At 61.6% G+C, this 112,574-nt stretch carries 114 protein-coding genes and 1 tRNA gene (1 of these 115 cut by a window edge); 50 read left to right on the top strand and 65 right to left on the bottom strand.

The features are described 5' to 3' along the window. Nucleotides 1–241: 241 nt before the first annotated feature. Nucleotides 242–394 (top strand): hypothetical protein, encoded by a 153-nt coding sequence (locus ACVW17_RS27645; RefSeq protein WP_456798101.1) that lies wholly within the window; start codon nt 242–244, stop codon nt 392–394. Nucleotides 395–468: 74 nt separating this feature from the next. On the opposite strand, the gene ACVW17_RS27640 is transcribed toward ACVW17_RS27645, so the two are convergent. From ACVW17_RS27640 to pxpB, 4 genes are all read right to left on the bottom strand, one after another. Further along, on the bottom strand, nt 469–891 hold the full coding sequence (locus ACVW17_RS27640) for a hypothetical protein (RefSeq protein ID WP_456754800.1): 423 nt from the start codon (nt 889–891) through the stop codon (nt 469–471). A 149-nt stretch (nt 892–1,040) separates the two neighbouring features. After that, nucleotides 1,041–1,814, bottom strand: a complete 774-nt coding sequence (locus tag ACVW17_RS27635) for a LamB/YcsF family protein (protein WP_456754799.1) — start codon at nt 1,812–1,814, stop codon at nt 1,041–1,043. Nucleotides 1,815–1,903: 89 nt separating this feature from the next. Beyond that, nucleotides 1,904–2,938 carry a 5-oxoprolinase subunit C family protein gene (locus tag ACVW17_RS27630; protein ID WP_456754798.1) on the bottom strand — a complete coding sequence of 345 codons (1,035 nt, stop codon included), beginning with the start codon at nt 2,936–2,938 and terminating at the stop codon, nt 1,904–1,906. After that, nucleotides 2,935–3,666 (bottom strand): 5-oxoprolinase subunit PxpB, encoded by a 732-nt coding sequence (gene pxpB / locus ACVW17_RS27625; RefSeq protein WP_456754797.1) that lies wholly within the window; start codon nt 3,664–3,666, stop codon nt 2,935–2,937. The genes ACVW17_RS27630 and pxpB overlap by 4 nt, the downstream gene beginning before the upstream one ends. A 213-nt stretch (nt 3,667–3,879) precedes the next feature. On the opposite strand from pxpB, the gene ACVW17_RS27620 reads away from it, so the two are divergent. Both ACVW17_RS27620 and ACVW17_RS27615 read left to right on the top strand, forming a co-directional pair. After that, complete coding sequence (locus ACVW17_RS27620; RefSeq protein ID WP_456754796.1) at nt 3,880–4,578, top strand: ribonuclease activity regulator RraA; 699 nt, start codon at nt 3,880–3,882, stop codon at nt 4,576–4,578. A 23-nt stretch (nt 4,579–4,601) separates the two neighbouring features. After that, nucleotides 4,602–5,006 (top strand): (R)-mandelonitrile lyase, encoded by a 405-nt coding sequence (locus ACVW17_RS27615; RefSeq protein ID WP_456754795.1) that lies wholly within the window; start codon nt 4,602–4,604, stop codon nt 5,004–5,006. A 153-nt stretch (nt 5,007–5,159) separates the two neighbouring features. On the opposite strand, the gene ACVW17_RS27610 is transcribed toward ACVW17_RS27615, so the two are convergent. The 10 genes from ACVW17_RS27610 to ACVW17_RS27565 all read right to left on the bottom strand — a co-directional run bounded on the left by ACVW17_RS27610 (nt 5,160) and on the right by ACVW17_RS27565 (nt 15,128). Then, nucleotides 5,160–5,912 (bottom strand): DUF2147 domain-containing protein, encoded by a 753-nt coding sequence (locus ACVW17_RS27610; RefSeq protein WP_456754794.1) that lies wholly within the window; start codon nt 5,910–5,912, stop codon nt 5,160–5,162. Between the two features lie 179 nt (nt 5,913–6,091). Continuing rightward, a complete protein-coding gene (locus tag ACVW17_RS27605) occupies nt 6,092–6,880 on the bottom strand; it encodes a transporter substrate-binding domain-containing protein (RefSeq protein ID WP_456754793.1) in 789 nt (262 codons plus the stop codon). A gap of 28 nt (nt 6,881–6,908) precedes the next feature. Next, nucleotides 6,909–7,601: a hypothetical protein gene (locus tag ACVW17_RS27600; RefSeq protein ID WP_456754792.1), complete on the bottom strand. Its 693-nt coding sequence runs from the start codon at nt 7,599–7,601 to the stop codon at nt 6,909–6,911. A gap of 80 nt (nt 7,602–7,681) precedes the next feature. Beyond that, a complete protein-coding gene (locus tag ACVW17_RS27595) occupies nt 7,682–9,106 on the bottom strand; it encodes an amidase (RefSeq protein WP_456754791.1) in 1,425 nt (474 codons plus the stop codon). Nucleotides 9,107–9,264: 158 nt separating this feature from the next. Further along, a complete protein-coding gene (locus ACVW17_RS27590) occupies nt 9,265–10,254 on the bottom strand; it encodes a hydroxyacid dehydrogenase (RefSeq protein WP_456754790.1) in 990 nt (329 codons plus the stop codon). Nucleotides 10,255–10,283: 29 nt separating this feature from the next. Next, complete coding sequence (locus ACVW17_RS27585; protein WP_456798100.1) at nt 10,284–11,384, bottom strand: ABC transporter ATP-binding protein; 1,101 nt, start codon at nt 11,382–11,384, stop codon at nt 10,284–10,286. 4 nt (nt 11,385–11,388) lie between these two features. Beyond that, nucleotides 11,389–12,300 carry a carbohydrate ABC transporter permease gene (locus ACVW17_RS27580; RefSeq protein WP_456754788.1) on the bottom strand — a complete coding sequence of 304 codons (912 nt, stop codon included), beginning with the start codon at nt 12,298–12,300 and terminating at the stop codon, nt 11,389–11,391. Further along, complete coding sequence (locus tag ACVW17_RS27575; protein ID WP_456798099.1) at nt 12,300–13,238, bottom strand: carbohydrate ABC transporter permease; 939 nt, start codon at nt 13,236–13,238, stop codon at nt 12,300–12,302. Before ACVW17_RS27575 ends, ACVW17_RS27580 begins: the two co-directional genes overlap by 1 nt. 115 nt (nt 13,239–13,353) lie before the next feature. After that, complete coding sequence (locus tag ACVW17_RS27570; protein ID WP_456754786.1) at nt 13,354–14,694, bottom strand: ABC transporter substrate-binding protein; 1,341 nt, start codon at nt 14,692–14,694, stop codon at nt 13,354–13,356. 188 nt (nt 14,695–14,882) lie between these two features. Next, nucleotides 14,883–15,128: a hypothetical protein gene (locus ACVW17_RS27565; RefSeq protein ID WP_456754785.1), complete on the bottom strand. Its 246-nt coding sequence runs from the start codon at nt 15,126–15,128 to the stop codon at nt 14,883–14,885. 19 nt (nt 15,129–15,147) lie between these two features. Here ACVW17_RS27565 and ACVW17_RS27560 point away from each other — a divergent pair, with 19 nt between their 5' ends. Further along, nucleotides 15,148–15,906, top strand: coding sequence for a Spy/CpxP family protein refolding chaperone (locus ACVW17_RS27560; protein ID WP_456754784.1), 759 nt, complete (start codon nt 15,148–15,150; stop codon nt 15,904–15,906). Between the two features lie 351 nt (nt 15,907–16,257). On the opposite strand, the gene ACVW17_RS27555 is transcribed toward ACVW17_RS27560, so the two are convergent. From ACVW17_RS27555 to ACVW17_RS27545, 3 genes are read right to left on the bottom strand one after another with little or no spacing between them, the layout of a single operon-like run. Continuing rightward, complete coding sequence (locus ACVW17_RS27555) at nt 16,258–16,659, bottom strand: VOC family protein (RefSeq protein ID WP_456798098.1); 402 nt, start codon at nt 16,657–16,659, stop codon at nt 16,258–16,260. A gap of 24 nt (nt 16,660–16,683) precedes the next feature. Then, nucleotides 16,684–17,871, bottom strand: a complete 1,188-nt coding sequence (locus ACVW17_RS27550) for an acyl-CoA dehydrogenase family protein (protein ID WP_456798097.1) — start codon at nt 17,869–17,871, stop codon at nt 16,684–16,686. Nucleotides 17,872–17,882: 11 nt separating this feature from the next. Further along, on the bottom strand, nt 17,883–19,289 hold the full coding sequence (locus tag ACVW17_RS27545) for an MFS transporter (protein WP_456754781.1): 1,407 nt from the start codon (nt 19,287–19,289) through the stop codon (nt 17,883–17,885). Nucleotides 19,290–19,555: 266 nt separating this feature from the next. On the opposite strand from ACVW17_RS27545, the gene ACVW17_RS27540 reads away from it, so the two are divergent. Further along, on the top strand, nt 19,556–19,807 hold the full coding sequence (locus ACVW17_RS27540; RefSeq protein WP_456754780.1) for a PilZ domain-containing protein: 252 nt from the start codon (nt 19,556–19,558) through the stop codon (nt 19,805–19,807). A 147-nt stretch (nt 19,808–19,954) separates the two neighbouring features. On the opposite strand, the gene ACVW17_RS27535 is transcribed toward ACVW17_RS27540, so the two are convergent. After that, nucleotides 19,955–22,024: an ATP-dependent helicase gene (locus ACVW17_RS27535; protein WP_456798096.1), complete on the bottom strand. Its 2,070-nt coding sequence runs from the start codon at nt 22,022–22,024 to the stop codon at nt 19,955–19,957. Nucleotides 22,025–22,136: 112 nt separating this feature from the next. Between ACVW17_RS27535 and ACVW17_RS27530 the strand changes: the two genes are divergently transcribed. Beyond that, a complete protein-coding gene (locus ACVW17_RS27530) occupies nt 22,137–22,394 on the top strand; it encodes a hypothetical protein (protein ID WP_456754778.1) in 258 nt (85 codons plus the stop codon). A 162-nt stretch (nt 22,395–22,556) separates the two neighbouring features. Here ACVW17_RS27530 and ACVW17_RS27525 read toward each other — a convergent pair whose 3' ends face one another. After that, nucleotides 22,557–22,811, bottom strand: coding sequence for a hypothetical protein (locus ACVW17_RS27525; protein ID WP_456798095.1), 255 nt, complete (start codon nt 22,809–22,811; stop codon nt 22,557–22,559). Nucleotides 22,812–22,892: 81 nt separating this feature from the next. Then, complete coding sequence (locus ACVW17_RS27520) at nt 22,893–23,093, bottom strand: DUF3072 domain-containing protein (RefSeq protein WP_456754776.1); 201 nt, start codon at nt 23,091–23,093, stop codon at nt 22,893–22,895. A 61-nt stretch (nt 23,094–23,154) separates the two neighbouring features. Between ACVW17_RS27520 and ACVW17_RS27515 the strand changes: the two genes are divergently transcribed. The 7 genes from ACVW17_RS27515 to ACVW17_RS27485 all read left to right on the top strand — a co-directional run bounded on the left by ACVW17_RS27515 (nt 23,155) and on the right by ACVW17_RS27485 (nt 36,172). After that, the gene (locus ACVW17_RS27515) at nt 23,155–23,475 is read left to right on the top strand and encodes a hypothetical protein (RefSeq protein WP_456754775.1); all 321 of its coding nucleotides are present in this window, start codon (nt 23,155–23,157) and stop codon (nt 23,473–23,475) included. A gap of 126 nt (nt 23,476–23,601) precedes the next feature. Continuing rightward, entirely contained in the window at nt 23,602–23,820 is a 219-nt protein-coding gene (locus ACVW17_RS27510) for a hypothetical protein (RefSeq protein WP_456754774.1), read from the top strand. 289 nt (nt 23,821–24,109) lie between these two features. Next, nucleotides 24,110–30,400: a HAMP domain-containing protein gene (locus ACVW17_RS27505; RefSeq protein ID WP_456798094.1), complete on the top strand. Its 6,291-nt coding sequence runs from the start codon at nt 24,110–24,112 to the stop codon at nt 30,398–30,400. A 16-nt stretch (nt 30,401–30,416) separates the two neighbouring features. Beyond that, on the top strand, nt 30,417–31,910 hold the full coding sequence (locus ACVW17_RS27500; RefSeq protein ID WP_456756541.1) for a sensor histidine kinase: 1,494 nt from the start codon (nt 30,417–30,419) through the stop codon (nt 31,908–31,910). A 69-nt stretch (nt 31,911–31,979) separates the two neighbouring features. Continuing rightward, nucleotides 31,980–33,137, top strand: a complete 1,158-nt coding sequence (locus ACVW17_RS27495; protein ID WP_456754772.1) for an HlyD family secretion protein — start codon at nt 31,980–31,982, stop codon at nt 33,135–33,137. Beyond that, on the top strand, nt 33,134–34,747 hold the full coding sequence (locus ACVW17_RS27490) for a DHA2 family efflux MFS transporter permease subunit (RefSeq protein ID WP_456798093.1): 1,614 nt from the start codon (nt 33,134–33,136) through the stop codon (nt 34,745–34,747). Before ACVW17_RS27495 ends, ACVW17_RS27490 begins: the two co-directional genes overlap by 4 nt. Nucleotides 34,748–34,828: 81 nt before the next feature. After that, complete coding sequence (locus tag ACVW17_RS27485; RefSeq protein ID WP_456754770.1) at nt 34,829–36,172, top strand: PQQ-dependent sugar dehydrogenase; 1,344 nt, start codon at nt 34,829–34,831, stop codon at nt 36,170–36,172. Between the two features lie 11 nt (nt 36,173–36,183). Here ACVW17_RS27485 and ACVW17_RS27480 read toward each other — a convergent pair whose 3' ends face one another. Then, the gene (locus ACVW17_RS27480; RefSeq protein ID WP_163153833.1) at nt 36,184–36,441 is read right to left on the bottom strand and encodes a hypothetical protein; all 258 of its coding nucleotides are present in this window, start codon (nt 36,439–36,441) and stop codon (nt 36,184–36,186) included. A 199-nt stretch (nt 36,442–36,640) separates the two neighbouring features. Here ACVW17_RS27480 and ACVW17_RS27475 point away from each other — a divergent pair, with 199 nt between their 5' ends. Continuing rightward, entirely contained in the window at nt 36,641–37,459 is an 819-nt protein-coding gene (locus ACVW17_RS27475; protein ID WP_456754769.1) for an aminoglycoside phosphotransferase family protein, read from the top strand. Nucleotides 37,460–37,726: 267 nt separating this feature from the next. Here ACVW17_RS27475 and ACVW17_RS27470 read toward each other — a convergent pair whose 3' ends face one another. Then, on the bottom strand, nt 37,727–38,197 hold the full coding sequence (locus ACVW17_RS27470) for a winged helix-turn-helix transcriptional regulator (RefSeq protein ID WP_456754768.1): 471 nt from the start codon (nt 38,195–38,197) through the stop codon (nt 37,727–37,729). Between the two features lie 143 nt (nt 38,198–38,340). Here ACVW17_RS27470 and ACVW17_RS27465 point away from each other — a divergent pair, with 143 nt between their 5' ends. Next, on the top strand, nt 38,341–39,261 hold the full coding sequence (locus tag ACVW17_RS27465) for an alpha/beta fold hydrolase (RefSeq protein ID WP_456754767.1): 921 nt from the start codon (nt 38,341–38,343) through the stop codon (nt 39,259–39,261). A 167-nt stretch (nt 39,262–39,428) separates the two neighbouring features. Next, nucleotides 39,429–39,701, top strand: a complete 273-nt coding sequence (locus ACVW17_RS27460) for a hypothetical protein (RefSeq protein WP_456754766.1) — start codon at nt 39,429–39,431, stop codon at nt 39,699–39,701. A gap of 44 nt (nt 39,702–39,745) precedes the next feature. Here ACVW17_RS27460 and ACVW17_RS27455 read toward each other — a convergent pair whose 3' ends face one another. The 4 genes from ACVW17_RS27455 to ACVW17_RS27440 form a co-directional block, all read right to left on the bottom strand. Continuing rightward, a complete protein-coding gene (locus ACVW17_RS27455) occupies nt 39,746–40,843 on the bottom strand; it encodes a 2OG-Fe(II) oxygenase (protein ID WP_456754765.1) in 1,098 nt (365 codons plus the stop codon). A gap of 71 nt (nt 40,844–40,914) precedes the next feature. Then, on the bottom strand, nt 40,915–41,133 hold the full coding sequence (locus ACVW17_RS27450) for a hypothetical protein (RefSeq protein ID WP_456754764.1): 219 nt from the start codon (nt 41,131–41,133) through the stop codon (nt 40,915–40,917). Further along, entirely contained in the window at nt 41,121–41,609 is a 489-nt protein-coding gene (locus ACVW17_RS27445; RefSeq protein WP_456798092.1) for an SGNH/GDSL hydrolase family protein, read from the bottom strand. The genes ACVW17_RS27450 and ACVW17_RS27445 overlap by 13 nt, the downstream gene beginning before the upstream one ends. Before the next feature lie 521 nt (nt 41,610–42,130). Then, nucleotides 42,131–42,493 (bottom strand): winged helix-turn-helix transcriptional regulator, encoded by a 363-nt coding sequence (locus ACVW17_RS27440; protein ID WP_456756540.1) that lies wholly within the window; start codon nt 42,491–42,493, stop codon nt 42,131–42,133. A gap of 99 nt (nt 42,494–42,592) precedes the next feature. Here ACVW17_RS27440 and ACVW17_RS27435 point away from each other — a divergent pair, with 99 nt between their 5' ends. The 4 genes from ACVW17_RS27435 (at nt 42,593) to ACVW17_RS27420 (ending at nt 46,459) form a co-directional block, all read left to right on the top strand. Beyond that, on the top strand, nt 42,593–43,213 hold the full coding sequence (locus ACVW17_RS27435) for a glutathione binding-like protein (protein ID WP_456798091.1): 621 nt from the start codon (nt 42,593–42,595) through the stop codon (nt 43,211–43,213). 656 nt (nt 43,214–43,869) lie between these two features. Then, nucleotides 43,870–44,487 (top strand): hypothetical protein, encoded by a 618-nt coding sequence (locus ACVW17_RS27430; protein WP_456798090.1) that lies wholly within the window; start codon nt 43,870–43,872, stop codon nt 44,485–44,487. Between the two features lie 364 nt (nt 44,488–44,851). Further along, nucleotides 44,852–45,493: a hypothetical protein gene (locus ACVW17_RS27425; RefSeq protein ID WP_456798089.1), complete on the top strand. Its 642-nt coding sequence runs from the start codon at nt 44,852–44,854 to the stop codon at nt 45,491–45,493. Between the two features lie 546 nt (nt 45,494–46,039). Then, complete coding sequence (locus ACVW17_RS27420) at nt 46,040–46,459, top strand: hypothetical protein (protein ID WP_456798088.1); 420 nt, start codon at nt 46,040–46,042, stop codon at nt 46,457–46,459. Between the two features lie 46 nt (nt 46,460–46,505). Here the strand turns inward: ACVW17_RS27420 and ACVW17_RS27415 are convergent, their stop codons facing one another. Further along, complete coding sequence (locus ACVW17_RS27415; protein WP_456798087.1) at nt 46,506–46,808, bottom strand: hypothetical protein; 303 nt, start codon at nt 46,806–46,808, stop codon at nt 46,506–46,508. 438 nt (nt 46,809–47,246) lie between these two features. Continuing rightward, a complete protein-coding gene (locus tag ACVW17_RS27410; protein WP_456798086.1) occupies nt 47,247–47,369 on the bottom strand; it encodes a hypothetical protein in 123 nt (40 codons plus the stop codon). 397 nt (nt 47,370–47,766) lie between these two features. Between ACVW17_RS27410 and ACVW17_RS27405 the strand changes: the two genes are divergently transcribed. Next, nucleotides 47,767–48,135: a hypothetical protein gene (locus tag ACVW17_RS27405; RefSeq protein WP_456798085.1), complete on the top strand. Its 369-nt coding sequence runs from the start codon at nt 47,767–47,769 to the stop codon at nt 48,133–48,135. 249 nt (nt 48,136–48,384) lie between these two features. Here ACVW17_RS27405 and ACVW17_RS27400 read toward each other — a convergent pair whose 3' ends face one another. From ACVW17_RS27400 to ACVW17_RS27390, 3 genes are all read right to left on the bottom strand, one after another. Further along, nucleotides 48,385–49,344, bottom strand: a complete 960-nt coding sequence (locus tag ACVW17_RS27400) for an AlbA family DNA-binding domain-containing protein (RefSeq protein WP_456798084.1) — start codon at nt 49,342–49,344, stop codon at nt 48,385–48,387. Between the two features lie 9 nt (nt 49,345–49,353). Then, the gene (locus ACVW17_RS27395) at nt 49,354–50,118 is read right to left on the bottom strand and encodes an HNH endonuclease (RefSeq protein WP_456798083.1); all 765 of its coding nucleotides are present in this window, start codon (nt 50,116–50,118) and stop codon (nt 49,354–49,356) included. Between the two features lie 65 nt (nt 50,119–50,183). Next, nucleotides 50,184–50,765, bottom strand: coding sequence for a hypothetical protein (locus ACVW17_RS27390; RefSeq protein ID WP_456798082.1), 582 nt, complete (start codon nt 50,763–50,765; stop codon nt 50,184–50,186). A 41-nt stretch (nt 50,766–50,806) separates the two neighbouring features. Here ACVW17_RS27390 and ACVW17_RS27385 point away from each other — a divergent pair, with 41 nt between their 5' ends. After that, nucleotides 50,807–51,121: a hypothetical protein gene (locus ACVW17_RS27385; protein ID WP_456798081.1), complete on the top strand. Its 315-nt coding sequence runs from the start codon at nt 50,807–50,809 to the stop codon at nt 51,119–51,121. A gap of 818 nt (nt 51,122–51,939) precedes the next feature. Here the strand turns inward: ACVW17_RS27385 and ACVW17_RS27380 are convergent. From ACVW17_RS27380 to ACVW17_RS27360, 5 genes are all read right to left on the bottom strand, one after another. Further along, entirely contained in the window at nt 51,940–52,281 is a 342-nt protein-coding gene (locus ACVW17_RS27380) for a hypothetical protein (protein WP_456798080.1), read from the bottom strand. Between the two features lie 188 nt (nt 52,282–52,469). Beyond that, a complete protein-coding gene (locus tag ACVW17_RS27375; RefSeq protein ID WP_456798079.1) occupies nt 52,470–53,177 on the bottom strand; it encodes a hypothetical protein in 708 nt (235 codons plus the stop codon). 321 nt (nt 53,178–53,498) lie between these two features. After that, nucleotides 53,499–55,520, bottom strand: coding sequence for an AAA family ATPase (locus ACVW17_RS27370; protein ID WP_456798078.1), 2,022 nt, complete (start codon nt 55,518–55,520; stop codon nt 53,499–53,501). A 465-nt stretch (nt 55,521–55,985) separates the two neighbouring features. Beyond that, on the bottom strand, nt 55,986–56,624 hold the full coding sequence (locus ACVW17_RS27365; RefSeq protein WP_456798077.1) for a hypothetical protein: 639 nt from the start codon (nt 56,622–56,624) through the stop codon (nt 55,986–55,988). A gap of 1,149 nt (nt 56,625–57,773) precedes the next feature. Further along, nucleotides 57,774–58,223: a hypothetical protein gene (locus ACVW17_RS27360; RefSeq protein ID WP_456798076.1), complete on the bottom strand. Its 450-nt coding sequence runs from the start codon at nt 58,221–58,223 to the stop codon at nt 57,774–57,776. 68 nt (nt 58,224–58,291) lie between these two features. Here ACVW17_RS27360 and ACVW17_RS27355 point away from each other — a divergent pair, with 68 nt between their 5' ends. From ACVW17_RS27355 to ACVW17_RS27345, 3 genes are read left to right on the top strand one after another with little or no spacing between them, the layout of a single operon-like run. After that, on the top strand, nt 58,292–59,884 hold the full coding sequence (locus tag ACVW17_RS27355) for a recombinase family protein (RefSeq protein ID WP_456798075.1): 1,593 nt from the start codon (nt 58,292–58,294) through the stop codon (nt 59,882–59,884). After that, complete coding sequence (locus ACVW17_RS27350) at nt 59,862–60,740, top strand: ParB/RepB/Spo0J family partition protein (protein ID WP_456798074.1); 879 nt, start codon at nt 59,862–59,864, stop codon at nt 60,738–60,740. The genes ACVW17_RS27355 and ACVW17_RS27350 overlap by 23 nt, the downstream gene beginning before the upstream one ends. Nucleotides 60,741–60,743: 3 nt before the next feature. After that, entirely contained in the window at nt 60,744–61,640 is an 897-nt protein-coding gene (locus tag ACVW17_RS27345) for a plasmid partitioning protein RepB C-terminal domain-containing protein (protein ID WP_456798073.1), read from the top strand. Between the two features lie 265 nt (nt 61,641–61,905). On the opposite strand, the gene dsr1 is transcribed toward ACVW17_RS27345, so the two are convergent. Both dsr1 and ligD read right to left on the bottom strand, forming a co-directional pair. Continuing rightward, a complete protein-coding gene (dsr1, locus tag ACVW17_RS27340; protein ID WP_456798072.1) occupies nt 61,906–65,733 on the bottom strand; it encodes an anti-phage defense-associated sirtuin Dsr1 in 3,828 nt (1,275 codons plus the stop codon). Between the two features lie 354 nt (nt 65,734–66,087). After that, complete coding sequence (gene ligD, locus ACVW17_RS27335) at nt 66,088–67,011, bottom strand: non-homologous end-joining DNA ligase (RefSeq protein WP_456798071.1); 924 nt, start codon at nt 67,009–67,011, stop codon at nt 66,088–66,090. Between the two features lie 125 nt (nt 67,012–67,136). Here ligD and ACVW17_RS27330 point away from each other — a divergent pair, with 125 nt between their 5' ends. Further along, nucleotides 67,137–67,358: a DUF3606 domain-containing protein gene (locus ACVW17_RS27330; RefSeq protein WP_456798070.1), complete on the top strand. Its 222-nt coding sequence runs from the start codon at nt 67,137–67,139 to the stop codon at nt 67,356–67,358. Between the two features lie 199 nt (nt 67,359–67,557). Here ACVW17_RS27330 and ACVW17_RS27325 read toward each other — a convergent pair whose 3' ends face one another. The 5 genes from ACVW17_RS27325 to ACVW17_RS27305 form a co-directional block, all read right to left on the bottom strand. Next, entirely contained in the window at nt 67,558–67,764 is a 207-nt protein-coding gene (locus ACVW17_RS27325; RefSeq protein ID WP_456798069.1) for a hypothetical protein, read from the bottom strand. 57 nt (nt 67,765–67,821) lie between these two features. Continuing rightward, nucleotides 67,822–68,817 (bottom strand): SDH family Clp fold serine proteinase, encoded by a 996-nt coding sequence (locus ACVW17_RS27320; RefSeq protein ID WP_456798068.1) that lies wholly within the window; start codon nt 68,815–68,817, stop codon nt 67,822–67,824. Nucleotides 68,818–69,230: 413 nt separating this feature from the next. Then, nucleotides 69,231–69,893 (bottom strand): SOS response-associated peptidase, encoded by a 663-nt coding sequence (locus ACVW17_RS27315; protein WP_456798067.1) that lies wholly within the window; start codon nt 69,891–69,893, stop codon nt 69,231–69,233. Between the two features lie 376 nt (nt 69,894–70,269). Then, nucleotides 70,270–71,841, bottom strand: coding sequence for a recombinase family protein (locus ACVW17_RS27310; RefSeq protein ID WP_456798066.1), 1,572 nt, complete (start codon nt 71,839–71,841; stop codon nt 70,270–70,272). A 356-nt stretch (nt 71,842–72,197) separates the two neighbouring features. Continuing rightward, nucleotides 72,198–72,611, bottom strand: a complete 414-nt coding sequence (locus tag ACVW17_RS27305) for a hypothetical protein (RefSeq protein ID WP_456798065.1) — start codon at nt 72,609–72,611, stop codon at nt 72,198–72,200. Between the two features lie 329 nt (nt 72,612–72,940). Between ACVW17_RS27305 and ACVW17_RS27300 the strand changes: the two genes are divergently transcribed. The 5 genes from ACVW17_RS27300 to ACVW17_RS27280 all read left to right on the top strand — a co-directional run bounded on the left by ACVW17_RS27300 (nt 72,941) and on the right by ACVW17_RS27280 (nt 76,298). Then, nucleotides 72,941–73,492: a hypothetical protein gene (locus tag ACVW17_RS27300; protein WP_456798064.1), complete on the top strand. Its 552-nt coding sequence runs from the start codon at nt 72,941–72,943 to the stop codon at nt 73,490–73,492. A gap of 31 nt (nt 73,493–73,523) precedes the next feature. Beyond that, nucleotides 73,524–73,919, top strand: coding sequence for an IS66-like element accessory protein TnpA (gene tnpA, locus ACVW17_RS27295; RefSeq protein ID WP_024336872.1), 396 nt, complete (start codon nt 73,524–73,526; stop codon nt 73,917–73,919). Continuing rightward, nucleotides 73,916–74,263, top strand: a complete 348-nt coding sequence (tnpB, locus tag ACVW17_RS27290; protein WP_456798063.1) for an IS66 family insertion sequence element accessory protein TnpB — start codon at nt 73,916–73,918, stop codon at nt 74,261–74,263. Before tnpA ends, tnpB begins: the two co-directional genes overlap by 4 nt. A 70-nt stretch (nt 74,264–74,333) precedes the next feature. Then, entirely contained in the window at nt 74,334–75,980 is a 1,647-nt protein-coding gene (gene tnpC / locus ACVW17_RS27285) for an IS66 family transposase (protein ID WP_456798062.1), read from the top strand. A gap of 9 nt (nt 75,981–75,989) precedes the next feature. Then, nucleotides 75,990–76,298 (top strand): hypothetical protein, encoded by a 309-nt coding sequence (locus ACVW17_RS27280; RefSeq protein WP_456798061.1) that lies wholly within the window; start codon nt 75,990–75,992, stop codon nt 76,296–76,298. Between the two features lie 368 nt (nt 76,299–76,666). Here ACVW17_RS27280 and ACVW17_RS27275 read toward each other — a convergent pair whose 3' ends face one another. After that, the gene (locus ACVW17_RS27275; protein WP_456798060.1) at nt 76,667–77,335 is read right to left on the bottom strand and encodes a hypothetical protein; all 669 of its coding nucleotides are present in this window, start codon (nt 77,333–77,335) and stop codon (nt 76,667–76,669) included. Between the two features lie 148 nt (nt 77,336–77,483). Here ACVW17_RS27275 and ACVW17_RS27270 point away from each other — a divergent pair, with 148 nt between their 5' ends. The 3 genes from ACVW17_RS27270 to ACVW17_RS27260 are packed head-to-tail and all read left to right on the top strand — an operon-like array spanning nt 77,484 to nt 78,375. Continuing rightward, a complete protein-coding gene (locus tag ACVW17_RS27270) occupies nt 77,484–77,666 on the top strand; it encodes a hypothetical protein (RefSeq protein ID WP_456798059.1) in 183 nt (60 codons plus the stop codon). A 39-nt stretch (nt 77,667–77,705) separates the two neighbouring features. Then, complete coding sequence (locus ACVW17_RS27265) at nt 77,706–77,921, top strand: hypothetical protein (protein WP_456798058.1); 216 nt, start codon at nt 77,706–77,708, stop codon at nt 77,919–77,921. Between the two features lie 43 nt (nt 77,922–77,964). Then, nucleotides 77,965–78,375 carry a hypothetical protein gene (locus ACVW17_RS27260; RefSeq protein WP_456798057.1) on the top strand — a complete coding sequence of 137 codons (411 nt, stop codon included), beginning with the start codon at nt 77,965–77,967 and terminating at the stop codon, nt 78,373–78,375. Nucleotides 78,376–78,389: 14 nt separating this feature from the next. On the opposite strand, the gene ACVW17_RS27255 is transcribed toward ACVW17_RS27260, so the two are convergent. Beyond that, nucleotides 78,390–78,512 (bottom strand): hypothetical protein, encoded by a 123-nt coding sequence (locus ACVW17_RS27255; protein WP_456798056.1) that lies wholly within the window; start codon nt 78,510–78,512, stop codon nt 78,390–78,392. Nucleotides 78,513–78,890: 378 nt separating this feature from the next. Between ACVW17_RS27255 and ACVW17_RS27250 the strand changes: the two genes are divergently transcribed. Further along, on the top strand, nt 78,891–79,082 hold the full coding sequence (locus ACVW17_RS27250) for a hypothetical protein (protein WP_456798055.1): 192 nt from the start codon (nt 78,891–78,893) through the stop codon (nt 79,080–79,082). Nucleotides 79,083–79,095: 13 nt separating this feature from the next. Here ACVW17_RS27250 and ACVW17_RS27245 read toward each other — a convergent pair whose 3' ends face one another. Beyond that, nucleotides 79,096–79,626, bottom strand: a complete 531-nt coding sequence (locus tag ACVW17_RS27245; RefSeq protein ID WP_456798054.1) for a hypothetical protein — start codon at nt 79,624–79,626, stop codon at nt 79,096–79,098. A 41-nt stretch (nt 79,627–79,667) separates the two neighbouring features. Continuing rightward, entirely contained in the window at nt 79,668–80,324 is a 657-nt protein-coding gene (locus tag ACVW17_RS27240) for a hypothetical protein (protein WP_456798053.1), read from the bottom strand. On the opposite strand from ACVW17_RS27240, the gene ACVW17_RS27235 reads away from it, so the two are divergent. Next, nucleotides 80,323–80,508 (top strand): hypothetical protein, encoded by a 186-nt coding sequence (locus ACVW17_RS27235; RefSeq protein WP_456798052.1) that lies wholly within the window; start codon nt 80,323–80,325, stop codon nt 80,506–80,508. The genes ACVW17_RS27240 and ACVW17_RS27235 overlap by 2 nt on opposite strands. Here ACVW17_RS27235 and ACVW17_RS27230 read toward each other — a convergent pair. The 5 genes from ACVW17_RS27230 to ACVW17_RS27210 form a co-directional block, all read right to left on the bottom strand. Then, a complete protein-coding gene (locus tag ACVW17_RS27230) occupies nt 80,505–81,068 on the bottom strand; it encodes a hypothetical protein (protein WP_456798051.1) in 564 nt (187 codons plus the stop codon). The genes ACVW17_RS27235 and ACVW17_RS27230 overlap by 4 nt on opposite strands. A 625-nt stretch (nt 81,069–81,693) precedes the next feature. Beyond that, nucleotides 81,694–81,924: a hypothetical protein gene (locus ACVW17_RS27225; protein WP_456798050.1), complete on the bottom strand. Its 231-nt coding sequence runs from the start codon at nt 81,922–81,924 to the stop codon at nt 81,694–81,696. Between the two features lie 349 nt (nt 81,925–82,273). After that, nucleotides 82,274–82,384, bottom strand: coding sequence for a helix-turn-helix domain-containing protein (locus ACVW17_RS27220; protein ID WP_456798049.1), 111 nt, complete (start codon nt 82,382–82,384; stop codon nt 82,274–82,276). Nucleotides 82,385–82,759: 375 nt separating this feature from the next. Continuing rightward, on the bottom strand, nt 82,760–84,325 hold the full coding sequence (locus ACVW17_RS27215; RefSeq protein WP_456798048.1) for an AAA family ATPase: 1,566 nt from the start codon (nt 84,323–84,325) through the stop codon (nt 82,760–82,762). Between the two features lie 98 nt (nt 84,326–84,423). Further along, a complete protein-coding gene (locus tag ACVW17_RS27210; RefSeq protein WP_456798047.1) occupies nt 84,424–84,663 on the bottom strand; it encodes a helix-turn-helix domain-containing protein in 240 nt (79 codons plus the stop codon). Between the two features lie 707 nt (nt 84,664–85,370). Between ACVW17_RS27210 and ACVW17_RS27205 the strand changes: the two genes are divergently transcribed. Beyond that, the gene (locus ACVW17_RS27205) at nt 85,371–85,724 is read left to right on the top strand and encodes a hypothetical protein (RefSeq protein ID WP_456798046.1); all 354 of its coding nucleotides are present in this window, start codon (nt 85,371–85,373) and stop codon (nt 85,722–85,724) included. 85 nt (nt 85,725–85,809) lie between these two features. Here the strand turns inward: ACVW17_RS27205 and ACVW17_RS27200 are convergent, their stop codons facing one another. The 3 genes from ACVW17_RS27200 to ACVW17_RS27190 all read right to left on the bottom strand — a co-directional run bounded on the left by ACVW17_RS27200 (nt 85,810) and on the right by ACVW17_RS27190 (nt 87,879). Then, complete coding sequence (locus ACVW17_RS27200; protein ID WP_456798045.1) at nt 85,810–86,328, bottom strand: hypothetical protein; 519 nt, start codon at nt 86,326–86,328, stop codon at nt 85,810–85,812. 66 nt (nt 86,329–86,394) lie between these two features. Further along, entirely contained in the window at nt 86,395–87,627 is a 1,233-nt protein-coding gene (locus ACVW17_RS27195; protein ID WP_456798044.1) for a tyrosine-type recombinase/integrase, read from the bottom strand. A 162-nt stretch (nt 87,628–87,789) separates the two neighbouring features. Continuing rightward, nucleotides 87,790–87,879, bottom strand: a tRNA-Ser gene (locus ACVW17_RS27190). 123 nt (nt 87,880–88,002) lie between these two features. Here ACVW17_RS27190 and ACVW17_RS27185 point away from each other — a divergent pair. Further along, entirely contained in the window at nt 88,003–88,434 is a 432-nt protein-coding gene (locus ACVW17_RS27185) for an arsenate-mycothiol transferase ArsC (protein ID WP_456754761.1), read from the top strand. Here the strand turns inward: ACVW17_RS27185 and ACVW17_RS27180 are convergent. Further along, on the bottom strand, nt 88,423–88,857 hold the full coding sequence (locus ACVW17_RS27180; RefSeq protein WP_456754760.1) for an NUDIX domain-containing protein: 435 nt from the start codon (nt 88,855–88,857) through the stop codon (nt 88,423–88,425). The two genes, ACVW17_RS27185 and ACVW17_RS27180, sit on opposite strands and share 12 nt — an antisense overlap. A gap of 864 nt (nt 88,858–89,721) precedes the next feature. On the opposite strand from ACVW17_RS27180, the gene ACVW17_RS27175 reads away from it, so the two are divergent. Beyond that, entirely contained in the window at nt 89,722–90,651 is a 930-nt protein-coding gene (locus ACVW17_RS27175; protein WP_456754759.1) for a septal ring lytic transglycosylase RlpA family protein, read from the top strand. Nucleotides 90,652–90,669: 18 nt separating this feature from the next. On the opposite strand, the gene ACVW17_RS27170 is transcribed toward ACVW17_RS27175, so the two are convergent. Then, a complete protein-coding gene (locus tag ACVW17_RS27170; RefSeq protein ID WP_456754758.1) occupies nt 90,670–91,605 on the bottom strand; it encodes an alpha/beta fold hydrolase in 936 nt (311 codons plus the stop codon). Nucleotides 91,606–91,767: 162 nt separating this feature from the next. Here ACVW17_RS27170 and ACVW17_RS27165 point away from each other — a divergent pair, with 162 nt between their 5' ends. The 6 genes from ACVW17_RS27165 to ACVW17_RS27140 all read left to right on the top strand — a co-directional run bounded on the left by ACVW17_RS27165 (nt 91,768) and on the right by ACVW17_RS27140 (nt 98,421). Continuing rightward, nucleotides 91,768–93,027: a D-alanyl-D-alanine carboxypeptidase family protein gene (locus tag ACVW17_RS27165; protein WP_456754757.1), complete on the top strand. Its 1,260-nt coding sequence runs from the start codon at nt 91,768–91,770 to the stop codon at nt 93,025–93,027. A 1-nt stretch (nt 93,028) separates the two neighbouring features. Next, on the top strand, nt 93,029–93,715 hold the full coding sequence (gene tmk, locus ACVW17_RS27160; protein WP_456754756.1) for a dTMP kinase: 687 nt from the start codon (nt 93,029–93,031) through the stop codon (nt 93,713–93,715). Next, a complete protein-coding gene (locus ACVW17_RS27155; protein ID WP_456754755.1) occupies nt 93,712–94,752 on the top strand; it encodes a DNA polymerase III subunit delta' in 1,041 nt (346 codons plus the stop codon). The genes tmk and ACVW17_RS27155 overlap by 4 nt, the downstream gene beginning before the upstream one ends. Before the next feature lie 86 nt (nt 94,753–94,838). Continuing rightward, nucleotides 94,839–96,812: a methionine--tRNA ligase gene (gene metG / locus ACVW17_RS27150; RefSeq protein WP_456754754.1), complete on the top strand. Its 1,974-nt coding sequence runs from the start codon at nt 94,839–94,841 to the stop codon at nt 96,810–96,812. A gap of 14 nt (nt 96,813–96,826) precedes the next feature. Beyond that, nucleotides 96,827–97,618 carry a TatD family hydrolase gene (locus ACVW17_RS27145; RefSeq protein ID WP_456756539.1) on the top strand — a complete coding sequence of 264 codons (792 nt, stop codon included), beginning with the start codon at nt 96,827–96,829 and terminating at the stop codon, nt 97,616–97,618. After that, nucleotides 97,615–98,421 (top strand): MBL fold metallo-hydrolase, encoded by an 807-nt coding sequence (locus ACVW17_RS27140; protein ID WP_456754753.1) that lies wholly within the window; start codon nt 97,615–97,617, stop codon nt 98,419–98,421. The genes ACVW17_RS27145 and ACVW17_RS27140 overlap by 4 nt, the downstream gene beginning before the upstream one ends. 184 nt (nt 98,422–98,605) lie before the next feature. Here the strand turns inward: ACVW17_RS27140 and ACVW17_RS27135 are convergent, their stop codons facing one another. From ACVW17_RS27135 to ACVW17_RS27120, 4 genes are all read right to left on the bottom strand, one after another. Then, nucleotides 98,606–100,255 (bottom strand): acyl-CoA synthetase, encoded by a 1,650-nt coding sequence (locus ACVW17_RS27135; protein ID WP_456754752.1) that lies wholly within the window; start codon nt 100,253–100,255, stop codon nt 98,606–98,608. A gap of 24 nt (nt 100,256–100,279) precedes the next feature. Further along, complete coding sequence (locus ACVW17_RS27130) at nt 100,280–102,166, bottom strand: TRAP transporter large permease (protein WP_456754751.1); 1,887 nt, start codon at nt 102,164–102,166, stop codon at nt 100,280–100,282. 37 nt (nt 102,167–102,203) lie between these two features. Beyond that, nucleotides 102,204–103,223: a TRAP transporter substrate-binding protein gene (locus ACVW17_RS27125; protein WP_456754750.1), complete on the bottom strand. Its 1,020-nt coding sequence runs from the start codon at nt 103,221–103,223 to the stop codon at nt 102,204–102,206. 406 nt (nt 103,224–103,629) lie between these two features. Continuing rightward, entirely contained in the window at nt 103,630–104,190 is a 561-nt protein-coding gene (locus ACVW17_RS27120) for a phosphatase PAP2 family protein (RefSeq protein WP_456754749.1), read from the bottom strand. A gap of 313 nt (nt 104,191–104,503) precedes the next feature. Between ACVW17_RS27120 and ACVW17_RS27115 the strand changes: the two genes are divergently transcribed. The 4 genes from ACVW17_RS27115 to ACVW17_RS27100 all read left to right on the top strand — a co-directional run bounded on the left by ACVW17_RS27115 (nt 104,504) and on the right by ACVW17_RS27100 (nt 107,598). Next, nucleotides 104,504–105,751, top strand: a complete 1,248-nt coding sequence (locus tag ACVW17_RS27115) for a DUF763 domain-containing protein (protein WP_456798043.1) — start codon at nt 104,504–104,506, stop codon at nt 105,749–105,751. Between the two features lie 184 nt (nt 105,752–105,935). Then, nucleotides 105,936–106,565, top strand: a complete 630-nt coding sequence (gene nthA / locus ACVW17_RS27110; RefSeq protein WP_456754747.1) for a nitrile hydratase subunit alpha — start codon at nt 105,936–105,938, stop codon at nt 106,563–106,565. Beyond that, the gene (gene nthB, locus ACVW17_RS27105; protein ID WP_456754746.1) at nt 106,562–107,221 is read left to right on the top strand and encodes a nitrile hydratase subunit beta; all 660 of its coding nucleotides are present in this window, start codon (nt 106,562–106,564) and stop codon (nt 107,219–107,221) included. Before nthA ends, nthB begins: the two co-directional genes overlap by 4 nt. Continuing rightward, nucleotides 107,221–107,598, top strand: a complete 378-nt coding sequence (locus ACVW17_RS27100) for a nitrile hydratase accessory protein (protein ID WP_456754745.1) — start codon at nt 107,221–107,223, stop codon at nt 107,596–107,598. Before nthB ends, ACVW17_RS27100 begins: the two co-directional genes overlap by 1 nt. Before the next feature lie 112 nt (nt 107,599–107,710). On the opposite strand, the gene queC is transcribed toward ACVW17_RS27100, so the two are convergent. Then, nucleotides 107,711–108,430 carry a 7-cyano-7-deazaguanine synthase QueC gene (queC, locus tag ACVW17_RS27095; protein ID WP_456754744.1) on the bottom strand — a complete coding sequence of 240 codons (720 nt, stop codon included), beginning with the start codon at nt 108,428–108,430 and terminating at the stop codon, nt 107,711–107,713. 127 nt (nt 108,431–108,557) lie between these two features. On the opposite strand from queC, the gene mazG reads away from it, so the two are divergent. After that, nucleotides 108,558–109,412, top strand: coding sequence for a nucleoside triphosphate pyrophosphohydrolase (gene mazG, locus ACVW17_RS27090; protein WP_456754743.1), 855 nt, complete (start codon nt 108,558–108,560; stop codon nt 109,410–109,412). 159 nt (nt 109,413–109,571) lie between these two features. Here the strand turns inward: mazG and mgtE are convergent, their stop codons facing one another. The 3 genes from mgtE to hfq all read right to left on the bottom strand — a co-directional run. Further along, nucleotides 109,572–110,939, bottom strand: a complete 1,368-nt coding sequence (gene mgtE, locus ACVW17_RS27085) for a magnesium transporter (protein WP_456754742.1) — start codon at nt 110,937–110,939, stop codon at nt 109,572–109,574. 155 nt (nt 110,940–111,094) lie between these two features. Further along, a complete protein-coding gene (gene hflX, locus ACVW17_RS27080) occupies nt 111,095–112,489 on the bottom strand; it encodes a GTPase HflX (protein ID WP_456754741.1) in 1,395 nt (464 codons plus the stop codon). Nucleotides 112,490–112,500: 11 nt separating this feature from the next. Then, a protein-coding gene (gene hfq, locus ACVW17_RS27075; protein ID WP_006020546.1) for an RNA chaperone Hfq crosses the window boundary here: on the bottom strand, nt 112,501–112,574 show its 3' end. Its footprint extends 175 nt past the window's final position; the window shows 74 of its 249 coding nt (coding positions 176–249); its start codon lies beyond the right edge, outside the window; it ends in the stop codon at nt 112,501–112,503.

Raw genomic sequence — 112,574 nt, 5'->3', positions numbered from 1 at the left:
TGGCTTACCTTCGGCTCCTTTGCATGGGGTTGTTTCACGAGTTTTGGTTGTTGCGGGGCCGGCGCGGGTTCCGGACGCCTTGGATTGCAACGAATAGGATTCTCGGGCCCGCTCTCGAGAAGGAATATTCCTCTCGGAACCGCGTTCCCGAAGGCGGTGGCATCGCTATTTTTGTCACCCGCTTGAATTGCGGCGCGAACGATATTCCATATGCCCGAGAATGGGGCGTTGGAGATCGACCATGCGCGAACTATCGGCGGAAGCCCGCCTGCACCTTTACGCGCGACACATTTCAAGGAAGTCCGGGACCGGCGTTCACACCGCGGCGCTGTGCAGCGCCTTTGCGGTGATCGCGGCCATCGTGTTCGGCACGCTGTCCGTCCACCCGTTCTGAGGCCCTGAGGAAACTGCAAAGCCGCCGTCTGATGTCCTCAGGCGGCGGCTTTGTGTTAGCTGGATGCTGACGGCTCAGTAGCCGTAGCCGCGACCGTAGCCGTAGCTGTAGCCGTAACCACCGCCGCAGGTATTGCAGGTCTGCTGAACCGGCGCGTAGTAGGAATAGCCCGGCGAGACCATCTCGGTGCGCTCCTGGGTGGCGTATTGCGGCGCGATGCGCTCATAGGCGACGCCTTCGGGCGCGACCATCACGGTCTGCGGCACCATCACGGTACGATATTGCGCCGGCGTGCGATGCGCGACGACGCGGCCCGGCGCGACCATCACGGTTTCCTGCACCGTGCGATATTGCGGCGGCACCGTCTGCACCTGATAGCAGGTCGTGCAGGGCTGGGGCGGCGGCGTATAGCAGCTGTAGCAGCCGGCGGAGGCCGCGCTGGCGAACGCGGCGGTGGCGACCGCGGCAATGGCGAGGGAGAGGCTGGTGCGGAACATGCTTTCGTACCCAATTTCCTGAGAGGACAATCAGAGGCTCGGAAGCTGCAACTAGCAATCAAACGGCAAGTTTGGGTTTAAGAAGACTCTTAACGGAATCTAAAGGGCCGGCGCCGCGGCCGGCCCTTGCCGATGGATACGTTTGCGGCTCAGTGCGCGGTCTTGAACGGCGCGACCGTGATGCCCGCCTGCTTCAGCGCTGCGCGCAGATCGCGCGCGATCTCGACCGCGCCATGCGTGTCGCCATGGATGCAGACGGTATCGGTCTGCATCTTGATCACCTTGCCGGTGACCGAGACGACCGCGCCATCCTGCACCATCCGCACCACGCGCTCGGCGATCGCCTTGGGATCGTGTAGCACGGCGCCCGGCTTCTTGCGCGACACCAGATTGCCGTCGTCCTCATAGGCGCGGTCGGCGAACACCTCGTGCGCCATCCTTAGATTGGCGGCTTCGCCGGCGCGCACCAATTTCGAATTCGCGAGCACCACGAAGATGAGATTGGGATCGACCGCCTTGATCGCGTTGGCGATCGCCCTGGCGGTCATGTCATCCTCGCAAGCAACATTCGAAATCGCGCCATGCGCCTTCACATGGGTGACCTTGTGCCCGGCCGCGGTCGCGATCGCCTGCAACGCGCCGATCTGATAGGCGATCAGGTTCTCGATTTCCGAGGACGTCAGTCCCGGCATCGGGCGGCGGCCAAAGCCGTGCAGGTCGCGATAACCGGGATGGGCGCCGACGCTGACGCCGCGCGCCTTCGCGAGCTCGACCGTCTTCCTCATGATGTCGGCGTCGCCGGCATGGAAGCCGCAGGCGACGTTGACCGAAGTCGCAAGCTCGATCATCGCGGCATCGTTGCCCATCTCCCAGGGCCCGAAGCTTTCGCCGAGATCGCAATTGAGGTCGATGGTTGAGGTCATGACGACAGATCCGATGATTGTTGGTGTTGGCTCACTTGCTTGAGCATCATCTTGTCGGAAAACCGCTTGGCACTTTTCCGGATGATGCTCTACGGGACGACGACCTGCCACGTCGCAGCGTCGATGGCACTGACCGCCTGTCCTGCGACGTTAGCATCTCTTAGCGCTTCGATGTTGAGGCCGAAATCCTCGATGCCGCGGAGGCGGTCGGGCAGGGACTGCAGCAGCGCGTGGAACTTGATCGCCTCGGCCTGCGCTTCCGCCATCGTCACTGCTTTGAAGCGGAACGGGCGGCCGGCGGAGATCTGCGCGAAGCGGCCGAAATCGGCCGTGATCACGGTCGCGATCTTCGGATAGCCGCCGCTGGTGCCGCGGTCCGGCATCAGCACGATCGGCTGGCCGTTACCGGGGACCTGAATGCTGCCGTTGACGGTGCCGTCGGAGACGATGTTGTGGCCGTTGAGATGCTTGATGGCCGGGCCTTCGAGCCGGTAGCCCATGCGGTCGCTGGTGGCCGAGATCTTCCACTCGCTGTCGGTGAACAGCTTCTTGCTGTCCGCGGCGAACTCGTCGTCCTGCGGGCCGAACACGATGCGGATCGGCGCGTCGGTCGCGGCCGGCAATTCGATCCGGCGCTCGGCGGCTCCGCTGGCGGCTTGTGTCTTCAATTCGTCGCCGCTTTGCAGTGGCCGCTGGTAGGGGCTGCCGAGCCCGGCGCGGGCATTGACCGCAAGGCTGCCGAACATCGGTTCGCCCTCGATGCCGTGCTCGATCGCGAGATAGCTGAACGAGCCGCCGCGCGCGAAGCCGAGATTGAGTGTCTCGCCGTCGGCCAGCGTTGCCGAGCTGTCGAACGCAACAGGCCGGCCGCCAATGTCAGCATTGCGCGATGCGCCGGCCAGTCCGATGCGCACGGCGCCGTTGCGCGCGGTGAAGCTGGCGCCGAACGGGCCGATCTCGACCGCGGCAGCGAACGGCGCATTGCCGACCAGGATATTGGCCGCGGCCAGCGCAAGCCGGTCCATCGCGCCGCTCGGCACCAGGCCATAGCGCTGCGAGCCCGGGCGACCCGCATCCTGCACCGAGCTCGCCGGGCCGATCGAGGTGACGACGAGCTTGCTCATGGCGTCACCAGTTCTGCGACGAATTCGCCGGCCGCGGCGGCGCGGTCCTGTTCGGCAAAGGTCTTGGCGTCGATTGCCGTGAAGGTGATGGCATCGCCCGGCTCCAGCAGGAAGGTCGGATCGCGATGCAACTGATAGGTCCTCACCGGCGTGCGGCCGAGCAGGTGCCAGCCGCTCGGGCCGGCCAGGCACTGCACGCCGGTCTGGATGCCGCCGATCGAGATGGTGCCGGCGGGCGTCAAGAGCCGCGGGTCCTTGCGCCGGGGCATGTGCAGGAATGTCTCCAGACCGCTGAGATAGGACCAGCCGGGCGTGAAGCCGATCATGGCGACGCGATAGTCGCCGGCGATGTGGCGTGCCACGATGTCATCCGGCGTGGTCTGGAGCGTCTTTGCGACATCCTCGAGGTCGATGCCGTGCTCGCCGCCATAGGTGACAGGGATGCGCCAGCGCCGCGTTCCGGTCTCGCTCGGCAGCGCCTTGGCGGCGCGCGCCAGCAGTTGCTCGCCGAGCGCATCGAAGCCGATCTGCACGGGATCGTAATGCACCAGCAGCGAGCGGTAGGTCGGCACGGTCTCGGTGATGCCGGCGATCGGCTCGGCCGAGATCATGCGGTCGAGCGCGAGCACCCGCCGGTTGGCGGCATCATCGATGGTGCGGCTGAATTCCACCGTGACGGCGCTGTCGCCGCTCGGCAAAAGGCGGGGAGGACTTAAGGGTTCGGCCATGGGACAAGCAGGCTTCGGTCGCCATCAAGCTAGCGTGTTTCGATCTAAAACGGAATTCGCTTCGTGCAAAATGATGCAGCAACTTCAATAAATTAATCGGCATGCCGGCGATAAATTTAGATGATCGCAGGATTTTCGTTCAGCCCTTGACGCAACGCCCTTGCCCGGCAACATGCGCCAGTCTTTTTCCTCCCATCGGAGCAAGCTTTCCAGATGTCACTGTCCACTGAGGCGATCGCGACGCTGTCGCACGTGTCCACCGCCACCATCACCACGGTCCTGCTCAAGAAGGGTCTGCGCAACATCTGGATGCGCGGCACCAAGCCGCTGAAGCCCGGACAGAAGCGGCTGGTCGGACCCGCCTTCACGCTGCGCTTCGTGCCGGCCCGCGAGGATCTGGCGACGCCGGAATCCTGGTCGTCGCCGATCTCGACCCGCACCGCGATTGAGGCGATGCCGGCGGGCTGCATCGCCGTGGTCGATGCCATGGGCATTAACGATGCCGGCATTTTCGGCGACATCCTCTGCGCGCGCATGGTCAAGCGCGGGGTGACGGCGCTGATCACCGACGGCGTGGTGCGCGACGTCGAGGGCGTGCTCGGCACCGGCCTGCCGGTGTGGTGCGACGGCTATGCCGCGCCACCGTCCGTTGCAGGCCTGACCTTCGTCGGCTGGGGCGAACCGATCGGCTGCGGCGGCGTTGCCGTGTTTCCGAATGACGTGGTCGTGGCCGACCAGGACGGCGCGGTGCTGATCCCGCAGGCCTTCCTCGATCACGTGCTGGCCGAAGGGCCGGAGCAGGAACGGATGGAAGCCTGGATCGTCAACGAGGTGAATAATGGTGCCCAGCTGCCCGGCCTGTATCCGATGAACGCCGAGACCAAGGCACGCTACGCCGCGACCAAGAAATAACGTCAAGAGAGGGAGGTAACCCCATGGATATCCACGTTTCCGGCTCGCGGCCGACCCGCCGCGCGCCGGCGGAGCATTTCACCGGCAGCGTGCTGCAGGACCCGATCAACATGGCGCCGGCGCCGGCGCGGCTGAACGCCTCGCGCGTCTCGTTCGAGCCCGGCGCGCGCACCGCCTGGCACACCCATCCGCTCGGGCAGACGCTCTATGTGATCTCGGGCATCGGCCGGGTGCAGGCCAAGGGCGGCCCGATCCGGGAAATCCGCCCCGGCGACGTCGTCTGGATTCCGCCGAACGAGAAGCACTGGCACGGCGCTTCGCCCGACAACAGCATGACCCATATCGCCATGCAGGAGGCACTCGACGGCGTGTTCTCGACCTGGATGGAGCACGTCACCGACGAGGACTACAACGGCAAGATCGGTTGAACGCAGCCGCGAGCTCAAACCGAAAAGCCCCGCTTTCACGAGTGGGGCTTTTTGTTTTCGGTGACCGTAGCCCGGATGAAGCGCAGCCCAATCCGGGGCGCCCCCGCGGCAAGAGTTCCGGATTTCGCTGCGCTCCATCCGGGCTACAAGAGGTCAGTTCACCCGCGTCCAGGTCTGGCCACCGCAGAACATGCCGCCGAATGCGCAGCCCTGGACGCGCAGCGTGTCGGGGCCCTTCAGCGCGATGGTGGAATCGTACGTGCTGCCGCTGTTCGGATCGAAGATGCGGCCGCTCCATTTGTCCTTGCCGGGCTTCATGTTGATCAGAACCTGCTCGCCGTTGGCGTTCGACTTCTTGTCGACCGAATAACCGCAGAGATTGGCACCGCATTGCTCGATGCGGACCTTGCCTTCCTTTTCCTCGGTCAGCCAAAGGCCGAGCGGGGAGTTGGCTGCTTGCACGGGGGTTGCTGCCGGCTTGGGCGCCGGCGCGCTTGGCGGCGCGGTGCCGACAGTGACGGGCCTTGCCGGCGGCGCTGCGTGGGGCGGCGCGTGTGACGGCGGTGTGGTCGCGGCGGCCGGCTGAGATGTTGCTGGCGCGGCCGGGGCAGCAGTCTGATCAACGGTCGCTGGAGCAGGCGCTGGCGCCGCAGCAGGTGGTGCAGCCGGCGCGGTTTGAGAATCCGTCTTGGCTTCCTTCGGAGCCGGCTCGCGCTTCTGCTCGGCATCCTTGCTCCTGGCGCGCTTGGTGTGGCGGGGAGTATTGTCGTAGACGCCGGGGATCGAAACCGTGCCGCGATCGGGATCGATGCGGATGGTGCGACCGCCATAGTCGAAGGTGTGTTGCGCCTGTGCTGCGGCCGTGCTTGCCAGCGCAAGGGTGGCGATCGCCAGAAGCTGCCTCATCTCGACCTCCACTGCAGGGAACCCCTTCGCAAGGGCTATCCGGTGACCGCCTCGTTGAACGTGTCCCAAATCACGGTCAGAACATGAGTCGTGTCCTCACCGATGAGGTTCAAATCACTGATTGCGGTCTGGTTTCAGGCGATCCGCATCGAATGATGAGCGCGTGCGTTTGACGCAGGCTATTCGAACCACGCAGCGTAGATCTTCGCGTAGCTGCCGTCTTCGCGCGCGATGTGAAGCCATTGGTCGACGAACGCCTTCAAGGCGACGTCGCGCTGCATCCAGTAGGCTTTCTCGGCGAAGTCGAACGGCTTGTCGGGATGCACGGCGCAGAGCACGCCGGGGTGCAGCTTCTGCTGATAACGTGTCTCGGACGCGTCGGTCATCATCAAATCGGCGTCGCCCTTGGCGATCTCGTCGAAGATTCTGGTGTTGTCGTTGAAGACACGGATGTCGGCCGCCTTCACATGGGCGCGCGCGAACCGCTCATTGGTGCCGCCGGGATTGACGATGACGCGGGTGCCGGGCTGGTCGATCTCGGCGAGGGTGTCGTACTTGCCCTGGTCGGCGCAGCGCGCGATCGGCGTCTTGCCCTCGCGCATGATCGGTGTCGAGAACAGGCCCTTCTTCTGCCGGTCGAAGGTGATGGAGATGCCGCCCATTGCGATGTCGAAATTGTCGGCCTCGAAATCCCTCATCATTTGCGGCCATGATGTCGGCACGAACTCGACCTTGACGCCGAGCGCCTTGCCGAGTGATCGCGCCATGTCGACATCGAAGCCGCGGAAGGTATTGGTCTCCTTGTCGAGCGCAGTGAACGGCAAATAGTCGCCGGTCATCCCGACGCGCAGCGTGCCGCGCTTGACGATCTCATCGAGCCGGGACGGCGCGGTCTGCGCATGCGCGGCGGACAGAAGCAAAGCGAGAGCGAGGCCGGCCAGCGCGCGAAACATAAAAGTGTTCTCCATTGCGGTGCCCCTGGGTGGGCGTCGTCACTCAAGCTTCGGTGTTGTCCTTGCGCGCCTGAAGGGCGGTCGCAGTGCGGCTGATGATCTCGTGCCTGAAGTGCTCGAAGCGGCGGCGCGCTTCGGCTTCGCGATCGTCGACAAATTTGATCGCCGCGTCCCTGTCCATCGGGCCGTTGACCAGCGGGGTCGATCCTTCGCCGACGGTCTCGTCGACATAGTATCGGCCACCGTCCTCGCGCACCGTCCAGCGAAAGCGCAGTGCGGCCATCGGGCCCGGGCCGGACTTCGAATAGCCGTTCGCCTCGATCGGCTGGGCCGGTTGGACGGGTTCAGGCTCCGGCTCGCTTGGCTCCGGTTCGACCGCTGCCGGTTCGACGACCTCAGGTTCGCGGGCCTCGGGCTGGCTTGGCTCGGGCTGTTCGGCAGGTTCGGACTGTTCGACCGGAGGCGGCTCGACCGCCGACGGCGCGGCGGGCGCGTGCTCGGTGGACACAGTCGCGTGCTCGGTGGACACAGTCGTGATCGACACGGTCTCCACCGTAACGATTTCGACCGATGTTGGCAGAGGCGGCGGCATCGCGATCGCGGCCGGCCGCTCCTCAGCGGGCTCGGCTGCCTTGTCAGCCGTCTTGTCGGACGGTTTGGCCTTCTCGGGAGGCGTCGTCGTCTGATCGAGAATGCTTGCGATCGCGGCGAGCGCATTGTCGGTCGGGTCACTCACGGTTCGGCCCCCCAGGCATGGCGCCGGCGGAATCGCGCCGACGCCCTTCCTATCTACCTGATCTGACTGTCCTTTGTCAGCTAGGCGCAGACCGGCGGGCGGCGGTCCTTCCAGGGCCGGACCTGTTCGAGCTGGCCGGCGAGGCGGAACAGCAGGCCTTCCTCGCCGAGCTTGGCCGCGAACATCATGCCGAGCGGCAATCCGGCCTTGTTCCAGGCCAGCGGCACCGACATCGCCGGCTGGCCGGACATGTTGAACATCGAGGTGCCCGGCATATAGCGGCGCAGCACCGGCGCAATGTGGGTGAGGTCCTCGGACATCGTGTTCAGCTCGCCGAGGCGGAGCGGCGGCGCGCACAGCGTCGGGCTGAGAAAGATGTCGCAGCCTTCGAAAAAGGTCGCGAGCCCACGCGAGATCTGGAATGCGGCAAGCTGCGCGGCGACATAATCGGCCGGGGTCATCTTGGCCGAGTTCTGGCCGCTGGCGAGCGTCAACCGCTCGACATCATCAGATGTCAGCGTGCGCCCGACGCGCTGCTCGAGCAGGCGGATCGTCAGCGCCGTGTTGCCGGCGACGATCGTCGTCATGGTCGCGGCCGGATCGGCTGCAAGCGGCGGTGCGCGCTCCTCGACATGGTGGCCGAGCCCGGCCAGCAGCTTGGCGACGTCGCGGACCGCCGCTGATATCTCCGGATCAATGGCATCGCCATAGGGCGACTTGTCGGTGAAGCTGATACGCAGATGGCCGGGGTCGCGGCCGACCTCCTGCGAGAACGGCCGCTCCGGCGGAGGCGCGACGTAGAGGCTCGACGGCTCCGGACCATGGATCGCATCCATCATGACCGCGCTGTCGCGGACGCTGATGCTCAGCACATGGCCGACGGAGAAGCCGCCCCAGCCTTCGCCACGGTCGGGGCCGACCGGGTTGCGGGCGCGGGTCGGCTTCATGCCGAACACGCCGGAGGCGGAGGCGGGGATCCGGATCGAGCCGCCGCCGTCGCTGGCATGTGCGACCGGCAGGATGCGCGCCGCAACCGCAGCACCGGCGCCGCCGGACGAGCCGCCGGAGGAATGGTCGAGATTCCAGGGATTGCGGGTCGGGCCGAACAGACGGGATTCCGTCGTCGGCATCAGCCCGAATTCCGGGCTTGAGCTTTTGCCGAAGATCGTAAGCCCGGCGTCGAGGAAGCGCTGCGCCAGCGTGCTGTTATGGTCGGCGACAAAATCCTTCAGCAGGCTGGCACCCGAGGTGGTGCGCGTGCCCTCGAGCAGATCGAGGTCCTTGAGCAAAAATGGCACGCCGGTGAAGGGACCGTCAGGCAAACCCTTGGCGATCTGGCGCTCGGCGTAGTCGTAATGCTTGACGACAACAGCGTTGATCTTCGGATCGATGGCGGCGGTGCGCGCGATCGCCTCGTCGAGCAATTCCTTCGCGGTCACGTCCTTGTTGCGGACCAGCTCGGCGAGACCGACCGCATCGTAGTTGCCGAATTCCTTGAAAGCCATGTGCATGCTCCGCATCGCCGGGCCGACCTTGCCGGATCGGCCACGGCGCAACTAGAGCACGATCCGGAAAAGTGTGAAGCGGTTTTCCGAAAAGATCGTGCTCAAACAAACTAAAGCGCGACGACCTATCTCATCGCGCTTTTGGGAAGGCTGAAAGCTCAGCCGAGGACGTCCTGGTTGATCACGTTCTGGCGCAGCGGATTGCCGTCCAGCACGCTCAGGATATTGCGCGCGGTCTGTTCGCTCATGCGATCGACCGCCTCGACGGTGACGCCCGCCACATGCGGCGCCATGATCACGTTGGGCAAAGCGTGCAGCGGCTGGCCGACCGGCGGCGGTTCGACCTCGAACACGTCGAGGCCTGCACCGGCGAGCTTGCCCGATACCAGCGCGTCGTGCAGCGCCTTCTCGTCGACGATGCCGCCGCGGGCGGTGTTGATGAGATAGGCGGTCGGCTTCATCAGGCGGATCCGGGCCGCGTTGAACAGGCCGATCGTTTCGGGATTCTTCGGGCAATGGATGGTGACGAAATCCGCCCGCGGCAATGCTGCCTCCAGGCTCGGCACCACCTCGCAGCCGGCCGCGGTGATCTCGCTGGCGGGCTTGTAGGGGTCGTACACCAGCACGTTCATTTCCATCGCCAGGCAGCGCTTGGCGGTGCGGGTGCCGATGCGGCCGAAGCCCACGATTAGCACGGTCTTGCCGTAGAGATCGAACGGCAGCACGCCGAGCCGGCTCGCCCAGGTGCCGTCCTTGACCATCGAATGCATTTCCTGCGCGCGCTTGGCCAGCGTCAGCATCATGAACAGGGCCTGCTCGGCGACCGACGGCGAGTTGGCGGTGCCTGCGACCATCAGCGGCACCTTGCGGCGGGACAGCGCCGGCACGTCGACGGCGTCGTAGCCGACGCCGATCCGGGTCACCACCATCATGCCCTTGGAGGCTTCCAGCTCGGCCTCGCCGAACCGGGTGGCGCCGAGCGCGACGCCATGGACCGGGGCATGCTGCTCCAGCATCGCCTGGAAATCCTTGGCCGAGATCAGGTTGGGAAATTCGATGAGTTCTACGTCGTCCCGCTCGTTGAGGAGCGCCCGCGCGCCCGGAGACAGAGTCTGGGTGATGAAGATCTTCTTCTTGTTGGTGGCCATTTCCTGCCCTTGAGGTTTCTTGTACGCCGTCAAAGGACGGCGCCGGTCACCTCGTTTAGCAAATGCATATTGTTGAGGTCCACAGCCAATCGGAGCGGGCTGCCATCCTGCGCGCCGGCATTGGGGTTGACCCGGCCGCAGACCTGGCTGCCCTCCAGCGTGAAATAGACCAGGGTCTCCATGCCCATCGGCTCGGTGACGTCGAGCACTGCGTCGAACGGTTCGACGCCGGGCTCGGCGTGCGGCCGTGCCTCCATGACGTGCTCGGGGCGGATGCCCAGCAACAATTTGTCGCTGCGCGAGAGCGCCTGGTAGCGGGCGGCGCGCGCCGGCGGCAGCGCGAAGGCGAGCCGGTCGGTCAGCCGCACGTTGAGCTTGCCGCCGACATCCTCGAGCCGGCACGGCACGAAATTCATCGCGGGCGAGCCGATGAAGCTTGCGACGAACTTGGTCGCCGGCTTGTGATAGAGCTCGCTGGGCGTGCCGATCTGCTCGATCCTGCCGTGGTTCATCACCACCACGCGGTCGGCCAGCGTCATCGCCTCCACCTGGTCGTGGGTGACGTAGACGGTCGTGGTGCGGACCTTCTGGTGCACCTTCTTGATCTCGATCCGCATCTGCACGCGCAGCTTGGCATCGAGGTTGGAGAGCGGCTCGTCGAACAGGAACACCTTCGGATTGCGCACGATCGCGCGTCCCATCGCGACGCGCTGGCGCTGGCCGCCGGAGAGCTGCTTCGGCTTGCGGTCGATCAGGTCGGTGATGTCGAGCATGCGGGCGGCCTCGGTGACCCGGCTCTTGATCTCGGCCTTGGGATAGTGTTTCAGCCGCAGCCCGAACGACATGTTCTCGGCGACGGTCATGTGCGGGTAGAGCGCATAGTTCTGGAACACCATCGCGATGTCACGGTCCTTCGGCGGCACGTCGTTGACGACGTCGCCGCCGATCATGATGTCGCCGTCGGAGATGTCCTCGAGGCCGGCGATCATCCGCAGCGTCGTCGACTTGCCGCAGCCGCTCGGGCCCACTAGCACCACGAACTCATGGTCGGCGATATCGAGGTCGATGCCGCGCACCGCCTCGACCTCGTCGTAACGTTTCACCACCTTGCGCAAACTGACGTCGGCCATAAGTTCAACCCTTTGTCGCACCGGCGGTCAGGCCGGCAATGTAGTAGTCCATCAGGAAGGCGTAGATGATCAGCGGCGGCGCGGCGCCGAGCAGGGCACCGGTCATGATCTGCCCCCAGTTGAAGACGTCACCCTTGATCAGCGTGGTGATGATGCCGACCGGCAGCACCAGCTGGTCGGTCGAGGTGGTGAACACCAAGGGATAGAGAAACTGGGCCCAGGACACGGTGAAGGCGAAGATCGTCGCCGCGATCAGGCCAGGCAGCGCGACCGGGATGAAGATCCGCGTCAGCGTCTGGAACCAGCTTGCCCCGTCGATGATCGCGGCCTCGTCGAGCTCCTTCGGGATCGAGGCGAAATAGCCGATCATGATCCAGGTGCAGAACGGCACCGTCAGCGTCGGATAGATGAACAGCAGCACATACCAGCGATTGACCAGCTGGATGCCGGTCCAGTCGCCGAACACCGCGAACATCTTGAACAGCGGAATGAACAGCAGGCTGTCCGGGATCAGGTAGGTGAGGAACACCCCGGTCGCGAGCGTCGCCGAGCCCCAGAACTTCATCCGCGACAGCGCAAAGGCGGCCGGCACGCTGATCAGCATCGTGATGGTGACCACGATGATCGAGACCCAGGCCGAATTCCAGAAGAAGCGCAGGAACTGGTTCGAGGTCAGGAGCTCGACGTAATTCTCCAGCGTGGGCTGGTGCACCCACCACGGGTTGGTCGCCGCCGAAATCTCGGCGCTGCCCTTGAGCGAGGTGATCAGCATGTAGAACGGGGGCGTCAGCGAGAAGATCGCAAACAGGGTCAGGAAGAAATACGACCAGCGCAGCGCCCAGGTCCGGTCGCGGCTCATGCTGCCATACTTGACCTTGCGGGTCGGGCCGGACTTGTCGATCGTCATCGTGCTCATCAGGCTTCGTTCCCGCGTTTGGAGATGTCGCGCAGGATGAAGATCGCTGCAACCGCGAGGATCGGCACCATGAACAGCGAGACGCTGGCGCCGAGCGGAATGTCGCTGCCCTCGATGCCGACGCGGAACGCCCAGGTCGCGAAGATATGGGTGTGATCGAGCGGGCCGCCCGCGGTCAGGATGCGGACAATGTCGAAATTCGCGAAGGTCACGATCAGCGAGAACAGAGTGGTGATCGCGATGATGTTGCGCATCATCGGCAGCGTCACGTACCAGATCCGCTGCCACCAATTGGCGCCGTCGATCGCGGCTGCTTCATAGAGCTGGTCGGGTACCGATTTCAGCGCCGCCAGATACATGATCATGAAGAACGGCGCGCCGTACCAGACGTTGACCAGGATCACCGAGAAGCGCGCCCACATCGCATCTCCGGTCCACGGGATCGGCCCGATGCCGAAGAACGACAGCGTGTAGTTGAAGGCGCTGTAGGACGGATCGAACAGCCAGAGCCAGGCCAGCGTGCTCATGGCCGGCGGGATCACCCACGGCACCAGCAGCATGCCGCGCCATTTGCGCTGCTTGTTGGCGGGCACGTTGTGCACGAAATGCGCGACGATGAAACCGATCAGGGCTTTGAAGATCACCGCCGAGATCGCGAAAATGCAGGATTGCTTGACCACCAGCCAGAAGGTGTCGCGCTTGAACAGGAACTCGAAATTGCCGAAGCCGACGAACTTGGTCATCGCCTTGTTCAGCGTCGCGAGGTGCAGCGAATAGAAGGCAGGGTAGAGCACCAGAACAGCGATCAGGACGATCAGCGGCAACGTCATCAGGAACGCGGCCATCGACTTGCGCCGCAGCGCGTTGCGCAAGCCGACGCGGCGCCGACCCGACTGGGCTGCGGCCGCGCGGTTGGGGTGGAATGCGACATCAACCATAACGCAGGTCCCTCGCGCGGGTTGGTTGCAGACTCGCCGGCTCGGCGGCTGGGATGTAGCGGCGAGAGCTCGCGCGGCCGGCACGATCGGCCGGCCGTGCGGGGCTCGCTTGTCGTCAGCTTCGCATAAAGCCTTCACACTCGCCCTCGGCCCAGGCGAGGGTCTTTTCCATGCTTTCACCCTGGTAGTATCGCAGGCACATCTTGGTCAGGGTGGCCTGGAAGTAAATCTGCTGGGCAACCTTCGGCGGCGCCGGCGACGCGGCGATCGACAGGGTCTGATGGTTGTACGGGTTGGGATAGTGGTACAGCGTGCCCTTCGGCGGGGCCTGCTCCTGCCAGATCTTCAACGTGGTCAGGTTGGCAAAGGCCGGAAGATCGTAGCCGCCGCTGGCGTTGACCAGCCGCTCGATCGAAGCCGGCTGCGACAAATGGGTCAGCAGACTCTTGGCCGTTTCCTTGTTCTTGGAGAAATTCCAGAGGGACAGGAAGTAGGGCAGGAACGGCGCGAAGCGGCCCTTGGGACCGGCCGGGAAGCCGTGGGTCCAGCATTGCTCGGCGATCTGCGGTGCGTCGCGCTTGGCCACCGCCCATGCGCTTGGCGGATTCATGATCATCGCGCCCTTGCCGGCCACCAGCCATTTGTTATTGGAGGCATCGTCCCATGCCGAGACGTCGGGCGGCAGGAAGGCGATCAGCTTCTTGTAGTAGTCGAGCGCCTGGCGCACCGCGTCGGTTTTCACGGTCAGGTTGCCCTTGGCGTCGACCAGTTCGGCGCCGAACGACTGGAAGATCGCGCCGGCGGTGTCGACATTGTCGCTGGTTTCGCCAAGCCCGATCCCGAACGGGAAGCCGGCCTTGTGGCAGGCTTCGGCCGCCTTGAGGAAGGTATCGAGGGTCCAGTTGTCCGCCTTCGGCGGGCTGCCTGCCGGATACATTTCCTGCACGTCGATGCCGGCATATTTCTTCATCAGGTCGATGCGCGAGCAGGGGCCCTTGATCTGGCTGCCGAGGCAGGTGGGGACACCGAGCCATTTGCCGTCGAGCTGGCCGAGATATTTGACGGTGCCGTTGACCTCGCCATTCTGCTTGATCAGCGGCTCCATGACGTCGTTGACCGGCTCGAGTTGCTCGGCGTTGGAGTGCACCCACCACGTGGGCATGGCGAAGATGTCATGACCGGTTTTCGCCTGCGCTTCGGCGGCAATGGTGACGAGGTTCTTGTTGCCGACGCTGGTGATGTAATCGATCTGGACCTCGACCTTCTCCTTCTCAGCCCATTCCTTGACCAGAGCGGTCGACTCGCCGTTCGCGCCGGGCACCCAGTGATCCCAGAAACCGATCGAGAGCTTTCCGGCTGCGTAGGCGCCGCGCACGTAAGGGGCTGTAACGAGCGCCGCCGATGACAGCGCTGTCGCTGCAACGAATTCTCGGCGCGAAAGCTTCTTCCGTGACATGGCATTCCCTCCCTGGTCGCCGACGGACAAAAGACTTTTTCGAATCCCGTCGTTGTTTTTGTGCGTCGCGTTGGCGCGACGTCGCGGGATTTCGTTCACACTGATCAGAACAGAATTGCTTGCGGCTGTCGAGAAACGAGATGCCGGTCCCGCGTAGTACTAACGTTGTGGTCAAATTGCAGGCAGGGTCAGCGGCGGCGTCGCAATTGCAGGTGGATTTCAGCGCTTCGTGTAATCATGTTGCGATGCACGCGATGCGCGACGCAGAGACGCGCGAGACGGTGCGCGGTTGAGCCGCAGGTTTCCGGCTGGGCCGGATCAACCGTGTTCCCGTCATGTTGATGCCCGCCGTGACCGATAGACTCGCTGAAGCTGGAAACGATAAAGTCCGGATTCGTCGAACCGACCCCCGCATCAAAGGTGCAATCCACCATCGATCACGGAGATCCGATCATGCTCATCCCGGTAGCGAAGCTGCGAGCACAATGGAGGTTGTGCGCCGCGGTTGGGGCCGCCACCGTCACGCTGCTTGCAGTGCCTCACATGGTCGATGCGCAGATCGTGCAGGGCGTCGAGAAAGGCGCGCGCGAGGGCAACAAGGCCGCCGGACCGGTCGGTGGCGTCCTGGGCGGCGCGATCGGGGGCGTGGTCGGCGTGGTCACCGGCGTGACCGGGGTGTTCACCGGCAACAACGCCAACAACGCCAATCCCAGTGCCGGCAACGGCAAGAACGCGCAGGCGCCGGCGTCAGGCGACAAGCAGGGCGCCAAGGCCGGCAAATCGGCCAAGGCCGCGACCAAGGACAAGGGTGCCAAGCAGCCGCCGACGATGCTGACCCAGGCGGGCGCGCCGCAACTCACGGCCGAACAGATCGTCGCCAACAGCGACGCCAACATCGAGCGGATCAAGAAGGAACTCAATCTCACGCCGGAGCAGGAAAAGAACTGGGCCGGCTTCAACAGTGCGATGCACTATCTCGGCCATAACGGCGCCGACCGGCTCAACCTGCGCATCGCGCGGGCTCAACGCGATCCACCCGATGACATCATCGAGCAGATGCGCAACGAGGCCCAGTTCCTCAATGACCGCGCGGGCGATCAGCGTAACGTTGCCGACGCCGCCGAGCCGCTCTATGCGAGCCTCGACGACAAGCAGAAACAAATCTTCATCAACGAAATGGTCCGCCTCAGCCACGAACGCGGGCTCGACTAGAGCCGTCCATGGAATCCGAATGACGGCTCCGGACTCCTGTTCCGAAGCGTTCTCGTTACGCGAATGGATATCCACTTCGCTCGAAGAGCTTCACGGAGCTGTCGCCGGCGATGTGGGGACGAATAGCCGGGCCACCATGCCCTGGGGTAGGTTAAAGGCGCAGCACCCGGCTATTCTGCCGCAGCGGCGCGGCCCGGTTAATTCGTCATTCAATATTGAAGAAAAACGGACCGGATCACGCCCGAGTGATGGCCGAGTCGGGGCCTTGTCGGGAACCGATTGCGCGACATGAAAACTGGCCGGCAGATACGCCGACCAATTGTTGAGCAGATCAGTTCAGCGTAAGCCGGTTCAGCTCTTGGGAAAGTTCAGCTCAACGCCGACGCCGTCGGGATCGTAGAGGAAGATCTGGGTGTCGCCGGTACGCGGCACGATCTGCTCGCGGAAGCTGACGTTGTTCGCCTGGAGGCGCTTGCGCACGCCGTCGACGTCGGTGGCGGCAAAGGCGATGTGGTCGAGGCGACCGGTGTCCTCATATTTCTTCTCGGTGCCGCGCACTACGATGCCGTCGCGCGGCTTGCGGGTGCCCATCAAATGGACCGTGGCCTGGCCGCCGGAATAGAGCCAGTAGCCGGGGAAATCGAGCGGCGGGCGATCGCCGTTCTCGAGCCCGAGCACCTCGCAATAGAACGTCTTGGTCTTCTCCAGATCCTGCGGTTCGATGGTGAAATGCTGTAGTCCGCCCAGTGGCATGGTTCGTCTCCTTGAGAATTGAGATTAGACAAAGCTGAGGTCGGCATCGACGCCGAGCATCCAGGCGCCGACGGTCTCGAAATGGCTGAAGCGGCCCTGCAATTGCTGGGTCACGGTGTGGATGTCGCGGAAGCGGCGCTCCAAAGGATGGCCGTCGAAGATCGCGGTGGCGCCGGCGGTGTTGTAGGCGAAGTCGACGGCTTCCTTGGCCTTGTGGATGGCGTGCGTCGCGGCCATCCGGATCGTCATGCGCTGCGCAACCGTGATGCTGTGGCCGGCGACCAGATCCTGCCAGATGTCGGCCATCGACTGCAGCAGGAAGGCGCGGGCGGCGCGAAGATTGACCTCGGACTGGGCAAGGCCCGACTGCACCACGGCATTGTCGCGCAGCGTCTTCGTCATGCCGCGCGGCACCTTGTTGCGGGCGACGTCGAGGAAATTGTCGAGCGCGCTGCGGGCAATGCCACAGGCGACCCCGGCAAAGCCGATCTGATAGCAGGTGTGGTTGCTCATCCGGTACAGCGGACCGTTCTCGCGGCACTCGCGGTCGAACTCGCGGGTGATCGAATGATCCGCGCGGACGAAGAAATCATCCAGCGCGAACTGGTCGCTGGCGGTGCCGCGCAGCCCGACCGTGTTCCAGATGTCGGTCCAAGCGACGTCTTCGGTCCGCACCAGCATGGTGCGCTCGATTTGCTCGCCATTGGCGTCGCGGCGCGGCGAACCGTCCGCGGCATAGATCGGGCAGTGGGCGCCGAGCCAGGTGGCGTGCCGCCCGCCGGAGGCGAACGACCAGACCCCGGTGACGCGATAGCCGCCCTCGCACTCGATCGCCTTGACCTTCGGGCCGGGACCCCAGGCCAGCACGGCGCGCGGGTCGGCAAACACCTCCTGCGCGACCGGCAGATCGAGATAGGCCGCCGACATCGCACAGCCGCCGGCCTGGCTCAGGCACCACGCCGTCGAAGCGTCGGCCTTGGCGATGGCTTCGATGACATGGAAGAAGGTGACGGGATCGGTCTCGATCCCGTCGGTCGAACGCGGCAACAGCAACCGGAACAGCCGCGCCTCATGCAGCCGGTCGAGCAGGTCGGGCGGCAGGCGGCGCGCCGTTTCGATCTCGTTGGACGCCGCTGCAACCGCGTCCCTGATCGCCTCGGCGCGGGCGATCACGTCGCGATCGCCCGCAAGATCGGCTGAAGTCACGCTCATGTCCGCCTCCCTCAGGCGCGCCGGATGGTGGCGGAGGCCGCGACGTCGGCCGTCGCATTGAGCTCCTTGTCGATCTGCTCGATCGACTTGCCCCGGGTCTCAAGCCCGAAGAACAGATAGACGGCGCCCGCCATCAGGAACCAGCAGCCGAGATAGACGAAGGCAGTCGGGATCTGGGTCAACGGCACGTCCGGCTTGAGGTAATTGTTCGAGCCAACGATCAGGGCAAGCCCGACCGGCCCGATGATCTTGCCGATGCCGCCGAAGCCATAGGCCGAGCCCATGCCGGTGGTGCGCAGATGCGACGGCCAGACCTCCGCCGCATAGGGACCGACGATCGCAAAGCCGCCGTCGGCGAAGAAGAAGGCGGCACCCAGCAGCAGCCAGAACGCCGACATGCCGAACAGCGTCGCGTCGTAGTGATAGCCCGCGATGATCGTGAGCGCACCGGCGCCGAAGCCGAGCAGGCCGCCGGCGACGCGCCGTCCCAGCAGTTCCGAGAAATAGGAGAACGAGATGCGGCCGAGGAAGCCGGTGACGCTGAGCAGGATCATCATCTTGGCGGCCTCCTGTGGCGTCACCTTCAGCAGCAGGACGAACAGCGAGGGCGCCCACAGTGTGATGCCGTAGACGCCGGTCTGCGCGCCGGCATTGCCGAGCCAGGAGACGATCAGGCTGCGCGGATATTTGAACAGGTCGAACCAGCTGGTCTTAACGATCGGGCCGGCGTCGGCCGCGCTCGGCAAGGGCAGTTCGGAGGGCTGGAGTTGGAGCGCCCAGGCGAGCGACTTGCGGGCTTCGTCATAGCGTCCTTGCCGGCACAGCCAGCGCGGCGATTCCGGAACCCAGAGCCGGACCAGCAGCACCAGAACCGCCGGCAGCACGCCGATCGCAAACAGCAGCCGCCATTGATCGGTGCCCATGATCGCACCCAGCACCGCGCCGAGGCCGACGCCGAGCGGGATCACGCAGGTGACGAGCCCGCCGACCCAGCCACGCTTGTGCGAGGGCATGAACTCCTGCACCAGCGGCAGGTCGACGCAATACAGGCCGCCGACGCCGGTGCCGACGAAGAAGCGCAGGATCGCCAGATAAACCCAGCCATTGTCGGGGGTGAAATAGAGCAGGCCGGTCGCGATCGAGAAGTTGAGCACCGTGCCGATGAAGACGATGCGGCGCCCGACCCGGTCGGCGAGCCAACCCCAGAGATAGGCGCCGATGATAGCGCCGATGCCCGAACTCATCAGCACGGTCGCCGACTGGCCGAAGGTGAGTTTCCAGGGCCCGATCAGGAAGGCGAGCACGAAGCCGATCAGGAAATAGTCGAAGAATTCCAGCGCATCGCCGATGATGGCGGCCGCAAGGATCTTGATCTGGTTGCCGGTCAGAGTCGTCCGGCGATCGAGAATCTCGAACATGGCGCGTCTCCCCATGGCGCCTGTTCATTATTGTTCGGAGCGTGCGTCGCGCCAGCGCATCGCCCATCGGATGAGGCTATCCTCGCGCCGCCGCGAACGGCAAGCCCGCGCCGACGCGGAGCTCATCTGCACGGACACGATAAGCAATTCGGCTTACTGCTGCGCACAAATCATGGTGCGAAAGCCCGACGTCAGCCGCGCCAGCCGTTGACTCCGGTAATGCCGATCGCCCACCTTTGCGCGAACAGAGCGTGGGGGCAGGCCGGGTGGACGAAAAGCGCAGGCATCCGCGAACCGAGGTCAATGAACCCGGCTATGTCTCGTCGGGCGGTTCGGTCATGCACTGCACGATCGTCAACGTATCCCCGGACGGGGCGGCGATCGAAGTCGAGAACCCGGCCTTCGTCCCGCACAGATTCCGCCTGGTGATGGCCGGCGATGCCTCCGTCGTCTACGAGTGCCAGGTGATCTGGAGCAAGAAGACGCGGATTGGACTGAGTTTCGTGAAGGCAGGTTAGCACTGCGCGGCGCAAAAAAGACGGCTCCCCCGCGGAACACCGCGCCGAAGCCGTCTGGGATGGTCGTTTGCCGATTACGAACGCCGCCTCAACGCGAAGTCGGCAACTTCGTTCCGCGTCGCCCTGAAATAAAAGCTCTGGCGGGCGTCAGCGCCACATGCCGCGCATCCGGGCGCCGATGTCGATCGGTGGCGTTCGGTTCGCGGTCGAGGCTTGTGCAGGCGCGGCGCGCGGCCAACTGGTCCGCTCGAACATCGGCAGCAGCCGTTCCGGGATGAAGCGGGTGCGCGAGGCGTACATGTGGCGATCGCCCTTGGCGGCCTGGCCATGGACGAAGAAGCGCTGCGGCACCATCAGGTGCAGATCGTCCTTGGCGCGGGTCATCGCGACATAGAGCAGGCGGCGCTCCTCCTCGAGCTCCGCCGAGGTGCCGGCGCCGAGGTCGGATGGCATGCAGCCGTCGACGACGTTGAGGACATAGACCGACTTCCATTCCTGCCCCTTGGCGGAGTGGATGGTCGACAGGATCAGGTAGTCCTCGTCGAGCAGCGGCACGCCGGCCTGGTCGCTGGTGGCGTCGGGCGGATCGAGCGTGAGCTCGGTCAGGAAGCGCTCGCGTGACGGATAGCCGGCGGCGATCTGCTCGAGCTGAATGAGATCGGCGCGGCGCACCTCGCTGTCCTCATGGATGCGGTCGAGATGCGGCTCGTACCAGAGCCGCGCTCGCTCGATGTCGACCGGCCATTCCGAGTAGCGCAGGTTCCCGATCGCCTCGATGAACAGCCGCCAGTCGGCGCCGGCGCGCGGCGGGGCGGGCAGCGCGACGAGGGCTGCAATCGGATCGGCGGCTTCGGCCATGTGGTCGAGCACTCGCTGCGCCGAGGCCGGCCCGACCCCGGGCAACAGATGCAGGATGCGAAAGCCGGCAACCCGGTCGCGCGGATTGGCGGTGAAGCGCAATAGCGCCAGCATGTCCTTGACGTGCGCAGCGTCGAGGAATTTGAGGCCGCCGAACTTCACGAACGGGATGTTGCGGCGGGTCAGCTCGACCTCCAACGGTCCGCTGTGCGACGAGGTGCGGAACAGCACCGCCTGGTGCTTCAGCAGCGCGCCTTCCTCGCGGTTGGCCAGCACCTCCTCGACGATGTATCGCGCCTGATCGGCCTCGTCGCGGATCGTCACCAGCAGCGGCTTGCGGGTCGAGGTCCGGTCGGTCCACAGGTTCTTGGTGAAGCGCTCCTTGGCGAGCGAGATCACGCCATTGGCGGCCGAGAGGATCGGCTGGGTCGAGCGATAATTGCGGTCGAGCGTGACGATCTCGGCGGCCGGGCTGAATTGAGTTGGGAAGTCGAGGATGTTGCGCACGGTGGCGGCGCGGAACGAATAGATCGACTGCGCATCGTCGCCGACCACGGTGAGCCCGCGCCCCGCGGGCTTGAGCGCGAGCAGGATCGAGGATTGCAGGCGGTTGGTGTCCTGATATTCGTCGACCATCACATGATCGAAGCGGCCGCCGATCTCCTCGGCCAGCGCGGTGTCCGTCATCATTTGCGCCCAGTAGAGCAGCAGGTCGTCGTAATCGAGCACGTTCTGCCGTTGCTTGGCTTCGACATAGGCCGCGAACAATTGCTTCAACTCGCCGGCCCAGCCGGAGCACCACGGGAAGAACTGTCCGAGCACCGCCTCGATCGGCATCTCCGCATTGACGCAGCGCGAATAGATCGCAAGGCAGGTGCCCTTGGTCGGGAACCGGCTTTCGGTGCGCGAGAAGCCGAGATCGTGGCGGACCAGGTTGATCAGGTCGGCAGAGTCCTCGCGGTCATGGATCGTGAAGGCCGGGTCGAGCGCGATACGCTCGGCGAACTCGCGCAACAGCCGCGCGCCGATGCCGTGGAACGTGCCGGCCCAATTCAATGCGTCGGTCATGACCGAGGCGCGATCGCCGAGCACGCGCCGCGCGATCCGCTCGACGCGGCCGGCCATCTCGGCGGCGGCGCGCCGCGAAAAGGTCATCAGCAGGATACGGCGCGGATCGGCGCCGGCTAAGATCAGATGCGCGACGCGATGGGCAAGCGTATTGGTCTTGCCGGAGCCGGCGCCCGCGATCACCAGCAGCGGCGTGCCCACGATGCAATCCTTGCCGACGCCGTGCTCGACGGCGCGGCGCTGCTCGGAATTGAGCGCATCGAGATAGGCTGTGTTGGCAACATCAGGCACGAATCACCCCCACGAAACGCTAACAGACATTGCGATTCCGTGGGGCCGGCGCAGTGGCGCGGGAGCAGAGAAATTAGATTGACATTAACGCCGTGCGGCGCACAACCGCGCCATGGCTGACGTTTCCAAATCCGACACGCCGCTGAAGGCGACATTCAAGGTGCGGCTCAACGGCGAGACGGTGACGCTTGCGACCGTCGGCCAGGCCTACCGCTTCATCAGCAATCTCAGCGCCGTCGAATGGATGGAGTTCCGCTCGCTGCATGACGACGCGTTGGCTGCGCTGGAGCGAGCGGCCGGGAACGCAATGCTGACGGTGCAGGCCACCAACGCGCTGCGGACGCTGTTCGTCCGCGCAAAGCTACTCTGAAAAGAAATGGGCCGCCTTGGCCCTCCGAGGCGGCCCGAGAGTGCGGCCGATGCGCAATTGCGCGTCCTGCCGTCGCGTGTACCGCCGTTACCTTGTTTGCGGCCATAACGGACAGGGCCTTACGCAGCCGCTGTCGATTCGGCTGTAGCTGCCGCACCACAATCAGGGGCCAACGTCGTCGACGAGCCGGTCATACACAAGGGCGGAGCGCATGTTCATCGTTGCGATCTTTAGATAGCTCGGTTCGCGCATGGCGTTGTTGAACATCATGATCGCGGCCTTCCAGTAGCCGCGCTCCCGCTGATCGAGGCTCAGCGCAGATAGATAGTCCGCCGCATCGCCGACGGTTGCGAGCGTGCGGCCGTCCTTCAGCACGATCGGGAACGCCAGCGGCGACCGCTTCTCCAGCTCAAGCACGTGACGCTCCCCCCAAGACGAAGCAGCAATAGCAGAACTGGCTGCGCCGCCATATCGAAGCCTTGCGGGAGGTGGGGCGGCTCAGAAAGAATCCGCCAGCGCGATCTCGGCCTTCAACGCGTCGATGCGCCGTTCGGCTTCCTCGGACGTCAGGTCACCCGCGTACTGGTTGGGCTGATAGGCCTCTTCGGCGAGGCTCCTCAACCGCAGCCCCTGGGCACGGGTCATCAGTCCGCCAAGGCGCTCCGCGACCCCGCCATATCTCACTGCTGCTATGCTCATCGCTGACCTCGCTTGCTGGATCGTGACTTGACATTATGTTCTATTTTTGTTCTAACAAGCCATGGATAACAAAATCAATGAAATTCGCCGGAAGATCAGCACTTTGCGGGCTGAGATGACCCTGATCGAGGCGTCGATCCGGGATCAGGTCAATCGCGACCTTGATTGCAGCGAAGCGTCATACCGGCTGATGGCGATGCGCGCCGAGGTGGCTGAGCTCATTGGTCGGTGGAAGGCCGCCGGGGGCGGCGATCGACTGCCGACGGTCAGGGAGCGGCTGAGCCGGAGCTACGCGGATCGGCCGGCAGCGACGGTCAAGCCGGACCGGAGCAAACCCGGCAAGGGGAAGACCGCGGCAGGCCAGAGCGTCGCGCGAACCTGATCCGGACCAGGTGCAGCCAGGTGCTTGGCGCGGTCTCGCGCCTGAACAGGTTTCCGGGCTGGAACCCGGAGCGCGGGATTGCATTTTCCTGTGGTGAGAGCCAACGCCATAGCATCGCCCAGCGCCATGATCGCCGATCCGACCGCGCCACCGCGGGCATCGATGAATGACGATCGCAGCCCGCTGCTGACGCTGATCTCCTGCATCAGCTGCGTCAGGACGATGCGGCTCGAGAGCAGCTCTCCGGGCAATGACGGCAGGGATATTCTCCAATACCGCTGCGAACACTGCAGCCGCATCGAGCGGGTGCAATTGGTGCGGCGAAGCTGGCCGGCAGACCGCTAGCCGTCGCTTTGCACCACGACCGGAATTTCGACGCCGGTCGGCGCACGACGCGCGCGCTTCAACCCCGGTCGTCCTTTTCCGGTTGCACGATCACGCTGCGCCAAAAGTTCCAATTGCGGATTGGAACTTTTGGTTCCATTCACGATTAAGGTACTCGATTTGTGTCACAAATTGCGGTCCTGGCGTTTTCCCGCTTGAATCAATCAAGGGCAGTCATTCTTATGGTCACACTGGCTCTTCCGAGTCCTTGGATCCTTGGGACTCTTGGCCAGCGCGTAGGGGAAATTCCATGACCGATCTCGGTTCGCCGCCTCGTCCCCGTGCTGATACCCGTCGCGCCCAATCATCCAACGGAAGTCTCGACTCCTCGCACGATCTGCTGCAGTCGCTGCAGGCGATGCGCGGCGGCGACTTCTCGGTCCGGATGCGCGGCGACTATCTCGGGATCGACGGCAAGATCGCGGATGCCTTCAACGAAATCGCGGCTGCCAATGAGCGGATGGCGCAGCAATTGGCGCGCGTCGGACAGGTCGTCGGCCGCGAGGGACAGACCCGCCAGCGCGTCAATTTCGGCCTCGCCAGCGGCGCCTGGGCCGACATGGAGAGCTCGGTCAACACGCTGATCGACGACCTGCTGTGGCCGACCCGCGAGGTCACCCGCGCGGTCGCCGCGGTGGCGCAGGGCGATCTGCTGCAAACCGTGCAGCTCGACGTCGAGGGCAGGCCGCTGCGCGGCGAATTCCTGCAGTCGGCGAACATCGTCAACACGATGATCAAGCAGCTCTCGGTCTTCACCTCGGAGGTGACGCGCGTCGCCCGCGAAGTCGGCACCGAGGGCAAGCTCGGCGGCCAGGCTCAGGTGCCGGAAGTGACCGGCGTCTGGAAGGACCTGACCGAGAGCGTCAACTCGATGGCCAACAACCTGACCGGCCAGGTCCGCAACATCGCCGAGGTCACCATCGCAGTCGCCAACGGCGACTTGTCCAAGAAGATCACAGTCGACGTCCGCGGCGAGATCCTGCAGCTGAAAGAGGCCATCAACACGATGGTCGACCAGCTGCGTTCGTTCGCCTCGGAAGTGACGCGCGTGGCGCGCGAGGTCGGCACCGACGGCAAGCTCGGCGGCCAAGCCATCGTGCCCGGCGTCGCCGGCACCTGGAAGGATCTCACCGACTCGGTGAACGCGATGTGCGGCAATCTGACCGCCCAGGTCCGCAACATCGCCAACGTGACCACCGCGGTGGCCCGCGGCGACCTGTCGCGCAAGATCACGGTCGACGTGTCAGGCGAAATCCTCGAGCTGAAGGACACCATCAACACGATGGTCGACCAGCTCAACTCGTTCGCCTCGGAAGTGACGCGCGTGGCGCGCGAGGTCGGCACCGAAGGCAAGCTCGGCGGCCAGGCCCAGGTGCCCGGCGTCGCCGGCACCTGGAAAGACTTGACCGACAACGTCAACTTCATGGCGTCGAACCTGACCGCTCAGGTCCGCAACATCGCCGACGTCGCGACCGCGATCGCCGGCGGCGATCTGTCGAAGAAGATCACGGTGAACGTCTCGGGCGAGATCCTTCAGCTGAAGGAAACGCTCAACACCATGGTGGACCAGCTCAACGCATTCGCCTCGGAAGTGACGCGCGTGGCGCGCGAGGTCGGCACCGAAGGCAAGCTCGGTGGTCAAGCCAACGTGCTCGGCGTCGCCGGCACCTGGAAGGACCTGACCGACAACGTCAACTTCATGGCCTCGAATCTGACCGCGCAGGTCCGCAATATCGCAGGCGTCACCACCGCGGTCGCCAATGGCGACTTGTCGAAGAAGATCACGGTCGACGTGCGCGGCGAGATCCTTGAACTCAAGGACACCATCAACACGATGGTGGATCAGCTCAACGCCTTCGCCGGCGAGGTGACGCGTGTGGCGCGCGAGGTCGGCACCGAAGGCAAGCTCGGCGGCCAGGCCGAGGTGCGCGGCGTCGCCGGCACCTGGAAGGACCTCACCGACAGTGTCAACTCGATGGCCTCGAACCTGACTGCGCAGGTCCGCAACATCGCCGAGGTCGCGACCGCGGTGGCGAAGGGCGACCTGTCGAAGAAGATCACGGTGAACGTGTCGGGCGAAATCCTTCAGCTGAAGGAAACGCTCAACACGATGGTGGACCAGCTCAACGCCTTCGCCGGCGAGGTGACGCGTGTGGCGCGCGAGGTCGGCACCGACGGCAAGCTCGGCGGTCAGGCCGAGGTGCCCGGCGTCGCCGGCACCTGGAAGGACCTGACCGACAGCGTGAACTCGATGGCCGGCAACCTGACGGCCCAGGTCCGCAACATTGCCGAGGTCGCGACCGCGATCGCCGGCGGCGACCTGTCGCGCAAGATCACGGTCGACGTTCGCGGCGAGATCCTCCAGCTGAAGCAAACGCTGAACACGATGGTCGACCAGCTCAACCGCTTCGCCGGCGAGGTGACGCGCGTGGCGCGCGAGGTCGGCACCGACGGCAGCCTCGGCGGCCAGGCCAACGTGCCCGGCGTCGCCGGCACCTGGAAGGACCTGACCGACAACGTCAACTCGATGGCCGGCAACCTGACCGCGCAAGTCCGCAACATCGCCGAGGTGACGACCGCCGTTGCGCGCGGCGACCTGTCGCGCAAGATCACAGTCGACGTGAAGGGCGAAATCCTCGAGCTGAAGAATACCATCAACACGATGGTCGACCAGCTCAACGCCTTTGCCGGCGAGGTGACGCGCGTGGCGCGCGAAGTCGGCACCGAAGGCAAGCTCGGCGGCCAGGCCGAGGTGCCCGGCGTCGCCGGCACCTGGAAGGATCTGACCGACAACGTCAACTTCATGGCGTCGAACCTGACCGCGCAGGTCCGCAACATCGCCGAGGTGGCGAGCGCGATCGCCGGCGGCGACCTGTCGAAGAAGATCACGGTGGACGTGCGCGGCGAGATCCTGCTGCTCAAGGACACCCTGAACACGATGGTCGAGCAGCTGCGCTCGTTCGCCGCCGAAGTGACGCGCGTGGCGCGCGAGGTCGGCACCGAAGGGCGGCTCGGCGGCCAGGCAGTGGTGCCCGGCGTGGGCGGCACCTGGAAGGACCTGACCGACAACGTCAATCTGTTGGCCGCGAACCTGACCACCCAGGTCCGCAACATCGCGGAAGTGACGACCGCTGTCGCGCGCGGCGACCTGTCGCGCAAGATCACGGTCGACGTGAAGGGCGAAATCCTCGAGCTGAAGAACACCATCAACACGATGGTCGACCAGCTCAACGCCTTCGCGGGCGAGGTGACGCGCGTGGCGCGCGAGGTCGGCACCGAAGGCAAGCTCGGCGGCCAGGCCGAGGTGCCCGGCGTCGCCGGCACCTGGAAGGACCTCACCGACACCGTCAACGTCATGGCAGCGAACCTGACTGAGCAGGTGCGCGGCATCGTCAAGGTGGTGACCGCGGTCGCCAATGGCGACCTGAAGCAGAACCTGACGGTGAAGTCGAAGGGCGAGGTGGCCGCGCTCGCCGACACCATCAACAACATGACCGAGACGCTCGCGACCTTCGCCGAACAGGTCACCAGCGTGGCGCGCGAGGTCGGCGTCGAGGGACGGCTGGGCGGCCAGGCCAACGTGCCCGGCACCGCCGGCACCTGGAAGGATCTCACCGGCAATGTCAATTTGCTGGCGGCCAACCTGACCTCGCAGGTGCGTGCGATCGCGGAAGTGGCCACCGCCGTGACCAAGGGCGACCTGACGCGCTCGATCCAGGTCGACGTGCGCGGCGAGGTCGCCGAGCTCAAGGACAACATCAACACCATGATCGGCAACCTCCGTCTGACGACGGAGCGCAACACCGAACAGGACTGGCTGAAGACCAATCTGGCGCGCTTCACCAACATGCTGCAGGGCCAGCGCGACCTCGCGACCGTCGGCCGCCTGTTGCTGACCGAGCTGGCGCCGCTGATCAACGCCCATATGGGCGTGATCTACCAGGTCGACAATCCCGAGAATGCGCAGCTGCGCCTGCTGTCGGCCTATGCCAGCGACAGCAGCAATCCGCATCCGCAGATCGTCCAGTTCGGCGAGGGGTTGATCGGTCAATGCGCGCTCGACAAGCGCCAGCGCCTCGTCTCCGACATTCCGGGCGACGCAGTGCCGATCAATTCGGCCTTGATGCGGATCATGCCGAAGAACCTCGTCGTGTTCCCGGTGCTGTTCGAGAACCAGGTCAAGGCCGTGATCGAGCTGTCCTCGATCTCGTCGTTCACGACCTCGCAGATCACCTTCCTCGAACAGCTCACCGACAGCATCGGCATCGTGCTCAACAGCATCGAGGCGACGATGCAGACCGAGGCGCTGCTGAAACAGTCGCAACAGCTCGCCGGCGAGCTGCAGACCCAGCAGAAGGAATTGCAGCAGACCAACGACCAGCTCGAGCAGAAGGCCCAGCAGCTCGCCGAACGCAACGTCGACGTCGAGCGCAAGAACCAGGAGATCGAACAGGCCCGCCGCGCGCTGGAGGAGAAGGCGACCGAGCTGTCGCTGACCTCGAAGTACAAGTCGGAGTTCCTGGCCAACATGTCGCACGAGCTGCGGACGCCGCTGAACTCAATCCTGATCCTCGGCCAGCAGCTCACGGAAAACCCCGACGGCAATTTGACCGCCAAGCAGGTCGAGTTCGCCCGCACCATTCACGGCGCCGGCACCGACCTGTTGAACCTGATCAGCGACATCCTCGATCTGTCCAAGATCGAGTCCGGCACGGTGACGGTCGATGCCGAGGAGATTTTGACCTCGAGCCTGCTCGAGACTGTCGGGCGGCCGTTCCGGCATGAGGCCGAGAACCGCCACCTGTCCTTCAGCATCGACGTGGACTCCAACCTTGCGCGCAGCATGGTCACCGACTCCAAGCGGCTGCAGCAGGTGTTGAAGAACCTGTTGTCGAACGCGTTCAAGTTCACCGCGGAAGGCGGCGTCAGCCTGACCGTCTCGGCGGCCATCGGCGGCTGGAGCGCGGAGCACGCGATCCTCAACACCGCGCCTGCCGTGGTTGCGTTCGAAGTGTCGGATACAGGCATCGGTATTCCGCAGGACAAGCAGAAGCTGATCTTCGAGGCGTTCCAGCAGGCCGACGCCGGCACCAGCCGCAAATACGGCGGCACCGGTCTTGGCCTTGCCATCAGCCGCGAGCTGGCGGGCCTGCTCGGCGGCGAGATCCATCTGCGCAGCGCGCCGGGCAGGGGCTCGAGCTTCACGCTCTACCTACCGCTGAAATATGCCGGACCCTCGGTCGCACTGCGACCGCAGGCTCAGCCGATACAAATGCCGCACACGTCGGCGCCGTCGCTGCAGGCGGCGAGTACGCAGGAGCGTGTGATCGAGCAGCTTCCGGATGACCGGCTCGATCTCGAGGCCGGCGACACCATCCTCTTGATCGTCGAGGACGACCCGCATTACGCGCGGGTGCTGATCGATCTGGCGCGCGACAAGGGCTTCAAGGTGCTGGTCGCAAGCCGAGGCGCCGAGGCGCTCGATCTCGCCAAGCAGTTCCAGCCGAGCGCGGTCTCGCTCGACGTCTTTCTGCCCGACATGCTGGGCTGGACCGTGCTGAGCCAGCTGAAGCACAATCCGCTGACCCGTCACATTCCGGTCCAGATCATCACGCTCGACGAGGATCGGCAGCACGCACTGGCGCGCGGCGCGTTCTCCTTCGTCAACAAGCCGACCACGACGGAAGGCGTCAGCGCGGCGCTGTCGCAGATCAAGGAATATGCCAGGCCGCGCCGCAAGCGCCTGCTGATCGTGGAGGACAATGCGGCCGAGCAGCTCAGCATCACCGAACTGCTCGGGCACGAGGATATCGAGATCGTGACCAGCGACACCGGGGCAGGAGCGCTCTCGACCTTGCGCGAACATCCCTGCGACTGCGTCGTGCTCGATCTGCGGCTGCCCGACATGAGCGGCTTCGAAGTGCTGGATCAGATCCGCAAGGACGAGACGCTGTCCAATATTCCCGTTGTCGTGTTTACGGGCCGGGAACTCTCGGCAGAGGAGGACGCGGAACTGCACACGATGGCGCGCAGCATTGTCGTCAAAGGTGTGGAGTCGCCCGAACGTCTGCTCGACGAAACGTCACTGTTCCTGCACCGTGTGATCACGGAATTGCCCGTCGAAAAACAGAGGATGCTGGAGAAGCTCAACAGTTCCGATGAGGATCTGATTGGCAAGACCGCGCTTCTGGTCGACGACGACGCCCGCAATATCTTCGCGCTGTCGAGCGTGCTGGAGCGGCGAGGTATGAAGGTGTTGACTGCGACAACAGGTCACGAGGCGATCTCGCTGGTCGAGTCCAACCCGAAGATCGCGATCGTGCTGATGGACATCATGATGCCTCAGATGGACGGTTACCAGACCATCGGCGCGATCCGGCAAAATCCCGCCTTTGCGCGGCTGCCGATAATCGCGCTGACCGCGAAGGCGATGAAAGGCGATCGCGAGAAATGCCTGGAGGCAGGTGCGTCCGACTATCTGGCGAAACCGGTGAACACCGAGCAATTGCTGCTGGCGATCCGCATGTGGCTGCACCGCTGATCGGCGATCGAACATGATGGACCATGAAAAGGTAAACATCCTTCTGGTCGATGACCAGCCGGCCAAGCTGCTGGCCTATGAGGTCATCCTGAAGGACCTCGGCGAGACGCTGGTCGCGGCGTCGTCCGGCCGCGAGGCACTGGAGTTCCTGCTGAAGAACGAAGTCGCGGTGATCCTGGTCGACGTCTGCATGCCCGAGCTCGACGGCTTCGAGCTCGCGGCGATGATCCGCGAGCATCCGCGGTTCCAGAAGACCGCGATGATCTTCATCTCGGCGATCCAGGTCAGCGATATCGACCGGCTGCGCGGCTACGAAATGGGCGCGGTCGATTACGTCCCGGTGCCGGTCGTGCCCGAGGTCTTGCGCGCCAAGATCCGGGTGTTCGCCGAGCTCTACCGCAAGACGCGGCAGCTCGAACGCCTCAACGCCGAGCTCGAGGACCGCGTGCGCGCGCGCACCGCCGAGCTCGAGCAGTCGACCACCCGGCTGGTCGAAAGCGAGGCGCGCCGCAGCATGGCGATTGCCGCCGGCAAAATGGGTTCATGGGACTGGGACTGGGTCAACGGCGACTGGATGTGGGACGAGGGCCAATACAAGATCTTCGGCGTCGATCCCAAAACCTTCGCGCTGACATCGGACAATATCCAGGGGCTGTTCCACCCCGACGATGTCGAAGAGCTGAAGCAGGCCTGGGCCGGGTTCGGCAACGGCCAGACGTCCTATGAAGCCGAATTCCGCGTCATGCGGCCGGATGGCGAGGTGCGCTGGTGCGTCGGCACGGCGGCGGCGACCAGCGACCGGAACGGCAGGGTGGTGCGGGTGAGCGGCGTGACCGTCGACATCACTGATCGCAAGAAGGCCGAGGAACGGCAGAGCCTGTTGACCCGCGAGGTCGACCATCGTGCCAAGAATGCGCTCGCGCTGGCGCAATCGATCGTGCGGTTGACGCGCGCGCAGAACGTGACCGCCTATGTGCGGGCGGTCGAGGGCCGCATCACGGCGCTGGCGCGGGTTCACACCGTGCTGTCGTTGTCGAGCTGGCAGGGGGCTGAGATCCGACGGCTGGTGACCGAAGAGATCGCGCCTTATTCCGAGGCCGGGCAAATCCAGATCGAGGGCGCCGAGGTGCAGTTGCAGCCCGCGACCGCGCAGACGTTGGCGCTGGCGCTGCATGAGCTCGTCACCAACTCCGCCAAATACGGCAGCCTGTCGGTGCTGCCGGGCCGGCTCGCGATCACCTGGGAAGTGCAGGACGACACGCTGATCCTGGCCTGGGTGGAATCCGGCGGGCCGCCGGTGACCAAGCCGAAGCAGAAGGGTTTCGGCACGCGAAGCGTGATCGCCAGTATCGAGACCCAGCTCGGTGGAAGGGCCGATTTCGATTGGCGCGCCGAGGGCCTGATCTGCCGGCTCACGGTTCCGCTCAAGTCGCTTGTTGCGGAGACCACGGCGTACCGCGACCTATCAGCAGCTGCGCGTGAGCCTATGGTCAGTTCCAGGGCCGTTTAGCAGGAACCAAGCCTCCGGCGCTGCGGTTAACGAGTGCTGATCGCTCCGTTCGTAGCCTGAGGTGCTGCCGTGGATGCCCAAACCCGAGAGCGCGGGCCCTCCGTTGAGGAACCGCGGCAGCCCAACCACGCTCCAGAGCAAAAAACGCGTCCAGACCGTGCGCCGCCCCCGCAGCCGGATACCGACCGCAAGCCGTCGATGCGCGACCGGCTCCGCGAGCACTGGATGCTTGCCACGGCCGGCGCCTGTCTGCTGCTGCTCGCGCTCGTTGGTGGCGTGATCTACTGGCTCAACGTCCGGCATTATGAATCGACCGACGACGCGTTTGTGGCTGCGCGCAGTTTTGCCGTTGCAGCAAAGGTCGGCGGCTACGTCGTCGAGGTCCCCGTCACCGACAACCAGCACGTCAATGCCGGCGATCTCCTCGCGCGGATCGATGAGCGTGACTACAAGATATCAGTCGATCAGGCCGAGGCGCAGGTTGCGGTCGCCGAGGCCAATATCGCCAACGTCGAGGCTCAGATCGACAGCCAGCAGGAGCAGATCAAGGAAGCCAGGGCGCAGGCGCAACAGGCCGAAGCACAACTGAAATTTGCCGAGCAAGAGGCCGCCCGCGCGCAAGATCTCGTCGAGAAGGGGGCCGGCACGGTGCAGCGCCAGCAGCAGACACGCTCCGACCTCGACGCTCAACAGGCCAATGCGAGCCGCGCGAGGACAGCGGTGACCGCGGCCGAGCTCGGCGTCAAGACGCTCGACGCTCAGCTCAAGAGCAGCAAGGCATCGCTGGAGCAGGCGCAGACGCAGCTCGATCAAGCCAAGCTGAATTTGCAATACACCCGCATCACTGCGGCGCAGTCCGGACGCGTCGTCAAGCTGAGCGGTGCGGTCGGCACCTTTGTCGCGCCGGCACAGAGCGTCATGATGCTCGTCCCTGACGAAGTCTGGATCACCGCAAACTACAAGGAAACGCAGCTGACCGACATGCGTCCGGGTCAGCCGGTCGAAGTCAGGATCGACGCCTATCCGGGACGCAAGCTCACCGGCCACGTGGCTTCGGTTCAACCCGGCTCGGGCACTGCGTTCAGCCTGTTGCCGGCGGAGAACGCGACCGGCAATTTCGTCAAGGTCGTGCAGCGCGTTCCCGTGAAGATCGTGGTCGACAACTGGCCTGATGATGTGCCGGTCGGGCCGGGCATGTCGGTCGTGCCCTGGACCAGGGTGCGATGAGCGAGGTCGCGGCAGGTGGCGGCGCGGCCTGGTCGCCCGAGCGTTCGGCTGCGGGCGGGCATAATCCCTATCTGATTGCCTTCGTCGTCTCGATCGCGACCTTCATGGAGGTGCTCGACACCACGATCGCGAACGTTGCGTTGCGCCACATCGCGGGCGGATTGGCCGTCGGCATCGACGAGAGCACCTATGTCATCACCAGCTATCTCGTTGCCAATGCCATCGTGCTGTCGATCTCGGGCTGGCTGTCGACCGTGATCGGCCGCAAGCGGTTCTACATGATCTGCGTCGCCACGTTCGCCTTCGCCTCGCTGCTGTGCGGATTGGCCTGGAGCCTGGAGGCGCTGGTTCTGTTTCGGATCATCCAGGGCCTCGGCGGCGGCGGGATGGCGACCAGCGAGCAGGCGATCCTTGCCGACTCCTTTCCGCCGGCCAAGCGGGGCCAGGCATTCGCGATCTACGGCGTGGCAGTGGTGGTTGCTCCCGTGATCGGGCCGACGCTCGGCGGCTGGATCACCGACACCTACACCTGGCACTGGATCTTCCTGATCAACCTGCCGATGGGCTTGATCTCACTGTTCCTGGTTGGGACCCTGGTCAAGGAGCCGTCCGGCGCCGAAGAGGAGCGCAAGGAACTGCTCAAGAACGGCCTGCGCGTCGACTATATCGGCTTCGTGCTGGTCGCGATCGGGCTCGGCTCGCTTGAATTCGTGTTGGACGAAGGCCAACGCAAGGACTGGTTCGGGTCCGACATGATCACGGGCTTCGCACTGGCGTCGGCGGTTTGCCTGATTGCGCTGATCCCCTGGGAGCTGACGCGCAAGGATCCGATCGTCGATCTCCGCCTGCTGGGACGCCGCCAGTTCGGATCGTGCTTCCTGGTGATGCTGTGCACCGGCGCCGTCCTGATCTCGTCGACGCAGCTGATACCGCAATTGTTGCAGACCGAGCTGAACTATACCGCGTTTCTTGCCGGGCTCGCGCTGTCACCCGGCGGCATCGTCACCCTGATCCTGATGCCGGTGGTCGGCAATCTCGTCAGCCGTGTTCAGCCGAAATATCTGATCGCGCTCGGCGGTTGCATCGTCGCGTTCTCGATGTGGCATCTGACCGGGCTGAACGGCGACATCACTTATGGCTATGCCGCGCTGGCGCGCATCTTCCTCTCCGCGGGGCTTCCGTTCCTGTTCCTGCCGGTCACGACAGCGTCTTATGACGGCGTGCCGGCGGACAAGACCAACCAGGCCTCGGCGCTGATCAACGTCGCGCGCAATATCGGTGGATCGATGGGCGTCGCACTGGCGCAAACAGCGCTGGCGCAGCGCCAGCAATTTCACCAGAGCCGGCTGATCGAGCATGCCGCGCCGTCCGATCTTGGGTATCAGCAAACCATCGACACGATGACGCGCTACTTCCAGGCGCAGGGATCGAATGCGTCGGACGCCGCATCTCAGGCGATCGCCTGGGTGGGCCAGACCCTGCAGCAGCAGGTCGATCTCCTTGCTTACATCGACGTGTTCTGGATGCTTTCGATCGTCGGCCTCGTGATGATCCCGCTTGCCTTGATCATCAAGCCGGTCGACCTGGCTGGACCGCCAAAGGGACACTAGGGCAGACGACATTGTGAATGCGGCTAGCAGCCGAACCGCGCTATGAATTGCGTGGCTGTTAGGATTTCACGTGAGGCGCAAATGCATAAAACGAAACTTGCCGGCGTGAGTCTGTCCGTCATTTTCCTCGCTACGGTCGGCATTGCGCGATCAGATGCCGAGCCTGTCCTCAAAGGCGCGGACGCCTTCGGCGACTGGCAGCGTGACAAGCCCGGCACGGTGCGCCTGATCACGTCGCAGGACTTGCCCAGACCGGGTGCTACGGCCTCCAGCAGCAATTCGTCGCGCGTGGTGCGGCGGCCTGCCTCGGCCGTGCCGCAGGTGCCGGCGGGATTCAAGGTCGAGCTGTTCGCGAGCGGGTTGAGCGGCCCCCGGATCATCCGGACCGCGCCCAATGGCGACATCCTCGTCGCGGAAACCGGCTCCGGTCGCATTCGCGTCCTGCGCAGCGAGAGTGGCGCCAGCAAGCCGGCCACCAATGAAGTCTACGCCACCGGATTGAACCGGCCGTTCGGCATCGCGTTCTTCCCGAGCGGCGATGATCCGCAATGGCTCTATGTCGCCAACACCGACAGCGTCGTGCGCTTTGCCTACCGCAGCGGCGATCTCAAGGCACAAGAAAGACCCGAGACGATCGTCGCCAATCTTCCGCACGGCTACGGCCATTCCACGCGTGACATCGCCTTCACACCCGACAATAAGCGGATGCTGGTGTCGGTCGGCTCCGCTGGCAACGCAGGCGAGGGGCTTGGCCAGCCACCTGGTGGCATCGAGGCCTGGAGCCGCGACCATGCGCTTGGCGCAGCGTGGGGAGCCGAGACCGATCGCGCCGCCGTGCTCGCCTTCGATCCCGACGGCAAGAACCGGAAGCTGTTCGCCACCGGTATCCGCAACTGCGTGGGGCTGGCAATCCAGCCCGGCAGCGGCACGCCCTGGTGTTCGACCAACGAGCGCGACGGCCGCGGCGACAATCTCGTGCCCGACTATGTGACACGCATTCGCGAAGGGGCGTTCTACGGCTGGCCCTGGTACTATATCGGTGCCAACGAGGACCCGGCGCATGCCGATGCGCGGCCGGACCTCAAGGACAAGGTGACGGTCCCCGACGTGCTGTTGCAGGCCCACTCGGCCTCGCTTGGCCTGACCTTCTACACCGGCAGCAACTTTCCGTCCGAGTATCGCGGCGATGGCTTTGCCGCCGAGCACGGCTCGTGGAATCGATCCAAGCGCACCGGCTACAAGGTCATTCGCATCAGGCTGAAGGACGGCGTGCCGACCGGCGAATATGAGGATTTCGTCACCGGCTTTGTCCTCGGCGACAATGAGGTCTGGGGCCGCCCGGTCGGCGTGACCGTGGCGCGCGACGGCGCGCTGCTGGTCTCCGAAGACGGCAACGGCACGATCTGGCGCGTCAGCCACGAGTAGCCGTCGGGTCGCTATCCCAGCCCGTCCTTGAGGCCGTAGTCCTCGTAGATCGTGAGCGGGTCGGTATCCGGAAACAACCGGCACTTGGCCTGCGCCAGATGCAGCGTGACGGCGCCGGCCTCGCACCGCGCGGTCAGGATTTTCCGGACATCCTCCATGTGCGCGCGCGGCTGGTGCTTCGACGGCAGCTGTTCAAGCGCAACCAGCGCCGTGGCCAGGGCCTCCGTCACCACCCATTCGTCGTGTCCGGTAATTCCCTTTCGCGGCATCGCCACATCCTCCGTCACACCGGCTGCAACATTGTAGCGCGAGAAGGGTGGGGGCTGTCATCAGCCAACATGGCCACGGCCGCAGGGAACTGGCTGGAGGAAGCCCTGCCACGATGCGCCGCAGGGAACCGGCGTGGCAGCGCGTGCGGGCAATGATTAGAACGTCGGTCAAGCGCCTTCATCCCAATCAGCCAGCCAGATGTTCGAACCCTATCTCTCGGCCTGGAGCCTCGTTCCCGACGGCAATCCGATCGTGACCCGTGCTGCACGGTTGCTGCCGGTGCGGCGACACGGGATGCCTGCCATGCTCAAGCTCTCGCACGAGGTGGACGAACGCCTCGGCGCCATTGTGATGGAGTGGTGGGACGGCGACGGTGCGGCGCGGGTCCTTGCCCGCGACGGCGACGCGGTGTTGCTCGAACGGGCGATGGGATCGACATCGCTGAGCGAGATGGCACGAACCGGCCGGGACGACGACGCCTGCCGAATCCTCTGTGCAACGGCTGACCGGCTCCACGCCGAGCGAACCAAACCGCGGCCGGACCTGACGCCGCTCACACACTGGTTTCGCGAGTTGTGGCCCGCAGCGAGGACGCATGGCGGCATCCTGAACCGATCGGCTGAGATCGCTGAAGCGCTGCTCGCCGATCAGCGCGAGATCGTGGTGCTGCATGGCGACCTGCACCATGACAATGTGCTCGACTTCGGCGCGCGCGGCTGGCTGGCGATCGATCCAAAGCATCTCGTCGGCGACCGCGGCTTCGACTTCGCCAACATCTTCACCAATCCGGATCTTGCCGATCCGACACGCCCCGTCGCAACCGAGCAAGGCCGCTTTGCACGGCGTCTCGACATCGTCCTGGAAGAAGCGCGGCTCGATCGCCGGCGCCTGCTGTCATGGATCATCGCCTGGACCGGCCTGTCGGCGGCATGGTTTCTCGGCGACGGCGATCCGCTCGCCGACATCGATCTGCAGATTGCAAGGCTTGCCGCAGCCGAGCTCGACCGGATGGCGTAGGGCGCGCAGAGCGATTATGCCGCTACCGCACTCGCTCCACTCAGCGACACGCTCAGAATTCGCCACTTCGATATGTCGAAGAAGTAGGCGGCCTTGATGCGCGCGGAGGCGGGGTCCGGCGCTTGAATTGCCGTGTGGAATTTCCGCTCCCCATCGCTCAGCGAAATCCGGAATGTCTGCATTGGTCGAACCTCCACGCGCCGATGCTGCGGCAAGGAGGGTTAAGATCCGGTTGCTGCTTGCGACGCGCGCAAATTGCGGCGCTTGTTATGCGGGCGCGTTTGAGCGCAGCGCCGGCGGAAGCCGCACCATTGTGTCCTCGGCACCGACCACGCGTCCGTCCTGCGCGCGCAACTCAAGCCGGCGCACCGGCAAGCCGTTCTTCTTGTCGACCAGCAGCACATGCGCCTCATCGGGGTCGAAGAAGAAATCCTCGCCCCATTGCCGGAGCGCGACGAGGAGCGGGAAGAGCCCGCGCCCCTTCTCGGTCAGCACATATTCCTGATACGGGCTGCCGTCGGCTGCCGGCACCGTCTCCATGATGCCGTGCGCGAGCAGATTGCGCAGCCGGGCCGAGAGGATGTTCTTGGCTAGCCCGAGGCTCTTCTGAAACTCGCCGAACCGGCGCAGCCCGTCGAACGCATCGCGGACGATCAGGAGCGACCACCAGTCGCCGATCGCATCCAGCGGCCGGGCCACGCCGCACAAGGACTCCCTGTGGCTCACTCTCTTGGCCATCGCGATTCGCCTGACGCTCCCTTGGTTTCGCGGGGTCGATCGGCTCGGTGTCAGGTCCGACCGTCGGGCTGATATAGCGGTTGCAAATTGAAACCTCAAGCGATACACGCTGGTTTCAAACTAAAACCATCGTGAGGTTCGCCATGATCCAAGCCGACGCCACGTTCGACGGCACCTTTCCGTTCGCGCCACATTTCAGCGCAGCTCCGGGCTTCCAGATGCACTATCTCGACGAAGGCCCGCGGGACGGCGAGGTGGTGCTGTGCCTGCACGGCGAACCGACCTGGGGCTATCTGTTCCGCCATCTGGTGCCGGTGCTGAGCGCAACGCATCGCGTGGTAGTTCCGGATCACATGGGCTTCGGCAAGAGCGCGACGCCGGCGCAGCGCAGCTATTGGCTGCAGGACCATGTCGACAATCTCGAAGCGCTGGTCGGCGCACTCGACCTCACCGACATCACCCTCGTCATGCATGATTTCGGCGGACCGGTCGGCATGGGATTCGCCGCGCGCCATCCGGATCGCATCCGGCGCATCATCTCGGCCAACGGGCCGACGCCGTTCGGGCAGCGCGACCTGGTCGAGCGCGTGGTCGCAAACGCCGAGGTCTCGCCCTGGTTTCAATGGATCGCCAGGGCCGAGGCAAGCGATGAACTCGAACCGGTGCTTGGACAGCTCGGCTTCAACATCCTGAGCACGCTGAAACTCAACGGCTTCGAGAACAATGCGGTCATCACCGACGCCTGGCTCGCGGCCTACGGCGCGCCGTTCGCGCGTCCCGCCGATTGCCTCGGCGCGATCGGGTGGGCCAAGGGCTTTGCCACCGGCGCACATACGTTCGCAGCACCCGATCCCGCCGCCGACCGCCTGATCCGCAGCAAGCCCGCGCTCGCGATCTGGGGCGAGGCGGACCGCACGCTGCGTGCCGAGCATTTCCTGCCGCTGTTTTCCGCGATCTTCCCGGCGGCCCCGATCAGGCGTCTTGCCGGTGTCGGGCACTACTGCTTCGAGGATGCCCCGCAGGAGATCTCCGGCCTGATCGCGGAGTTCGTCCGGCAGACCTGACGTTGATCAGTCGAGAAAACGCGGCAAACGAGCCTGGGGTCCGTTGTATCAGCCGGCAGGCGGCTGATCGCTGGTCTGTGAAGAATGCTATTGACGCCTTGCGGGTTAGCTCGACAATTGCCGTAACGCGAAGCCAAGCCGTTTATGTTTACTCGAAGGAGTTTTAGATGAGGATTGTCCCGTTCGCTGCATGTCTTATCATCGTTTGTCATGGCGCGGCCGCTCAAACTTCCGGATGCTCGGCCATTTCGAACGCGAGCGATCGACTGTCCTGCTATGACAAGGCCGCGTCGATCGCAGGCAGCAGCCCGGAGAAAGACAAGACCGCGCCATCAGGTACTTCAGAAGCGCCATCGAAGAAACGAAGCGTTGTCGAGATGCTTGCCGATGAGAACGCAAAACTGAACGCAAAGCTCAAAACCATATGCCGCGGCTGCTGACGTCGATGAAATCCAAATCGGTCATCCACCGGCAGCGAGACCCGTTACTGATCGGGCTTTGTAATGAAGCTCCGGTTTTGATCGCGGATCTCCGCAGCCGCTTCGTCGTAGAGGAAGGGGAGGAAGGCATAGCGCCTTCCGCGCGTGACCAAACTCACGGCGTGCAATAATGAGCAAGAGAAGACCACGGCGCACCCCGGGGGCGGCTTGAATGATTGAGGTCCGTATTCGGGAAAACCGATTTCGCCTCCCTCAAAATCCTGGTTTAGATTGATTGAAACCGCAAAGCGGCGGTGGGCCGTTCCCTTGGTCGTGTTGTCACGATGGGGCGCAAAGTGCGCGTTGTCGGCGGCGTCGTAGCAGCCGACCATGTATCGTTCGATGTGAGTGGCCTTGAATTGGTGAACCTTGGCAATCTCCGGGACGATCGCTCGATCGATTCTCTGGTCGACCTGCCGCCTCAGTTCGACATCTTCCAGAAGATAATCTCTCCGCGCCTTGAATCGCAGGTCCGTCACACCGACCGTCTTGCCGTCGATCTCACGCATGACGCCGGACATTTGGCCGCCGTTCGCCTCATAAAGATCGATCAGGCGCTTGCAGAAGCTCGGTTCGAAGACATTCGGCAGATAGAGGATCGGGGCCTGCAAACGTATTCCAGAGAAGCGATCTGGCGGCGGCAGAGAACGCAGGTGCGATATCAGCCAGGAGGTTCGCGCAATCGGAAGCAAGCCGATTACCCGCAGCGTTGGATCGATCAGCACCCACATCCGCGTGTAGCGGGATTGCTTGGCTTGGCCCTCCGAAATTGCCCCGTAGAGACGGCTAACTTTGCCGTCGAAATCCAAAAAATACTTAACACCGTCTCTCTCGGATATCTTCTGCTCAGCCTTGTCCTTTTGATCGACCGTCACGCCATAGAAGGCCGCGTGCTTTCCGTTGAAAACGTCAGCCGCGTCCAGAACCTGCTGGATCAATTCGCGTGCCGGATCGTCACCCGCGCTGCCAAGAAAACAGAGTGCGAGATACCGGCCGGCAGCGGTCGAAAACGTATAATTCGGTACCGAGAGCGTTTGTTGTGAAAACCACGGGGCTGCGCTTCCCGGACCAATGTCCGGCTTCTCCTCGTGACTTTGAATCATCCGATCACCTCAATTATTCATCCGAATATGAATTTCGCTTCACGCGGCCACAGCGAGCGCCAAACGAGGGATCACTGCAATGCGGCCGGGTGCCCGACATGGCCGTCCACCGCCCGAGCGGCGCGCACGATGGTGGCCATGCCCAACTGAATGGCGATGAAGATGCCACGAATGCTCCAAAATGCCCAGCGGCTGGCGTGAGCCGGCCGCCGTTGCGAGCACGCGAGGTCTGGTTTGAATAGACCGGGTGAACCGCACAAGGCGATCCGTCCCCGGATCACATGGTGCATTCCGCCGAGATCGCCGCCTCGAGCGCCGGCACCCAGGCGCGGTACGCGGCAGCGGTGAAGTGAATGCCGTCGGGCATCTTCGCGCCGGACGGCAGATGCGGGTCGATGAAGCGAATGCCGCGCGCGGCCGCGGCCGCTTCGATCGCCTGATTGGTCGCGCGGTCGGCGGCCACGGCAATCGCCACCAGCGGCCGCGTCGACAGCGGCTTGACGGTGTCGATGAGGTCGGCGAAGTCGCGTTGCGCCGTTGGCGATCCGGCATCGTTCGCGCCGACTGCGAGCACGAGCAGGAACGCGTCCTGGTCGGCGAGCAGGCGCCCGGCGAGGCGCGTTGCCTCCCGAATGGTCTGGCCGCCAACGCCGGCATTGATGACCGGACGTCCGCAAAGCTGCCGCGGCAGCGGCGCCATTTCAGTGATGCTGTCGCCAAGCACGACGATCGGCGCCGTTGCGCCACTGAGCGCGGCGCGGATCATGAATTCGCGCACCGCGGCATGATCGTGAAAGGCGTGCCGCGATACTTCCCCGAAGCGGCTGCGCATCCTTTGCAGCTCCGCAAAGGAAGCGACAAAAGCGACCAGAAAAATGACGGCCAAAAGCCACGGAAGTGCGCGACGCATTGCGTCTCAGCGCTACCATCGCGACTTCAGCCCGGGCAATATTCAGAAACAACCGTACAACGCCGGAGCGTTCACTTTCTGCGGATCGCGCGTAGCGGGAGGTTACGGGATACGGCTGCGCGCAGCCTGTTACCTCTATGCTGTCTGTTCGATCGTTGTCGCCTCCGCACCCGCGTGGTCTTGCTCTTGGATCTGAGTGAGGCAGCACGGCGCGCGCGACCGGGGCGCTGGCGGGCCGGGAACGATGAAGATGGGCACTATGTCTGCGTCATAGCCACCTGAAACCCGCTACAGTCCTGCTTCTTCGAGTAGCAGGCAGAAAGACGCCGTCACGGGCGTAGACCAGATAGTGGCTTATCCCGTTCGCTCGACCAGCCTCAGTGACTTGCGTCGTATCGCGAACGGTTAGCGTGAATGGTTGCTATGTTCGCGCGCGTCCACTGCGCCAGATGCCGCACAGGTTCCGACAGCGAGTGCCCCAGCGCGGTCAGCGTATATTCGACCTGCGGGGGTGTGGTGGGACAGACAGTCCGCTCAACCATGCCGTCCCGCTCGAGCGTTTTCAGAGTTCGCGTCAGCATTTGCTGCGAGATGTCGCCGACCTGACGCTTCAGCTCGTTGAAACGGCGCGGCTGGTCGCGAAGCGCAACCACAACCTGCATCGTCCACTTGTCTCCTACGCGGCTGAGTACCTCGCTAACCTGGCGGCAGTCGGGGGGAGCCTCGGGTGACGAAGGCATATCCATCTGACTTGCTCCCAAAAATATGCGTTCTTGGAAGGCCTCCGATAGTCACTTAGGTGGTGGTGGTCAATATCGTTGACCACGTAGACCTCGAACATGCTTCACCCCACCACTACGGAGAGCCTTATGATCCTCTATTACGCGCCCGGCGCGTGCAGCCAGGCCAGCCACATCGCGCTGATCGAGGCCGGCCTGCCTCACAAACTTGTTCGCGTTGGTCGCGACAAGCAGACGGAAGAAGGCCGTGACTTCCGGAAGATCAACCCCAAGGGCTATACGCCTGCGCTCGAACTCGACGATGGGACGATCCTGACCGAGAACCTCGTCATTCTTGCCTACATCGCGCAACTGACCGGCAAACTCCTGCCGCTGGATGGCCTCGTCCGCTGGCGCGCGCTGGAAGCCACTGAATTCATGACAACCGAGATCCACGTCAACTTCAGGCCATACTTCTTCGACGCGCCGCACGCAGAGAAGGACAAGGCCCGGCAGATGCTGGACAGGCGCTTCACGACGATCGCGGAGCAACTCGGCGACAAGCGATTCCTGGTGAGCGATCAGATCACGATCGCCGATCTCTATCTGTTCGTGATGCTGTCGTGGGCCGCCATGTTCGGGGTCGAAGTGCCGGAACGGCTCGGCAGCTATCTTGGGCGGATGAGGAAGATGCCCTCGGTCGTCAAGGCGCTCACCGAGGAAGGGCTGGCCGCCACCTGAATAGCAGGGCTTTTACTCTGTCCAATGAGTTACGACCGGAGTATCCGCCGCATAGGGCGGCCATTGCGGCGTAACTTCCGGCGGAGAACGACAACGAATGGTCTCCCCACGCCATGGATATCTAAATTTGCGCCACAGCTTCCATACGGATGCGATCAACAGACGTTCGCCGCGCCCCGTCGAACGCTTCCTGGTCATCCATCGTCAAGCGACGTTTTTGCCCGGGGATCGCCCGCACCCGAGAAACAGTTCAACAAGATCAAAGGGACGGTGGCGGAAGGGGTGTCCTGTCAACCATGCTGAAACAATTTAGCTTTCTGAGATCTGGGTTGGGAAAGCTACGGTCTCGACCACGGGATATGGGACTCGCAAAAAATGCCCCGTAGAGCTCCTTATGTTCGGCGCTTTCGGGACACCTACCAGTCTACGTTCGCAACGTGACCACCTTTCGGCGACCCTGCCGAGCGTTCGATTGCTCTGTGGTCGAATCCAGCGCCGATCTCGGAATCTCGTCAACGATATTATAGATAGTGGGTCGCTGGGCCACGACGCCAAGCGAAGTGCCTATTTGAACTCGTGACTTGTCGGACAGTCAGGTATCGAGGCCCGGCCATCGGGGTGGGGCGGGGCTGTCTGATAAGCGCCTCGGGGTGATGATGAACGAAGATACGTTCCTCCAGAAGAACTACCATTATTACCAGGCGTGGCATCATTGGCTTGGCAAGGCCGAGAAGCTGAAACGCGCCGCTCTGATTTTGTATCAAGCGGACCTGCCTGACCTTCGGCTTTATGACGAAGCCCATAATCGGGCCTTGGAAGAATTGAGGGGCAGAGAAGGAACGGCAGCGGTTCGCTACCCGCATCCCGACATGCTGCCGGCTTTCAGTCTGTTTGGCTCCGCGCTGGAGAGTGTTTTCAAAGGCGTGATGGTCAATAACGATTCAAGCTTGATCGGCGAGCACAAGCTGTCCCAAAGCCTGAAAAGCCACGACCTTGTTCAACTGGCCGAGGGTGCAGCTATAGCTCTAGACGACCGGGAAACCCGGCTGCTTTCCTGGGTGTCGGAGGTCGTCATCTGGAAGGCCCGGTATTCCGTCCCGACAAATACCAAGTTCGGAGACGCCTTCTTCCACCAACTGGACAACATCTCCCTGGCCGACGCCGAAACCTGCATCTTGCTGCTGGAGGGGATATTCGACCGGGCAAAATCTGCTCTGCCCCCGCTAGAGCGGGCCTCCGAAGGGTTCGACGTCCTAGTCTCGTGGAAGGAATAGCGTCGTACCACGAGAACGGTCCTAGTCTAGCCCTAGCGGCTGGACTCTGTGCTGATTCGTTCTACTGGCGGCTATCGTGATTGAACGGGGCTGCCTATGCCGGACATCGACTTCATTCGGGGAGAAATCGAGCGCATGCGGATGCAGGTCGGACGCCAGCGAATGGAAGTCAGCTCCAGCGGGCCGGGATATCCACGGCCTCATCCTCAAAAAGACTCGCCACCTCTGCGAGAAGCGGGACAAGCTGAGCGCCCTTCGATCAAGAATCCGATGACGAAATTGCTCAACTGACACTATACGGCAGCAGCGTAACGCCAGAGGTTGCAGGATGATAAAAAACAAGAGTTCCCCGGGAGCGCCTTGGATGCCTAAGCTTCCCAACGGGGCTACACTTCCACCGGAAAGGAAGCCAATCGAGATCCTGCGCCATGAGTCCGGCCACCTCGTCATTGGTCGGGTGCTTGGATTCGAATACACCGGCATGGTGTATGAGAAGACTCACGCTGGCGCTCGGTCAGACCAGAAGCCGATCTTCTCGGAACTGGCGCAGGTGAGTGCGTATCTGAAGCTGCGCATAATTGTCCTTTATGCGGGCGTGATGGCGGAATCCCTCAATCAGGGGAAGGTCCAGAACGATCAAGCGATCAAGCTAGCGAACGGATACCAGGGCTCCGACGATCATCAGAAGGTCAGCGAGTATTCCAGGATCGTCGCCGGCATCGATTGCGGCGATCGGCCCTTCGATGAGGTTTGGAAGGATACTGAGAAGGAAGTCTGGAAGCGAGCGGGAGAGCTTGTCGAGAAATACGCCAAGCCGATCGTCGAGCTTTCGAGGTCATTGCTTGGGCTGATCGGCGGTGCCGAGACCTACCAGGTCACAGCGGAGCAGTTGCACTCCATACCCGCCTTCAACGACAGTAAGCTCGGCTGCGAAGGGGCAATTCCCGCGCGAATCACCGCTCTGGCCGCAGCGCCCAAAATCGCAGAAAAGCCACAATCCGACTGATTTCCGGTACACTTCATCCTGTGGATCAATCTCAGCAAGTCGCGGCGTTTTTGATCGTCGTTTTGTTTGTGAGTTTGCGTTTCCGTATCGACCTGCTCGGAAGGCACAACGGCCGCAGTGGATGCTTCCTCGGGCAGGCTAGGTCCAGCGCAAACCGTAAAATTCGGGTGCGCACCGGCTCCAGCACGCAACCAGAATCGACCCGGGGATTTCCTGCCATGCCCTCATCAAGGCCGGCTCGCGGTAGACGAGGTAGGGATTCCGAGGGCAGGGCTGCATCGCTGTCCTGGCTCGGGCGTCCCTCGTAGGAGGCCGCAGGCTGGTGGAGGTAGACCTTTTCCAACATATTTTGGTCGTGCTCGGACATGACGTGAAGGGATATCGGCTGCTGCTCATTTCACGGTCACGCCGCACAATTCGCCCTTGTTGACGCGACTGATCACTCGACGTGGGTCTTCATTGCCAGCCCCATAATCCCGAGTATTCCTGAACAAGCCTGTTTCAATCGGTGGTAGAAGCGGAGACAAGTACCTTAGGAGGTCTTCAGTGCTGGGTGGGCTCAATCATTATTTGGAGATTAAGAGGTGGCACCGCTTCAGGGACAAGTTGGTCCGCGACTATAAGGTGAAGGCCAAAGGCACTCTGAACCGAGACGAAGTTCAAAACCTGCGGCAGCAGCACCTCGAAGAACTCCACTTTCACGACGAAGAATTCCAGCTGTTGATATCCGACTATCTTGTTGCGCAGGCGCGCGAGTATCTAGTGTCGCTTCCGTCTGAAGATGGCTGCTGGGATGAATCTGCCGCGTTCGGTAAGAAGTACCTGAACCGGAAAGGCGCTGCGAAAGTCAGGAACGATATCCGAGCCGAGAAGAAAGCGATGTGGGATTACTGGGCCGCCAGGGTGACGCTAGCGCTCGGTCTCATCGGCAGCATCTTCGGCGTTCTTGCGTACTTCAAGAAGTAGCAGTCTCAAGCCGAGCAAAGATGTTATTCAGCTTCATCAGCGTCCTTTAGTCGTAGTCATCTAACATTTGCTGGCGCTCGTCTTCCAAATATTCCTCTTGTTCGTTTACGACGGGCTTATCTTCGCGCGTCACCAGTACGGTAACGTTGGCATCGGTCGGTAGATAAATGACAATTTCCTTGAACTGCTTGCCCACAAATCTCTCCTGCGGTTTGGCTTCGGAGAGGGGGCTCTGGATGCAACCGGAGACGCCCCCAGCCAAAGCTGGAAGTGGTCTCCGATACGATGCCCGTAACATCCCGTCGGGTGTAGACAAGTCTTGTGTGATGCCGCGAGGTGCGGCGGCCATGTACTAGGCCTCTATCGTAACGGGCACGCTGACTTTGGCCAACGTCTGGACTGATTAGTCGTCGTTCCTCTAGTCCGTGCGATCGAAATAGGAAGCGATTCAGGTTTATTCGAGGCAAATCGTAAAATAGCAGCCTTTTGAAGCCGGGATTGTCTCAACGATAGGCGCCAGTATCTGACGCGAGTGTGGGAGTAGAGCAGGGCAGGAGCTCGCCACCCGGAAATCCATCGCCTCGTAGAGCGCCAAAGATGCCGGCACATCTCCAACTGCTCAGCGTTCGGAGTGAGCCCTTCGACTTGGGCGAGCACCGGACTGTCGGGGTGAAGTCGATGACGGTGGAGTTTGAACTGGACGTCGTCAAGAACCGCTCCCTGCCAGATGTGCTTAGCCATCTCGAACTTAATCACGTACGTCATCTTCAATTTCATCGGCAGTGTGCTAGCCCATGAGAAGCTGTGGGCAGTTCGCCCGGCCGAAGAATGCAGCAGCGCGGTACTGAAACATCTGCTGCTCCATATCCTTCCACTTCGGGTTTTTGTCCCAGCCCTCGGCCTTGACCATGCGGCGCGTAATCTTGACGCCTTCGAGCTCTGGGCCGTTCTTTGCGACCGTCCAGGCTGTCCAACCGTAGTCTTCGCTTTCAGCAGGGGCGATTGCTTGCCCCCCGGATGCTGAGCGGTCCGTGGAACGTCAGCGGTTTTCAAAAGCCCGGGCGCAGCGCACTTCATCTTATCTGAACCCGGCTCCAGGGCGCTCATCACGCCACTACTGAAACAGGTACGGAACTCGAGAGGCCACCTTCCGCCAAACCTCAGCCGCTGCGCTACGCGGCGTAGTCTCTACTGCTTCACGTTCGCAGCTAGGCTTTGGGAGCACCGCCATCGGGTCCGCAAATCGTGCGGCGCCCTTGGCACCGCGTCAATATTTCACGTACAGATTGTGAAACAGGAGGGGCGTGATGGCGGAGATCGAGATTGGTGTTAAGGCGGCGAATGAGCATTGGGAGACCTTCATCAAAGGGGCAACCCTGATGCTCGGAGGCAACGGTATCGGGCTTGGCGGGTGCCTTACGATGCTGAAGGATGGGGTGCTTACGATTCCAGGTCTTGGCATTTTCATCGTGGCGTTCGGGATCGGACTGCTTGGATCGATTGCCTATTACGCCGTTCTAACGATCAACAAGATCGAGCTTCAGCAAGCTATCATCTCCGGTGAGCGTCAGTTCACGCAGGGAATGACCGCAGCGAGCTACGCATTTCTGGCGATTGGCTTAGGAGGCTTTGTGGCTGCTGTACTGGCCGCCATAATTCGCTTTGCGCCAATCTGATGGGCCGCTGGGTCACGACCTCGACCTCGACGAGTTGTCGCCCGTGTCTTTCTTGCAAGCTCGGTATCGGACACAGCCATCGGAGGGGTGAACCGTCCGAAGGACGGGAGCTAAGCACGACGTTCCTTGCTGGAATTACAGCCTGGAAATGGGGGACAGGTACGATACCTCGGTTCAGAGGCTCCTGCGTTGGGCGCTCGCTGTGGTCGGTGCGATTGGGTCGGATATTGGCGCGGGTTCTTCAGATAGCTATCTTAGCAGCGGGTGCCCAGGCGGCAAAAGTCTCAGGTTCGAGCCTTGCTGCTGAATGAACCACGCCTCGCGAGATGTGAAACCGGGGCAAAGTATTTCCACGACGACAGGCCAACGGTGCGATTGGGCAAGCGTTCTTGAGTGAAAAAACAAGGCGATGCCCCTCTGGTCGAGCGGTTGCTCAAGCTCTTTGAACACCGGAAGATTGGGTGGGACGCTAATGACCTGGCTGACCCATGCCAACTGACCGTAGTCCTCGGTTTCCTCAACAACAGGGGTAATCCACGGCGGCCCCTGCCGTATTCCGATGCTAGATGAAATGCCCACCCTGACCATGGCGTAGTGGGCCGGCTGCGGGGATTGATTACCGAGAGTGCCAAGCAGGAGAACGGGCTTGGAAATCTCCTCGTTAGCCTTGTAGTCGAAATGAGCACGATCACGCTTATCGAGGAACGAGAACTTGACGTAAAGGTGAGGCGTAGTGGACCGCCGCATGATGTCGCGGATCTCGTAGTCGTGCATCGGCACGGACTGAAAATTGAAGCGCTTGTAGTATTTTCCATCCGGAGCCTGATGGGGACCGATTTGCGACTGCTGGACTGAGATGACGTAGCCATACTTTCCGGTTTCCATATCGACGCGTTCGATCCGGACGCCATCCATGCGAGGTTGGACCTTCGAGTTCAATATTTGCTCGATCCAATCCTTGGTAATCTTGGGATCAACAACTCCGTCATCAACCTTTGACGGCTTGCCCGCGCTCTTGTCTTCCTCGATGCCGTAGATGAGCAAGCCGCCCGCGGAATTGGCAAGGGCACTTACATCCTTACATAGCTCGTCCGGTTTGCCTCCTTCTCGAGACAACGAAGGAGAGGCCTTGTAGTCGAGGGTCAGGCTTTCCTCTATACCTTCATCAACAAGCCGCTGAAGGTCGACTTTCTTCGACAGATTAAGCATGAGCAGTCCTCACGAAATCAACCCTTTGAGCGGTCGACATTCGCCGTATGCGTGAATCATCGCGTGGCAGTTCGCGCAAACGATGGCGAGGTCGTTAAGAGTGACCTTTCGGCCGGTTTTCGGAGCTTTGTGCAGCGGGACAAGATGATGGACCTGGGCATAACCCTTTCCAACAGCCCCGTAGCGCTTCTCAAAATCAAATCCGCATTTTGGCACTTCGCAAACCAGCTTACCAGTTCTTGCCAGTGCGTCTTCGATCTTGTGACGCCGCATCGAGTCTTCACGACGGCGATGCTGAACGAAACGCTTGCGCTCCTGTCCTTCAAATCCCGCCAGCTCGATATCATCCGCGTTAATACTGACCGGGACGGGCTCCGCGCCACGGACGATCGTGCATTTTGAAGTGGCAATATCGTACTCGGTAACCGCCCAAAATGCGTCGTCGAGCAGCCTTGCCCGGACGCTCCCGCCATCGCCTTCAACGACTATAACCCTTAGCGGAAGCTGGTGGCTGTAGGCCAACCAAAGACTCTGGTCGAAATCGTCGGAACGTTTGTTCCACGTGCTCGAACCTGGCTCGGTACGATGGGCTCTTTTGCCAGCCCGGTTGACCTCAAAGAAGAGCTGGGAGCCTTTCTGCTTGAGGCCATTGTACCAGAGGCAGACCACGAAGAATTCGCCGGGCTGCCGGAACGACCAGTTGTAGCAATACTTCGGGTTTGACGCCGCGCGCGCCGCGCCACCTTTCATATCGGCCCACTTGCTGACATCCATGTCCAGGGACTTCAGGATATCTATTACAAGCGGCTTCTGTGTCGGCCGCAGGTCTTCGCGTGTTTTCATGGCTGGGCGATGATTGATTTGAACCGATCGTAGGTTATTCCGTCCGGCGCAGCGTCCAAGAATGACCGCATCTCTGCGGCATTCTCGGCGCGCTTCTTCATGGCTTCGTGCTCGACTGCCTTCTGCCTGACGATGCTGGCACCTTGCGGTTCTTCCAACCAGGCGTTCTCGACGGCGACGGCCGCAGGCGTTTTGGACAGGTGGTAGGTGTATTTTCCAATACATCGAAACGGAAAATCCTGAATGAGAATGTCGCCCGGCGGGTTCAAGTGAGGACGTTCGGGTCTCGCTAGGGTCAGATCGGTCTTTTTGCCCTCGTATTCGAGCCAGGCATGGGACATGAACACGTCGTCGGTTCCGTCGTTTACGTACCCAATCACAGGTATCGTCTTGATGCCCTTTTCCAGAAGGTAGAGGTGGAGAAAGTAAGTGAGCCGGTAGCACATCCCGGTTGCTTCAGACGGGTCAATAAAGTTCGTTATCAAGCGTCGCGCCGCGTCGGCGATCTTCTTTTCCTCGGGGGACAGGGCCTCAAGCCATTTTTGGACTTCCGCATTCCGGCGCTTCGCCTGTCCCATGATTCTCAACCCTCAAAAGCTCGATCATACTGCAGGTTGAGATGGCTAAGAAGGCTGCCCTGGTCGAAGAAGCGCAAGGCGGGGCGCCCACGGCTTTCACGGATGAGCAGATCGCTTACATCAAGGCTACGCTTCTCAAAAAAACTCCTACCGTGGTGGACCATCCGGGGCAGGTCCTGGCTGAGCCTGATATGTGCAGCATGACGTACGGTATGGAGATCTGCTGCCGAATGACTTCAGCAAGCAATAAACGCGCGCATTTGAACGGGCTGACATACGTCTTCCGCGTGACGAACCTTTCCGCCACTGCAGGCGCGATCCGTCAGCTCCAGTTTCGCCGCGTACGCCAACTCTGAAACGGAGAGTAAACCTCAATCTAGGCTGCTCGACACATCGCGTACTGCTGATACTGTAGATTTGAACCGTAGCTTTTCAGCTAACTATCGTGAACCGCAATAATATCAACGTCGTGTAGAGGAGGGGATGTCCGCCCGTCGTCTGATTTAAAGCACGCGTTGCGTGGGTTCAAACTCCCCTTATAGAAGTTGAGGTCGGAGGGCACGTTCCGTAGCTTGGTAGGCAGAGCTCAAAGTGAACTGCAATGCTTCGCGGCAGGCCGGGGCCGTTTTATGCTTCTGTAGTCCTCGAGATCCTTTCGTTCGCGGATCCCCTTTGGGTGTGATGGATCATTTGGTGTTGAGCGGCGCGACGTGGGAGGGAATGGTGCCGCGGATCGTAGGCAGGCCCGGCTAGGAAGGCTCGACGGGGCGGGACAACAGGATGTTTAGCGAGAGGTGTGCGGACTATCTCGACACGAACTGGTTGTGCGGTCGGGCAATTGTGCCGACCAGAAAATCAGGGGTGTCCTGTCAACCGTGCTGAAACAATTCAGGTTTCTAAGATATGGTCTGGGAAAGCCACGGTCCCGACCACGGCGTATCGCCTGAGGATTGCCTAATGCGAAGCATGTTGGAGAGTTGGTCGTCATCCACTCCGGCAATGGTTCCGTTCGACGGCGTGGCAATCCTGGGTTTAATCACTGCGAGGATCTCCACGAGTCCCGCTACACCCGTGCCGGAAACTGCATGGCTGAAACTTTAGCGAATGGGTTTGTAAAAGCTGTCGAACTTGCTTGAGGCATGAATCATCTAGAGCAATTGGTTTCGGAGTGGCTTCAGTACAACGGGTACTTCGTTCGCAGTTCCGTCCTCGTGGGACGGCGGCCGAAGGGGGCCATGACGGGGAGCTCGATGTCGTCGGTATTCATATGGGCCGCAATCACCTCGTTCATGTCGAATGTTCGCTTGACGCGGACTCGAAGGAAAAGCGAGAGAAGCGTTTCAGCGACAAGTTCGAGCGCGGTCGGAAGTATATCAAACAAGTCTTTGTTGGGCTGACTGTAGATCCTGCCAAACTCGATTCCGTGGCGATCCTTCAATTTCCGAACAAGGGCGTAACGCACCTTGGCGGTGGTCGGCTCTTGCACACCCGCGAACTCATTCACGAGATTTTTCATGGTCTGGCCGGTAGGTCCCCAGCGAGCGGGGCAGTGCCATCAAACCTGCCGCTTCTCAGAACCCTACAGCTCGCCGCTGATGCCCAGGCCATCAGCGCGAGGTCCAAACAGGTTGATTGAATCCGGAGCGCAGCCGTGAAGCCCGCTCGGCGACAAAATCAAGTTCTTCAAGGAATAGGCCGGTACGCTCAAAAAGAAGGCGCTGAGCTTTCCTGTTCGGAGCCCTTCTCTGGGGGGGCATCTTCGACTGGCTCAGACGAGTTCTCTTCAGACTCGTCTACGCCTAGAAAGGCGTTCGCCACGCTGCGCCGGTCGAGAACGTCAACGGTCTGGTCCTTCAGGGCGTACTGCCAATACATCGAGCCGGTGAAGGTGTTGAGCCTGCCATAGCCTGGCGCCTCTGCCATGAAACCCTGAGCCCCCATGATTTCGTGCTTCGCCAGCATCATTCTCGCGTGTGAGACGTGGGTGAAGAGCTCTTCCGTGTCGGCAAGATAGTCCTTGACGCCCTTCACGAAATCCTCGTTGGGAATTTTCTGAAGCTGCCCCACGTAGAACCGCGGCACCTCTTGAACGAACTTGTGTTTACTTTCGGCGACATCCAGGACACCTTTGAGAAACTTCTCCCGCTTCCGGGGCTGAACGGTCTGATACTCGTCCGCGACCTTAATGATGTGTTTGGCCTTCTGCCTCCAGGTTCTGAAAAACTCGTAGAGCGAGAAGAGCCACATCTGGCTAATGCCTGACAGCCCCATGATTTCTGGCGGGGTTCGCTCGGTCTTACACCACAGCTCAAGGATTTCAGCCTCAATAGGTCGGATAATGGTGAGGTCTACTATGGCTATATTCCGTGCCTGCATCCCCATCCATAGGTCGTCGCAGAGGGGGATCTGCATCGACCATCCGAACAGGCTGAACTCTTCGCGCCGTACCATCATGCACCTTGGCTGAAAACCGACTTGTGCTCGGAATATGGTATGGTGATTCACCAACCACCACCGTTTTCGACGAATTCATGAAGTCTTCTGGACGTGGCGATCCAATCATCCGCGCAAGATTTCCGGAGATGTCATGCGCTCCGCTCTTGAGGCCGCGATTGAGCAGTTGAAGCAGGCGAGGGAGATGATCGAGGCTCGGGAAGAGTCGCGCGTTAATCTTCATCTCGACCATGACACTATCCGTCCGGGCCGGAGGGGCGAAGTGCCGTAGGGCGGGATTTAGTCGAATGCACCTCGTCCACTTGCTTTGTGTTTCCCATAGCGTGCATTGACTTCTTTTATCAGTCGCTCAAACCCCTCAATGGTCGACGCATTGAGCACCTTCGATGGATCCTTACCCATCTGTGTCATGAATTCTCGCGCTGGTCGAGTTTTGAAGAACTCCATGCCGAGCGCTTCAAATGCTTGCTCATACCGTTTCACGATGCGCGGAATGCCCGGATTGAGATTGAGCGTCTTCCCCTTCAGCTCCTTGGAGTAGGTCTTGTTGACCAGGTCGGTGTAGGTGGTCGGGTCAATCACGTCTTCGATGTCGGATTCTGACGGAGCGGTTGCGAAGGCCGCACCGGTAAATACGATGGAGCCGTCGCGAAGAAGCTTGGATTTCACCAACTCGTCGCGCTGGTCACGGCCCGCTTTATCGTCATCCAGCAAGACGATCACATCAAGGTCCTGAGAAGCGAGCAGGGAGGTCATATAGCTGACCTTACCGGCGCCGCCGGCCGGGGTGAGAACCATCTTCTCGACCAGGTGTTCTTTGCCTGTATCAGCGAGGTAGTCGTTGACCGATGAAAGAATCCAGAAGTCGGTCACCCCTTCTACAACCAGATTTGCGGAACCGACAAACAGGGTCTGCGAGAGGTTGTAACCCAAGGCCGCCTGCAGTGGGAAAAGGGTACGTGTGTCGCCGCTTGGGTCCTTCGTCACCTCCGTGCCCTTGTCTGATATTTTGACCGTGCGAACGATTTCAATATCGGACGGAGGGATCATGAAAGGAGAATGCGTCGTGTAGATGATTTGATTACTGTAGTCGTCGCGGAAGTGCTGCAGCAGATCCTCCTGAGAGCGAGCGTGTAGGTATAGGCCGGGTTCATCGAGAAGCAAAATCGCATCCTCGGCCGATCCGCCCTGAGTATCAGCGGAAAACGCGATGTAGAAGGAGAAGAACCATCGGAATCCGCGGCTACGCTCATCGAGATTTACTTCAACCGGGTATTCGGCGTTTTCATCATAGATGAGAATGTCGATGTGGGGACCATCGGGCGCAAGCCGGACGGTTATCTTACGGTCCTTCCACAGCCGCCGCATTTCCTGCGTAATGAGTGCGCTGGCCCTGCTCAGCAAAGTCTGACGGCGCTCGTGATCCTTCTGCAGGCTATGGATTTCTTGGATGTCAAAACCCGCTACTTTCGCGAGCTTTTTGAAATTGCGCTCGGCCTCGGTAGGAACAACGCCATCCTCTCGTCGCTTCAGATATTCCCCGAGATTCTGGTGTCCACTCAGCTCGGGGAAATCGGCGATGTAAATAAATTTCGGCAGGAGGCTTAAAGCGTGAGTTCTGGCCTTCCCGGCGCGCTCTTGGAAGGTTGCCAGTTCTGTCGCCAGCTCTTCGATGTTGGCGAGCAATTCGTCTGGCTGTTCCGGAAGCATGGCACCAGCGGCGCCGACCGCGGCCCTGAATGCTTTCGACTCCTGAACAACATCCTTTGCCCAGGCTTTGGGGAAGTTTTGGTTAGATGCGATGGCTTCCGAAAGCTTTTGGAACGCAGTCTTCGCGGCCTGCACGTGAGCTTCCGCAATCGCAGAGACTGAGGCTTCTATCGCAGGAGCTGCGCGGCGCCAGTGCGCCGTTACTTTTTTGGCGTCGAGCGTTGGGGCCGTAAGGCCCTCCAGACCGACTCGGTTGTTAGCCGCGCCATAGGCCCTAGTAACCGTGATCTTGGTGATCCTCTGACCGACGATCTCCTCGATCTCTTGTGTCTCGTCAGGAGCAAGGTCCCAAGTGGTGCGAGCAATCACGGTCTCGGGCGTACACTCGTTGAGATGCCGACCACGAGGAAAGTTCTTTACCGGGTCAACATCCTTCCGACCTCCGTCTGGGTTCGCTTCCTCAAGCGCAAGCAGAATATTGGATTTTCCGCTCTCGTTGCGACCAACTAAGGCGGTCAACTGCTCGACTGGAATCTCACCGCTATTGGCAATGGATCGGAAGTTTTCGACGGAAAAACTGACGAGTTTCAAGGTGATGCCCCTTAAATAAGCCGGCAGTACTTGTACCCGCTCTGGTGGCAGAACCTCAAGTCCGGTTGCGTATCTTCCCCAGGAGGTCTTGGTGGGCGCCGTATCTGGCTTCCCAGCTTTTGACGCCGCTCCGGTGGGATTCGTCGTGGATGTGCTTAATGAGCGGTATTGCTGTCTCGTCTGGTGCCTTCTGGCCTACGCCGCAACCCAGCCTAATCCTTTAGGATGATGAACCACCTCCTGGCAGGGCTGACCAGTGACAGCGCAGGGCATGGTGTGAAGAAGCGCCAAAGTACGGACGAGCCGGATCTGCTTGGAGCGTTCGCGGATCGTTAGGAGACGTTCATCCTCACGACGGCTATCCAAGAGGCACTGGTGTCAGAAGACCTACGGGTGCAGTGCGCTAAAGCATAACACCGTGGTTATTCACGATCGAAATATCTTGGTGATCTACTTGGATGAATCTTACAGTCGCCGATCACCTCGAGGAATGCCAGGCATGGCGGCCGTAACCTCGACTTTCCAGTTCGCCTTCATGTGGCTTGAGATGGTGACCACGCTGGGATGCCCGTAGCGATTGGGGCGTCCGCAGGAAATGATAGCGCGCGCCGGAGCCGCAAGTGCGGACGGAATGGCGGCTACCCCAGATAACTTTCCACCATGATGCGGAAGTTGCAAGCCGCTCAACCGGATTCCTTGCATCGAAGGGATCTCATGGTATTCGGCGTCACCTGTAAAAAGAATATCTCGCCCGACCGCACGCAAGTGCAGCGCCAACCCGCTACCATTCACCGAATTGCCGGTGCAGCGAATAATGCGTGCACCGCGGCGATTGCGTGAGCTCTTGCCCGGCGCGACGAGATGCAGCCGTCTCAGACTATGCAGTTGCATTGCAAACGTATGAGCATTGGGACCGACCGAGGTTTGTGCGGGAGCGAACCAGTGCTTCTTGTGGAAGCTCTCATTTTGTCGACCATAGGCATAGTGATCCGTGTCCCAATGAGACAGGACGACAAAACCGCCATTGGAATCTGGCGGAGAAAACCCGGCAGGGACATTGTGCAAATGAAACCATATTGGTTGCCCAACATCGAAGTAGAGCATCGGTCCGGGCTCTATCGGCCTTGGGCAAATAATGTTGAAGCTTGCCTGTCCTACATCGAGGGCGAACGATTGGCTTAACCCCCAAACCCGACTCCAGCGGCGGAGACAAGCATTGATGAGCGCCGGGGGCACCGGGGGCACAATACTCAATAGCGAATACCGGGATCTGAGGGCGCTGCCTTTCGCCCGGAGTGCTGGTACCGACGCACCGATCGGATAGGGAGACATTGGCTGCGAAGCGGGCGCTAGTCGCCTGAGCCAAATGATCTTTCCCCTGGCCGGCCGGCCCATGGAACGGCCTCCAACAAAGCGGTTGTCACGCAATTGAAGCAACCAAACCCAGGGTCCCGTTTGCTTCGTGTCTGGAGTGACGCGCAGTTCCAGCCAGTCACCTACGGCGGGTGGATCTCCGTCGTTCATCATATCTTGCAGAGTCGGCAGAGTGGAAACGACGCGCAGAAACCCGAGCCCTTCTTCAGATGACGATTGATGGCCATCACGGTCGAAAAATTCGGAAGCTACAGCATCCAGCTGGACGGCGATCCGGCCGCCGCCCATCTCTTCGATGCTGTCCACGTGCCCATAGAAGGTCTGCGGCTCTTCTAGAAAAAAGAAGAAATGAAAGATCGCCTCCCAAAGCTGAAAACTAGCCGTCTACGGCACATTGCTGGCTTCAGGGATAGTAGCGGCTAACGCTCCGCTTTAAATAGTCCTAAATTGGCATCGGACGATCGGGCTCCTGAGACGAAAGACGTGATCGATCTGGTCGCGGTTCAACTTTGGCGCCGACTGAAATCATAGCGATCACATGTCGATGGGAATTTTCCATCCAGGAGTTCTGAAGGCGCGCGATATCCGGCCCCTTTGCAATGCGAGTTTGCCCGGTAATTCCATCGGGACGACCTGGGGCAAATGCCATCAGACGGGTTCGCAATGCGCGATCTTCAATAAAGGAGACCCGACGGTTAGCAACGTAGGAACTGAATCTGCACCGTCTGATTGGATGACCTCTGTCACGGTCCACATGCATCACAGACGGCGGTGAGGCGACCGACCACTCTCTGAAATACGACTGATACCCGACGTGAGGACCGCCGCAGCGTTGGTCCCGCCGGACCAGAAGCCTACCAAAATACAGAGTCCGCACCGCTACCGGGGGCGTCCACCAGAAGCAAAAGTATGGCGCGTTTTACAGCGGCCAACTTCCGAATCCTTTTGTCTAGCGCTCTTTTGGGCGTAACCGTCTTTCGGCTCGATAACTTCCGAGAGCAAGTCAGCCGTGATCCGGAGGCTGCTGCATATTTCGGCAAGCTTTTGATTGGAGAGCACCGCAGGTCGATGCGATAGTTTCAAGACAAACTCGAAAACGCGATCCGAATTGCGCATGAGCTGCAGCAGGTGCTCACCGCTCGGCCCGTTTGATCCCGAAAGCCAATTCTTGGCTGTCCTTTCATTGGCTCCCGTCCACCGCATCAAGGTCTTATGCGCTTGATGACTGCTTCCAAGCTCTGACTTGAGGATATCCGCGATCACGGTCGCGTAGGTCGAAAATGTAGCGCCTTCCTCTCCCGGAAATTTCTTGCCCGTTTTTGGAAACATGTTTCCCCCCGAGCTACGTTATAGTTTGGCTCACCGCATCATGCATTCTTGACGTTAGTGGGGCAGCAATGTTGCCGGTGGCCTCCGATAAAAACTTTGAGATGCCGTCAAATCACGGCCTGACGTCCGCCGCAGAGTATGTGCGGATGTCGACAGATCATCAACAATACTCAACAGCGAACCAGTCCCAAGCAATCCGCGAATATGCAGCGCGTCATGGGTTCCGGATTGACAAGACTTATGAAGACAGCGGCAAAAGTGGTCTCAATTTTGATAGTCGCGATGCGCTCAAACAGCTCATAGAAGACGTGCAAACTGCTGCAGCGAAGTTTTCGACCATTCTAGTCTACGACGTCAGCCGATGGGGGCGGTTTCAAGATGCCGATGAGAGCGCCTATTACGAATATATCTGCAAGCGGGCGGGCATATCGGTTCGTTACTGCGCTGAACAATTCGAGAATGACGGCAGCCCGGTCTCGACTATCGTCAAGGGCGTCAAGCGTGCGATGGCGGGCGAATATAGTCGCGAACTGTCGGTCAAGGTCTTCGCGGGGCAGCGCCGCCTGATCGAACTAGGATACCGGCAGGGCGGGCCCGCCGGCTATGGATTGCGACGGCAGTTAATCGATCAAAGTGGCCTCGCCAAAGCCGAACTTGTGCGAGGCGAATACAAGAGCATTCAAACCGACCGGATTGTGTTGATCCCGGGTCCGGAGGAAGAGATCGAAACTATCCGTTTCGTCTACGATGCCTTCGTTAGGCAAGGCAAGAACGAAACGGAGATCGCCGAAAACCTCAATTGCAAGGGCATCTCCACCGATCTTAATCGCTCATGGACACGGGCGACCGTCCACCAGATTCTGATCAACGAGAAGTACATCGGAAACAATGTCTGGAATAGATGCTCGTGCAAGCTCAAAGGACGTCGAATCTACAATCCTCCCGAACGTTGGATAAGACACGATCAGGCATTTGAACCAATTGTTGGAGAAGAAACCTTCAGGGCAGCCCAGGTGATTATCTCCGAACGTTGTAAGCGATACTCCGATGAGGAGCTACTGGACGTCCTGCGTGGCCTGTTGGAGCAGCACGGTTTCCTTTCGGGAATGATCATCGATGAGTTGGAATTCGGCCCGTCAAGCAGCGCATACCGTACTCGTTTCGGCAGCCTAGTCCGCGCCTATGAGCTGATCGGATTCACGCCCGATCGAGACTATCGTTACATCGAGATCAATCGCGCGCTGCGCCGAATGTATCCGGACCTGATCACAGCAACGATCCACGGTATCGAGGAAATCGGCGGCTCGGTTTGTCAGAACACAGAGACAGATCTCTTAACGGTAAACGATGAATTCACAACGTCGCTCTGCGTGGTTCGGTCGCAGGAGACGACGGCTGGTTCTCATCGTTGGAAAGTCCGTTTCGACGCAGGCTTGTGTCCCGATATTACGGTCGCAATCCGCATGAACCAGATGAACAGCGCCATCCTAGACTATTATCTGCTTCCGCGCTTTGAGATGACGGGCGACCGCGTTGCTCTTGCCGAAGACAATGGGGTTGCACTCGATGCCTACCGTTTCGACACGCTCGATATGCTGTTTGAGCTTGCCGCACGCTCCCAATTGATGGAGGTCAGCCATGGGGTCGGGTCAATCCATTGAGATTATTCCAATTGGCGCCATCGATGTTGTTAACCCGCGGGTGCGAAACCGCCGCATCTTCAAAGAGATTGTTACCAGCGTCGCCGAGCTCGGACTGAAGCGGCCGATCACAGTGAAGCACAAGTTGGGTAACGGCGAGCCGCGCTATGAGCTTGTCTGCGGTCAGGGACGACTTGAGGCTTACCAGGCGCTCGGGCAGCGCGAGATACCTGCTGTGATCGTCGACGCTACCAACGAAGACAGCGCGATCATGAGCCTGGTCGAGAATTGTGCTCGCCGCCAACATCGCTCGATCGACCTTTTGCATGATATCGAAGGTCTGCGCCAGCGGGGTTATGAGTTCGACGACATCGCCCGCAAGACCGGCCTCACGGTCGAGTACGTCAAGGGTGTGAACAGCCTGCTTGAAGGCGGCGAGCACCGGCTCTTGCGCGCAGTCGAGGCAGGGCAAATGCCGGTTAGCGTCGCCGTCGTAATAGCGCAGGCGCAAGACAGTGACGTCCAGGACGTCTTACAACAAGCTTATGAAGAGAAATTACTACGCGGGCAGCGCCTATTGGCCGCCAAGAAACTGATCGAACAGCGGCGCCGCCGCGGCAAGGGATACAGAGCCGGTCCACGCCGTCCCGACGGCACCCCGCTCAGCTCCAATGCCCTGCTGCGCACCTATCGGCAGGACGTCGATCGCAAGCGAATCCTGATCCGGAAGTCAAACAGCACCAAAGCACGGCTGGTTTTCATCTTGGAAGCCTTACGAAAACTCCTGACTGAACCGGACTTTCTGGAGCTCCTGCAGACCGAGAAGCTCGATACTTTGCCGAAGAATCTCGCGCTTCGTCTGGATGACCAAGGGTAACCTATGGCACGCCGTCCGCACATCTCGGTTCGCATGGGTTTCGAAGAACGGACCCTTTTAGTCCGGCTCGCGGATATCCAGCCGTTAAAGCTCGTAACAGAGGAAGTGAAGCGCTCGGCAAAATATTGCCAGATCGCGGCCTCCATCTCGGAGATCGGGCTTGTCGAGCCTCCGGCAGTGGCGCGCAGCCGCGAGAATAGCGGCAAATTCCTGCTGCTCGACGGCCATCTGCGGCTTGAGGTGTTACGGGATCGCGGGTTTTCAGAGATTGAATGCCTGGTGTCGACCGAGGACGAAGCCTTCACCTACAACAAGCGTGTCAACCGGATTGCGATCATCCAGGAGCACCGGATGATCCTGAAAGCGATCGAAAACGGCGTTTCCGAGGCGCGTATCGCTAAAGCGCTCAATGTCGACGTCGCCAGTATCCGCCGGCGCCGCAAACTCTTGGATGGCATCTGCACTGAGGCGGTCGAGCTTCTAAAGGAGAAGCACCTCACGCTCCATTCGTTTTCGGAACTGCGGAAGCTCGCTCCGATCCGCCAGATCGAGGCGGCCGAATTGATGATCGCGATGAACAATTTTTCCAACAGCTATGTGCGCTCACTAGTTGCCGCGACGCCCCGGAACCAGCTGGCGGCCGGCTACACGCCGCGCCAGCCGAAGGGTTTGTCGGACGAGCAGCTCGCACTGATGGAGCGGGAATCTGCATCACTGGCCCGCGAATTTAAGGTTGCAGAGCAGACCTATGGTGCCGATCATCTGGATCTTGTGCTGGCTGTCGGCTTCGTGTCCAAGCTTTTGCGCAACGGGCGCGTGGTTGGCTACCTCGCAAAGCACTTCCAGGAGCTGCTGTTCGAATTCCAACGGATCACCGAATCCGAAGCAGTTGCAGCCTGACCAAGGCTTCCTCGCGTTTCGGTCGGTACGACGCTTAGCTCGCTGGCGGCAAAACGGGGAGTGGGCCATTACACGTGAGCGCAACCGTGGCTTCTCACCGTGGCTTTCTAGCTCACCACCAAAGAACGCAGCGAAATCAACATAATGCGGAGGATGGACGTTCCGCACTGGCTACAAGAGCGAGCGGCAACAGAATGCCTATGCTCGTCAGCTTCAGTGCTTACGATCGATAACGTCCAATTATCGAAAGGAGGCAGGATCCACATCAGACCCCATGCCGACGGCCATACTCAGCTAAGCGTTGGTACCGACGATCTGTCTTCAAGCTCGGCATCGCTCTTGAGATTGCGTCTAGGCATTGCCCGAGTTCTGTTGGCGCCCACAGCTGATCGATCAGAATAGCATCGAGCAACCGCAACGCAGTTTCCGCGTATCGGCTGCTCAATCCAGCCTCGTGCATTTGGTGTACAACGTAGTGAGGGTGCTCGATCGGCCGCAGCCAGTCGGCGATCGCAGCAAAGGCCGAAGGAAATTCGCCACCAGCGGCGATGCTCATGAGCGCTAAATGTTCGGCAACGCTGCTCGATGTTAGCTCTCGAGACTTTGGCCAAATCTCTTGCCAGAACGGTCGAATTCGGTTCTTCCAATAGTCCTCTCGTTGTTCGCCGGCACCCTCGAGGGCCTGCGAGAGCGCTCGCGCAACTTCTTGCAGCCCTTGTTGCGGAAGTGCGCCGACAGCGGTCCTGAAGTCCGTCAATGTGTAGCCTTCTGCGGGATCGAGGGCGGCGTATGTGAGGAATGCTGCGAATTGCTGACCGTGTTCGCCGAGCTCTTCATAGTGATCCGCTGTGGAAAGGAACTGAGATTTGAATGCCGTCAGGAGTGGACGATACAGTCTGGGGGACCAAAGAAATCCTTCCCATGCCGATCTAGCCTCATTTGAGTCGGCTTCCCAGTCGAACAACGGTAGCAGGTGTTTTTCGGTCCACGGGCGATCAACCCGGAACAGGGCAATTAATCGTGACGCAAGCAACACCCGTCCGTGGCGGAATCTCGCGATCCCGACATCGGAAATTTGTGTAAAGAACGGCTCGATATTCTCCGGCAAGGAGTCATTGTCGTTCGGTGCCCGTTTAAACCAAAGATTCAGAAGCGCCTGAGCGACGTGGCCGATCGGATGATTGATGGCCTCGGTCACGGGGGCTTTGATCGGTTCGTCGTTTTCACGGATGCCGCTGCTTGGACCAAGAGGCAATGCCAGCACACGCGTGCAGAGATCTAGCAGGATTGCCTCATGACGGTCGATCACCTTAGAAACGGCTTCCATCCACCAAGTGAGGCTGTGCGCGCTTACCAACATGACAGCATCGGGCATGTTCCGGACTAGGGGTGCCGCATAGCGCCACGACCGGAGAATTCGGCTTTCGTCACTCCAGGCTTGCAGGGCGTCTCGCCAGCGACTTGCGGGCCAAATTGCTTCTTGCGCCAAGTCGCACAAGGCCGAGAGACTGTGGAAGAAGCGAGTACGACAGATCTCTAGCCATGTGTCTTCATAGTAAAACGACTGCGATTCAGGCGGGGGCTGCTTTAGCCATTCGACCAGTTCCGCCCTTTTGCGTGGTGCGATGTTGACCTGTCGATTAGACTCGTAGTCCGGGTCGCCGGTACCACTCATCCAATGTGAAAATTCATCCCTTTCGTTACTAGCCAACCGCCTTCTGGGCTCCTCCGCAGCCAGGATGTCGAAGTGGCTAGAAGCATCGTCCCCGAGCTGGCCGCCACTCTCGCGTAGTTTAGCGAGGCGGAGCCAAATTGCATCATTCGCCAGCGATTTCCAATCGTCGAGTTCGAGCTCTTCCCTATACATGTGTCGTGGCGGACCAGCCAAAATCGCCGCTTCTAGAGATGCTCGGCCTGACGGCGAAAGTTTCGCTCCTTGCAGCACCAGCAAACGCATGGTTTCGCGCTTCGTCTCTACCGACCATAGCCACCATGCGTCGTCCTGCACGAGCCACCGGACCCATCGCGCGGGATCGATACAATCCGCCTGGCTAGCTGCAAATAGCGCTAGTCGCTTGAACGTTGGGTAGGGTATCTCAAACCAACTCAATGCGATCAGCTTCGCGCGCTCGGGGGCGCTTGCCAGGGTTGCAAGCCAAGCGTCACGTAGTAGCTCGATCAGTGTCACCCAGTCGCGGAAACCTCTGTTTTGTCGGTGAGCGCTGATCGATGGCATATCCCAGGACGAGCGATCGCTACGATCGTCTGCCGCGCCTAGCTCACGCAGCAGGTCCATTGCGTCACGCAACAATAGCTGAAAATCGTCCAGCAGCCCCGGCAACGCCGCGCGCCAGCTACCTTCAGGCAGATCGCGGATTGAAGAGTGCACTTGATCGGCGGTCAGCACCAGTTCCCAGTCCACGAGTTGTCGGACTCGCGCGGGCTCGCTAGTGCTTTCCTCCTCTAGGCCCCAACGAATTGGCTTTTTCAAAGTCAATTTGGGCGTGAGCAGCTCGCGAAGTTCTAACCGTAGCGAAGCGGTAAAGCCTTCGCGCTTCAGCCGATCCTTCCATCGATATAACTCTACCCCACGTGACGGCGACTTAACCCGCCCGGTGAGCAGCAGGCGCCATAGTGTTTGCATCAGCGGCCCAGGAATGGCATTGGGTGCGTTGGCGCGGATTTCGTCCAGTTCGGTTATTTTCTCTTCCCGTGCCAAGCGCGCAAATAGATCCAACTGACGTTCGATCAGCCATGCCCAACGATCGTGCAATTGCGCGCCGCGCTCGGCCAACCAGATGATCAGTGCTGGATCATTTAGGTGCCGCATCAGCCAGCGGGCCAACTGGAACATCACGTGGTCCCAATCGCTTCCGCTGGCGGCGTGCGATACCAGCGCCATCCACGGCGCATGCCGATAACCTGCTGGCCGTCGGATCAGACTGAACTGCAGTTTTTCATCGACGTCGGCGAGCGGCTGAACGCCGAAGCGATTCAGGTCGCTATGGAGATAGCGTGTGTCGGAGAGCGCCTCCAGCCAGTCAAGAGCGGGGGCCGGGTTGAAGTCCGCGAAGCGCTTTGCTGGCATACCGGACTCGTGGGATAGCGCCCAAAGCATCCGACCCACGAAATCATCCTGCCGGCTGCTGCCGGACGGCCGTGCCAGGGCGTAGTCGATGACGATGCGCTCCCTGCCCAGGATGCCATCTCGATACGTTCTAGCCCAAGCCTTCAGCGTGTCATGTAACGCCGAATGATCGTGGCCACCAGCCGGCACTTGGTAGAGGATAGGGGTAACGCCCTTGGCGGTCCATTCGATCGTTTTGGCGTGGTCTTGTCCCGGCTTGCATTCGCCCAGCGCATAAGCTTGCAGCGTAAACTCGCCCTGCATTCGATCGGCAGCCAACGCATCCATCATGTAGCGCATGACTGGGTCGTTGATGCTGTAACCGACGAAGCAAACCAGGTAGTTGCGGAAGAGCTCGCTGACGAAGCGCGCCGCCCAGCGTTCAGTCAGGTAAGCGAGGCCGAAGTCTCCGCTGGTCAACACCAGTCGATGCAGCACACTGTCGTTCGGTTTTTCGGGCAGCAAACCATGCAGATAGACCAGACCATCCCAACGACTGTTCTTCGGGATGGGTAGCATTGGTGCCCCATAAGATTGGAAGGCCTTGCCAGGTCGTTTTCCAACGCGCTCAAAAATGCGGTCGAAGTTGGTCGTGACCAGGCGAAGAGGGCCTTGCCGACAGCGAGCAAGCTCTAGTAGGGCCTCATGCGTATCAGTGGCGCCCCGACGACGCCACTTTGGCTTCAATGCTTCAGCCACCTTCTGACGAACAGCGATGCGCTGGCCCGGGATGCGGTGTTCCAGAAGATCCAGCGTCGTATCGAATTGACCGCGGTCGTAGGCATCCTGTTCAATGTCCAAGCGCGATGTGCCGGCAAGCCGGTAGATCTCATCCACCAAGCCTGCAAAGCCCGGCAGGCCGGCGGGGTAAGAAATGCCGGCGCCGCAGAAGAACACCACGCGACCTTCGTCGTGCGCCTGCAAAAGGGCATCGGGAATATCTGGGCCGTTAGCGACGAATTGCATTAGAGGGAACGGGCTACCTTTGGTTTGCGAAAGTTCGCCCTAAAGTTGATTTGGGGCCTGTTAAAGACTTTCCTAGCAGGCAGCGTGCTTACTGAGTCAAGAGGGCGAATGGGTGAAGGACGACGGTCGTACCTACTGACAGCAAACCGCGGCCGACGGTAATGCCTAGTTATCGCAACTCAGCGCGAAGGGCCTATCAGCCGCGGAGATTCATCGTCCGGATTGGCTCGTTGCACTTCGGGCAGGGCGCGCCAGCGCCGCCGCACCGGCAGGCATGCGGTCCGGTCCAAGGCTGGTCCGGGTGGTTTTCGCAGACCCAGTGGGTGTCATCGCAAAGGATGCATGCTGGCTCACTCATAAGTCCTCCCGGACGCCACGGAAGAAGGGATGCCGTACCTTGCCCTCGGCTGATTTCGCGCGGTACTCGATCTCGGCAAGGATCTTCGGCTCAACCCAAATTCCCTTGTGCCTGATGCGCTTGGAATAGGGCTGCGTCTTTCGGATCAGGGGCGTCAGGCGTTTGCGAAGGTCGGCGGCCGAGGCTTTGTCAAAGCCGTGGTCGACCTTGCCGGCATAGATCAGCTCGCCACCCTCGCGCCGGCCGACATAGATGCCATCCCAGTCGTTGCCGTCGAGTGCGAAGCCCGCAATGGTTAGCGTCTCGCGCTGGGCGCAGGTCTTCTTCACCCAGTCGCGGCTGCGGGTGCCGGTCGGATAGGGGCTGTCGGCGACCTTCGACACGACGCCCTCATATCCGAGCTTGCAGGCGTGGGCGAACATCTTGGGGCCGTCGACCTCGAAGCTTTCGCTGAACTGGATGTTGGTGCCAGCAATGAGCTTCTTCAGCACGGCCTTGCGTTCCTTCAGCGGCAGCTTCCGGAGATCCCGACCGTTGAGATAGAGCAGATCGAAGGCCACCAGCACTATCTTGGTCGAGTGGCCGCGCAGCTCGTTCTGCAGTACTGAGAAATCGGTGGTGCCGTCGCCAGCCTGCACCACGATCTCGCCATCGATGATCGCCGATGCGGCAGAGATGTGCCAGGCATCATCGGCTACTTTCTTGAAGCGCTTGGTCCAGTCGTGGCCGCGGCGGGTGAAGATGGTCACAGTTTCGTTCGCGAGATGGGTCTGGACGCGATAACCATCAAACTTGATCTCGTGGGTCCAGCGGGTGCCGCTCGGCACCCTGTCAATCGGCGACGCCAGCGCGGGCGCAATGAAGCCGGGGAAGAGCGCCTTCGCTCCGATCGCCTCGGGCTTCCTCCGCTGAAACGCCACAACGTAACTCCACAAACAATGAGCTGATTCAAACGGGCATGGTCGCAATCGTTCCGTCGATCGAGGTCCGCAATTGGAACTGGCGATCCTAACCTGCGTTGGCTTTCACTAACAGGGAGGCCAAGATGGCGAAGAAGCAGACGGCGCGGGGTCGCAAGCAGGATGGGGCACGTGTCGTTGGTGGGCAGGACTACGAGGTGAGCCATGAGGCGAAGAAGACCGAGAAGTCTGCCGCCTCTGTGAAGAAGGCGGTCAAGAAGGTCGGCAATAGCCGGAATCGAGTTGAGAAGCGCCTCGGATCAGCAATGAAAAAGTCTCTAGGCACGACGCGGTCGAGGTCACGTTAACCTGCGCGCGAGGAGGGCGGGCCAGCGGCGCCCCACACTGGCATCGAAGTCGCCTCTGGAGCGGCAAGACCGTAGCAGTGGTCCGGGCAGGCGGGGCGCGGGCGCGCCGCCCAGCCTCAAACAATCGCGATAACGAGCTTCCCTGATCTCACGTGATGATCGAGTACGTCTTTTTTCCGTGTGAGTCGCGGAGAATTCTTTAGCGGGGCAAGGAAAAAGAAATAGTGGTTTCGGTAATAAAGCCGAACGGCATAATTGGGCTGATGTGTGCCGCCGATGCATCGCCGGAATATATGGACGACGCGAGAGGCTGATTGGGCGCCGCCAAAGGAGCCGCAGGGGTTTGCGCTGGCGACAGCGGATTTTCCTTCGGGCCGATCAGGCTTCGGATTCCCAGCGCTGCCATACAACCTCCTGTTTCAAAACATCCTGCAAACCTGTTGCGGTATTAGCTTTATCGCGCTCATACGTCAAATCGGTTAAAAAAAACGTTAGCCTTGTCAATTGCTTCGAGGTACGCGCCCTTCAAGTTGGACACTCTCACTTTCTTCGTCGGCGGAAGAACAGAAATGTGAGGGACCATCGCTGCGGCTATATCCACAATCTGCTGCGTTGTGAGTCCCGGCGTTCCTATGCCAACTCCAGACTGGGCCAGTTGTTGCAACTGCTGCATGATTTCCGAAGTCGTCAGAGGCTGAGGAGCGCCGGGCATCGTAGGAGGCTGTCCAACTTCCCACTCGTGATTTGGGTTGAGTGGGACAGTCAGCTTCAGTTCATTTGAGTACTCCAGAAATAGGCTCCACATCAAATCTTCGAGTTTCGGGGGCGCATTTTCGGCTTTGATCTTCAGATCAACGCGAGCCTCTTCGCGATTGATTGGATGACCATGAAAAAAGAGATTGGACTTTAGGTTTTCGATCAGCTGCTCAATCTCGTGTTCGCTCTCGACCGGCACGTGCTTGCGAAGTAGTTTAGTAGCGATCATGCGAGATTGATTGTGCGATCTCTGAACATTCCCGAGCGCAAGAGGATGAATTTTGTCGGTGAGAGCTTTGACGGCCTCCACGAGTTCGTCTTCGTGTCGAATTCCGATGTCGTCCTTAATCAGCGTTATGTAGGCCGAAACGTCCTCCACGCTGATCGGTATAAGCTGAGAAGGGTTGTGAGGATTGGGGGGATTGAAGTAGTTCGTGACGCTGGGATCGATCGGGCCGAGACACCCCATACGGTGCATGATAACGCGATCGGCGCCGAGTGCGGTCAGCGTTGCCGCACTGAACGCGTGGTGCGGGACCAGTACTGAAAAATCCTTGGTGTACTCGCGAATTAGATTGACGATTCTCCATGGGACCGTGCCAGACCCACCATTACTGTGAATGAAAAGGTCGATGCCCTTTTTGGCTTTTGCCTTACCTGCTTCCAAGCGTTCGTGCAGGTAAACCAAAATGTCGTCGGCCATCTGAATCTCGAAGCCGGGCCGAGTTGACGTAATATACGAGATTAGAAGCCTTCCACCGCGCTCAGCTTCAATCTTCTTGAACAAGTCGATACGGCGCGTACGCGCGCTTTGCTGTTCAGTATTGTCCGACATAAATGCCCCAGCCGGCAGCAACGCTCTCTGCAGTGCAGCAGCGTGTGCCTTAAAAGGGAACTATCCCAATTTGCAACTTTTATGTCAAGTACACAACTTGAGGTTATCCGCTTGGCGGGGCTGGAAACAGACAAGATGATAGGTGTTCGCGGTCATGTTCTCCCGGTTCGGCAATATTCAAGCGCTCAACCGGCGCCAGCCGAACCGGGAGCTGGGGACGATGCGGAACCTGGTGAACGCGTACCGGATCGTCCGGTGAGCCTCGGAGCGAGGGCTCTGGTTCAAGCCGCTACCTTGTCTTCCTTGTCTGCCCCGCGCATCACAATCTTCAGCGCGTCGTCGGACAGCGGCCGTTGCAACACCTTCGCCTCGTCCCATGGCGCGCGCAGCCAGACGTCGCGCTCCTTGTCGCTCGTCAAGATCACGGGCATAGCCTTTGGGTGAATCGGCTCGACAACTGCGTTCGGCGTCGTCGTCAGGAAGCCATAGACGGGGTGCGGCCCAGGGATTGGCTTTGACTTGGTACCTCGGTCGCCCTTGAACTCGGTCCAGATGCCCGCGAACGAGGTGAGCGGCCGGTCATCGCTCAGCGCGAACCACACCACGTCCTTTTTCTTGGTCTCCGGGTTTGGTTCCGGCGCGTACTCGGCGAAGCTGTTGAACGGCACGAGGCAGCGGTTCTCAGGCTTCAGCCAGCCGCGCCAGTGCGGCGATGACGTGTTGCGGATGTTGGTAACGGGCGGGCCGCCCGTGCGCGGCGGAGGGGGCATGCCCCATCGCATTAGTACCATCTCGCGCTCGTCGCCGGCATTGCGGATCACTGGAGCAGGGGAGTCGGGGAAGACGCCTGGCATAGGCGCGAGGTTGCCGACGTAGCGATTGACGACCCGGAACAGGTTCAGGATTGCGGCTTGGTTTGTGGTGATCGAATAGAGATTACACATTGCCAGGTTCGTTCATGCTCAACTTTCTATCTGCCGAGTTTGGCGGGTTAGAAGGGAGGGTGCCAGCCATACTTTTGCAAAGCTGTCGCGAGACCCGCAGTCGCCATCGCAACCAGGGCGTTCCAAAAGACTGTCCGACCACGGGCCGCGCTCAGTGAGCGAAGAAACAGGAAGGCACCGATCGCTAGTCCATAGTTCTTCCGAAAGTCTCCGTTGCGTTTCACCACCTCGATCAGGCTAATATTCTTCAATCCATCTGACATGTGCGCAGCCTCGCTCACCCGCGCGAGTGAGCGGCGGGCGTTTCAATTGGTCCAATTTCGGGATGAAACCATTGGACCACTGAGTTGCCCGACGGCGCAAGAGAGAATCCTAACTAATTTACGGAGAGCTTGCGGAAGGAGGTTGGCAGGGGGAGGGCGTTGATCCTGCTGCTTTCTTCTCGCGACGCACGCAGCCTGCCGTAAAGAGCGGCCATAACGGCCTCAAGGCTGTCGAGCCGCATTCGGCTGAAGAGACGATCCGACACGCGGAGCTTCTTTCTATCCTTCGTCAACGGAAGGGCGGCGGTGGGGAGTAGGAAATAGTCGCGAATGCGGGTATTTCCACTGTCCATCCGAATCAAAAGCGTAAGTTCGGCCTTTTGGTACTTGAGCTTCCGTACCTCCCATCGGCGAGACCTGGTGTCACCGTCCGAAACAGCGCGCGCCACCGCTACCGATACAGTCAGTCCTCCAGAAATCGTAACAAGGTACAGTTCGTGCAAGAACGAGGCGTTCACGCCACGTCCCCTGAGATTGATGATGATATCGTCAACCACCGAGCAGATCGTGCGATCAATTTCGACCGCGATCTCCATGAAGCGGTACCGATTGCCGGGCCTGTAGCCGACAAGCTCATAGGCCCTCATGAGCGACCCAAATCGTTTTGTGTATACAGAAGGGTGACGCACGCCCTTTGCCGCCTGGATGATGTGAACTGATAGTCGGCCCTTTCGTCGCAGGACCGCCGCTAGACTATCGAGCAACTGCTGATCTGTTTCCTTCTTGTTGTTTGCGACTTCAGCGAGCCGCTTTCGTGTCCGCGCGAAAAGACTGGGATCGATGATACCTTCGAAGGCGTTGTCGTGGCGTATCCACATTTCAGGCGGGTTGACGACACGTCGTCCGGCTAGCTTCATTGAGCTGCGATTGAAAACGATATGACCCAAATAAAGCTCGTTTGCGAGGAGGTTGCTGATAGTCAGCGCGGTCCATCGTTTCCCGCCAGGACTTGGTTGGCCTTCAGCGTTGAGTTCCTCCGCAATTCGCGTCCTATTTTTCTTCTGAATTACGAACGATGAGAAGATGCGACGGACAATCTTGACTTCCGAGGTAGGCCCTCGGACGAGAGCGACCCGTTCTGATTTCAAGTTCTTCTGCTCGCCGCGCTGTAGCACTCCCTTACGTTTGCCGTTTGCGTCGACGAGCATCCGACGCAGCGCGAATGGCGCCGCTCCGCCCCGCCAATATCCTCGGTCGACGATATTCGACTGGCCCATAAATACGTTTCGCGACAGATCGCGGCTGAAGCCAGCGGCTCCTGCGCGTTTCAAGTTCTTGAGTATCACCGCCGACAGGCTGCCATCGTTCTCGAATTCTTCAGAGCAATAGTGAACCGATATGCCCGCCCGTCTGCAGATGAACTCATAGAAGGCGCTTTCGTCAGTGTCTTGAAAGCGTCCCCAACGGCTGATGTCGAAAACGAGGACACAATCAAAGTCCGACCGTCCACTGTCGACGTCATCAATGAGCTCCTGCAACCCCTTCCTACGGGAGATGGTGAGGCCGCTGCGCCCGGGGTCAGAATAGGTGCGGACGATCTCCATGCCTCGGCGGGCTGCGTAGACGGCGATGGCGGCTATCTGAATTTCGATCGAGTATTTTTGAGGATCGGACGACATCCGCACGTATTGTGCTGCACGAAGCGTCGGGGGCGATTGCTGATGCTCTTGGATGGCGGTAGCACCTACGGGCCTTCTCTCGCGCGGCACCGTTGGACGCGTTCTGGCCTTCGGAGAAGTTGGTCGTAGCCTAGGCACCGTCGGAGACCTGCGATATCGATGCAGCTGGGCCCGCCGGTCGGTAATGCCGACAATGCCCGCTGGTTCCTTTGAAGAGCCGGGACTAATGGGGGCTTATCCCTGCGGGCGCATACCCAGGCGCTGGCCGCAAATGTTGCCATACACGCCCACGACACCACCGAGGCCATAACTGAACCCGGCGTTCGAGGCCCCAGCGCGGACTAGCGCCGGCCGCGGCTAAGTTATCGCTCTCCCGGCCACCAGGTCGAAGGCGGGTTCATGGTGGAGATCCTGGTGGTCCGCAACGCCACCAGGTGGCTGCGCTTGAACGGATGGCCGTTCCGGCACGAGCATTCCTTGCACCGCATGTAGCGCTCGAGCTCGTGGATCGGCGTCCACTTCGGCCGACGGACGATATCCAGGGCGACTGTCTGATGCGTGTCGCAGCCGAGGCACTTCACCTCGAGATAGCGATAGCCAGCATTCAGGGCATCGCCGAGGGCGGGGGACGGTTGGGCCGGTCCCTGGAAGGCGAGCATGCGGGCGTTCCACGCCTGACAGGCCACAGAATCCGCCTCCTGCCTTGCCTCTCTCGCGCGCTGGGCCAAATGCCTTACTGTGGCACCGAACATGTATTCCCGAGACTTTGAGCTCATGCAGACATCAAAGCCCCGTCGGGCCGCGATCGGCAAACCGTCAATACTTTGGGGACTGGAACCGCACGGGACCGCTGCCTATCGGGGCTGTGGATGACTGGGAGCCCGGAGGGCGTCTTGCCGCAGATATTGAGCAAAGCACGGGTCGAGAGCAATTGGGCAGCGCTCGTTTATGCGGGGTTGATGAACGTTGGTAATCCCCGATTATCGGAACTCAGAGCGAATCAGAAGCTCCGGCTGTCTGGCCAGCAAACGGACCTGCACAGTTGGGCGGGGGCACTAAATAGCGCCAAATTCCATGGGGGTGCAGACCTTTGCGTGACTTTTGCGTGCCACGTCACGCCCCTTTGAGCCCTTTGCGTTCTGGCCCTTTCCAGCGCCTTCTGACCGACGAGCAGCCCAAGCCAGACCTCGTAGCGATTAAGGCTGAAACTCGCGAGAACGTCGACGACATGACGGACTGTCTGCTGAAGGCCGCTAATGCTCCGATGCTGGCGCACGGCGGGGCGATGATTGCCTGCCTGTACCAGCTTAAGGACTACGGGACCAACCCGCACGTCAAATACATCGGTTTGGCTATCACCGCCTTTGGGCTTGGGTTTATTGTGGCGGTCCTCAGCTACATCGGAATCGGGGTGGGGCGTTTGAAGCTGATGCTCGCCATCTTCAATGCAGACTTCAAAGGCTTTATGCGGATGCCGATTGTTCCCGCGGCGAACCTGCTCTACCTTTCGGTTGGCAACATGCTCCTGGCCGTTCTCGCTATCGTATGGCGCTTCTACTGCTACAAGGGTCGCACCTCAAATGAAGGAGGTCGTCTATGGCGTATCTCTCCGGCGAAGGCCGCCTTGCGTAATTTGCGAGACGGCCTGAGGATTTGACCTTAAGTCTAGCTTTAAGGTCACGTCGGGAATGCAGGTCAATGTGTTGGGCGCCGAGCGTCGGCGGCGATGGAGTTACGACGAGAAGGTCCGTCTTGTCGAAGAGACCTTGCAGCCCGGCGAGACGGTCTGCGGGGTGGCACGCCGGCACGGGGTGGCTCATAGCCTGCTGTTCACCTGGCGTCGACAAGCGCGCCAGGGGCGACTGGGCGGAGATGCTGCGCCTGCTCTTGTTCCCGTCGAGATCACACCTGTAGCGGCTCCGATCTCGAGCGGCACACCACAACTGGCGTCTTCACCGCCTGCGCAGCGGGCAAGGGCTGGAATCATCGAGATTGAGCTCGGGGGCGGCTGTCGTGTTCGCGTTGACCGTGACGTGGACGTTGAGGCGCTGCAGCAGGTTCTTGAGCTCTTGCGACGACGATGATTCCGATTCCGAGCGGCGTCAGGGTCTGGATCGCGACCGGCCACACTGATATGCGCCGCGGCATGCGGAGCCTGGCTCTTACGGTGCAGGAGAGCCTGAAGCGCGATCCCCATGTCGGCGATCTCTACATCTTCCGAGGCCGCAGCGGCGATCTGGTCAAGATTCTTTGGCATGATGGGTTGGGCATGTCGCTCTATGCCAAGCGCCTGGACCGAGGCAAGTTCATCTGGCCTTCGGCGTCAGACGGCGCGGTATCGATCTCAGCGGCGCAGATGGCCTATATGCTGGAAGGGATCGACTGGCGGAATCCACAACTGAGCTGGCGACCGAGAAGCGCGGGTTGAGCACAAAATCCAGCAGACTTTGCATTTTTGGGGAGTCCCAACGCTTCCAATCTGTGATTCACTGTGTCGCATGGATGCTGCGCGCGACACTGTTCCGGATGACATTGCCGCCCTGAAAGCGGCGCTGGCAGCCGAGCGCGCGAAGGCTTTGGAGATCGAAGCTGAACTCGCGGTCGCCCGCGCGAAGGCGTCTGAGGACGAAGCGCTGATCGCCCAGCAGAAGCTGCAGATCGCCAAGCTAAAGCATCAGATCTACGGCCAGCGGTCGGAGCGTTCGTCGCGCCTGATCGAGCAGTTGGCTTTGACGTTCGAAGAGCTGGAAAGTGATGCCACTGAAGACGAGCTGGCGGCAGAGCACGCTGTAGCCAAGGCGACGACAGTGCGCGGATTTACGCGCAAGCGAGGCGAACGACAGACCTTCCCTGAGCATTTACCGCGCGAACGAGTGGTCATCGAGCCGCCGACGGCTTGCCAGTGCTGTGGCGGCAATCGTCTGCGCAAGCTCGGCGAGGACGTGACGAGGACACTGGAAGTGGTGCCGCGCCAGTGGAAGGTGATCGAAACGGTGCGGGAGAAGTTCTCCTGCCGCGACTGCGAGAAGATCAACCAGGCGCCGGCGCCATTCCATGCTGTCGCCCGAGGATGGGCCGGCCCGAGCCTGTTGGCCATGATCATGTTCGAGAAGTTCGGCCAACATCAGCCCTTAAACCGCCAGGCTGAGCGCTACGCCCTCGAAGGCGTGCCGATCGCGCTGTCGACCATGGCGGACGCCGTGGGATCGGTCTGCGCGTCGCTGGATCCCCTGCTGTGCCTGGTCGAAGCTCATGTCATGGCAGCCGAGCGCCTGCATGCCGATGATACGACCGTGCCGGTGCTGGCCAAGGGCAAGACCGATACGGGGCGGTGCTGGATCTACGTCCGAGACGACCGGCCGTTTGGCGGCACCGGCCCGCCGGCGGCGATGTTCTACTACTCCCGCGACCGCAGGGGCGAGCATCCCCAGGCGCATCTGGCCCGGTATGCCGGCATCCTGCAGGCCGACGCCTATGATGGGTATAACCAGCTCTATCTGGCGGGGCGCCAGCCCGGACTGATCCGGGAGGCCGCATGTTGGGTCCATGCGCGGCGTCCATTCTTCGCCATGGCCGACATCGAAGAGAATGCGCGTCGCAAGGCCGCCGGTAAAAAGGAGATCCCACTCTCGCCCATCGCGGTCGAGGTCGTGCGGCGGATCGACGCGCTGTTCGAGATCGAACGCTCCATCAATGGCAGGAGCCCCGAGGGGCGTCTGGAGACGCGACAGACGCTGAGCCGGCCTCTGGTCGAGGACCTGCAGGTCTATATGCGGGAGCAGCTTGCCAAGCTGTCCCGTGGGCACGACCTGGCCAAGGCGTTCAACTACATCCTGAAGCGATGGGCGAGCTTCACTCTCTTCCTCGAGGACGGACGGGTTTGCCTCTCCAACAATGCCGCCGAGCGAGGACTAAGAGGTATAGCTCTCGGGCGAAAGGCCTGGCTGTTCTGCGGCTCTGACCGCGGTGGTCGGCGCGCGGCTTCCATGTATAGCTTGATCGTCACGGCCAAAATGAACGGCATTGATCCGCAAGCATGGCTCACGGATATCCTTGCCTGCATCGCCGCCCATCCAGCTCATCGGCTCGACGAGCTGCTGCCCTGGAATTGGACACCGGGATCAGCAGAAGCAGTTGCAGCATAGGGCAAGACAATGGCTCACGGACGAAACAAGTATCAATCACGAGAGAACCGTGCTCGTGTCCGTGAGATATTGCTTCGCGACTGGGACCCTATCGGGGTCTACGGCATACCACAGGCCACCGACGAGTATGACACCTACGCAAATAGGGCCTACGTCATGCTGATGGACGAAGGTGCGACCGCGAGCGAAATCTCCGGCTATCTCTATATTGTCGCCATCGAGCATATGGGATTAACCGACCACGGGCGCCTAGCTGAGAAGAGCGATCAGGTTGCCCAACTACTAGTCCAGCTTCGGCCTGAGTTCGGTACCCACTGAAACGCCATCGCCCGAAACTTTGCTGACCGCGGCCCTCACCGGAGGGTTACTCTATGGCGATACTCGCTTTTGAAGCCGGCAGGACGAACGACAGCCAGTACGTTCGCCTGAGTCTGTAGCTGCCTTTATCGGCGCTTGTGATGTTCCGAATGCTTCTCGGCTTCTAAGTCTGGGAAAGGGTCTGCTCTCATTAGGCGGGCCTTTTTCCATTTGGGCCGTTGGTCACGGCCCAAGGTAGGTGCCTGTTGTCGCCCGTGTCTGTTGGAGAGCCACTGACCTGACCCAGCCATCGGATGGGCGAGGTTCTGCAATAGCGCCTCGGCGAGGCGGGTTAGGTATTCCGCTGGCAGGACCACAAATAACGGTGCTCAAACAGCGCGCCTTATGGCAAGCCATGTCACCTGTAAGAAGGTGAATGCAGCCGGCACAGCGACAAGCGTCAGACCTATCGCGTACGTAACGTAGATGAAGCATCTCAAGCCTCGATGCCACATATCGAGTATCATCCACTGCACTAAACACATGTTCGCAAGGTGCCCGATAGGGTCCGCTCGATCGTAGAGATTTCCGTCTAGATTGACGCTGTTGAGGTCGAAGTAGGGGAACATCCACTTTGGCATGGTGTCCCACAACCACTTCAATCTATCTCGGACCACCTCGGCCTGCTTCAGATTGATTTGATGTTTCGCCTCGGTTTCCGCCATGTCGAACGCGCTGGCGTAATCCTTTACTTCCGGCGGGCAGTAGATGCTGTAGAGGATGGTCGCCAGAGCTACGAAGAAGCTGCCGTAGAACAAGAACCAAATGCGCCAGACGTTGGGAAGATAATTGAGCAACCAACCATCGTACTTGATCGTCAGGTATTGATGCACGTTCTCATTGAGCAAGAGCATGTAACCGAACGCGGGCATAAGAACGGAAGCCCGGACGACATTGGAGCTGCCCAACTGCTTTAGATGCTTCCACCTCGAACGCTCTTCGAGCCGTTCGAAAGCGTAGACGTGCAGATATCGCCACTGCCGCAACTGCCAAACCATGGCCCACCCTTAGCTTTCAGGGGAACCTAATCACCCGCTACCGGTCAGCAAAGGGCTTGAGGGCCGTCCTGCAGACATACAAACCCTAGCGGCTAGACTCATCGTTCCTTTTTCGTTCTTGTAGGGCATCCTTGATTCGGCGAGCCCAATGCACGACCTCGACTTCATCCAACGAGAAATCGAACACATGCGCGTCCAGGTCGGGCGCCAGAGGAAGGAGATCGTCGTCCAGCTTCAAAAGGCCGGGATCTCCACGGTCTCGGCCGAGGCCCTACTGGAGCGGATGCTCAACAAGATCGACACCCTTTGCGCGGGACGGGCTGAAGGCTGAGCTACCGCGGCCCCGTCACGTTCTGGGTGGGAGGAGCTGGTGAACGTACTCGACCGTCTCGACGAGCCGTGGAAGGTCATCAAGCATGACGACTGCTTTCAGGTGGTCGATGCGACGGGGAGGTTCATCCCGGCCGTGAGTCATAGGCAGGACTTCCACAAGTCGCGCTATACACACGCCGGGATTTATCTCAACGCAAGCGAAGCTGAGACGATCGCGAATGCGGTTGTGAAAATCAGGTCGTCGCTTCGATAGCCGCTCAATTGGTGGTAGAGGGAATGTTGCAATAGGACGAGCAATGTTCGAAGAGCTTCGATATCGCTGGGAGCTGAGGAAATACCTGAAAGCGCAGCAGGCGCTTTACCGGGCCTATGATGGATTGCCCGCGGATGATGAAGAGGCTGATGTGAGCCCCAGGCGAGGGGCGAAACATGAGCTTATTTATCAAACCCAATCGACAGATTACTTTCGCTCAAAGCATCTCATCGAAAAAGCGTACCGGTATCACATGCCCATTCCTCAGGACGAGGAAAGCTGGATACAGCCACGAGGCGCACCCGAACGTTTCCTTACGACTGTAGCGGCTCAGAAGCTGCGGGCTGATATCCGCGCAGAGCAAAAGGCTGAGTGGGATTATTGGGCAAACAGGGTCACGTTTGCACTTGCTCTCATCGGCAGCATCCTGGGCCTCATAAACTTCTTCAAGTAGAAGTGCGGCCGCGACTATCGGTTCTTCGTCTTGGCGACCGCCGCGTCCTCGGCATCCCATTTAAAGCTGTCTTTCCAGTTGGGATTGCGAACGTCATTCAGGCGCTCTTCGGTTTCCTCGACATCGACATAGACCATGGGGCTTGAAATTCCGACAAATCTATTGCAGCGCGCGCTCCCGATTCGTTCTTGCATTTACTTGGGTTAGTTAGCAGTGATGGAAATTGCCGGTTTTTAGCCGCGGGCCTATAGAGTCGCACTCAAGAAGACCCTATAAAAATAGGGATTTCTGGCGAAATTTGACAAACAGTGACGTCATGCGCCAGACCTATCTATGCAGAGTGCGTTGCGAATGAGCGCGCGGTGGCACTCATTTTAACGCGGGTTTGGGCAGGGTAGTTTAAGAGTCCGAACCTCGGTGCGTTGTTAGTTGGAAGTCCACCGTACTAGACCTTTTCGCGGGAGCCGGGGGTATATCTCTCGGCGGTAACGGGCCTTGGCCCGAAGGGCGGAGCCATGTCTGACGAAAGCGGACTATCTAAGATTATCGACGCGATTGGACGTCTAAAGCTGAGCGAGAAAGCAACGGCCATGCTTACGGCGTTGGCCATCCTGAAAAGCAAATCAGGTGGCATTCGTTGGTTTCGATGGGCGTTAGCAACGACCGTCGGTCTGGGTACTTGCTACTGGAACAGGCTGATTGGCTGACGCCTTCGAGGGGCTAAGTCTTCCGCGTATACGCCGCGGGCTTGGCTACCGGCGCAGGAGGCTTGAATGGCTGAACCTTCAGCTTTCCCGCTCGATGCCTACCCTCGAAACTGATGTACGTGAGCAAGTCACGAGCATATTCAAAATAGGCTTCTTGTGTCAGGAGCAAGGGCTCGTCGATGTAGAAGAAGGAAAGGTCCGCTAGATCCTTTACCTCGGCGTCCTCTTTGGCCAATTCTTCCAAGGAAACGTAGCAGAGGTGCCGGCCTTGGTCGGGGTCATGCCAGTAAGCGTGGGCGTACCGGTTTCTGATCGCGAGACAGGCTCTCAAGGTGTCGATGAGCAATGCGAATTCCGTCCCCAGCCCCAACTTATCATAAATCGTGCGCCCCAGCCCGTCAGCGATCAAGACCCGATTGGTCTCGCCCCGCACTCTAAACATCGCTTTGAGCGTGCCATTCAGGTCAAAATCTCGCGCGACCTGGATGCAATTCATCAGGTCCAGCTCAAGTTCGCTGTAGTCGAGAAGGAGCCTGCCTATCACGGCCATCTCCTTAGGGAAAGTTCGGTGCACTGGAAACATGGTCAGCGGCTCAACGGGTCATTTGGCCCGACCAGTTTGAGTTGACCCTGCCGCGTTCTGAGGGTCCATTGCTCAACTTTTGAAAGGCCGGGCGCCTGGATTGCGACTTCGAGCCAAATAATGGCGCTGTTCAGATGCTCGTTGGGTATCTGAACAGAAACAGTTGCGATGTGCTCGTCGTGATCGGCCTCCTTAAATATCGGCAATTGAGGAGGCGAGTTGATTGCCCTTCGATAGATGATCATCTTTGGGCCGGGTGGCTCGGCGCGCTGCCGCACTTGTCTGAATGGATCGAGCGCGAAAAGCACTTTTAGGTCTGCGTCAATCAAGAAGTCGACGACGACGTGATAGGCGGGCGCGTTAGAGCGGTTTCTGATCGTGCAGTGGAGATGGATTGTACTCGAATAACTGGTACTCATTGTAGCTTCAACGCCGCGCGAGGTCTGCTTGTTGCCAAAATGGAGTTCGGCATACAGGTCAGGCGTGGTTGCGCGCCGCATAATGTCGCGGATCTCGTAGTCATGCATTGGCACAGACTGGAAATTGAAACGCTTGTAATACTTGCCGTCGGGAGCTTGATGAGGCCCGACTTGCGACTGTTGGACCGATATCACGTATCCGAATTTGCCGGTTTCCATAGCCGGCGAACACACCGTCATGAGCAAGTCCTTCAACCGTGGTGACCGGGAATCGGAGAGTGAGCATGAGAACAAGCGGCCGCTCGTGAGCGTGGACACCTTGGAGAAGCTTCCGAAGTCGGAAGTCATCGTGAAAGGGCCGGGCATGCTCGCCAAACTCAAGAAGCCGTTTGAGATTCGTAGGGAAGGGCTCAGGTACCTTTAGAACCGCCGCTCAGTCGGGACGCACTGCATTTGGGCCTCGTTGACGACGCCCAGATTTTTGAGGCGAGGGCACGAATACTCATTGATGACGAAGTTGCACTCAGAGCCTTTCCCGCCCTTGATGGTCGGCATCCGCTTGTTGCATTCGCTCCAAGGGATACGTTGCTCGCACATATCTAATAGAAAGACTTTGGAGCTGCTTGAGGGGTGGTTGGCAAAGTTAAGCTCACCGGTCACCCGGTCAAGATTGATCTGGTCGAAACCGTTATCTTCGCGTCGAGCAAAGTCAACGTAAGTGACGGTGTCGATTTGCTCGATGGCGTAGTCGTCCTGACCCGTCCAATCTAGGACCAGGGTCTTTGCGACCCCATTCACGCTTTTGATGACGAGAGGCCGGTCTTTCACGAATTTGGTCGAGCAGATGTAAAAAGCGTCGGTCGTCGCCACTGGCTGTTTGTCTACTTTCGAAGTGCCACCGCCGCTCTGCCAAAGCGGATAGGCTAAAATAACAGCACTAGCGCCAACCATTATCCCAATGAGGAGACCGAGAAGAACACGCATGGATTTGCACCATCTGAAGCTAGGCGTTTCCAGCGATGCGCGGCAAAGACTGGCTGAACTGCCGACACCAAAATGGCCCCTTAGAAGTAACCTGTGTAACCTCAAAAGATGCGTTCGTAACCTTAGCCGCGGGCACGAGACCACGGTCGATGTACAGCAACGACCAACCTTTACGTACGCAAACCGTGGACAGCGACCGTAGCGCTTTGGTCCCGTGGTGGAGCTAGCGAGATCGGCTACTTCGCCCGCGTCGCCGCCTTCTCGCTCTGCCCGCGCTTTATCGCGAGGAGCCGGTGGGCTTCCGCTAAGCCCTCCAAACGATACTTCTTCTTGCCGCAGGCCTTCTGAGCGCGAGCGCGCATCAGGCCGGCCATCCTCTAGTGCTGCTTCGCGGTCAAACGCATCGTATCCCCTGGCATCGATTGTATCATCAAATTTCGCCGGTGTTGCGGCCTTGTGCAGGCCGGCAATCAGGTAGTCTGGCCGCAGTGGGAGGTGGTGGAAGACTTATCCGCCGGCACGTTCGATTCATCGGTTTTTGTATGAGCGAGCCTTTTGGATCCCAAGACCGGTCAAGTATACGCGCTGATTAGCGAACGCGCGGTTGCACGTAGGTTTGCCTGTCTCAGGGGCGGAGAGGTGGCCACTTTTCGAAGCTGTTCCAGTGCCCCGCGTACGAAGAAATAGCCTGACCTATCGCCGTGATCGCGTAGTGGGCTCTGTGGCGCCAGATTTTGCGACCCTCCTCGCTTGTCCACTGATGATCGACAAGACCGGCGTTCTTTACGTAAGTTGCCATGTATTTTGCGACGGCTTCGGTCAGATCTTGCTCAAAGACGCGGACGGGTTCGGTCATGGCTTATGCTGCACGGGTCAGTCGATAGCTGGCAGATGGCGAGAGCGACAAGTTCGCGGAAGGTCGAACTGTCGATGAGACTATCTGCAGTGCCACGTAAGAAGCAGTGGGCCCCGCCAAGCCGTTTCAGGGAGTGTCTCACTCTGCCGCTGTTGAAGGTAAATCAGCATCCAGCGGACGAGACATTGGGACAGGAAAAACTGTGGGTACGAAAGTCACCTCAGTGTCCCACTGTTCCGTCGCCTGACTCGAAACACCTTCTTTGATTGGAACGCGCCAAGCCTCTGCACTACAGCGACAACGTTGTTGGGGCAACAGCATAAACGGGAAATTCGGATGAAGTTTAGGTTCATCGACAATCGGCGGCTTCCCCCAAAGCCCTGTAGACGGTAGCCCGGCCGATGCCCATAGCCCGCGCAATCTCAGTCAGTCCGTGACCTTGCGCCTTCAGTTCACGCACCCGGTCCACTCTAATCGAGGGTGGGCGGTCCCTATAATTCAAACCTCGTTCGCCCTCGCAATTCCCTCGAGCTGCCGCTCCTAGCGCAGATTTGTCTCGAACTCGGCGGTCAGCATCGCGAACCGTGGATTTGGACCGTAGCTTTTCGTCCGGCGACGCGAACGCTCAACGAAATCAAGTCGGTGAGGAGGAGCGGTGATCCGTCGGCGAAAGCGATGGATGGACGAAGCAGCAATAGGCGCACCGGCCAGCCGCAGGCCTTCTATCGTCCCTTGTCCCCTTATGTCACCTTCGCATTTGCCCCCTAAAGGGGGCAACTGTGACGTGACGGGAGACAGACGCCGTCACTGAGCGCCATTGTGACGGGCTGTGACACTACGTGACGGGCCAAACGAAATCCTCCCAAACGTCGATAAAGCCTTCCTTTTTCAGCGTCACATGAATGCGGCGAAATTGCTCTCGCGGATTGCCCTTGGGGTTGATGATGGAGGACTCTTCGAGGCGACTGCGCCACGCTTTCATTGTCACGCCTGTGACGCCTGCCGGCAGCTGTTCGCCTGCAGGTCGAAGTGCGGCACTCTCGGCCATGCATTTGTGCAGCGCCTCTAGTGCAGCTTGAAGATTAGGCTTCGAGGCCAGTTTCTTCGCACCAATGGAGGCGGCACCAATGTCATTTGGTTCTTGGGCGAACTCGGTGGTCACGATCGCGGTGGTGACCGGCTCGCCGTCATCGTCCCGGCCTAGTTCGAAGGCTTCAAGCTTGAATCGCGCCACGGTGCGCTCAGGTTGATCGTTGCCTTTGATGACCCGCGCGACCTTGGTGACCTTTCCGCGGATCTGCACCATGACGTCGACGTCACCAACATGGGCGTTACTGCCACGCGCGCCGCGATTTTCGTCTTTACCGGTATGGCCGACGAGGGCGATGTGCACTTTCAGCTGGGCATGTACCCTGCGCAGATTGGCCGCGGCACGGTTCTGATCACGGGCCTTGTCTTCGTCGCCGCCGTTCGCCGCGATGCCTTTCGCGTAGGTGTCGACGACGACCAATCCTACTTCGCGACCAAACTGCCGCTCGGCTGCCCTCACTGTCGAAACGATGATATCTACGCAATTTGGATCGATCAGATCAATGATTGCGTCGGCCACCGCGATCGGCAGGCCCTTCAACTTGTCGCGCTGGTGGTACACGCGCAGCCGGCGTTTGAAGAGGTCGCCCCGCTCCAGCGCAAGCACCACCACGCCATAGCCGACTTTTGCCCGATGCCCTCGCCAGTCGACTTGTGCCGCGCAGTGCACGGCTATCTCGGTCAACAGTGCTGACTTGCCAGCACCTGGCGGTGCAATCCAAGCAGAGGTTTCGCCAAGGGCAATGATTCCCTTGAGGATCCATCGCTTTTTTATGTAGGCGCCGCACTCGTCGAAATAGGTCAACTCGAGCGGCTTGGCCGATGTGATATCGACGCCAACCTTCGGAAGCACGCCGATGAATTCGGACGCCCCCGCACGTGCTTCGTTGCTTGGTGGGTGATCGGGTGGTGCAACCGTCGCCGCTGCCATAAGGGTTTGCATAACGCCAACCGAAAGGCCGTGGCGCTCACCCATCGCATGCAGACGATCGACGAGACGCTGCCACAGGACTGGCATTTCTTCAGGGGATGCAAACCGCAGGACCTCAGTTGCTGCGCGGGTGAATTGCTTCGGTTTGAGCTTTCGCTCAACGTTCGCCAGTATCCGGTCCCAACTCTCCAGCGCTTGAGAGACCTCACCTGGGATTTCTAGAGCGTCCGTTTCGACGTCGCTTCCAGTGCCATCGTTTGCCGCCTCCGCAGTCGCACGCTCCAGCGGATAACCTTCGTCCGCTGTTTCTGCCTCCGAGGGCTGCAGTGGTAGGAGTTCATCGAGGCCACGCGCGACGACTTTCGATTGTTCGATCTCCATCGCAAGTTGGGGAGGCTGCAACACGGGGATGGACGGTCCTTACGCGTTGGATGGCGTCGCTGATTTGATAGCAAGGTGCATTGCCGGTGGTTACCCTGCTATGCGGCCCGCCCGCGGCGCTTGGCTTCCTCGGCCAGCCGGCGCTGCACATAAGTCTCAATGCTGCGCCACGGTATCTTGCGGGACGCACCTTCGAGATAGCTTTCCAGTTCCCCCGAATTCAGGAGCTCATAAAGTTTTGCGCGTCCGATCTTCAAAGCGGACATTGTTTCGTTCACGCTCGCAACAATCGGGCGAGTGTGGCCGAGCTTGATTTCTTCGGATCGGTTTACGGACATATGCCGTGTTCCCTTTGTTCTTACCTATTCGAATGAACACCAGAGAACGACACAAATGTAAATTTAAAAATCGAAGTAACCAACTGAAAGTATTTATATATTCCCCCTCTGGTGGGGAGCGATTTCTCTACCGGTAGAGCACCGGTTCTCCACTCGGGGAGAACTGGTCTTTATTCAACGGGCAGCGTTTTCCCACCGGTACGGAATTGGTCACATACAGAATGCACGCGTCATTCAGAGACAATGTCCCCAGGACGATCTAGCGTCTCTCGTATCAGTTAGGCGCTGTGGTAGTTCTTATGCGGGCATCGCGAGCACGGGTAGCGGATTATCCCATCCTCTGAACGGCATTGATTGTATAGCGCTTTCCTCTAATCGGGGTGAAAGCCACGGTCGAAACCTACGGCCGAACGCAATGAAACGACATGGTCGTGGGAAATCTCGAGAAGAGATGGGTCTCGGATCGGCTGGTGGGCATCTATGAGAGCTCCCGCTGATCCTGAGACAGTCGACCTGCGGTGCGACGGCGAACTATCGCCTCCGGAGCCTCGATGGCGGCGTGGCCGTAGGCTGACGTGATCATCAGAAGCTAGCAGCGCAAGATGCGGTCTTGCATGAGCGATAACGCAACGACTTCCCTATATTGGGTACGTCGAGGGCAAGCCGCGCCGGTGTTTAAGCTGTCCTATCGCTCAATCGGAGCTTTCATGAATTTTCCTGATTTCGACCAGCCATTCGATCCCAACCTATTTTCCATAGAGCGTTGGGCGCGGGTCCCGGAACCGATCCGAAAGAGCGTCGAGCAATATGTGGCAGCCCGTCTGCCGGACGATATCCTTGCAAAACTTGATGACCTGCACGCCAGAGGCATTCCCATCGACTCTGATCCGGCGTTCTTCCATTTTGGTGGTGGCCTGGTTGTCCGGAACCTTTGCCGAGAACGGCTCAGTGACCAAGAGCTTGCAAAGTACTGTCCCTTTTGCGGCGATTGGGACGACTTCTACGTCGCTGTGCTCGCTGCCATAGGTGCAATGCGTGACCAGCGAAATGATCCGGCGTAGTCGTGCCTAGCTATTGTCGAAAATCTGGCAAGGCTCGCTGCGCCGTTGAAACAGGGATCTTCGTTCACGAGCGCGTAAGAATTTCTCAGTCTTCAAAATCCAAAAAGGCCTTCTCGTACAAGAACCGGTGAATGGAACGGGCCGGCGGATCATGAGGTACATGGTCTGGCCCCAGGAAACCAGCCATCGATCGCATCGAATCTGCAAAACCCTGAGTCTGAATTGCTGAAAGACGATCGAGGTCGGCAGTGCACGACCATCCCTCATAAACGTCAGCGAGACGGGACATCTCGACGCTCGAAAGCGTACCCAGCAATCCTCCACCGGGCACTGCGTAATAGCCTCGCAAAGCCTCCACTTCGACCGGTGTTATGTCGCGTGCCAATTGAAACTTGCGATCGGTCCACCTTTGAAGATCGTCTCGCAATTGCCTCCGGCGTCGCTCACGCTCAGAATTAGTCTCCTGAACCGCGGATTGTCTGACGTATTGCAGCAATGCAATCAGCTTGCCCCGCTGCTCCGCATCTACTGCCAAAATCAGCTGCCGAGTGAGGTCCGCGAATTTACGTGCGCAAAGCGCGATGTAGTAGTTTGGGTCGCGCATGTGGTCGCCCCATCCATTGCGGCGCGAAAACTATCTCGGCGGTAGGCGCCGCATCTACCGAAAAGTCTAGGCACGCGCCAAGCGGGTTACATTCCCTGGCGCAAGGAGGAGTTCAGCCCAGTCGCGCATAAGGGTACGGCGCTTTTCCAGCTTAGCCCCACGCTGGTAGGCGGCGGTTGTTTCAGATTTGTATTTGTGGGCCAGCGCAGCCTCTCGAACGCCGTCGGGATAGTCTGTGCATTCCTCCGCCCAGGTCGCAAAAGTCGCCCGGAAGCCATGGACAGTGACGTGCCCGTAACCGATCCGATCGAGTACCGCGAGCATCGCGTTCTCAGAAAACTCGTGGCCGTCCGGGTTGGTGAAGATTAGTTCGCTCTGCTGGCCTTTGCTCAGTTCGTCGAGCACATCCAGCGCGGGCTGCGAGAGCGGGACGCAGTGGTCCTGGTCCATCTTCATCCGCTCGCCGGGGATCCGCCATACCGCACCGTTCGGATAGGTCCGATCGATCTCGGACCATCTGGCGCCGAGGATTTCATTCGTGCGGCACACCGTGAAGATTAGGAAGCGCAGCGCCATAACAGCGCGTCCCTCAGCCGTACGAAGCTCACTCATGAAGTGCGCCGCATCGGCATAGGGAAGGGCCGGGTGGTGACGAACGACACGCTTGGGCCGCTTTGGTAGCTTTTCGCGGAGCTGCTTCGTCAACTCGGCCGGATTGCGGAAGTCGAGGTCATCAATGTCGGCGTTCTTTGCGATGATAGTTTCGATCCGGCCGCGCACCCGGTTAGCGGTCTCCCGCTTGGTCAACCAGATGGGCGCGAGCAGTTCGTGGATATGGCTCGGTTTGATTTCCGCGATGGTCAGCTTTCCGATCGTCGGATAGGCATATCGCTTAAGCGAGGAGGGCCACTGATCGCGGTGTTTTTCGCTCCACGTGGACCACAGCGCGCGGATGTAGACCTCTGCGCACTCCTCAAAGGTCGGCGCAGCTTTCTGGACTTCTACGGCCTTCGTCTCTTGCCGAGCCTCACGGCGCTCCTGAACGATATCTATGCCGGCCGTGTTGCGATCTCCCTTGACGCGTAGACGAGCTGCGTCACGTGCGAGCCGAGCGTTCTTGAGGGAAACCTCCTTGAAGGAGCCCAGGCCGTGCCACCGCTCCTTGCCGTCCTTCCAGTAACGATAGGACCAGCTCTTCGCTGCGGGACCGGTTACGATCAGGTAGAGCCCGTGGCCGTCAGCATACTTTCCGGGCTTCGTTTCGCGTTCGACATCGAGCGGCCTAAGTTTTCCAGCCACGTGTTCCTCCGATCAAAACCATCCTCCGAACCTACGGTCCCAAGCTACGGTTTGCGCTTTGATTGTGAGGAACGACTGCGAACTAAGGAATACAGTCGACCCAAGAAAGCGCTGATTTTACTGGGGATTCCGAACAGTGGAGAACAACGGAGAACACTGTACTGGCGGAAGGGGTGGGATTCGAACCCACGGTACCCTTGCGGGCACGCCGGTTTTCAAGACCGGTGCCTTAAACCACTCGGCCACCCTTCCGGATCGATCGGATCAGGCCCTTACCGTAGGGCGGCGCCGAACGCAACGCGAACTTGGCAGGAACGCCGCTGTCGGATAGGTCGTTCGCTCGGTTCACCGGCAGCCAACAGACTGAATTTGAATATGAAGCGCGTCCTGTTCCTTTGCACCGGCAATTACTATCGAAGCCGCTACGCGGAAGAGCTGTTCAACCATCTCGCCAAGACCAAGCGTCTGGCATGGCACGCATCCTCCAGGGGTGCGGCTGAGCGAGGCTCGCCCGACAATGTCGGGCCGATGTCGGTCTTCACCGATGACCGCCTTCGCGCGGAGGGCATCGTTCCGGAGGGCGCAACGCGCTATCCGCAGCCCTGCACATTGGCCGATTTCGACGGTGCCGACCTGGTGATCGCGCTCAAGGAGGCAGAGCACCGTCCGCTGATCGAGCGCCGGTTCCCCGAAGTCGCGGGCAGGGTGACGTATTGGCACGTGGACGATATCGACGTCGCCCATCCGGCGGTCGCGCTGGCCATGCTCGACGATCTCGTCCGCGAGCTGGTGTCGTCACTCGGATAAATCACGCTTCAGGAAGATCGCCAGCGCATACGCCGCGGGGCGCGCGAGCAGGTCGCTGATCCGTTCGAGCTCGTCGACGGCGACGATCTCGAGGCGGCCTTCGGTCACGTTCAGCTGCTCGACAGGCACGTCGCGGGCGAGGAACACCTCGCCGCGCAGGGTGCCGCCTGGCGTCACATGATCCGGTCCGGAATACCGCCCGATCAGCTCAAACCGCTCGGGCGGCAGATAATAGCCAATCTCCTCATGAATCTCGCGAACGACGCATTCCAGGAAGCTCTCGGCACCTTCGCGCCGGCCGCCAAACAGGCTGATCTTTCCGCGATCGGAGACGTGGGGAAGATCGTCACGCCGCTGCAACAGGAGCCGGCCATCCGTGCTGATGAGGAGAGCGGATGTTCCCTCTCTGACCGCGCCGGTCATCCGTCAGTCCGCTCCCTACCAGTGTGCAGCGTGCACGAGGAGTGAGTCCGGGCGAAGACAGCGCAGCCACTGTGCCGACGAGGCAAGGCAAGCGTCTGCGATTGCATCGCTACGTGCATGCTTTAGCCGGTATACGGAGATTTCAGGATTGGCGCCGACCATGGGTCGGCGAGGGATGCCTGTCGTGGCGCAGGCGCGGATCGCACCCAGGGTGTCGCGCGTTCAGCCGAATGCGAACGCCAGCAGGCTGGAGCACAGCAGCACGAGGCTTGCTGCGGTCAGGGTCAGAAATCCGTCGGAGACCAAATCGTGATTACGCATGATACACCTGCTTTCAACCGATGCTCATCCGAATTGATTAAAGCTTTCCGAACATTCGCTCCTGGAAAGAGGTGACGCGTCTTTCCGCCTTTCAACGGACCGTCAGGCCCGGTACCGATAGCCTTCCACGGCATGCGCCAAGAAGATCGCCGCACTCACCAGGCCCATCACCGCTGTAACCGTCTCGATCATCGCAAACTTCCTTTGCGCCCCACGCGGAGGAGAAAACGATTGCAGCCTTGCACAGTCAAAAAGATTCAATTGTCGGAATCCAAGATGCCCCCCGACTGATGATTTGCTGCAACAGTGTGTCTGATAGCGGGACAGGCGAGGGCGTTTTGCATGGCCGAGGGTCAGTAGAACGACGGAGGGGACGCAACAGACCATTCACCAAGACGCCACCGCCGGGCAGCTCTCCCCATTTCCGCCGTGTTCCAGTTGCGATATCTTCACCATCCGGTGCGGAGGTGGGCCGCACAGTGACAGAATCGTTCTCCGCGCCTCGGAGTAGGCGCGGGTCCGGCAGAATGGTACTTGGGGCAGATGGGGACTAGACGGCCAGATTCGATGATCCGGACGGCGCGCAGCGCCGCTGCGGTGGCGACGTGCCTCGTCCTCGCCAATTGCGCCAACTCAAACCTCGCCAGCCGGATCGATCCCAAATACGGCGTATCGTCGAGCCCGCGCGTCGTGGCGCTGGGTGACCCCGTGCCGAAGGGCGGCGGCACCTACCGCGTCGGCAAGCCCTATGTCGTCGCCGGCCGCACCTATGTGCCGGAGGAGAACGAGAATTACCGCGCCGAAGGTATGGCGTCCTGGTACGGCGATGATTTCCACGGCCGCCTGACCGCCAATGGCGAGGTGTTCGACATGGGCTCGCTGACCGCCGCCCATCCGACCTTGCCGATGCCGAGCTACGCGCGGGTCACCAACCTCAGCAACGGCCGATCGCTCATCGTCCGCGTCAACGATCGCGGCCCCTACCACGGCAACCGCCTCATCGACGTCTCGAACAAAGCCGCCGAACTGCTTGATTTCAAAGGCAATGGCGTCGCCCGCGTCCGGGTCGAATATGTCGGCCGGGCGCCGCTGGAGGGGTCGGACGACCGCCAGCTGATGGCGACCCTGCGCACCGGCACGCCGGCGCCGTCACCGTCGATGGTCCGGGTCGCCTCGGCCCGGCCATTCATCCCGGAAGTGTCGTCTTCGGCCGGCCGGATCCGCGGCGATGTCCCGCTGCCCGAAGGGCGGCCCTACAGCCTCGGCAACACCCAGGCCGACTACGCCTCGGTGAACGCGACCTCCGAAATGTCGGCCTCGAGCCGGTCGCACCGCCGCGTCGCGAACAATCAGCGCGAAGTCTCCTACGAGGGTGACCCGCGCTATGCCGCAGCTCCGAGCCCGGCGGCCGCCTATGTGCCGATCGACGCGCGTGGGCCCGCCGAAGTCCTCAGCGGGCGCGGCCTCTACTGAATCAGATACTTCCTCTGATCACTTCAGAAACGCGATCAGCGCCGCGTTGACCTCGCCGGGGCGCTCCTGCTGGATCCAGTGGCCGGCGCCCTCGATGATGAGCTTCTGCTTGAGGTTCGGCAGCACGCGCTCCATGTCCGCAACCCGCTTGGCGCCGATCAGCCCGGTGATGACAGAATCGTTCGAGCCGGCGATGAACAACGACGGCTGATGGATCTGCGCGTCCTGCCAAGGCGCGGTCAGCTCCCAGTTGCGGTCGAGATTGCGGTACCAGTTCAGGCCGCCGCGGAATCCGGACTGCCGGTAGCCGTCGGCGAATTCGGCGATGTCGGCCTCGGTGATCCAAGCCGGCAGCGGCATTCCGGTCGGCAGCTTGCCGAGGAAGCCCTTGGCCTCGTCGACGAACATTGAGCTCGGATCGGAGACGCCGCGCCCGAGCACCAGCCGCATGGTGTGGGCGATGTCGCGCTCGAACTCAGCCTCGGCGACGCCCGGTGGCTGGAAGTACTGCCAATAGAAATTCGTGATTCCGCTCTCCCGCAGGGTTTCCAGCGGGCGGCCGCGACCACGGAATGGCGGCGGCACGCTGAGGCCGGCGACCTTGGTGAAGATGTCCGGACGGAATAGGGCTGCGTGCCAGGCGACCGGCGCGCCCCAATCATGGCCGACGACCATCGCCTGCTTCTCGCCGAGCGCAGCGACAAGTGCGACCATGTCGCCGACGGTATCGAAGATCGTGTAGGCGCCGACATCAGCCGGGGCGCTGGTCCGGCCGAAGCCGCGCATGTCGGGCGCGACGACCCGGAAGCCCGCAGCGGCAAGTGCCGCGATTTGGTGCCGCCAGGAATAGGACAGTTCCGGCCAGCCGTGGCAGAGCACGACCAGCGGGCCTTGGCCTGCCTCGCGCACGAACAAGTCGATGCCGTTGGCGGAAATGGTGCGGGAGGATGACATTCGCGTTTCCGCCTTGTTTGCTGGTTCTGCTGTCGCTAGCTGGTTCCAAGGATACGGACGTTCAATGCCGCCGGCAATCCAGCCGGCCGTGCACAAGCGCAGAAACCTCAGTTGTTTGCGATACTTCCAGCTGTTAGAACGCAGTCTTTCAGGACATCGCCGATGCCAGCCCCAACCGCAGTTCCCCGCACGTTACTAGCTCGCGCCGGGCGGCACTGGCGCGGCCTGGTCGCGGCCGCCGTCGCGCTGGCGATCGGCTGCGGCGGGGTGGCCTACGCGGCCAACAACAGCGTCCAGGGCGCCAAGAAGGAAGAGGGCGGGTTCGACGGCGATGCGCCGACCGCGATCCTGGTCGAGGCCTCCTCGGGCAGCGTGCTGTTCGAGAAGAACGCCGACGAGCTGCGCGCGCCCTCCAGCATGATGAAGCTGATGACCGCCGAGGTGGTGTTCGACGCCATCAAGAAGGGCGACATCAAGCTCACGGACGAATACCGGATCAGCGAGAACGCCTGGCGGCGCGGCGGGGCGCCGTCCGGGACCTCGACCATGTTCGCGGCCATCAACAGCAAGGTCTCGGTCGACGACCTCCTGCATGGCGCGATCATCCCGAGCGGCAATGACGCCTGCATCGCGCTCGCCGAAGGCATTGCCGGCAACGAGCATACGTTTGCGACCGACTTCATGACCAAGCGCGCCCGCGAGCTCGGCATGACCAAGTCGACCTTCGGCAATTCCAACGGGCTGCCTGATCCCGCCAACAAGATGACGGTGCGGGAACTCGCGGTGCTGGCGCGGCACATCATCCTGACCTATCCGGACCGGTACAAGCTGTTCGGCGAGAAGGAATTCACCTGGAACAAGATCCGCCAGCAGAACCGCAATCCGCTGCTGAATGCGTTGCCCGGCGCCGACGGCCTGAAGACCGGCTACACCAAGGAAGGCGGCTACGGCATGGTCGGCTCGGCGGTGCAGAACGACACGCGGCTGATCGTGGTGGTCAATGGCCTCGAGGATTCCGAGGACCGCGCGACCGAAGCCAAGAAGATGCTGGAATGGGGGTTTCGCAGCTTCGAGACCCGGGTCCTGATCGCGGCCAATCAGCCGGTCGGCTACGCCCGCGTGTTCGGCGGCGAGAGCCGATCGGTCAAGCTGGTGAGTCCCGATCCGATCAAGGTGATGGTGTCGAAGAACGGCAACGACAAGCTGCTCGCGCGCGTCATCTATAGCGGCCCGGTCAAGGCGCCGATCACGGCCGGCCAGAAGATCGGCGTGGTGCGCGTGTGGCGCGGCGCCAATGTCGCGATGGAGACGCCGGTCTACGCGGCGGATGCGGTCGGCACGGGATCGACGATGCGCCGTGCGCTGGACGGTGCCCAGGAGCTGGTGATCGGCATGTTCCGCGCAGGAGTCGAGAAGCTCTGACATGGCGGACGCGGCACTCCAACGGCCGAGCTTGCGCGGTCGCTTCATCACCTTTGAGGGCGGCGAGGGGTCCGGGAAATCGACCCAGATCCGCAAGCTCGCCGAACGGCTCGATACCGCCAAGCTGCGTGTGATCGTGACCCGCGAGCCGGGCGGCTCGCCGGGCGCGGAGATCATCCGTCACCTCGTGCTGTCGGGAATGGGCAAGCTGCTCGGGCCCGAAGCCGAGACGCTGCTGTTTGCCGCCGCGCGCGACGACCATGTCCGCACCGTGATCCTGCCGGCGCTGAACCAGGGCATCTGGGTGCTGTGCGATCGCTTCTTCGATTCCACCCGCGCCTATCAGGGCCAGCTTGGGCAGGTGCCGCCAGGTCTCGTCAATGCCATGCAGCGCGTCACCATCGGCGATCTCAAGCCCGATCTGACCTTCATCCTCGACGTGCCGGTCGAGGTTGGTTTGCAACGCGCCGCCGCGCGCCGCGGCAACGCCACGGCCGACCGCTTCGAGGCCGAGGGCATCAAGTTCCATCAGGATTTGCGCGAGGCCTACCGCCGGATCGCGGCCGAGGACCCGGAGCGCTGCATCCTGATCGACGCCACGCCCGATCCGGACACCGTCACGGCCACGATATGGGCCGCGCTGCGCGAGCATCTGCGCGCAACGCTCACCGCGGACAGTCCCGCATGAGCGCGCGCAAGGTCGAACAGGAGAGCCCGGCTCGGCATCCGCGCGAAACCTCCGATCTGTTCGGGCATCGTGAGGCAGAGAGCACCTTGCTCGATGCCTATCGCAGCGGACGGATTCCGCATGCCTGGCTGATCGGCGGCGCGCAGGGGATCGGCAAGGCGACGCTGGCCTACCGCATGGCGCGGTTCGTGCTGGCGTTTCGCAATCCGCGATCGTCCCAGGTGCAGGCCGCGCCGACGCTGCGGGTCGATCCCACAGATCCGGTAGCGCGGCAGATCACGGCCGGTGCCCATGGCGGGCTGCTGGTGCTGGAGCGCGGCCTCAACGACCGCGGCGTGATGCGCACGGTGATCACGGTCGACGAGACGCGGGAGACCATCTCGTTCTTCGGCTCGACTGCCGCGGTCGACGGCTGGCGCGTCTGCATCGTCGACACCGTCGACGAGCTCAATCCGAACGCTGCGAACGCGCTGCTGAAGATCCTCGAGGAGCCGCCGCAGCGGTCGCTGTTTTTGCTGGTCAGCCACGCGCCGTCGCGGGTGCTGCCGACCATCCTGTCCCGTTGCCGCAAATTGCTGCTGCGGCCGCTGGAGGCCGGCGACGTGGTGCGCGCAGCTGCGGCCGCAATCGATATCGACGCTGCGGATCCGGCGCTGCTGGAAGCCGCGGCGGCCTCCGAGGGCAGCGTCGGGCGGGCGCTGTCGCTGCTCGGTGGCGATACGCTGAAGCTGCAGCAGCGCACGGCCGCGCTGCTCGCGACGTTGCCGAGCGTCGATCCGCGCGAGCTGCATGCACTGGGTGATGCGCTCGGCACCAGCGACCGCGTCGCGCTCGCCGCCTTCGTCGACGGCATCGATCGCTGGATGAGCGAGCGCATGCGCAGCGGCGACGTCAATGCCAACCTGCCGCGCCTTGCACGGCTGGCGGAGGTATGGGAAAAGATCGTCCGCGCCGCGCGCGATACCGAAGCCTACAATCTGGAGCGCAAGCCGCTGGTTTTCTCGGTGTTTTCGATGCTCGCGGACGCGACCCGGTAGACGCCAAGTCTGAAAACACCAGTCTAAAAGCAATCTGCCTGACAACACTCCCGACAATCTCGTTTCGATCTGCAAAGGATTCCGTGGTGGCGACCGCTAAGAAGAAATCGTCGAACAAGGCCAAGAAGACGAAGAAGGCATCGCCCGCCCGCGCGACCCGGAAAGCCGCGGCGAAGTCGCGCACGGCCAAGAAGGGCGGGCGCGTCACCAAGACGGCGAAGACGGCCGCCAAGGCCAAGACGGGAGCCAATACGACGGGAGCCAAGACGTCGGCAGCGAAGAAGGCTGCCAAGAAGGCCGTGAAGAAGGCTGCGAAGAAGACGGTCAAGAAAGCCGCCGCGAAGGCCACCAAGGCCGCGCCGAAGAAGGCCGCCGCAGCGGCTGTCGTACCGGCTGCAAAGAAGCCCGCTCCGCCGAAGAAAGCGCCGGCTGCCGAGAAGGCGTCGAGACCGTCAGCCGTCCGCGCGCCGAAGCCGCCCAAACCCGCCGCCGCGGCTCCTGTATCCGCGCCCGCCGCAGATCGCGGCAACGTCTACTATATCACCACCGCGATCGCCTATCCGAACGGCCAGCCGCATATCGGTCACGCCTATGAGGCGATCGCGACCGACGCGCTGGCGCGCTTCCAGCGGCTCGACGGCAAGGACGTGTTCTTCCTGACCGGCACCGACGAGCATGGTCAGAAGATGATCCAGACCGCGCAGGGCGAGGGGATGACGCCGCACGATCTCGCGACCCGCAATGCGGCGCGGTTCAAGGAGATGGACGAACGGCTCAACGTCTCGTTCGACCGCTTCATCCGAACCTCCGAACCTGCTCACCACAAATCGGTGCAGGAGATCTGGCGCCGCATGCAGGACAATGGCGACATCTATATCGACACCTATGCCGGCTGGTATTCGGTGCGCGACGAGGCCTACTACGCCGAGGATGAGACCACGGTCGGCGAGGACAATGTCCGCCGCGGCCCACAGGGCACGCCGGTCGAGTGGGTCGAGGAGAAGAGCTATTTCTTCAAGCTTTCGGCCTACCAGGACAGGCTGTTGCAGCTCTATGAGAGCCAGCCCGATTTCATCGGCCCGGACTCGCGCCGCAACGAGGTGATGAGCTTCGTGCGCGGCGGACTGAAGGATCTCTCGATCTCGCGCACGACGTTCGACTGGGGCGTCAAGGTCCCCAACGATCCCGAGCATGTGATGTATGTCTGGGTCGATGCGCTGACCAACTACATCACCGGCGTCGGCTATCCCGACGAGAGCGACAAGCGCTGGCGCTACTGGCCGGCCGATGTGCACATCATCGGCAAGGACATCATCCGCTTCCACGCGGTGTACTGGCCGGCGTTCCTGATGTCGGCCGGCATTCCCCTGCAGAAGCGGGTCTATGCGCACGGCTTCTTGTTCAGCAGGGGCGAGAAGATGTCGAAGTCGGTCGGCAACGTGGTCGATCCCTTCAATCTTGCCGACCAGTACGGCGTCGATCAGGTGCGCTACTTCTTCCTGCGCGAGGTGCCGTTCGGCCAGGACGGCAACTACAACCATGAAGCCATCGTCGCGCGCATCAATGCCGACCTCGCCAATGATTTCGGCAATCTGGCGCAGCGCTCGCTGTCGATGATCGCCAAGCAGCTCGGCGGCGTGCTGCCGGAGCCCGGCGAATTCACCGACAACGACAAGGCGATCCTGGCGCAGGCCGATGCCATGCTGGAGACGTCGCGGACCGCGATGGCGACGCAGCAGATCCATCAATGGCTCAACACGGTCTGGGCCGTGGTTGCCGAGGCCAACCGCTATTTTGCCGGCGAGGCGCCGTGGGCGCTGGCCAAGACCGATCCGGCGCGCCAGAAGACGGTGCTCTATGTCACCGCCGAAGTCGTGCGGCAGATCGCGATCATGGCGCAGGCCGTGATGCCGGAGTCCTGCGGCAAGATGCTCGACAGCCTCGGCATCCCGGCGGATGCGCGCAGCTTCGCGGCGATCGGGGAGCGGATCAAGCCGGGCACGGCGCTGCCGGCGCCTGTCGGCGTGTTCCCGCGCTACGTGGAACCGAAGACCGAATGAGCGGTTCGAAATTCATGCTGGTCGACAGTCACTGCCATCTGGATTTTCCTGATTTCGCCGACGATCTCGACGGGATCGTCGGCCGCGCCGAAGCGGCCGGCGTCGGCCGCATGGTTACGATTTCGACCCGCGTGAAGCGGCTCGGCGGCTTGCTCGCGATCACGGAGCGCTTTCCAGACGTCTACTGCTCGGTCGGCACCCATCCGCATCATGCCGATGAAGAGGACGGCATCCCGGCCAGCGAACTGATCGAACTCACCAGGCATCCGAAGGTCGTGGCGCTCGGCGAGGCGGGACTCGATTATTTCTACGAGCACGGCTCGCGCGAGGCGCAGGAACGCGGTTTTCGTGCGCACATCGCGGCTGCGCGTGAAACCGGCCTGCCGCTCGTCATTCACACAAGGGAGGCCGACGAGGATTGCGGCCGCATCCTGGAGGAGGAAGTCGCGAAGGGCCCGTTCAAGGCCATCCTGCACTGCTACACCGGCGGACGCGAGCTCGCGATGAAGGCGATCGCGCTCGGGCTTTCGATCTCGTTCACGGGCATCCTGACCTTCAAGAAGTCGGACACGCTGCGCGCGCTGGCCGCCGAGCTGCCGGCCGACCGCATCATGGTCGAGACCGACGCGCCGTATCTTGCGCCCGGCAAATTCCGCGGCAAGCGTAACGAGCCGTCCTACGTCGTCGAGGTCGCCCAGGTGCTCGCCGAAACCCGCGGCGTCTCCCTGGAGGAGATCTCGCGGCAGACAAGCGAAAACTTCTTCCGGCTGTTCTCCAAGGTGCCGGCGCCGAAGGTTGCTGCATGACGCTGACACTGACCATCCTGGGCTGCGGCTCATCCGCCGGCGTGCCGCGCCCGGCGCTCGGCTGGGGCGCCTGCGATCCCAACAATCCCAAAAATCGCCGTCGCCGCTGCTCGATCATGGCCGAGCGCACCATGGAGCACGGCACGACGCGGGTCGTGATCGACACCGCACCCGACCTGCGCGAGCAGCTGATCGACGCCAATGTCGAGCATATCGACGCGGTGTTCCTGACCCATGAACATGCCGACCAGACCCATGGCATCGACGATCTGCGCTCGGTCGTGCTGCACCAGCGCCGCCGCATCCCGGTCTACTTCAACCAGTCGACCGCCAAGGACATCATGGCCCGGTTCTCCTATTGCTTCATCTCGCCTGAAGGCAGCGACTATCCGCCGATCCTGACCCGGCATTCGATCGAGGCCGGCGAGAGCCATACGGTGCAGGGGAAGGGCGGTCCGCTGAAGCTTGAAGCCATCCTGGTGCAGCATGGCCGGATCCCGGCGCTCGGCTACCGGATCGGTGACGCCGCCTACACGCCCGATCTGCACGACATTCCCGAGGAGAGCTGGCCGGCGCTGCAAGGTCTTGAGCTCTGGATCGTCGACGGCCTGCGTTACGCGCAGCATCCCAGCCATTTCAGCGTTGCGGACGCGCTGTCGTGGATCGAGCGCTTCAAGCCGAAGCGCGCCGTCATCACCAACATGCATTCCGACCTCGACTACGAGGTGCTGCGGCAGAGCCTGCCGGCCGGTGTGATCCCGGCCTATGACGGCATGCGGCTGACGCTCGATCGGGCCGGCTGAAAATCCAGTTGATCCAGAGCGAGGCGCCACATACTCGCTGTCGTCCCTGCGAAAGCAGGGACCCATAACCACAGGGCATCGTTGTTGAAGTAAGCTGTCGCTCCAGCTTTGCAATACAATCGGCATTCGTGGTTATGGGTCCCGGGTCAAGCCCGGGACGACAGCGGGTATGTATGTGGCGCTGTTAGGCCGAGATCGCCTTGGCTGATCCGACCTGATTGCGCAGCAGGAATTTCTGGATCTTGCCGGTGGATGTCTTCGGGATCACGCCGAACACCACCGACTTCGGCGTCTTGAAGCCCGACATGTGCTCGCGGCAATAGGCGATGATCTCGGCCTCGGTCGCCTTGGCGCCGTCCTTCAGCTCGATGAAGGCGCAGGGCACTTCACCCCATTTCGGATCGGGCTTGGCGACGACAGCCGCGAACAGCACGGCCGGGTGCTTGTAGAGGATGTCCTCGACCTCGACGGACGAGACATTCTCGCCGCCGGAGATGATGATGTCCTTGGAGCGGTCCTTGATGATGACGTAGCCGTGCTCGTCGAGCACGCCGAGATCGCCGGTGTGAAACCAGCCGCCGGCGAAGGCCTCCTGCGTCGCCTTCTCGTTCTTCAGATAGCCCTTCATCACGATGTTGCCGCGGAACATGACCTCGCCGATGGTCTCGCCGTCGCGCGCCACCTCGCGCATGGTCTCGGGATCGAGCACCGTGACGCCTTCCTGCAATGGATAGGACACGCCCTGACGTCGCTTCAGCTGCGCGCGCGCATCCGCCGATAGCTCGTCCCAGCCGGGCTGCTCGGCACAGACGGAGGCGGGGCCGTAGACTTCGGTCAGTCCATAGACATGGGTCAGCTTGATGCCGATGCTTTCAGCCCCTTCGAGCACCGCAACCGGCGGCGCCGCACCCGCGATCAGGCCGACGACGGGCTTTGCCTTGCCGCTCTTTGGCGCATCGGGCGCATTGATCAGCGTGTTGTAGACGATCGGCGCGCCGCACATATGGGTGACGCCGTGCTTCGGGATCAATTCGAAGATCTTGGCCGGATCGACCTTGCGCAGGCAGACATTGACGCCGGCGGTCGCCGCAATGGTCCAGGGGAAGCACCAGCCGTTGCAGTGAAACATCGGCAGCGTCCAGAGATAGACCGGGTGCTGGCCGAGATTGCCGGCCAGGATGTTGCTGACGGCGTTGAGATAGGCGCCGCGGTGATGGGTCACCACGCCCTTTGGATTGCCCGTCGTGCCCGACGTATAGCTCAGCGCAATCGCGTTCCATTCGTCGGCCGGCGGCCGCTCCACGAAGGCCGGATCGCCCGCCGCAACCGCCGCCTCATATTCGATTTCGCCGATCCGCATGCCGCCGGCGAACGCCGCGTCGTCGACGTCGATCACGAACGGCTTTGCGCCCTTCATCAGCGTCAAGGCCTCAGCGATCACGCCGGAGAATTCGGGATCGACGAGGATGATCTTGGCGCCGCCGTGATCGAGCTGGAACGCGATCGACGCCGCGTCGAGCCGGATGTTGAGTGCATTCAGCACCGCGCCGGTCATCGGCACCGCAAAGTGCAGCTCGTTCATCGCCGGGATGTTCGGCAGCATCGCAGCGACGGTGTCGCCATGGCCGATGCCGTGGCCCGCGAGATAGGACGCGAACCGTTTGCAGCGTTCGTAGGTCGCTTTCCAGGTGATGCTGCGGCCTTCATAGACTGCGCTGAGATGGTCGGGATAAACAGCGGCCGAGCGCGCCAGGAAGCTCAGCGGCGTCAGCGGCACGTAATTGGCCGGCGTCTTGTCCAACCCGATCGAGTACTGGTTTTGAGCTGCACTCATGGCTCTATCCATCCGCAAGGTGCTTTACAGGAAACCGATCGATATCCAGGGGAAGATGGCAACGATGATCAGGCCGATCAACAGCGCCAGCATGTAGCCCCAGATCGGCCGGATACCCTCGGCCGGATCGACGCGCCCGATGGCACAGGCGGCATAATAGCCGACCCCGAACGGCGGCGCGAACAATCCGATGCCCATCGCCAGGATGATGATCATGGCGTAGTGCACCTCGTGGACGCCGACCTGGTGCGCAATCGGAAACAGCAGCGGCCCGAACAGCACGATCGCCGGAATGCCCTCGAGCACGCTGCCGAGGATCACGAAGGCCAGTATCGAGACCGCGATGAAGGTCGCTGACCCGCCGGGCAGCCCGGTCATCGCCGCCGCCAGCGCCCGCGAGAAGCCGGACTGGGTCAGGCCCCAGGCCATGCCGGTCGCGGTGCCGATGATGAACAGGATCGCGCCCGACAGGCACGCGGTGTCGATCAGCATCGGCACGAGCCGCCGCCAGTTGAACTTGCGGTAGATCAACAGGCCGATGACGAAGGCGTAGACGATGCCGATGGTCGAGACTTCGGTCGCGGTGGCGATGCCTTCGACCACGGCGTAGCGGATCACGAAGGGCAGGGCCAATGCGGGCAGGGCGAACACCAATGCCTTGCCGATCTCGCCGCCGGAGGCGCGCTGCACGTGGCTGAGATCCTCGCCGCGGTAGCGCCACCACACCAGCCCCGACAGGGTGATCGCCAGCACCACGCCCGGCAGCAGGCCGCCGGTGAACAGCGCCGAGATCGAGACGCCGGTCACCGAGCCGATCGTGATCAGCACGAGGCTCGGCGGAATGGTTTCGGTCTGCGCGCCGGTTGCGGCGAGCAGGGCGACCAGATCGCCCGGCTTGGCGCCGCGCTGCTTCATTTCGGGGAACAGCACCGGCGCGACGGCGGCCATGTCGGCGGCCTTCGATCCGGAGATGCCGGAGACCAGATACATGGCGCCGACCAGCACGTAATGCAGGCCGCCGCGGACATGTCCGAGCAGGCTCGCCAGGAACGCGACCATCGCGCGCGCCATGCCGGTCATCTCGATCAAGAGGCCGAGGAAGACGAATAGCGGCACCGACAGCAGGATCAGGTGGCTCATGCCCTCGTCCATCCGGCCGACCAGCACCATCAGCGGCGTCCGTGTCGTCAGCGCCAGATAGCCGAAGATCGCCATGCCGAAGGCAAAGCCGATCGGCACGCCGGCGAACACGCAGAAGCCGACCACACCGACGAAGAAGATGATCAAATTGAGATTGCCGAGCGGCCGCAGCATCGGCTGCGCCAGCCAGAACAGGCCGATCAGGACGACCACGGTCAGCGCCGCCAGCAGGAAGGTTTTGAAACTACCGACCCGCGCCAGCCGCAGCAGCGCGAACAGCCCCATCAGGCAGGTGCCGACCGGCAGCGCCGCCGCGCGCCAGGTGTTGGAGATCTGCAGCGCCGGCGTGGTGATGAAGCTTTCCTCGTAGGCGTATTCATAGGCCGGCCGCACGATCAGGATCAGGAACGCCAGCGCGGCGCAGGTCGCGACCACGTCGAGATAGGCCCACAGCCGCGGTCCGGCGCTCGCGACCAGCGCGGTCATTCGCATGTGCTCGCCGCGGCGGAACGCGACCGCCGAGCCCAGCATCGCGAGCCACAGGAACAGGATCGAGGCCAGTTCGTCGGACCAGATCAGCGGCGCATGCAGCACGTAGCGCGACACCACGCCGGCGAACAGGATCACGACCTCAGCGACGACCAGGATCGCCGCCGGGATTTCCACCAGCCATCCAAGCGCCGCCTCGATGGAACCGAGTACGGAGCGGCGGCGAGGGGGCTGCGACGCCGCCTCGCCGGCCACGGCCGGCGTCATCTCGACATGAGCCATAGCAAATCTCCCGCTGGCCAGCCTCCCGCTTGATCGATCAGGACAGCTTGCCGACGGACTTCTCGAGCAGATCCCAGGCCTTCTCGCCGTACTTGCCCTTCCACTCGGCGTAGAAGCCGGCGGCGCGCAGCTTGTCTCGGAACGGCCCGACCTGGGGCTGGTTGAACACGAGGCCCTTGCCCGTGAGCTCCTGCTTCACGGTGGCGTTGAGCTTCTCGGTGTCCTCGCGCTCCTTGACGGCGGCGGCGTTGACGTTCTTGGCGACGATGGTCTTGATATCGTCCGGCAGTGCCGCCCATGCTCTACGGTTCATCAGGAACCAGAAGCCGTCCCACATATGGTTGGTCATCGAGCAGTACTTCTGCACCTCGTACAGCTTCGCGGCCGAGATCAGCGCCAGCGGGTTCTCCTGGCCTTCGACGATCTTGGTCTGCAGCGCCGAATAGACCTCGCTGAAATTGATCGAGGCGGGCGAGGCATCGAACGCCTTGAACATCGAGGTCCACAACGGCGACACCGGCACGCGGATCTTGAAGCCCTTGAGATCGTCAGGACCCGTGATCGGCTTGGTCGACGACGTGGTCTGGCGGAAGCCGTTGTCCCAGATCTTCTCCATGACCTCGAGGCCGGCCTTGTTGATCTCGCCACGCACATAGGCGCCGAGCTCGCCGTCCATGGCCTTCCAGACCGTGGGATAGTCAGGGAATGCGAAACCGATGCCGTTGATCGAGGCGGCCGGCACCAGGGTCGCCAGGATCAGCCCGGACAGCGTGAAGAACTCGACGCCGCCGGAGCGCACCTGGCTCAACATGTCGGTGTCGGAACCGAGCTGGCTGTTCGGGAACACCTGGAGGTCAAACCGGCCATTGGTCTCGGTCTTGATCGCCGCCGCCATCTCCCGGGCGCGCGCCACGAACGGATGCGACTCCGGCAGGTTGTTGGCGAACTTGTAGGAGAACTCGGCCGACTGGGCGCGCGCGACATACGGCGCGCCAATTCCGCCCAGGACGGCGGAAGCGGCGGAGACCTTCAGCAGCGTGCGTCGTGAAAAGCTCATTGGGTTTGCTCCCTCGAGAGGCTTGTTGTTGTTCTGAGATGCCATCCTATACGGACCTGATGCTGTGGGGTCACCAGCGATCTCTGCACAGCTGGGGCTTATTGCAGCGTCCGTACGCCGCGGCAATATCGGCTTTCTGACGAGACGCGCCGGCGTCGACCGCTGCGCTGTCTGGGCGAGCCGAACCAATGACCGGGTCAAGCCGGGACGGCAGCCAAGCTGCGGTCTCGTGCGAAGATTTCCCACTAAACATCTGATCCAATTATAGATATAAATATTCCATAATATACCTTATGCGAATTTCGGATGTGGACGTGGCCACGACTGCCGGCGGCTATTCCATTGCTTCCCTATGGCTTGGCCTGATGGATGTTGTGACCCAGACCTGAGCTAACGACGCATCGCCTCAGACCTGATCGAGCCGCCCGTACCCTGTGACGCGCCGGATCAGCCGCTCGAGCACCACCCCGATCGCCGATCCCACGACGACGTCACTCGTCCAGTGCGCGAGCAACAGAACGCGGGTTGATATCAGGCAAGCGCCGAGCGCTCGGACCATTCCGCGCTCGCCCCGGGGAAGCTGGCTCGTTGCCGAACTGATGGCGCCGACCTGAATTGCATGGCCGGACGGAAACGAATCCTCAGTTTTGCCAGAGATTGGGACGCCGTGCAGATGACCACGAAGGGTGAGCCGGTCCGGCCGCTTCTGATTGAATACCGATTTGAGCAAGTGCGGAACCAGCGATGCGGCTAACGCCGTGACCAGAAGATGATCGCTCGCCAGACGCTGCGGCTCCGGCTTGCTCCGACACCATAGCCACCATCCAAGTGCCAGGGCGCAGACGACGTGCTCGTCCGCCGCCCATGTCAGCATCGAGGCGGCGCGTTCCGTTGGCGGGTTCGTGTTGCGCGAAATAAAGCCCGCAATGGCAATATCCGGCTGGGTCGGTCGGACCGTGATCGGCATGGATGCCCTTGCTTGAGGCGATGACGGCATCTTTCAAACGTTTTGCATTCGCCCCTGTTCCAATGCGCGGACGCGCCGGCGCTCGATCCGGGCCTGGTCTCCGCGACCCAGAGCGCATCAACGCTGAGGCGGCCTGAGGAGACACCCGGATGATCCGGCCGGGTCTCCGCAGGGTCGACAGCGGGGCGTTTGGCGATCACAATCCCCTCGCGGTCCTCGACGGATTGCCAGGAGTCGTCGAGGATCGTCGGCCTTGACTCACGGATGTCGTGTCGAGGCTCGATCGAAGGCATGACGCGAGGTTTGCAGATCGATGGCCCGACGTACCGGCAGCGCTGATCTGCCCCTCCATGGTGGACGCGTGCCGCCGTGGCTGGCGCAGCGCATGGCGACTCTGGGCGCGATCATCACCCAGGCCGTGGTCCATCATTACGGCCGTGACGCGTTTCTGCAGCGGCTCTCGCATCCGTTCTGGTTCCAGTCGTTCGGCGCCGTCATGGGCATGGACTGGCATTCGTCTGGAATCACCACGAGCGTCATCGGCGCGCTCAAGCGCGGGCTGGCGCCGATGCAGGACGAGCTCGGCATCTATGTCTGCGGCGGCCGCGGCAAGCATTCGCGGCGCACGCCGGACGAGCTGACGTCGCAGGGCGAGCGGACCGGCTTCGATGGCGTTGCCCTCACCCGCGCCAGCCGTCTGGTCGCCAAGGTCGACAGTGCCGCGGTCCAGGACGGGTTCGAGCTCTATCTGCATGGCTTCTTCGTCACGGCGGATGGCAAATGGACCGTGGTCCAGCAAGGCATGAGCGACAGCAAGCGTCAGGCGCGGCGCTATCATTGGCATTCCGAGGGCCTGCGCTGCTTTGTCGACGAGCCGCACAGCGCGATCGACGGCCCATCGCAGGGTGAGATCGTCAATCTGACCGACCACCGCGCCGAGGCCTCGCGCGAGGCCCAGCTCGATTTGCTCGCCGGGCTCGGTCCCGACGGCATCGCGCGGGAATATGCAGAGCTGACCGAGAAGGTAGAGGCGCAGGGCGATCTGTTGCACCTGATCATGCCCGCGCATCACGATGTGCGCTCCAGCGACGTCTTCATCCGTCGCCTGCACGGCACCCTCGCCGCCGCCGCGGAGTGCGGACCGCTGGACTTCCCCGAACTGCTGCTGACGCCTGGCGTCGGCGCCCGCACCGTGGAGTCGCTCGCGATGGTCGCCGAGGTGGTCCACGGGACACCATATCGTTTCCGCGATCCGGCGCGGTTCTCGCTCGCACATGGCGGCAAGGACCGTCATCCGTTTCCGGTGCCGATCAAGGTCTATGACGAGACCATCGGCGTGCTGAAATCGGCGGTGCAGCAGGCGAAGCTCGGCCGTGACGAGGAGTTGCAAGCGTTGAAGCGGCTGGATGATCAGGCCCGCAGGCTGGAACGCACGGCGACCGGTCCGTCCTTCGATGCCTTCGTGGCCAATGAGCGCGCGCGTTCGCCTGGCCTCGACGGACGCTCGGTGTTCGGCTGGGAGGCCGACCTCGCCGGTCGCGGCGGCATCACCAAACGCTAGAGCCGCGCTTGTCGACCGTGACACCCGTCTGCGTCGCCGCGGTCGAACCGCACCACGGCGATGCGCCCCTCCGGCCCGAGGCCCTTCTCGATCGTCACATCGTCAACCACGCATACCTCCCAGCTCGCATTGTTGTGTACGGCTTGCCTCGACATAGCACGGCGGTTTCGCCTATTCTGTGGGCATGAGCGAACATGATCATCACCACCACGATCACGACCATTCCGAATTGTCGGAGACCGAACTGCGCGTCCGTGCGCTGGAATCGATCCTGACCGAAAAGGGCTATGTCGAGTCTGCCGCGCTCGACGCCATCGTGCAGGCCTATGAGACCAAGATCGGCCCGCATAACGGCGCCCGGGTCGTCGCCAAGGCCTGGAGCGATCCCGCCTTCAAGAAGGCGCTGCTCGAGGACGCCTCCAAGGCGGTCGGCACGCTCGGCCATGTCAGCCGGGTCGGCGACCATCTGGTCGCGATCGAGAATACGCCTGGCCGCCACAACATGGTCGTCTGCACACTCTGCTCCTGTTACCCCTGGGAAATGCTCGGCCTGCCGCCGGTCTGGTACAAGGCCTCGCCCTACCGCTCGCGCGCGGTCAAGGATCCGCGCGGCGTGCTCGCCGATTTCGGCGTCAGCCTGCCCAAAGATACCGAAATTCGCGTGTGGGATTCGACCGCGGAGACGCGCTTCCTGGTGCTGCCGATGCGGCCCGCAGGCACCGAGGGCTGGAGCGAAGAGCAGCTCGCCGAACTCGTGACGCGCGACTCGATGATCGGCACCGGATTCCCGAAAACGCCGGGAGCCCCGTCGTGAACGGCGTCCACGACATGGGCGGCATGGACGGGTTTGGCAAGGTCGAGCCCGAACCGAACGAGCCGATGTTCCATGAGGAATGGGAATCGCGCGTGCTCGCGATGGTCCGCGCGATGGGCGCGGTCGGCGCCTTCAACATCGACACCTCCCGCTTCTATCGCGAGACCCTGCCCCCGCAGGTCTATCTGTCGAGCTCCTATTACAAGAAATGGTTCCTTGGGCTGGAAGCCCTGCTGCTCGACAAGGGCTACATCTCCAGGGACGACGTAGCATCCGGACATTCCGTTGCGCCGGCGAAAACGCTCAAGCACGGCACGTTCTCGATGGCCGACGTCGAGCGCATCATGGTGCGCGGCAAGTTCGGCCGCGCGGCGCCGGCCCCGGCGAAGTTCAAGGCCGGCGATCGGGTGCGGGCGAAGAACATCCACCCTGCCACGCACACGCGGCTGCCGCGCTATGTGCGCGGTCATGTCGGCATCGTCGAGCGCGATCATGGCTGCCACGTATTTCCCGATACGGCGGCCAATGACGCCGGCGAGCATCCGCAGTGGCTCTACACCGTCGTGTTCGATGGACGTGAGCTGTGGGGACCGGACTCCGATCCGACCATCAAGGTCTCGATCGACGCGTTCGAGCCGTATCTGGAGGCGGTGTGATGGATGCCGGCGCCGCCGCGCGCGCGACCAGCGCCGTCTCCAGCATCCCCCGCGATCAGGACGGCCCGGTGTTCCGCGCGCCCTGGGAAGCGCAGGCCTTCGCGATGGCGCTGACGCTGCATGATCGCGGCGTATTCACCTGGCCCGAATGGGCGGCTGCTCTCGCCGACCAGATCAAGCGCGCGCAGGCCGCCGGCGATCCCGACACCGGCGAGACCTATTACCAGCATTGGCTGGCAACCCTCGAGCATCTCGTCGCCGCCAAAGGCGTCACGACGCAAGAGACGCTGCATCGCTATCGCGATGCCTGGGACCACGCCGCCGACCGCACCCCGCACGGCCAACCGATCGTCCTGACGGCCGCGGATTTCGAGTAGCGGCGTTTTCCTCTCTCTTCCGTCATTCCGGGGCGCGCCTCTCGGCGCGAGCCCTCAGGTGCACAATTGCGCACCGGGAATGACGGATAAGTGGGACTGCTGCCGGGGCAACTCAGCGATTGCCCTGCGCGACGTACTCCCGCCAGCCCTTGGCCCGCAGGCTGCACGCCGGGCATTCGCCGCAGCCGTAACCCCAATCGTGCTGTGCGCCGCGTTCGCCGAGATAGCAGGTGTGGGAGTGCTCGCGGATCAGGTCGACCAGCCCTGCCCCGCCGAGTTCGTGTGCGAGCCGCCAGGTCGCGGCCTTGTCGAGCCACATCAACGGCGTGTGCAGTTCGAAGTCCTTGGCCATGCCGAGGTTGAGCGCCGACTGCAACGCCTTGATGGTCTCGTCGCGGCAATCCGGATAGCCGGAGTAGTCGGTCTCGCACATGCCGCCGATGATGTGGCGGATGCCGCGCCGGTAGGCGAGCGCCGCAGCGAAGGTGAGGAACACCAGGTTGCGGCCCGGCACGAAGGTGTTGGGCAACCCATCCGCGCCCATTTCGATGGCGACGTCGCGGGTCAGCGCGGTGTCCGAGATCTCGGACAGCGTCGGGATCGCGAGGGTATGGCTGTCGCCGAGCTTCGCCGCCCAGTCGGGCCGCACGTACTTGATCCCGGCCAGCAGCCGGTCGCGGCAATCGAGCTCCACGGCATGGCGCTGGCCGTAGGAGAAACCGAGCATCTCGACGCGCGCAAAGCGCGACAACGCCCAGGCCAGACAGGTGGTGGAATCCTGGCCGCCGGAAAACAGCACCAGCGCCGTGTCGGAAGTGTTCTGATCGGTCATGGAACGGGCTTTAGCATTCCTTGGCCTGACGGCCAATCGGTGGACAGCGCCGTGATTCCGGCGCGTTTTGCTGGGATCGACAGGGTCGATTTGGCATAAGGCGTCTACCCTCACAGCCCGGTGGCCCATGACCCCTTCCCGCGACATTTCCCGCCTGATCGAGATCATGGCTGCGCTGCGCACGCCGGTGACCGGCTGCCCGTGGGACCTCGAGCAGGATTTCCAGACGATTGCGCCCTACACGATCGAGGAGGCGTATGAAGTTGCGGATGCGATCACGCGCGGCGATCTCGACGATCTGCGCGAGGAGCTCGGCGACCTGCTGCTGCAGGTGGTCTATCACGCAAGGATGGCCGAAGAGCAGAACGCGTTTGCGTTCGGCGACGTGGTCGAGGCGATCACGAAGAAGATGATCCGCCGACATCCGCATGTGTTTGCCGACAAGGACGGCAATATCCAGCCCGCCGGCGTCAAGAGCGCCTGGGAGCGCATCAAGGCCGAGGAGAAGGCCGAGCGCGCGGCGCGGCGGCCGCCGGGGGACACCGCACACACATCCTTGCTCGCCAGCGTCAAGGCGGGCCTCCCTGCCCTGACGCGGGCGATGGAATTGCAGCGCAAGGCCTCCACCGTCGGCTTCGACTGGAACGATCCGCGCGCGGTGCTTGCCAAGATCCGCGAGGAAGCCGACGAGATCGAGGCCGCGCTGGAGCGCAACGACAAGGCCGAGATCGCGGAAGAGACCGGCGACCTGATGTTCGCGCTGGTCAACCTCGCCCGCCACGTCGACGCCGATCCCGAAACCGCGCTGCGCGCGACCAACGCCAAGTTCGAGCGGCGGTTCGCCTATATCGAGAAGGCGCTGGCGGCGAAGGGCCGCTCGCTCGAAGACGCGACGCTCGAGGAGATGGACGCGTTGTGGAATGAGGCGAAGACCGCAACTAGCACTGTCGTCCCTGCGAAAGCAGGGACCCATACCGCGTGATCTATCGATAGGCTGCCGGCGACAGTCCCGCGCGAGTCATCGACGGACGACGTTGTCGCGTGAAACTACGACCGCGTATATACACGATGGCCTGTGGTTATGGGTCGCCGGTTTCGCAGGGACGATATCGAATATGTGGAGCAGCCGCGTCCTCCTCGCCTACAACAGCGTCCCGTGCAGGATCACCGCGGCAACACCGAAATAGATAACGAGCCCGGTGACGTCGACCAGCGTCGCGACGAACGGCGCGGAGGCGCTGGCGGGGTCGAAGCCGATGCGCTTGAGGATGAAGGGCAGCATCGAGCCGCACAGCGAACCGAAGGTGACGATGCCGACCAGCGCGGCCCCGACGGTCGCGGCAACCAGCACCCAATGCGGGCCGTAGTCGAACAGGCCGAGCGTCTGCCAGAGCGTGATCCTGATGATGCCGATCAGGCCGAGGATGGCGCCGAGTACGATGCCGGTCGGCAGTTCGCGCACCGCGACCCGCCACCAGTCGCCGAGCCGCACCTCGTGCAGCGCCAGCGAGCGGATCAGGAGCGAGGTCGCCTGCGAGCCGGAATTGCCGCCGGAGCTCATGATCAGCGGGATGAACAGCGTCAGCACGATCGCTTTCTCGAGCTCGCTCTGGTACGACTGCATCGCGGTCGCGGTCAGCATTTCCGACAGGAACAGCGCGCACAGCCAGCCGGCGCGTTTCTTGATCATCTCGCCGAAACCGATCCGCAAGTAAGGCTCGTCGATCGCTTCCATGCCGCCGAACTTCTGGGCGTCCTCGGTCGATTCCTCGACGATGGCGTCGATGACGTCGTCGACCGTGACGATGCCGAGGATGTGGCCGGGGCCGTCGACGACCGCAACCGCGAGCAGATCGTAACGCGAGATCAGCCGCGCCGCCTCCATGCGGTCGGCTTCCGGCGCGATCATCAGCGGCTTGCGCGCAGGCGCTGCGGTCAGCACATTGGCATGCGGATCGGCCGAGATCAGGCGGCGCAGCGGCACGGCCTGGATCAGGGTCTTCTTGACCGGGTCGATGACGAAGATCGAATAGACGGTCTCGCGGGTGCGCTCGACCATCCGGATGTGATGCAGCACCTCGGCGATCGTCCAGGTCGAGGGCACGCTGACGAACTCGGTCGTCATGATGCTGCCGGCGCTGCGCTCGGGATAGGCGAGCAGCCCCGAGATGACGTTGCGGGTTTCCGGATTGAGGCCGTTCAGCAGCGTGGTGCGCAGCGGCTCGACCAGCTCCTTGAAGATGTCCGCGGCGCGGTCGTCGGAGACGCCCGACAGCAGCGACACCGCAGTGTCGGTCGGCAGCTCGGCCAGGATCTCGCAGGTGTTGTCGAGCCCGGGCAGGTCGAGCACCTCGATCGCCTTCTCCGACGGCAGCGACCGCAGCAGCTGCGCGGCCTCCTCCGGCTCCCTGGCATTGAGCGCATCGACGATCTCGGGCGCCCGGGCATGGGCGAGATCACCGTGCTGGCCGGCGAGCGTGTCGTGGGTGATGGTTTCCGTGTCCTGCATCGATCGGCCTCGGCTTTGCGTCAAGCAGCGCAATGAACCAAGGCGGCGCAGATTTCAAACAGAAAGTGCGGCGGCACGTCGCAGGCGGGCCGGAGTGAGGCTGCGTCACCGCGCCGTCACATTTCGGGGGATTGCGACCGGCCCGCGTGCTTCGTTCAGACCTCGTGGGGCACCGCGGCGAACCGGCGCACGACGATGTCGCGCTTGGTCTCGTCGACGCGCACCGTCATGTCGAAACGCTCGCCATTGAGCTCCTTGTCCAGGACCTCGGCATTGCGATGCAGCCAGCTGATGCCGGCGCCGTCGGAGGCGTCGATCGACAGCTGCAGGGTCGTACGCTTGGCCGCGAGGCGATCCTCGATCGCCGTCAACAGCGCGTCGATCCCCTCGCCTGTTGCGGCCGAAACCAGGAAGCAGGGCCGCTCCGGCGGACGGCGTGCCGCGATGTTGCGCAGGTTGTCCCGCTCCTCCGGATCGAAGCGATCGATCTTGTTCCAGACCTCGATGACCCGCTGGCCGCCATCGGCGTCGGGATCGATGCCGAGCTGGCGCAATACGCCCTCGACGTCGCGCTCCTGAGCTTCCGCATCTTCATGCGAGATGTCGCGGACATGCAGGATGATGTCGGCTTCCAGCACCTCCTCCAGCGTGGCGCGAAACGCGGCCACCAGCTGGGTCGGCAGATTGGAGATGAAGCCGACCGTGTCCGACAGCATTGCCTTGCCGCCATGCGGCAGGTTGAGTGCGCGCAGCGTCGGGTCCAGCGTCGCAAACAGCATGTCGGCGGCCTGCACGTCGGATCGGGTCAGGCGGTTGAACAGCGTCGACTTGCCGGCATTGGTGTAGCCGACCAGTGCCACCACGCGGTATGGCACGCGCTGGCGGCCGGCACGATGCAGCCGCCGCGTCGCCTGCACCTTCTTCAACTCGCCTTCGAGCTTGGTGATGCGCTCGCTGATCAGGCGACGGTCCGCCTCGATCTGGGTCTCGCCGGGGCCGCCCATGAAGCCGAAGCCGCCGCGCTGGCGCTCGAGATGGGTCCACGACCGCACCAGGCGGCTGCGCTGGTAATTGAGATGGGCGAGCTCGACCTGCAGCGCGCCTTCCTTGGTCTTGGCGCGACGGCCGAAGATCTCGAGGATCAGGCCGGTCCGGTCGAGCACCTTGGCGCTCCAGGCCTTCTCCAGGTTGCGCTGCTGGATCGGCGACAGCGCGCAATCCATCACCACGAGCTCGACCTCGTTGCTGGCGACGAGGCCGTGGATTTCCTCGACCTTGCCCTTGCCGAGATAGGTCGCAGGCCGGATCTGGCTGATCGGCGCCACGATGGAGTCGACCACGGTGAGCTCGATCGCCGCAGCAAGGCCGGCGGCCTCCTCGATCCGGGCTTCATAGTCGCGGACAGAGGACTCCGTTTGCGCATCGCCGTCGCCGCGGCGCATGCGCAGGTACGGGCCGATGACGATCACCCGCCCGCTGCTGCCGTTCCCCGTCGGCCCGGCCCTGGATTTGGTCCGGTCGGCGCCCCCTTCACGATCGAAGGGTTCCAATCAGTTCACTCTCAAGCCGGTGCGTCCTCACCACCTTCGAACAGCTGAATCGGGGCGCCGGGCATGATGGTCGAGATCGCGTGCT

Source organism: Bradyrhizobium sp. USDA 4473 (genome assembly GCF_054063335.1).
Note: the sequence above shows the minus strand (reverse complement) of the source record. Positions and strands in the feature narration are given on the sequence as shown.

Coding starts and splice junctions, on each gene's coding strand:
- ACVW17_RS27515 (WP_456754775.1), top strand. CDS start 23,155: ATGGATAACAAAATCAATGAAATTCGCCGGAAGATCAGCACTTTGCGG.
- ACVW17_RS27570 (WP_456754786.1), bottom strand. CDS start 14,694: ATGTCACGGAAGAAGCTTTCGCGCCGAGAATTCGTTGCAGCGACAGCG.
- ACVW17_RS27550 (WP_456798097.1), bottom strand. CDS start 17,871: ATGAGCGTGACTTCAGCCGATCTTGCGGGCGATCGCGACGTGATCGCC.
- ACVW17_RS27615 (WP_456754795.1), top strand. CDS start 4,602: ATGGATATCCACGTTTCCGGCTCGCGGCCGACCCGCCGCGCGCCGGCG.
- ACVW17_RS27380 (WP_456798080.1), bottom strand. CDS start 52,281: ATGAAAAATCTCGTGAATGAGTTCGCGGGTGTGCAAGAGCCGACCACC.
- ACVW17_RS27400 (WP_456798084.1), bottom strand. CDS start 49,344: ATGCTTAATCTGTCGAAGAAAGTCGACCTTCAGCGGCTTGTTGATGAA.
- ACVW17_RS27640 (WP_456754800.1), bottom strand. CDS start 891: ATGTTCCGCACCAGCCTCTCCCTCGCCATTGCCGCGGTCGCCACCGCC.
- ACVW17_RS27440 (WP_456756540.1), bottom strand. CDS start 42,493: ATGCCTTCGTCACCCGAGGCTCCCCCCGACTGCCGCCAGGTTAGCGAG.
- ACVW17_RS27350 (WP_456798074.1), top strand. CDS start 59,862: ATGGGGTCGGGTCAATCCATTGAGATTATTCCAATTGGCGCCATCGAT.
- ACVW17_RS27210 (WP_456798047.1), bottom strand. CDS start 84,663: ATGTCCGTAAACCGATCCGAAGAAATCAAGCTCGGCCACACTCGCCCG.
- ACVW17_RS27320 (WP_456798068.1), bottom strand. CDS start 68,817: ATGGCCGACGACATTTTGGTTTACCTGCACGAACGCTTGGAAGCAGGT.
- ACVW17_RS27165 (WP_456754757.1), top strand. CDS start 91,768: ATGCCAGCCCCAACCGCAGTTCCCCGCACGTTACTAGCTCGCGCCGGG.
- ACVW17_RS27275 (WP_456798060.1), bottom strand. CDS start 77,335: ATGGTTTGGCAGTTGCGGCAGTGGCGATATCTGCACGTCTACGCTTTC.
- ACVW17_RS27355 (WP_456798075.1), top strand. CDS start 58,292: ATGTTGCCGGTGGCCTCCGATAAAAACTTTGAGATGCCGTCAAATCAC.
- ACVW17_RS27565 (WP_456754785.1), bottom strand. CDS start 15,128: ATGGTGGATTGCACCTTTGATGCGGGGGTCGGTTCGACGAATCCGGAC.
- ACVW17_RS27410 (WP_456798086.1), bottom strand. CDS start 47,369: ATGGTCAAGGCCGAGGGCTGGGACAAAAACCCGAAGTGGAAGGATATG.
- ACVW17_RS27480 (WP_163153833.1), bottom strand. CDS start 36,441: ATGCCGCGAAAGGGAATTACCGGACACGACGAATGGGTGGTGACGGAG.
- ACVW17_RS27280 (WP_456798061.1), top strand. CDS start 75,990: ATGGCTCACGGACGAAACAAGTATCAATCACGAGAGAACCGTGCTCGT.
- ACVW17_RS27585 (WP_456798100.1), bottom strand. CDS start 11,384: ATGGCCGACGTCAGTTTGCGCAAGGTGGTGAAACGTTACGACGAGGTC.
- ACVW17_RS27100 (WP_456754745.1), top strand. CDS start 107,221: ATGGATGCCGGCGCCGCCGCGCGCGCGACCAGCGCCGTCTCCAGCATC.
- dsr1 (WP_456798072.1), bottom strand. CDS start 65,733: ATGCAATTCGTCGCTAACGGCCCAGATATTCCCGATGCCCTTTTGCAG.
- ACVW17_RS27305 (WP_456798065.1), bottom strand. CDS start 72,611: ATGAGCTCAAAGTCTCGGGAATACATGTTCGGTGCCACAGTAAGGCAT.
- ACVW17_RS27435 (WP_456798091.1), top strand. CDS start 42,593: ATGCTTCACCCCACCACTACGGAGAGCCTTATGATCCTCTATTACGCG.
- ACVW17_RS27560 (WP_456754784.1), top strand. CDS start 15,148: ATGCTCATCCCGGTAGCGAAGCTGCGAGCACAATGGAGGTTGTGCGCC.
- ACVW17_RS27140 (WP_456754753.1), top strand. CDS start 97,615: ATGACGCTGACACTGACCATCCTGGGCTGCGGCTCATCCGCCGGCGTG.
- ACVW17_RS27200 (WP_456798045.1), bottom strand. CDS start 86,328: ATGCGCGACCCAAACTACTACATCGCGCTTTGCGCACGTAAATTCGCG.
- ACVW17_RS27260 (WP_456798057.1), top strand. CDS start 77,965: ATGTTCGAAGAGCTTCGATATCGCTGGGAGCTGAGGAAATACCTGAAA.
- ACVW17_RS27145 (WP_456756539.1), top strand. CDS start 96,827: ATGCTGGTCGACAGTCACTGCCATCTGGATTTTCCTGATTTCGCCGAC.
- ACVW17_RS27360 (WP_456798076.1), bottom strand. CDS start 58,223: ATGTTTCCAAAAACGGGCAAGAAATTTCCGGGAGAGGAAGGCGCTACA.
- nthA (WP_456754747.1), top strand. CDS start 105,936: ATGAGCGAACATGATCATCACCACCACGATCACGACCATTCCGAATTG.
- ACVW17_RS27485 (WP_456754770.1), top strand. CDS start 34,829: ATGCATAAAACGAAACTTGCCGGCGTGAGTCTGTCCGTCATTTTCCTC.
- ACVW17_RS27125 (WP_456754750.1), bottom strand. CDS start 103,223: ATGAGCTTTTCACGACGCACGCTGCTGAAGGTCTCCGCCGCTTCCGCC.
- ACVW17_RS27315 (WP_456798067.1), bottom strand. CDS start 69,893: ATGTGTAATCTCTATTCGATCACCACAAACCAAGCCGCAATCCTGAAC.
- ACVW17_RS27645 (WP_456798101.1), top strand. CDS start 242: ATGCGCGAACTATCGGCGGAAGCCCGCCTGCACCTTTACGCGCGACAC.
- ACVW17_RS27590 (WP_456754790.1), bottom strand. CDS start 10,254: ATGGCCACCAACAAGAAGAAGATCTTCATCACCCAGACTCTGTCTCCG.
- ACVW17_RS27395 (WP_456798083.1), bottom strand. CDS start 50,118: ATGGATGTCAGCAAGTGGGCCGATATGAAAGGTGGCGCGGCGCGCGCG.
- tnpA (WP_024336872.1), top strand. CDS start 73,524: ATGCAGGTCAATGTGTTGGGCGCCGAGCGTCGGCGGCGATGGAGTTAC.
- ACVW17_RS27635 (WP_456754799.1), bottom strand. CDS start 1,814: ATGACCTCAACCATCGACCTCAATTGCGATCTCGGCGAAAGCTTCGGG.
- ACVW17_RS27555 (WP_456798098.1), bottom strand. CDS start 16,659: ATGCCACTGGGCGGACTACAGCATTTCACCATCGAACCGCAGGATCTG.
- ACVW17_RS27385 (WP_456798081.1), top strand. CDS start 50,807: ATGGCTAAGAAGGCTGCCCTGGTCGAAGAAGCGCAAGGCGGGGCGCCC.
- ACVW17_RS27115 (WP_456798043.1), top strand. CDS start 104,504: ATGGCCCGACGTACCGGCAGCGCTGATCTGCCCCTCCATGGTGGACGC.
- ACVW17_RS27215 (WP_456798048.1), bottom strand. CDS start 84,325: ATGGAGATCGAACAATCGAAAGTCGTCGCGCGTGGCCTCGATGAACTC.
- ACVW17_RS27505 (WP_456798094.1), top strand. CDS start 24,110: ATGACCGATCTCGGTTCGCCGCCTCGTCCCCGTGCTGATACCCGTCGC.
- ACVW17_RS27175 (WP_456754759.1), top strand. CDS start 89,722: ATGGGGACTAGACGGCCAGATTCGATGATCCGGACGGCGCGCAGCGCC.
- ACVW17_RS27170 (WP_456754758.1), bottom strand. CDS start 91,605: ATGTCATCCTCCCGCACCATTTCCGCCAACGGCATCGACTTGTTCGTG.
- ACVW17_RS27425 (WP_456798089.1), top strand. CDS start 44,852: ATGCCTAAGCTTCCCAACGGGGCTACACTTCCACCGGAAAGGAAGCCA.
- mgtE (WP_456754742.1), bottom strand. CDS start 110,939: ATGCAGGACACGGAAACCATCACCCACGACACGCTCGCCGGCCAGCAC.
- ACVW17_RS27240 (WP_456798053.1), bottom strand. CDS start 80,324: ATGACGGTGTGTTCGCCGGCTATGGAAACCGGCAAATTCGGATACGTG.
- ACVW17_RS27630 (WP_456754798.1), bottom strand. CDS start 2,938: ATGAGCAAGCTCGTCGTCACCTCGATCGGCCCGGCGAGCTCGGTGCAG.
- ACVW17_RS27405 (WP_456798085.1), top strand. CDS start 47,767: ATGGCGGAGATCGAGATTGGTGTTAAGGCGGCGAATGAGCATTGGGAG.
- ACVW17_RS27465 (WP_456754767.1), top strand. CDS start 38,341: ATGATCCAAGCCGACGCCACGTTCGACGGCACCTTTCCGTTCGCGCCA.
- ACVW17_RS27180 (WP_456754760.1), bottom strand. CDS start 88,857: ATGACCGGCGCGGTCAGAGAGGGAACATCCGCTCTCCTCATCAGCACG.
- ACVW17_RS27345 (WP_456798073.1), top strand. CDS start 60,744: ATGGCACGCCGTCCGCACATCTCGGTTCGCATGGGTTTCGAAGAACGG.
- ACVW17_RS27490 (WP_456798093.1), top strand. CDS start 33,134: ATGAGCGAGGTCGCGGCAGGTGGCGGCGCGGCCTGGTCGCCCGAGCGT.
- ACVW17_RS27595 (WP_456754791.1), bottom strand. CDS start 9,106: ATGGCTTTCAAGGAATTCGGCAACTACGATGCGGTCGGTCTCGCCGAG.
- ACVW17_RS27430 (WP_456798090.1), top strand. CDS start 43,870: ATGAACGAAGATACGTTCCTCCAGAAGAACTACCATTATTACCAGGCG.
- ACVW17_RS27225 (WP_456798050.1), bottom strand. CDS start 81,924: ATGACCGAACCCGTCCGCGTCTTTGAGCAAGATCTGACCGAAGCCGTC.
- ACVW17_RS27135 (WP_456754752.1), bottom strand. CDS start 100,255: ATGAGTGCAGCTCAAAACCAGTACTCGATCGGGTTGGACAAGACGCCG.
- ACVW17_RS27205 (WP_456798046.1), top strand. CDS start 85,371: ATGAATTTTCCTGATTTCGACCAGCCATTCGATCCCAACCTATTTTCC.
- ACVW17_RS27455 (WP_456754765.1), bottom strand. CDS start 40,843: ATGATTCAAAGTCACGAGGAGAAGCCGGACATTGGTCCGGGAAGCGCA.
- ACVW17_RS27330 (WP_456798070.1), top strand. CDS start 67,137: ATGGCGAAGAAGCAGACGGCGCGGGGTCGCAAGCAGGATGGGGCACGT.
- tnpB (WP_456798063.1), top strand. CDS start 73,916: ATGATTCCGATTCCGAGCGGCGTCAGGGTCTGGATCGCGACCGGCCAC.
- ACVW17_RS27120 (WP_456754749.1), bottom strand. CDS start 104,190: ATGCCGATCACGGTCCGACCGACCCAGCCGGATATTGCCATTGCGGGC.
- tnpC (WP_456798062.1), top strand. CDS start 74,334: ATGGATGCTGCGCGCGACACTGTTCCGGATGACATTGCCGCCCTGAAA.
- ACVW17_RS27390 (WP_456798082.1), bottom strand. CDS start 50,765: ATGGGACAGGCGAAGCGCCGGAATGCGGAAGTCCAAAAATGGCTTGAG.
- mazG (WP_456754743.1), top strand. CDS start 108,558: ATGACCCCTTCCCGCGACATTTCCCGCCTGATCGAGATCATGGCTGCG.
- ACVW17_RS27235 (WP_456798052.1), top strand. CDS start 80,323: ATGAGCAAGTCCTTCAACCGTGGTGACCGGGAATCGGAGAGTGAGCAT.
- ACVW17_RS27450 (WP_456754764.1), bottom strand. CDS start 41,133: ATGCACCATGTGATCCGGGGACGGATCGCCTTGTGCGGTTCACCCGGT.
- ACVW17_RS27580 (WP_456754788.1), bottom strand. CDS start 12,300: ATGAGCACGATGACGATCGACAAGTCCGGCCCGACCCGCAAGGTCAAG.
- ACVW17_RS27445 (WP_456798092.1), bottom strand. CDS start 41,609: ATGATCCGCGCCGCGCTCAGTGGCGCAACGGCGCCGATCGTCGTGCTT.
- ACVW17_RS27460 (WP_456754766.1), top strand. CDS start 39,429: ATGAGGATTGTCCCGTTCGCTGCATGTCTTATCATCGTTTGTCATGGC.
- ACVW17_RS27130 (WP_456754751.1), bottom strand. CDS start 102,166: ATGGCTCATGTCGAGATGACGCCGGCCGTGGCCGGCGAGGCGGCGTCG.
- ACVW17_RS27510 (WP_456754774.1), top strand. CDS start 23,602: ATGATCGCCGATCCGACCGCGCCACCGCGGGCATCGATGAATGACGAT.
- ACVW17_RS27375 (WP_456798079.1), bottom strand. CDS start 53,177: ATGCAGATCCCCCTCTGCGACGACCTATGGATGGGGATGCAGGCACGG.
- ACVW17_RS27250 (WP_456798055.1), top strand. CDS start 78,891: ATGTCTGACGAAAGCGGACTATCTAAGATTATCGACGCGATTGGACGT.
- ACVW17_RS27415 (WP_456798087.1), bottom strand. CDS start 46,808: ATGGCCGCCGCACCTCGCGGCATCACACAAGACTTGTCTACACCCGAC.
- ACVW17_RS27520 (WP_456754776.1), bottom strand. CDS start 23,093: ATGAGCATAGCAGCAGTGAGATATGGCGGGGTCGCGGAGCGCCTTGGC.
- ACVW17_RS27530 (WP_456754778.1), top strand. CDS start 22,137: ATGGCTGACGTTTCCAAATCCGACACGCCGCTGAAGGCGACATTCAAG.
- tmk (WP_456754756.1), top strand. CDS start 93,029: ATGGCGGACGCGGCACTCCAACGGCCGAGCTTGCGCGGTCGCTTCATC.
- ACVW17_RS27365 (WP_456798077.1), bottom strand. CDS start 56,624: ATGCTCTACTTCGATGTTGGGCAACCAATATGGTTTCATTTGCACAAT.
- ACVW17_RS27185 (WP_456754761.1), top strand. CDS start 88,003: ATGAAGCGCGTCCTGTTCCTTTGCACCGGCAATTACTATCGAAGCCGC.
- ACVW17_RS27620 (WP_456754796.1), top strand. CDS start 3,880: ATGTCACTGTCCACTGAGGCGATCGCGACGCTGTCGCACGTGTCCACC.
- ACVW17_RS27475 (WP_456754769.1), top strand. CDS start 36,641: ATGTTCGAACCCTATCTCTCGGCCTGGAGCCTCGTTCCCGACGGCAAT.
- ACVW17_RS27500 (WP_456756541.1), top strand. CDS start 30,417: ATGGACCATGAAAAGGTAAACATCCTTCTGGTCGATGACCAGCCGGCC.
- ACVW17_RS27230 (WP_456798051.1), bottom strand. CDS start 81,068: ATGCGTGTTCTTCTCGGTCTCCTCATTGGGATAATGGTTGGCGCTAGT.
- ACVW17_RS27325 (WP_456798069.1), bottom strand. CDS start 67,764: ATGGCAGCGCTGGGAATCCGAAGCCTGATCGGCCCGAAGGAAAATCCG.
- ACVW17_RS27470 (WP_456754768.1), bottom strand. CDS start 38,197: ATGGCCAAGAGAGTGAGCCACAGGGAGTCCTTGTGCGGCGTGGCCCGG.
- ACVW17_RS27610 (WP_456754794.1), bottom strand. CDS start 5,912: ATGAGGCAGCTTCTGGCGATCGCCACCCTTGCGCTGGCAAGCACGGCC.
- pxpB (WP_456754797.1), bottom strand. CDS start 3,666: ATGGCCGAACCCTTAAGTCCTCCCCGCCTTTTGCCGAGCGGCGACAGC.
- ACVW17_RS27270 (WP_456798059.1), top strand. CDS start 77,484: ATGCACGACCTCGACTTCATCCAACGAGAAATCGAACACATGCGCGTC.
- ACVW17_RS27155 (WP_456754755.1), top strand. CDS start 93,712: ATGAGCGCGCGCAAGGTCGAACAGGAGAGCCCGGCTCGGCATCCGCGC.
- ACVW17_RS27255 (WP_456798056.1), bottom strand. CDS start 78,512: ATGGTCTATGTCGATGTCGAGGAAACCGAAGAGCGCCTGAATGACGTT.
- ACVW17_RS27545 (WP_456754781.1), bottom strand. CDS start 19,289: ATGTTCGAGATTCTCGATCGCCGGACGACTCTGACCGGCAACCAGATC.
- queC (WP_456754744.1), bottom strand. CDS start 108,430: ATGACCGATCAGAACACTTCCGACACGGCGCTGGTGCTGTTTTCCGGC.
- ACVW17_RS27575 (WP_456798099.1), bottom strand. CDS start 13,238: ATGGTTGATGTCGCATTCCACCCCAACCGCGCGGCCGCAGCCCAGTCG.
- ACVW17_RS27605 (WP_456754793.1), bottom strand. CDS start 6,880: ATGGAGAACACTTTTATGTTTCGCGCGCTGGCCGGCCTCGCTCTCGCT.